This window comes from Pseudomonas sp. 43NM1 (genome assembly GCF_002836905.1).
Taxonomy (GTDB): domain Bacteria; phylum Pseudomonadota; class Gammaproteobacteria; order Pseudomonadales; family Pseudomonadaceae; genus Aquipseudomonas; species Aquipseudomonas prosekii.
The window spans coordinates 1-115,343 of sequence record NZ_MKGS01000002.1 but is presented as its reverse complement, the minus strand read 5'-3'; the positions used below and the strand labels follow the sequence as shown (position 1 = coordinate 115,343).

The 115,343-nt window shown below is 57.8% G+C and carries 102 protein-coding genes and 3 pseudogenes (1 of these 105 running past the window's edge); 50 read left to right on the top strand and 55 right to left on the bottom strand.

Annotation, left to right across the window (positions count from 1 at the left end; all coding sequences use genetic code 11):
* The 3 genes from BI292_RS01585 to BI292_RS01575 form a co-directional block, all read right to left on the bottom strand.
* Window positions 1–340, bottom strand: partial view of a 3'-5' exonuclease gene (locus BI292_RS01585; RefSeq protein ID WP_101206753.1) — the 5' end (the start) only. Its footprint begins 383 nt before the window's first position; only the first 340 of its 723 coding nucleotides appear in the window; its start codon is at window positions 338–340; its stop codon lies off the left edge, out of view.
* Complete coding sequence (locus BI292_RS01580) at window positions 340–2,214, bottom strand: DUF294 nucleotidyltransferase-like domain-containing protein (RefSeq protein ID WP_101206752.1); 1,875 nt, start codon at window positions 2,212–2,214, stop codon at window positions 340–342. The genes BI292_RS01585 and BI292_RS01580 overlap by 1 nt, the downstream gene beginning before the upstream one ends.
* Window positions 2,215–2,375: 161 nt before the next feature.
* On the bottom strand, window positions 2,376–3,830 hold the full coding sequence (locus BI292_RS01575) for a TrkH family potassium uptake protein (RefSeq protein ID WP_101206751.1): 1,455 nt from the start codon (window positions 3,828–3,830) through the stop codon (window positions 2,376–2,378).
* A 297-nt stretch (window positions 3,831–4,127) separates the two neighbouring features.
* On the opposite strand from BI292_RS01575, the gene BI292_RS01570 reads away from it, so the two are divergent.
* Entirely contained in the window at window positions 4,128–5,405 is a 1,278-nt protein-coding gene (locus BI292_RS01570) for a DUF2254 domain-containing protein (protein WP_101206750.1), read from the top strand.
* Between the two features lies 1 nt (window position 5,406).
* Here the strand turns inward: BI292_RS01570 and BI292_RS01565 are convergent, their stop codons facing one another.
* On the bottom strand, window positions 5,407–6,726 hold the full coding sequence (locus BI292_RS01565; protein WP_101206749.1) for a chloride channel protein: 1,320 nt from the start codon (window positions 6,724–6,726) through the stop codon (window positions 5,407–5,409).
* Window positions 6,727–6,966: 240 nt separating this feature from the next.
* On the opposite strand from BI292_RS01565, the gene BI292_RS01560 reads away from it, so the two are divergent.
* The 3 genes from BI292_RS01560 (at window position 6,967) to BI292_RS01550 (ending at window position 10,412) form a co-directional block, all read left to right on the top strand.
* Window positions 6,967–7,920: a TAXI family TRAP transporter solute-binding subunit gene (locus BI292_RS01560; RefSeq protein WP_101206748.1), complete on the top strand. Its 954-nt coding sequence runs from the start codon at window positions 6,967–6,969 to the stop codon at window positions 7,918–7,920.
* 81 nt (window positions 7,921–8,001) lie between these two features.
* Window positions 8,002–10,029, top strand: a complete 2,028-nt coding sequence (locus BI292_RS01555; RefSeq protein ID WP_101206747.1) for a TRAP transporter permease — start codon at window positions 8,002–8,004, stop codon at window positions 10,027–10,029.
* Complete coding sequence (locus BI292_RS01550) at window positions 10,026–10,412, top strand: DUF1850 domain-containing protein (RefSeq protein WP_101206746.1); 387 nt, start codon at window positions 10,026–10,028, stop codon at window positions 10,410–10,412. Before BI292_RS01555 ends, BI292_RS01550 begins: the two co-directional genes overlap by 4 nt.
* Window positions 10,413–10,421: 9 nt before the next feature.
* Here BI292_RS01550 and arcC read toward each other — a convergent pair whose 3' ends face one another.
* The 21 genes from arcC to BI292_RS01445 form a co-directional block, all read right to left on the bottom strand.
* The gene (gene arcC / locus BI292_RS01545) at window positions 10,422–11,357 is read right to left on the bottom strand and encodes a carbamate kinase (RefSeq protein ID WP_101206745.1); all 936 of its coding nucleotides are present in this window, start codon (window positions 11,355–11,357) and stop codon (window positions 10,422–10,424) included.
* Between the two features lie 19 nt (window positions 11,358–11,376).
* A complete protein-coding gene (gene argF, locus BI292_RS01540) occupies window positions 11,377–12,375 on the bottom strand; it encodes an ornithine carbamoyltransferase (RefSeq protein WP_101206744.1) in 999 nt (332 codons plus the stop codon).
* 25 nt (window positions 12,376–12,400) lie between these two features.
* A complete protein-coding gene (locus tag BI292_RS01535; protein WP_101206743.1) occupies window positions 12,401–13,618 on the bottom strand; it encodes an arginine deiminase in 1,218 nt (405 codons plus the stop codon).
* A gap of 90 nt (window positions 13,619–13,708) precedes the next feature.
* Entirely contained in the window at window positions 13,709–13,966 is a 258-nt protein-coding gene (locus tag BI292_RS01530) for a hypothetical protein (RefSeq protein ID WP_101206742.1), read from the bottom strand.
* Between the two features lie 126 nt (window positions 13,967–14,092).
* Window positions 14,093–15,001 (bottom strand): F0F1 ATP synthase subunit gamma, encoded by a 909-nt coding sequence (locus tag BI292_RS01525; protein WP_101206741.1) that lies wholly within the window; start codon window positions 14,999–15,001, stop codon window positions 14,093–14,095.
* On the bottom strand, window positions 15,001–16,566 hold the full coding sequence (locus BI292_RS01520; protein ID WP_305887376.1) for an alternate F1F0 ATPase, F1 subunit alpha: 1,566 nt from the start codon (window positions 16,564–16,566) through the stop codon (window positions 15,001–15,003). The genes BI292_RS01525 and BI292_RS01520 overlap by 1 nt, the downstream gene beginning before the upstream one ends.
* Window positions 16,563–17,336 carry a F0F1 ATP synthase subunit delta gene (locus tag BI292_RS01515; protein WP_101206740.1) on the bottom strand — a complete coding sequence of 258 codons (774 nt, stop codon included), beginning with the start codon at window positions 17,334–17,336 and terminating at the stop codon, window positions 16,563–16,565. Before BI292_RS01515 ends, BI292_RS01520 begins: the two co-directional genes overlap by 4 nt.
* 3 nt (window positions 17,337–17,339) lie before the next feature.
* Window positions 17,340–17,630 carry a F0F1 ATP synthase subunit C gene (locus BI292_RS01510; protein WP_101206739.1) on the bottom strand — a complete coding sequence of 97 codons (291 nt, stop codon included), beginning with the start codon at window positions 17,628–17,630 and terminating at the stop codon, window positions 17,340–17,342.
* A gap of 41 nt (window positions 17,631–17,671) precedes the next feature.
* The gene (locus BI292_RS01505; RefSeq protein WP_101206738.1) at window positions 17,672–18,373 is read right to left on the bottom strand and encodes a F0F1 ATP synthase subunit A; all 702 of its coding nucleotides are present in this window, start codon (window positions 18,371–18,373) and stop codon (window positions 17,672–17,674) included.
* On the bottom strand, window positions 18,364–18,690 hold the full coding sequence (locus tag BI292_RS01500; RefSeq protein ID WP_101206737.1) for an ATP synthase subunit I: 327 nt from the start codon (window positions 18,688–18,690) through the stop codon (window positions 18,364–18,366). The genes BI292_RS01505 and BI292_RS01500 overlap by 10 nt, the downstream gene beginning before the upstream one ends.
* Window positions 18,683–19,024 carry an AtpZ/AtpI family protein gene (locus BI292_RS01495; protein WP_101206736.1) on the bottom strand — a complete coding sequence of 114 codons (342 nt, stop codon included), beginning with the start codon at window positions 19,022–19,024 and terminating at the stop codon, window positions 18,683–18,685. The genes BI292_RS01500 and BI292_RS01495 overlap by 8 nt, the downstream gene beginning before the upstream one ends.
* Complete coding sequence (locus BI292_RS01490) at window positions 19,021–19,425, bottom strand: F0F1 ATP synthase subunit epsilon (protein WP_101206735.1); 405 nt, start codon at window positions 19,423–19,425, stop codon at window positions 19,021–19,023. Before BI292_RS01490 ends, BI292_RS01495 begins: the two co-directional genes overlap by 4 nt.
* Window positions 19,406–20,884 (bottom strand): F0F1 ATP synthase subunit beta, encoded by a 1,479-nt coding sequence (gene atpD / locus BI292_RS01485; RefSeq protein WP_101206734.1) that lies wholly within the window; start codon window positions 20,882–20,884, stop codon window positions 19,406–19,408. Before atpD ends, BI292_RS01490 begins: the two co-directional genes overlap by 20 nt.
* A gap of 137 nt (window positions 20,885–21,021) precedes the next feature.
* Window positions 21,022–21,786: a Crp/Fnr family transcriptional regulator gene (locus tag BI292_RS01480; RefSeq protein ID WP_101206733.1), complete on the bottom strand. Its 765-nt coding sequence runs from the start codon at window positions 21,784–21,786 to the stop codon at window positions 21,022–21,024.
* Window position 21,787: 1 nt separating this feature from the next.
* Window positions 21,788–22,183, bottom strand: a complete 396-nt coding sequence (locus BI292_RS01475) for a hypothetical protein (protein ID WP_101206732.1) — start codon at window positions 22,181–22,183, stop codon at window positions 21,788–21,790.
* 24 nt (window positions 22,184–22,207) lie between these two features.
* Window positions 22,208–23,695, bottom strand: a complete 1,488-nt coding sequence (locus tag BI292_RS01470; protein WP_256592600.1) for an NAD(P)H-hydrate dehydratase — start codon at window positions 23,693–23,695, stop codon at window positions 22,208–22,210.
* Window positions 23,696–23,709: 14 nt separating this feature from the next.
* Window positions 23,710–24,744, bottom strand: coding sequence for an alcohol dehydrogenase AdhP (gene adhP, locus BI292_RS01465; protein WP_101206731.1), 1,035 nt, complete (start codon window positions 24,742–24,744; stop codon window positions 23,710–23,712).
* Window positions 24,745–24,819: 75 nt separating this feature from the next.
* A complete protein-coding gene (locus BI292_RS28735) occupies window positions 24,820–25,104 on the bottom strand; it encodes an aldehyde dehydrogenase family protein (RefSeq protein ID WP_157831200.1) in 285 nt (94 codons plus the stop codon).
* Window positions 25,073–25,726, bottom strand: a complete 654-nt coding sequence (locus BI292_RS01455) for a BON domain-containing protein (protein ID WP_101206730.1) — start codon at window positions 25,724–25,726, stop codon at window positions 25,073–25,075. The genes BI292_RS28735 and BI292_RS01455 overlap by 32 nt, the downstream gene beginning before the upstream one ends.
* A 249-nt stretch (window positions 25,727–25,975) precedes the next feature.
* Entirely contained in the window at window positions 25,976–26,419 is a 444-nt protein-coding gene (locus BI292_RS01450) for a hypothetical protein (RefSeq protein ID WP_256592599.1), read from the bottom strand.
* The gene (locus BI292_RS01445) at window positions 26,409–26,663 is read right to left on the bottom strand and encodes an Lpp/OprI family alanine-zipper lipoprotein (protein WP_101206728.1); all 255 of its coding nucleotides are present in this window, start codon (window positions 26,661–26,663) and stop codon (window positions 26,409–26,411) included. The genes BI292_RS01450 and BI292_RS01445 overlap by 11 nt, the downstream gene beginning before the upstream one ends.
* 508 nt (window positions 26,664–27,171) lie before the next feature.
* Between BI292_RS01445 and BI292_RS01440 the strand changes: the two genes are divergently transcribed.
* Window positions 27,172–29,397, top strand: a complete 2,226-nt coding sequence (locus tag BI292_RS01440) for a response regulator (RefSeq protein ID WP_256592598.1) — start codon at window positions 27,172–27,174, stop codon at window positions 29,395–29,397.
* A gap of 222 nt (window positions 29,398–29,619) precedes the next feature.
* Window positions 29,620–30,405, top strand: coding sequence for a PRC-barrel domain-containing protein (locus tag BI292_RS01435; RefSeq protein WP_101206726.1), 786 nt, complete (start codon window positions 29,620–29,622; stop codon window positions 30,403–30,405).
* A 106-nt stretch (window positions 30,406–30,511) separates the two neighbouring features.
* On the opposite strand, the gene BI292_RS01430 is transcribed toward BI292_RS01435, so the two are convergent.
* The 5 genes from BI292_RS01430 to speC all read right to left on the bottom strand — a co-directional run bounded on the left by BI292_RS01430 (window position 30,512) and on the right by speC (window position 39,547).
* On the bottom strand, window positions 30,512–32,593 hold the full coding sequence (locus BI292_RS01430; protein ID WP_218563470.1) for a copper-translocating P-type ATPase: 2,082 nt from the start codon (window positions 32,591–32,593) through the stop codon (window positions 30,512–30,514).
* Between the two features lie 183 nt (window positions 32,594–32,776).
* Complete coding sequence (locus tag BI292_RS01425) at window positions 32,777–33,217, bottom strand: cytochrome c (RefSeq protein ID WP_101206724.1); 441 nt, start codon at window positions 33,215–33,217, stop codon at window positions 32,777–32,779.
* Between the two features lie 120 nt (window positions 33,218–33,337).
* Window positions 33,338–34,861 carry a basic amino acid/polyamine antiporter gene (locus BI292_RS01420; RefSeq protein ID WP_101206723.1) on the bottom strand — a complete coding sequence of 508 codons (1,524 nt, stop codon included), beginning with the start codon at window positions 34,859–34,861 and terminating at the stop codon, window positions 33,338–33,340.
* 4 nt (window positions 34,862–34,865) lie between these two features.
* The gene (locus BI292_RS01415) at window positions 34,866–37,178 is read right to left on the bottom strand and encodes an Orn/Lys/Arg decarboxylase N-terminal domain-containing protein (RefSeq protein ID WP_101206722.1); all 2,313 of its coding nucleotides are present in this window, start codon (window positions 37,176–37,178) and stop codon (window positions 34,866–34,868) included.
* Complete coding sequence (speC, locus tag BI292_RS01410; RefSeq protein ID WP_101206721.1) at window positions 37,175–39,547, bottom strand: ornithine decarboxylase; 2,373 nt, start codon at window positions 39,545–39,547, stop codon at window positions 37,175–37,177. The genes BI292_RS01415 and speC overlap by 4 nt, the downstream gene beginning before the upstream one ends.
* Before the next feature lie 483 nt (window positions 39,548–40,030).
* Between speC and BI292_RS01405 the strand changes: the two genes are divergently transcribed.
* From BI292_RS01405 to BI292_RS01390, 4 genes are all read left to right on the top strand, one after another.
* The gene (locus tag BI292_RS01405) at window positions 40,031–40,711 is read left to right on the top strand and encodes a response regulator transcription factor (RefSeq protein ID WP_101206720.1); all 681 of its coding nucleotides are present in this window, start codon (window positions 40,031–40,033) and stop codon (window positions 40,709–40,711) included.
* On the top strand, window positions 40,689–42,074 hold the full coding sequence (locus BI292_RS01400; RefSeq protein WP_101206719.1) for a HAMP domain-containing sensor histidine kinase: 1,386 nt from the start codon (window positions 40,689–40,691) through the stop codon (window positions 42,072–42,074). Before BI292_RS01405 ends, BI292_RS01400 begins: the two co-directional genes overlap by 23 nt.
* A 117-nt stretch (window positions 42,075–42,191) precedes the next feature.
* Complete coding sequence (locus BI292_RS01395) at window positions 42,192–43,400, top strand: D-alanyl-D-alanine carboxypeptidase family protein (protein ID WP_157831199.1); 1,209 nt, start codon at window positions 42,192–42,194, stop codon at window positions 43,398–43,400.
* 66 nt (window positions 43,401–43,466) lie between these two features.
* Window positions 43,467–43,763 carry a DUF6388 family protein gene (locus BI292_RS01390; RefSeq protein ID WP_101206718.1) on the top strand — a complete coding sequence of 99 codons (297 nt, stop codon included), beginning with the start codon at window positions 43,467–43,469 and terminating at the stop codon, window positions 43,761–43,763.
* A 43-nt stretch (window positions 43,764–43,806) separates the two neighbouring features.
* On the opposite strand, the gene BI292_RS01385 is transcribed toward BI292_RS01390, so the two are convergent.
* The 5 genes from BI292_RS01385 to BI292_RS01365 all read right to left on the bottom strand — a co-directional run bounded on the left by BI292_RS01385 (window position 43,807) and on the right by BI292_RS01365 (window position 49,355).
* The gene (locus BI292_RS01385; RefSeq protein ID WP_101206717.1) at window positions 43,807–44,526 is read right to left on the bottom strand and encodes an ROK family protein; all 720 of its coding nucleotides are present in this window, start codon (window positions 44,524–44,526) and stop codon (window positions 43,807–43,809) included.
* Window positions 44,523–46,352 (bottom strand): glycoside hydrolase family 15 protein, encoded by a 1,830-nt coding sequence (locus tag BI292_RS01380; protein ID WP_101206716.1) that lies wholly within the window; start codon window positions 46,350–46,352, stop codon window positions 44,523–44,525. The genes BI292_RS01385 and BI292_RS01380 overlap by 4 nt, the downstream gene beginning before the upstream one ends.
* A gap of 3 nt (window positions 46,353–46,355) precedes the next feature.
* Window positions 46,356–47,762, bottom strand: coding sequence for a glucose-6-phosphate dehydrogenase (gene zwf, locus BI292_RS01375; protein ID WP_101206715.1), 1,407 nt, complete (start codon window positions 47,760–47,762; stop codon window positions 46,356–46,358).
* Window positions 47,759–48,799, bottom strand: coding sequence for a phosphogluconate dehydrogenase (NAD(+)-dependent, decarboxylating) (gnd, locus tag BI292_RS01370; protein WP_101206714.1), 1,041 nt, complete (start codon window positions 48,797–48,799; stop codon window positions 47,759–47,761). Before gnd ends, zwf begins: the two co-directional genes overlap by 4 nt.
* A gap of 229 nt (window positions 48,800–49,028) precedes the next feature.
* The gene (locus BI292_RS01365; RefSeq protein WP_256592596.1) at window positions 49,029–49,355 is read right to left on the bottom strand and encodes a cation:proton antiporter; all 327 of its coding nucleotides are present in this window, start codon (window positions 49,353–49,355) and stop codon (window positions 49,029–49,031) included.
* A 76-nt stretch (window positions 49,356–49,431) separates the two neighbouring features.
* On the opposite strand from BI292_RS01365, the gene BI292_RS01360 reads away from it, so the two are divergent.
* Window positions 49,432–50,679: a sodium:proton antiporter gene (locus BI292_RS01360; protein ID WP_101206713.1), complete on the top strand. Its 1,248-nt coding sequence runs from the start codon at window positions 49,432–49,434 to the stop codon at window positions 50,677–50,679.
* Between the two features lie 158 nt (window positions 50,680–50,837).
* On the opposite strand, the gene BI292_RS01355 is transcribed toward BI292_RS01360, so the two are convergent.
* The gene (locus BI292_RS01355; protein WP_101206712.1) at window positions 50,838–52,175 is read right to left on the bottom strand and encodes a DUF2254 domain-containing protein; all 1,338 of its coding nucleotides are present in this window, start codon (window positions 52,173–52,175) and stop codon (window positions 50,838–50,840) included.
* A gap of 58 nt (window positions 52,176–52,233) precedes the next feature.
* Window positions 52,234–52,752 (bottom strand): hypothetical protein, encoded by a 519-nt coding sequence (locus tag BI292_RS01350; protein ID WP_101206711.1) that lies wholly within the window; start codon window positions 52,750–52,752, stop codon window positions 52,234–52,236.
* A gap of 372 nt (window positions 52,753–53,124) precedes the next feature.
* On the opposite strand from BI292_RS01350, the gene BI292_RS01345 reads away from it, so the two are divergent.
* The 3 genes and pseudogenes from BI292_RS01345 (at window position 53,125) to BI292_RS01335 (ending at window position 54,867) form a co-directional block, all read left to right on the top strand.
* A complete protein-coding gene (locus tag BI292_RS01345; RefSeq protein ID WP_101206710.1) occupies window positions 53,125–53,442 on the top strand; it encodes a hypothetical protein in 318 nt (105 codons plus the stop codon).
* 41 nt (window positions 53,443–53,483) lie between these two features.
* Window positions 53,484–54,556: pseudogene (locus tag BI292_RS01340) on the top strand (IS256 family transposase); the annotation flags it as partial.
* Between the two features lie 122 nt (window positions 54,557–54,678).
* A complete protein-coding gene (locus BI292_RS01335) occupies window positions 54,679–54,867 on the top strand; it encodes an AbrB/MazE/SpoVT family DNA-binding domain-containing protein (protein WP_101206809.1) in 189 nt (62 codons plus the stop codon).
* Between the two features lie 300 nt (window positions 54,868–55,167).
* On the opposite strand, the pseudogene BI292_RS01330 reads toward BI292_RS01335, so the two are convergent.
* Window positions 55,168–56,050, bottom strand: a pseudogene (locus BI292_RS01330) (DNA-binding protein).
* Between the two features lie 1,097 nt (window positions 56,051–57,147).
* Here BI292_RS01330 and BI292_RS01325 point away from each other — a divergent pair.
* On the top strand, window positions 57,148–57,582 hold the full coding sequence (locus BI292_RS01325; protein ID WP_157831198.1) for a DNA-binding protein: 435 nt from the start codon (window positions 57,148–57,150) through the stop codon (window positions 57,580–57,582).
* Window positions 57,583–57,601: 19 nt separating this feature from the next.
* On the opposite strand, the gene BI292_RS01320 is transcribed toward BI292_RS01325, so the two are convergent.
* Window positions 57,602–58,429: a hypothetical protein gene (locus tag BI292_RS01320; protein WP_157831197.1), complete on the bottom strand. Its 828-nt coding sequence runs from the start codon at window positions 58,427–58,429 to the stop codon at window positions 57,602–57,604.
* Window positions 58,430–58,678: 249 nt separating this feature from the next.
* On the opposite strand from BI292_RS01320, the gene BI292_RS01315 reads away from it, so the two are divergent.
* Genes BI292_RS01315 through BI292_RS01295 form a run of 5 tightly spaced genes read left to right on the top strand, consistent with a single transcriptional unit; the run spans window position 58,679 to window position 63,228 of the window.
* Window positions 58,679–59,668, top strand: a complete 990-nt coding sequence (locus BI292_RS01315) for a hypothetical protein (protein WP_157831196.1) — start codon at window positions 58,679–58,681, stop codon at window positions 59,666–59,668.
* The gene (locus BI292_RS01310; RefSeq protein ID WP_157831195.1) at window positions 59,620–60,522 is read left to right on the top strand and encodes a Mu transposase C-terminal domain-containing protein; all 903 of its coding nucleotides are present in this window, start codon (window positions 59,620–59,622) and stop codon (window positions 60,520–60,522) included. The genes BI292_RS01315 and BI292_RS01310 overlap by 49 nt, the downstream gene beginning before the upstream one ends.
* A 1-nt stretch (window position 60,523) precedes the next feature.
* On the top strand, window positions 60,524–61,417 hold the full coding sequence (locus tag BI292_RS01305; RefSeq protein ID WP_101206705.1) for a TniB family NTP-binding protein: 894 nt from the start codon (window positions 60,524–60,526) through the stop codon (window positions 61,415–61,417).
* 1 nt (window position 61,418) lies between these two features.
* Window positions 61,419–62,264, top strand: a complete 846-nt coding sequence (locus BI292_RS28730) for a hypothetical protein (protein ID WP_157831194.1) — start codon at window positions 61,419–61,421, stop codon at window positions 62,262–62,264.
* Complete coding sequence (locus tag BI292_RS01295) at window positions 62,230–63,228, top strand: hypothetical protein (RefSeq protein ID WP_101206703.1); 999 nt, start codon at window positions 62,230–62,232, stop codon at window positions 63,226–63,228. Before BI292_RS28730 ends, BI292_RS01295 begins: the two co-directional genes overlap by 35 nt.
* A 1,645-nt stretch (window positions 63,229–64,873) precedes the next feature.
* Here the strand turns inward: BI292_RS01295 and catC are convergent.
* The 3 genes from catC to BI292_RS01280 all read right to left on the bottom strand — a co-directional run bounded on the left by catC (window position 64,874) and on the right by BI292_RS01280 (window position 67,757).
* Window positions 64,874–65,164, bottom strand: coding sequence for a muconolactone Delta-isomerase (gene catC, locus BI292_RS01290; protein ID WP_092281235.1), 291 nt, complete (start codon window positions 65,162–65,164; stop codon window positions 64,874–64,876).
* Window positions 65,165–65,189: 25 nt separating this feature from the next.
* A complete protein-coding gene (locus BI292_RS01285; RefSeq protein ID WP_101206701.1) occupies window positions 65,190–66,311 on the bottom strand; it encodes a muconate cycloisomerase family protein in 1,122 nt (373 codons plus the stop codon).
* A gap of 351 nt (window positions 66,312–66,662) precedes the next feature.
* Window positions 66,663–67,757, bottom strand: coding sequence for a GNAT family N-acetyltransferase/peptidase C39 family protein (locus BI292_RS01280; RefSeq protein ID WP_101206699.1), 1,095 nt, complete (start codon window positions 67,755–67,757; stop codon window positions 66,663–66,665).
* 94 nt (window positions 67,758–67,851) lie between these two features.
* On the opposite strand from BI292_RS01280, the gene BI292_RS01275 reads away from it, so the two are divergent.
* The 3 genes from BI292_RS01275 to BI292_RS01265 all read left to right on the top strand — a co-directional run bounded on the left by BI292_RS01275 (window position 67,852) and on the right by BI292_RS01265 (window position 71,659).
* Window positions 67,852–69,432, top strand: a complete 1,581-nt coding sequence (locus BI292_RS01275; RefSeq protein ID WP_101206697.1) for a RimK family protein — start codon at window positions 67,852–67,854, stop codon at window positions 69,430–69,432.
* A gap of 3 nt (window positions 69,433–69,435) precedes the next feature.
* The gene (locus BI292_RS01270; protein WP_101206695.1) at window positions 69,436–70,347 is read left to right on the top strand and encodes a magnesium transporter CorA family protein; all 912 of its coding nucleotides are present in this window, start codon (window positions 69,436–69,438) and stop codon (window positions 70,345–70,347) included.
* A 160-nt stretch (window positions 70,348–70,507) separates the two neighbouring features.
* Entirely contained in the window at window positions 70,508–71,659 is a 1,152-nt protein-coding gene (locus tag BI292_RS01265; protein WP_101206693.1) for an epoxide hydrolase family protein, read from the top strand.
* 5 nt (window positions 71,660–71,664) lie between these two features.
* Here the strand turns inward: BI292_RS01265 and BI292_RS01260 are convergent, their stop codons facing one another.
* Window positions 71,665–72,576, bottom strand: coding sequence for a helix-turn-helix domain-containing protein (locus BI292_RS01260; RefSeq protein ID WP_092281247.1), 912 nt, complete (start codon window positions 72,574–72,576; stop codon window positions 71,665–71,667).
* 161 nt (window positions 72,577–72,737) lie between these two features.
* On the opposite strand from BI292_RS01260, the gene BI292_RS01255 reads away from it, so the two are divergent.
* From BI292_RS01255 to BI292_RS01225, 7 genes are all read left to right on the top strand, one after another.
* Entirely contained in the window at window positions 72,738–74,096 is a 1,359-nt protein-coding gene (locus BI292_RS01255; protein WP_101206808.1) for a glutamine synthetase family protein, read from the top strand.
* Between the two features lie 141 nt (window positions 74,097–74,237).
* Complete coding sequence (locus BI292_RS01250) at window positions 74,238–75,326, top strand: polyamine ABC transporter substrate-binding protein (RefSeq protein WP_101206692.1); 1,089 nt, start codon at window positions 74,238–74,240, stop codon at window positions 75,324–75,326.
* Complete coding sequence (locus tag BI292_RS01245; protein WP_101206690.1) at window positions 75,323–76,624, top strand: FAD-binding oxidoreductase; 1,302 nt, start codon at window positions 75,323–75,325, stop codon at window positions 76,622–76,624. Before BI292_RS01250 ends, BI292_RS01245 begins: the two co-directional genes overlap by 4 nt.
* 289 nt (window positions 76,625–76,913) lie before the next feature.
* Window positions 76,914–77,510: a paraquat-inducible protein A gene (locus tag BI292_RS01240; RefSeq protein ID WP_101206688.1), complete on the top strand. Its 597-nt coding sequence runs from the start codon at window positions 76,914–76,916 to the stop codon at window positions 77,508–77,510.
* Complete coding sequence (locus BI292_RS01235) at window positions 77,507–78,154, top strand: paraquat-inducible protein A (RefSeq protein WP_092281255.1); 648 nt, start codon at window positions 77,507–77,509, stop codon at window positions 78,152–78,154. Before BI292_RS01240 ends, BI292_RS01235 begins: the two co-directional genes overlap by 4 nt.
* Window positions 78,135–79,790, top strand: coding sequence for an intermembrane transport protein PqiB (locus BI292_RS01230; protein ID WP_101206687.1), 1,656 nt, complete (start codon window positions 78,135–78,137; stop codon window positions 79,788–79,790). Before BI292_RS01235 ends, BI292_RS01230 begins: the two co-directional genes overlap by 20 nt.
* A gap of 17 nt (window positions 79,791–79,807) precedes the next feature.
* A complete protein-coding gene (locus BI292_RS01225; RefSeq protein WP_101206685.1) occupies window positions 79,808–80,356 on the top strand; it encodes a membrane integrity-associated transporter subunit PqiC in 549 nt (182 codons plus the stop codon).
* A gap of 18 nt (window positions 80,357–80,374) precedes the next feature.
* Here BI292_RS01225 and xerC read toward each other — a convergent pair whose 3' ends face one another.
* Entirely contained in the window at window positions 80,375–81,220 is an 846-nt protein-coding gene (gene xerC / locus BI292_RS01220; protein ID WP_231987188.1) for a tyrosine recombinase XerC, read from the bottom strand.
* A gap of 380 nt (window positions 81,221–81,600) precedes the next feature.
* The gene (locus BI292_RS01215; protein ID WP_101206684.1) at window positions 81,601–82,566 is read right to left on the bottom strand and encodes a LysR family transcriptional regulator; all 966 of its coding nucleotides are present in this window, start codon (window positions 82,564–82,566) and stop codon (window positions 81,601–81,603) included.
* A 295-nt stretch (window positions 82,567–82,861) separates the two neighbouring features.
* Between BI292_RS01215 and argH the strand changes: the two genes are divergently transcribed.
* From argH to BI292_RS01160, 10 genes are all read left to right on the top strand, one after another.
* Entirely contained in the window at window positions 82,862–84,289 is a 1,428-nt protein-coding gene (gene argH / locus BI292_RS01210; RefSeq protein ID WP_101206682.1) for an argininosuccinate lyase, read from the top strand.
* Window positions 84,290–84,671: 382 nt separating this feature from the next.
* Window positions 84,672–85,550 (top strand): amino acid ABC transporter permease, encoded by an 879-nt coding sequence (locus BI292_RS01205; protein WP_101206680.1) that lies wholly within the window; start codon window positions 84,672–84,674, stop codon window positions 85,548–85,550.
* A 10-nt stretch (window positions 85,551–85,560) separates the two neighbouring features.
* Window positions 85,561–86,325 (top strand): amino acid ABC transporter ATP-binding protein, encoded by a 765-nt coding sequence (locus BI292_RS01200; protein WP_092281267.1) that lies wholly within the window; start codon window positions 85,561–85,563, stop codon window positions 86,323–86,325.
* A 52-nt stretch (window positions 86,326–86,377) separates the two neighbouring features.
* Window positions 86,378–87,202, top strand: a complete 825-nt coding sequence (locus BI292_RS01195; RefSeq protein ID WP_101206678.1) for an ABC transporter substrate-binding protein — start codon at window positions 86,378–86,380, stop codon at window positions 87,200–87,202.
* 286 nt (window positions 87,203–87,488) lie between these two features.
* Complete coding sequence (locus BI292_RS01185; protein ID WP_101206677.1) at window positions 87,489–88,337, top strand: polysaccharide deacetylase; 849 nt, start codon at window positions 87,489–87,491, stop codon at window positions 88,335–88,337.
* Window positions 88,330–89,229 (top strand): polysaccharide deacetylase, encoded by a 900-nt coding sequence (locus BI292_RS01180; protein ID WP_101206675.1) that lies wholly within the window; start codon window positions 88,330–88,332, stop codon window positions 89,227–89,229. Before BI292_RS01185 ends, BI292_RS01180 begins: the two co-directional genes overlap by 8 nt.
* A 173-nt stretch (window positions 89,230–89,402) precedes the next feature.
* Window positions 89,403–90,578 carry an MFS transporter gene (locus BI292_RS01175; protein WP_092281275.1) on the top strand — a complete coding sequence of 392 codons (1,176 nt, stop codon included), beginning with the start codon at window positions 89,403–89,405 and terminating at the stop codon, window positions 90,576–90,578.
* A gap of 162 nt (window positions 90,579–90,740) precedes the next feature.
* Window positions 90,741–91,436 carry an HPP family protein gene (locus tag BI292_RS01170; protein ID WP_101206673.1) on the top strand — a complete coding sequence of 232 codons (696 nt, stop codon included), beginning with the start codon at window positions 90,741–90,743 and terminating at the stop codon, window positions 91,434–91,436.
* A 305-nt stretch (window positions 91,437–91,741) separates the two neighbouring features.
* The gene (locus BI292_RS01165) at window positions 91,742–92,848 is read left to right on the top strand and encodes an enoyl-CoA hydratase/isomerase family protein (RefSeq protein WP_101206671.1); all 1,107 of its coding nucleotides are present in this window, start codon (window positions 91,742–91,744) and stop codon (window positions 92,846–92,848) included.
* Between the two features lie 3 nt (window positions 92,849–92,851).
* Window positions 92,852–94,003, top strand: coding sequence for an acyl-CoA dehydrogenase family protein (locus BI292_RS01160; RefSeq protein ID WP_092281281.1), 1,152 nt, complete (start codon window positions 92,852–92,854; stop codon window positions 94,001–94,003).
* A 175-nt stretch (window positions 94,004–94,178) separates the two neighbouring features.
* Here BI292_RS01160 and BI292_RS01155 read toward each other — a convergent pair whose 3' ends face one another.
* The 6 genes from BI292_RS01155 to BI292_RS01130 all read right to left on the bottom strand — a co-directional run bounded on the left by BI292_RS01155 (window position 94,179) and on the right by BI292_RS01130 (window position 101,163).
* Window positions 94,179–94,952: an enoyl-CoA hydratase gene (locus tag BI292_RS01155; protein ID WP_101206670.1), complete on the bottom strand. Its 774-nt coding sequence runs from the start codon at window positions 94,950–94,952 to the stop codon at window positions 94,179–94,181.
* Window positions 94,953–94,965: 13 nt separating this feature from the next.
* Entirely contained in the window at window positions 94,966–96,093 is a 1,128-nt protein-coding gene (locus BI292_RS01150) for an acyl-CoA dehydrogenase (protein WP_092281284.1), read from the bottom strand.
* Between the two features lie 119 nt (window positions 96,094–96,212).
* Entirely contained in the window at window positions 96,213–97,406 is a 1,194-nt protein-coding gene (locus BI292_RS01145) for an acetyl-CoA C-acyltransferase (RefSeq protein WP_101206668.1), read from the bottom strand.
* Window positions 97,407–97,419: 13 nt separating this feature from the next.
* Entirely contained in the window at window positions 97,420–98,187 is a 768-nt protein-coding gene (locus BI292_RS01140; protein WP_101206666.1) for an SDR family NAD(P)-dependent oxidoreductase, read from the bottom strand.
* A 16-nt stretch (window positions 98,188–98,203) separates the two neighbouring features.
* Window positions 98,204–99,868 carry an AMP-binding protein gene (locus BI292_RS01135; protein ID WP_101206664.1) on the bottom strand — a complete coding sequence of 555 codons (1,665 nt, stop codon included), beginning with the start codon at window positions 99,866–99,868 and terminating at the stop codon, window positions 98,204–98,206.
* Between the two features lie 278 nt (window positions 99,869–100,146).
* Window positions 100,147–101,163: an AraC family transcriptional regulator gene (locus BI292_RS01130; RefSeq protein WP_101206662.1), complete on the bottom strand. Its 1,017-nt coding sequence runs from the start codon at window positions 101,161–101,163 to the stop codon at window positions 100,147–100,149.
* A 249-nt stretch (window positions 101,164–101,412) separates the two neighbouring features.
* Between BI292_RS01130 and efeU the strand changes: the two genes are divergently transcribed.
* From efeU to efeO (BI292_RS01110), 4 genes are read left to right on the top strand one after another with little or no spacing between them, the layout of a single operon-like run.
* Window positions 101,413–102,252 (top strand): iron uptake transporter permease EfeU, encoded by an 840-nt coding sequence (gene efeU / locus BI292_RS01125; protein WP_101206660.1) that lies wholly within the window; start codon window positions 101,413–101,415, stop codon window positions 102,250–102,252.
* Window positions 102,253–102,260: 8 nt separating this feature from the next.
* On the top strand, window positions 102,261–103,460 hold the full coding sequence (efeO, locus tag BI292_RS01120; RefSeq protein ID WP_101206659.1) for an iron uptake system protein EfeO: 1,200 nt from the start codon (window positions 102,261–102,263) through the stop codon (window positions 103,458–103,460).
* Window positions 103,461–103,479: 19 nt separating this feature from the next.
* Window positions 103,480–104,778 (top strand): iron uptake transporter deferrochelatase/peroxidase subunit, encoded by a 1,299-nt coding sequence (gene efeB, locus BI292_RS01115; RefSeq protein WP_101206657.1) that lies wholly within the window; start codon window positions 103,480–103,482, stop codon window positions 104,776–104,778.
* Between the two features lie 47 nt (window positions 104,779–104,825).
* Window positions 104,826–105,650 (top strand): iron uptake system protein EfeO, encoded by an 825-nt coding sequence (gene efeO, locus BI292_RS01110; RefSeq protein WP_101206655.1) that lies wholly within the window; start codon window positions 104,826–104,828, stop codon window positions 105,648–105,650.
* Window positions 105,651–105,895: 245 nt separating this feature from the next.
* Here the strand turns inward: efeO (BI292_RS01110) and pssA are convergent, their stop codons facing one another.
* Window positions 105,896–107,239, bottom strand: coding sequence for a CDP-diacylglycerol--serine O-phosphatidyltransferase (gene pssA, locus BI292_RS01105; protein ID WP_101206653.1), 1,344 nt, complete (start codon window positions 107,237–107,239; stop codon window positions 105,896–105,898).
* 193 nt (window positions 107,240–107,432) lie between these two features.
* On the opposite strand from pssA, the gene BI292_RS01100 reads away from it, so the two are divergent.
* Both BI292_RS01100 and BI292_RS01095 read left to right on the top strand, forming a co-directional pair.
* Window positions 107,433–107,993 carry a TetR/AcrR family transcriptional regulator gene (locus BI292_RS01100; protein WP_092281304.1) on the top strand — a complete coding sequence of 187 codons (561 nt, stop codon included), beginning with the start codon at window positions 107,433–107,435 and terminating at the stop codon, window positions 107,991–107,993.
* Window positions 107,994–108,050: 57 nt separating this feature from the next.
* A complete protein-coding gene (locus tag BI292_RS01095) occupies window positions 108,051–108,530 on the top strand; it encodes a nuclear transport factor 2 family protein (protein ID WP_092281306.1) in 480 nt (159 codons plus the stop codon).
* A 116-nt stretch (window positions 108,531–108,646) separates the two neighbouring features.
* Here the strand turns inward: BI292_RS01095 and sfnG are convergent.
* Window positions 108,647–109,730: pseudogene (gene sfnG / locus BI292_RS01090) on the bottom strand (dimethylsulfone monooxygenase SfnG).
* 387 nt (window positions 109,731–110,117) lie between these two features.
* Here sfnG and BI292_RS01085 point away from each other — a divergent pair.
* The gene (locus tag BI292_RS01085; RefSeq protein ID WP_101206651.1) at window positions 110,118–110,897 is read left to right on the top strand and encodes a TSUP family transporter; all 780 of its coding nucleotides are present in this window, start codon (window positions 110,118–110,120) and stop codon (window positions 110,895–110,897) included.
* On the opposite strand, the gene nudC is transcribed toward BI292_RS01085, so the two are convergent.
* Window positions 110,865–111,695: an NAD(+) diphosphatase gene (nudC, locus tag BI292_RS01080; protein WP_101206649.1), complete on the bottom strand. Its 831-nt coding sequence runs from the start codon at window positions 111,693–111,695 to the stop codon at window positions 110,865–110,867. The two genes, BI292_RS01085 and nudC, sit on opposite strands and share 33 nt — an antisense overlap.
* Before the next feature lie 6 nt (window positions 111,696–111,701).
* On the bottom strand, window positions 111,702–112,514 hold the full coding sequence (locus BI292_RS01075; RefSeq protein ID WP_101206648.1) for a crotonase/enoyl-CoA hydratase family protein: 813 nt from the start codon (window positions 112,512–112,514) through the stop codon (window positions 111,702–111,704).
* A gap of 189 nt (window positions 112,515–112,703) precedes the next feature.
* Here BI292_RS01075 and BI292_RS01070 point away from each other — a divergent pair, with 189 nt between their 5' ends.
* From BI292_RS01070 to BI292_RS01060, 3 genes are read left to right on the top strand one after another with little or no spacing between them, the layout of a single operon-like run.
* Window positions 112,704–113,234, top strand: a complete 531-nt coding sequence (locus BI292_RS01070) for a tetratricopeptide repeat protein (RefSeq protein ID WP_101206646.1) — start codon at window positions 112,704–112,706, stop codon at window positions 113,232–113,234.
* 54 nt (window positions 113,235–113,288) lie between these two features.
* On the top strand, window positions 113,289–113,786 hold the full coding sequence (locus BI292_RS01065) for an RNA polymerase sigma factor (RefSeq protein WP_178076510.1): 498 nt from the start codon (window positions 113,289–113,291) through the stop codon (window positions 113,784–113,786).
* The gene (locus BI292_RS01060; RefSeq protein WP_101206644.1) at window positions 113,783–114,559 is read left to right on the top strand and encodes an anti-sigma factor; all 777 of its coding nucleotides are present in this window, start codon (window positions 113,783–113,785) and stop codon (window positions 114,557–114,559) included. Before BI292_RS01065 ends, BI292_RS01060 begins: the two co-directional genes overlap by 4 nt.
* The last annotated feature ends 784 nt before the right edge of the window (window positions 114,560–115,343 follow it).

The following is a 115,343-nucleotide window of genomic DNA, read 5'->3' as shown; positions in this document are numbered from 1 at the left end:
CCAGAATGTCGGAGTGGGTGATGTGGTGGAACGTCACCGACTGGTCGTTAAGCTCTGATGGCGGTTGTATGACCCAATACAGAGCCTGACCACAATATATCCGCTGCAGCGTGAACGGGATCAGTCCAATGCTGACAATGCTGTGGGATTCGGCATCGAGACCGGTCGTTTCAATGTCCATCGCCAGCAGTTGCACATGCTCTATTAAGGTGTGTGCCGGCACAGCCCCGGCCTGATAGAATTTTTTCAGGTGGGGATGACTCACCTCCTCCGCCAATACCTGAAACCTTGCAGCCCAGTCTATTTTTTCGAACTGTCGATTGACTTTCACCGCGCTCATTACGATTGCCGCCCCTTGAGTGGGTAACGGAATCGCAAGAAATTCTGCGCGTTACTCAAGACCTGAAACGCATCTTTGAGGTTATGCCGTTCGCTGGTGGAGAACCGCTCTGGCTCGATGTAGTTGTTCGGTATGGTGCCTTGCTCCAACGCGTCGGCCTGATGCCGGATCCGTACCATGGACAGGAACTCCAGGGCGTAACGCAGTTGCATCAGCGCGTCCGGTGGCATGAGCTGGGTGTTGCTGATTGCATCGAGGCGATCAAAGGAGTTTTGCGCCGTGCTTGCGCAAGCAAGTGCGTGGATGCGAATAAGGTCGGTCAGCGGCGCAGTGCCTCGGCCCTTGAGGTTGATGATGCCCTTATGCCGGCCGTCTGTTTCCACCACGAACGTGCGGAAGAAACCCAGCGGCGGCGTCCGATTAAGCGCAATCCGGGCCATGGCGTGGAGAAATCCTGGATGGATACTGGACTTGCGAGCGCACAAGTCCTTGAGTTCCTGCACCAACTCCAGTTGACCATAGACCCCGTCCAGATCGAAAAAAATACAGCTGTTAAGCAAGGTCGCCGGATTGGGCTTTTCGATCCATTGCTCAAAGTAAGCGCGCCAAACCCGCACCGGTTGCCGCCATTGATCATTGGTGGCCATGATTCCACCCTTGCAATAGCTATAACCGCAGACAGCCAGGCCATCGCTGACAAATGTGGCGAGGCGCTTGAAGTACTCGTCATGTTGAACGGGGTCGAATCGATCATCGAGTACCAGGGCATTGTCCTGGTCGGTCACCAGCAACTGCTCGTCTCGGGCCATCGACCCCAGCACCATGAAGCAATACGGCACGGGCGGCGGCCCCAGTTGTTTCTCCGCCAACTCGATCAGGCGCTGGATGAAGGCGCGGCCAACACCTGCGATCGCGCTCCCGATCATGTGCGCTGTAGCGCCGTCGCGCACCATGCGGATGTAAGTTGCACGCAGATCACGCAACAGTGATCGCAGGCCCTCGACTGAGGTTTGATTGGAAATCCGGTTGACCAGGTACAAGCTGCTCTGGGACTCATACCGAATGATGTCCGGCAGGTTGATCAGACCTAACGTCTTGCCTTTATAGGCGACCGGCAGGTGATGGATATTGCGTCGCAACATGACCAGCATGGCCTCGAATACCGAGTCATCGGCCTGGATTGCAACGGGGTCCTCCGACATTATCTCGCTGATGGATGTAGCGCTGTCACTTCGCCCTTCAGCGACCACTCGGGTCCGCAGATCCCGGTCGGTGACAATGCCGACCATTTCCGCTTGCCGCCCCTCAGGCCCCATGACCACAACGCAAGATACGCTTTGCTCTGTCATCACTTTCGCCGCTTCATGGACTGAAGTGTCGCTGGTCACCCACACCAGTTCACGCGATATCAAGGCGCGGCATTTCAGTTGGATCAGCTCACTCGCGCGGCCCTGCGCCTCGACGGCGGTCTGTAGCCTTGAGTGGCCTTCAGCCTCGACGAAGTCAGCGAACGCATCATGCTGCGCGCACAACTCTGCGAACATATCGGCGGGAATAAAGTAGATCAGGCTGTCTTCCAGAGCTCTGGCAGGAAAACGAACTTTGTTGCTGCGTAATAAACCCGCCTGCCCGAAGATATCGCCCTCGACGAGGCGGTTATAGAGATCGCCGTTGCGCCGATAAATCTCCACGGCACCGCTGCGCACATAGTGCAAATCCTGAATGACGGCACCGGCCACAAGGATATCGCTGCCGGCCTTGAAATAACTGACGTCGATACGCTGGGCTATTGCGTCCAGCGACTCCTGAGGCAACTGATCAAAGGGAGGAAAACGATGAAGGTGGTCGCGAATCTCCTGTAACTCGATTTGCATGGAACCTCGGAGATGATCAAAAAAAGATGACTGTGCCTTGCACAGGCCTGGGGGAGCTGGCGCGCTGAAGACAGCGCTTACCAGATCATATCCAGTCACGTTGTTCAACCTTTGGCAGTGATCAAGTAACTCCCCACCTCCGTGTTCCCTGACGGCTGAGGTCAATATCTCCAGAACACAGGCGTTATGAGCACCAGCACCGTCAGAATTTCCAACCTTCCAAGGAGCATTCCAACGGTCAATATCCATTTTGCGGAATCAGGTAATGATGAAAAATTACCTGCCGGCCCAATGATCGTGCCAAGCCCTGGCCCTACGTTACACACCGCCGTAGCGGCGCCGCTCAATGCTGTTGTCCAGTCAAGTCCAATCAGAGCCAGGCCCAGGGCAATAGCGGCAATCGTGATCGTGAAGAAAAACGAAAAGGTCAAAAGTGAGCGCACGATCTCCTCATCAATCGGATGGCCGTTGTACTTTTTCTGAATCACTGCCCGTGGATGAATCAGTTGTTTCAAGCTACTGACCAGTAACGCGGCAGCCACCTGAAACCGAAAAATCTTGAGACCACCGGCCGTGGAGCCTGAACATCCACCGACGAAGGTCAGATAGAAAAAGAGCAGGACGGCGAAGCTGCCCCATAAGGTGTAATCGCCTACCGCAACACCGGTGGTCGTGACGACCGAGGTCACATTGACTGCCACGATACGAAACGCATCCCACCATCCGTAATCACTGTGAAAGCACAGCCAGGTCCCCACCGCCAGCCACGTAACGATCAAGAACCCGATAAATCCGCGCACCTGATGATCTTTCAATAGCGCACGTCGATGACCGCGCAATGTCGCGACATACAAGGTAAAGGGCAGACTGCCCAGAATCATGATCACCACCGCTACCCAATGAATAGCTGGCTGTGTCCAATGCCCAAGTGACGCGTCCGAGGTTGAGAATCCCCCGGTAGAGATCAACGACATGGCGTGGTTGACTGCTTCAAACGGCGTCATTCCGGCCATCCAGAGCGCCAGTGCTCCGGCGCCCGTTAGCCCCAGATAGAGGAAAAGGATGTACTTGGCTGCCACATGGGAGCGCGGGGTCACTTTCTCCGACCAGTCTGAAGACTCTGTCTGAAAAAGACGCATGCCGCCCACTCGCAATAGAGGAAGGATCGCCACAGCCATACCGATAAAGCCGATACCTCCCAACCAGTGCAACATCGAACGCCAGATCAACAATCCAGGAGAGGCTGTGTCCAAACCACTCAGTACCGTTGAACCGGTAGTTGTGATACCAGACATGGTTTCAAAAAAAGCGTCGGTGTAACTGATGTGGCTGATAAAGACCATCGGCAACGCAGCGAAGGTACACACCACCACCCAACTGCCGGTGGTCAGCAAGTACATATCTCGCGGACGAAGTTGCGCAGTATCGGGGCGCCCACGAGCGACCAATAACAGACCACAGATGAAGGTAATCAAACTGGACCAGAGAAAGGCTGACAGATCGTCGCGGCGCTCATAGACCACCAACGTGATCATGGGAATAGCCATACTGACGGCCAACGTAATAAGAAAAATACCTAAGATGAAGCCAATGAGCCGTATTGCTGCGATCGACATAGAAGTAACCTGACAAATGTGTGCCACGCGATATCGGAAGCTACGCCTCCTGGGTCCGCAATTTCCAAGTGCGATCAGCAGGATCGCAATGCGTCGGCCTGATTCTCGCCTATTAAGGGGTACGTCCACCTCAAAACTTTATTCTCCCAAGGGTTTATTTGAAGATTGCGGCTAGGGTGACTGCTGAATGAACCATCCTTACTCATGAGAACCCAACCAAGGAGAGTCACCTCCCGTCTTTGCTGACCGGAACCTGAAACCACTGACTGATCACCCCACTATCAAAAGGTATGAAAAATGATCGCTCGCTGGCGCTGGCTGTTACAACAACTGACCAAACGGCTATGGTTCAGAGCCACGCTGTTTTCGCTGCTAGGCGTGGCAACAGCGTTGCTCGCCGTTGTCTTCAAAGACTACATTCCCGAATCATTGCCCGCCCGTATCGGCGCCGACGCTGTCGACAAGATCCTGGGCATCATCGCCTCAAGCATGCTCGCAGTGACCACTTTTTCGTTAAGCACGATGGTAACCGCCTACGGTGCAGCCAGCAGTGGTGTGACGCCCCGAGCCACCACACTGGTGATGGAAGACACCACCACGCAAAATGCCCTCGCCACCTTTATCGGCTCATTTCTGTTTAGCCTGGTGGGAATCATTGCGCTGAGTACCGGGGCCTACGGAACACAAGGAAGGGTTCTGCTATTTGCGGTGACCATCGCCGTGGTGATTCTGATTGTTTACACGCTTCTGCGCTGGATCGATCACCTGTCCAAACTCGGACGGGTGGGTGAAACCATTGATCGTGTCGAACAGGCGATAATCGACGCCATTAACAACAGGGTCCAATGGCCTCATTTGGGCGGTGCCGCTTACCCTGCCGAGTGGATGATTCCAGTCTCTGCTCAAACAATCACCAGTCACCAAACCGGGTACGTCCAACATATCGACGTGCACGCGTTAGGCGCCGTTGCAAAAGCAGACGAGATACAGGTTTTTCTGGACATCCTTCCGGGAACTTTTGTGCATCTGGGCATGCCGCTCGCCCGAACCGTGAGCTTGAACGCGGAGCGCGTAGACGAGTTGCACGCCAGCACCGAAAAAATCCTCGCCGCGTTGACCATTGACGTACGCCGAACGTTTGAACACGATCCCCGATTCGGGTTGTCGGTGCTGTCGGAAATCGCCTCTCGCGCCTTGTCGCCGGCAGTCAACGACCCAGGGACTGCCATTGACGTCATTGGCCGGGGGGTCAGAAGCCTCTCCTGCTGGGGTAAACCACAAGACCCCGCAGCGAAAATCGATGAAGACTGCGAGCAGGTTTACCTCCGCGGCCTGACTGTAGATGATCTGTTCGATGACTTTTTTGCGCCGATTGCCAGAGATGGCGCGAGCTTGCTCGAAGTAGACCTGCGCATGATGAAGGCGCTTGTCAGCCTGGCGCAGATAAACCCCGAGATGTACAAGGATACTTGTGCCAGGCACGCAGGCCTTCTACTCAAACGCTCAGACCTGTCGCTGACATTGGAGGAAGACAAACAAACACTCAGGGCCGCGGCTCGACAACTGATCCGCTAGTTCAATCTGGTTTTCGCGGGGCTGCGCCACTGTCCGGGGCGTGCAAAAAACCACGGGCCAATTGCTGATACAACTCAGGCCCCATCCTGGCACTGACCGCTTTGGCTATCAGCGCTACAGCCAACAGACTGATCACCATACCGTGGCTGTCGATCATCTCCATCACGATAATTGCTGACGTGATCGGCGACTGCGTTACAGCAGACAGAAAACCGACCATACACAGAGCAATCATCGGCTGTGCAGCCAGTCCGAAGAGTTCCGCGACGTTGGCTCCAATGGCCGCTCCTACCGCCAGGGAGGGGGCGAAAATGCCGCCGGGAATACCGGAAAAGTAAGTCACCACCGTCGCGAGAAAACGCGTAATGGGCGCATGCCATGGCAGGCCGATATCGGACGTGATGATTTGGGATGTGATCCCGTAACCACTGCCGAACGACATCCCGCCACTGAGCCAACCGAGTATCGCCACGATCATTCCACATATACCGGCGAACCAGACGGGATGCACGCGGCGCCATTCCCAGACGACAAATCGATGATGGCGCTGCGGCCACAGCAGCATCCGGCTGAACAACCCGCCCAGAAGACCGCAGCCAATACCGATCGCCAGCACCGGGACAACGATATCGAGTTGGATGTCTTGAACGTCGAAGTGACCGAAATAGTTGTAGTTGCCCTGCAAGGCAATCGCGACCATTCCCGACAAGATAATCGTGCTGAGCAAGACCCCGCTGGTTCGGGTTTCCAGCTTGCGCCCCAACTCCTCTACCGCAAAGGCCACACCTGCCAAAAGCGTGTTGAAGGCTGCAGCAATGCCCGCTGCGCCGCCAGCGAGGATCAAGTCTTCGCTGCGGATGATTCGTGCGTTGGGCAAGTAGCGGTGAAAAAAATGCATGATCGAGGCGGCGACCTGAACCGAAGGGCCTTCGCGTCCGGCCGAAAAACCACCGGTGAGTGCCAGGGTACCCAGGCCGATCTTGGCGAAGGCGATACGTAACGACACCAGCTTATCGACCGGCTTACCTTGGTGCGCCAGACGGGTAGCGGCGATAACCTGCGGGATCCCACTGCCCTGTGAGCCAACAAAAAAACGTGTGGTCAGCCACACCACCAGCATGCCCACCAGCGGTGTGTATACAAAGGGCAGCCAAGGCCGTTCGGCGGTCTGTTGGGCAAATTGCGTCAGTGCCAGGTCGGCCAGTCGGGCGAACATCACCACCAGCAGCCCCGCGAGAGTAGCGGCTACCCAAAGCGTGACTCGTGTACGCCAACGGATCGAGGCAAAACGACGGCGAATCAATAAAAGCAGTTTGATCACCCGAGTGGATTCCAATTGATGTTCAGCACTGTGGTAAGGGCAAGACTAACCGGATAAGTGATGAGGTCCAACCGGCTCTGGCCAAATGATTACAAAACAATTCACCCGCAGCCCGCCGTGCACGTCAACTTGCCAAAGTATTCCAGTGCAGAGATTGGCCAGCAACTCGCCACCTTTGCGTCGCTATCAACTACAGTGGAGTCACTCTGCATACAGCCATAACAAGACGGAGAGTTTTCCATGCGAGTAAAAAGCCGCTTTACCCTGCTGGCCGCCGCAGCAACTTTGGCAGTCACAACCGCAACTCAGGCCGCACCGGTGTTCATCAACATTCTGACCGGGGGTACCAGCGGGGTTTATTACCCGATTGGCGTCGGTCTATCGCAGATTTACAGCGATGGCATCCCGGGCGTGAAGACCTCGGTTCAAGCCACCAAAGCGTCGGTGGAAAATTTGAACCTGCTTCAGGCCGGTCGAGGTGAACTGGCGCTGGCGCTGGGTGACTCCGTGGCCGATGCGAAGAATGGCGTTGCAGATGCAGGCTTCAACGCGCCGCTGACCAAGCTGCGCGCGATTGCCGGTGCTTACCCCAACTACATCCAAATCGTGGCCAGCAAGGAGTCGGGGATCAAGACCCTGGCCGACCTCAAAGGCAAGACCATCTCTGTCGGAGCACCGAAATCGGGTACCGAGTTGAATGCGCGGGCGATCTTCAAAGCGGCGGGTTTGATTTACGAAGACATGGGTAAAGTGCAGTACCTGCCTTTCGCTGAATCGGTCGAATTGATCAAGAACCGGCAACTGGACGCCACGCTGCAGTCCTCCGGGCTGGGCATGGCGGCCATTCGCGACCTGTCCTCGGTCATGCCACTGAACTATGTCTCCGTTCCGACTGATGTGGTCGAAAAAATCGGCAACCCGGCCTATCAGAGCGCAATGATTCCGGCCAATACCTATGATGGGCAACCTGATGCGGTGCCCACGGTCGCGATCACCAACATCCTCGTCACGCGTGCTGATGTGCCAGATGAAGTGGCTTATCAGATGACCAAATTGCTGTTCGAAAACCTGACACGTTTGGGCAACTCTCATTCGGCGGCCAAGGACATCAAGCTGGAAAACGCGGCCAAGAACCTGCCAATTGCACTGCATCCAGGCGCCGAGCGTTACTACAAGGAAAAAGGCGCGCTGTAACGGCGTTTGGCGCAGCGGTCAGGGTTTTCGCTGCGCCAATGGTTCGCCCCTTTTTCAATGCAGTCATGAGGCAGGCAGCTAATGAGTGAAGATCATCAGGGCATCTCCGCGAATCCGCGAGACTGGCCAAAAACATTGTTTTACGTCGCATTACTGTTCTCGATTTTTCAGATCGTCACCGCTGCGTTTGCACCGTTCTCAAGCCAGGTTCTGCGCGCCGTACACGTCGGTTTCCTCCTTTGGGTGGTATTTTTAAGTTACCCCGCTTACGGCAATGACCGTCCCTGGCAGCCGCTGGCCTGGCTGCTCAGCCTCGCAGCCATTGCCACGGCGATGTATCAGTGGGTGTTCGAGGCAGACCTGATCCAGCGCTCGGGGGATCTGACGTCCACCGATACGGTAATAGGTATCCTGCTGGTTGCCCTGGTGTTCGAAGCTGCCCGTCGGGTAATGGGCATTGCGCTGCCAATCATCTGCGGCCTGTTCCTGGCGTATGGCCTGTTTGGCGAGTATCTACCGGGCGAGCTGGCACATCGCGGTTATGGCTTCGATCAAATCATCAATCAATTATCTTTTGGCACCGAAGGACTGTATGGGACGCCGACTTATGTGTCGGCCACTTACATCTTTCTGTTTATCCTGTTCGGCGCGTTCCTCGAACAGGCCGGGATGATCAAGCTGTTCACCGACTTCGCCATGGGTCTGTTCGGTCACAAGTTGGGCGGGCCGGCCAAAGTCGCGGTCGCCTCGTCGGCGCTGATGGGGACTATCACCGGCTCGGGGATTGCTAACGTCGTGACCACGGGGCAATTCACCATTCCGCTGATGAAACGCTTTGGCTACCGGGCCGCGTTTGCCGGCGGGGTGGAAGCGACCTCCAGCATGGGCAGTCAGTTGATGCCGCCAGTGATGGGCGCGGTCGCTTTCATCATGGCCGAAACCATCAACGTGCCGTTCGTGGAGATTGCCAAGGCGGCATTGATTCCTGCCATCCTTTATTTCGGCTCTGTGTTCTGGATGGTTCATCTGGAAGCCAAGCGCTCCAACCTCATGGGGTTGCCCAAGGATCAATGCCCAAGCGCGCTGGGTGCGGTCAAGGAAAACTGGTACCTGCTGATTCCCCTGCTGGTTTTGGTCTACCTGCTGTTTTCCGGGCGCACGCCCCTATTCTCGGGCATGGTTGGACTGGCGCTGACGGCCATCGTAATTCTTGGCTCGGCGATCATCCTCAGGGTGCAAAGCTTCGGCCTGCGCTGCGCTTTTTGGGTAGCACTAGGCATCCTGTGCGCCGGTTTTTTCCAGCTAGGGATCGCCGTGATATTTGCGGTCATCGCAGTGCTGGTAGTGGTCTGCGGATCCATCAAGGGCGGTCGAGAAACACTGACTATCTGCCTCCACGCGTTGGTCGAAGGCGCACGCCACGCGGTACCGGTAGGGATTGCCTGCGCACTGGTGGGCATCATCATCGGCGTAGTGTCACTGACCGGCGTGGCCTCGACCTTTGCGGTTTACATATTGGCCATTGGCCGAGACAACCTGTTGCTGTCGCTAATACTGACGATGATCACCTGCCTGGTGCTGGGCATGGGTATTCCGACCATCCCCAACTACATCATCACCAGTTCGATCGCAGCCCCTGCCCTCTTGGAGTTGGGGGTGCCTCTGATCGTGTCGCATATGTTCGTGTTCTATTTCGGCATCCTCGCCGACCTGACGCCTCCGGTCGCCCTCGCCTGCTTTGCTGCAGCACCGATCGCCAAAGAAACAGGATTCAAAATCAGCCTGTGGGCGGTGCGAATTGCACTGGCGGGGTTCGTCATCCCGTTTATGGCGGTCTACAACCCGGCCCTCATGCTGCAAGGTGACAACGTGTGGATGACCGCCTACATGCTGATCAAAACAACGTTGGCGGTCGGGCTCTGGGGGATGGCCTCCACCGGCTATTTGCAGCGCAAGATGCCTGTTTGGGAGCGCTTATTGTGCGTGGGCGCAGGCGCCTTGCTGGTGGTGGCGTTGCCACTGACTGATGAGCTGGGCTTCGTCCTTGGAGTATTGCTGATACTCCAACACGTCTGGCGGTCCCGTCAGGCAGGAATCACCAACGCATGATCGGATTATGTCTGGGTCTCACCGGCGCCGTGTGGGCTCAGCTGTCGATTTCGCACTTCACGCTGGCGTGGAATCACACCATTGAAATGATTCGCTGGGAGGAGGACTACCGCGTCACCGAACAAGGCCTGGTACTGGAAGAAGCTCGTGTACGTGGCAACGGCGCGGGAATGGAGATTCCGGAAGATGCTCGACTAGAAAATGGCAGTTGGCACTATCGACGTCACTTACCGCCTCTGCAGCCACTTAACTTGGGGCGAACCCCCGAGGCTGGCGATTACCAGTTGTGCTTCAATGGCCAGTGTTCCTCGTTGAGCCAGTGGGTCGGAGCGCCCACATATAATCAGCCCTCCGTGCAGATGTGGGCATGCGATGCAGGTTGAATTTGATCGTCATACCGCACCATTGGCTTTCGCAAGGTAAACCCGGGTACCCGCGTTGCCAGCGAGCATTTCCTCGATCTGGTCGAGTGAACCGATCACGGCACGTTTGCCGGTAGCGAGGACAAAGTCTCGTGCGGCCTCGACCTTCGGTCCCATCGATCCTTCAGCGAAGTGGTATTTGGCGAGATCCTGCGGCGTCACTTCGCCGAGCGCGCGCTCCGTGGGTAAGCCCCAGTCGATGTAGACCGCCGGCACGTCAGTAGCGATGATCAGCAAGTCGGCTTGAAGCTCGCGCGCGAGCAAGCTGGTGCACAGATCCTTGTCGATCACAGCAGACACGCCGTGCAGCCTTTTATCACCACTCGCGCCCGTGCGTGCCACCGGAATGCCTCCGCCGCCGGCGGCGATGACGAGCGCGCCATGTTCCAGCAGCCAGCGGATCGCCTGAAGTCCAAGTACACGCAACGGCGCGGGCGATGCGACGACGCGCCGGAACGCTGCACCGTCCGCCGCCATGACCCAATTCTTTTCCGACGCAATACGCTCGGAGTCTGCCTTTGTGTACATCGGTCCAATTGGCTTACTGGGATGACTGAAAGCAGGGTCCTGCGGGTCGACCTCTACCCGCGTGATGAGCGTCGTGACCGTACGCGAAGCGGGCAGCACGTTGGCGAGTTCCTGCTCCAGCAGGTAACCGAGCATGCCGTCAGTCTGCGCGCCCAACACATCCAGTGGGTAGGCTGCCACCTTCTCGTAGGCGGCAGCCTGAAGCGCCAACAAACCCACCTGAGGTCCATTGCCATGCGTCAGCACCAGATCGTGCTGCTCGGCCACTTGCGCCAGTTGCAGAGCGGCGGCGCGGATGTTCTCTAGCTGATTTTCCGCTGTTGGAGGTTGGTCGCGTCGTAACAGCGCATTTCCACCCAATGCAACCACAACCTTCATGAGCGTACTCCGAAAAGGGTCATCCGAGCGTAGCCACCAGGACAGCCTTGATGGTGTGCATACGGTTCTCGGCCTGGGTGAAGACAATTGAGGCATCAGACTCGAACACCTCGTCGGTGACCTCGATCTCGGTCAGACCGTACTTCTCGTGCACCTGGCGACCGACTTCTGTATCCATCCCATGGAATGCAGGCAGGCAGTGCATGAACTTTGTGCGCGGCTTGCCGGTGGCCTGCATCAGTGCGGTCGTTACCTGATAGGGCAGCAGTTGATCAATACGCTGCTGCCACACCGCGTCGTCCTCGCCCATAGACACCCAAACATCGGTGTAAAGAAAGTCGGCGCCAACCACCGCTTTCAACGGGTCTGTCTCCAAGGTGATGCGTGCCCCGGTACTGCGAGCCAGTTCGCGCATTTGCGCGACCAGTTCGGGGGGCGGTTGTAAAGTGGCGGGGGCACAAATACGGACATCCATGCCCATCTTTGTGCCACCCACCAAAAGTGAACAGCCCATGTTGAAACTGGCATCACCCAGATAGCAAAAGCTCAACTCGTGCAGTGGTTTCTCTCCAAACTCCTGCATCGTCATCAAGTCGGCGAGTATTTGGGTGGGGTGTCTTTCATCGGTCAGACCATTCCAGACCGGCACGTTGGCGTAGCGTGCAAGTTCCTCGACCACGCTTTGGTGGAAGCCACGGTACTCGATGCCGTCGTAATAGCGCCCGAGCACCCGGGCAGTGTCCTTTAGCGATTCCTTGTGCCCCAGTTGCGAGCTGCCTGCATCCAGATAAGTGACGTGTCCTCCCTGATCGTGCACCGCTACCTCAAAGGCGCAGCGGGTGCGCGTCGACGGCTTCTCGAAGATCAACACGATGTTCTTGCCCTTCAGGGATGGCCGTTCGTTGCCCACGGCTTTCGAACGTTTAAGCTCCGCTGCCAGGTCGAGCAGAAAGCGGATTGCATCCGGCTCGTAGTCCTCGAGTGCTAGCAAGCTACGATTTCGCAGGTTGAAACTCATGGTGACTCCCGCATTTGGTTGAATGTCAGAGCGCATCGCGCTCGATCGGGCACGACATGCAATGGCTGCCACCGCGTCCGCGGCCCAGTTCAGAACCGGAGACGGTGATCACCTCGGCACCGGCTTTACGTAACAGGGTATTGGTGTGCGTGTTGCGCGCGTAGCCCATCACCACACCAGGCGCTAACGCCAGCAAGTTATTACCGTCATCCCATTGCTCGCGTTCGGCCTGCCAGACGTCACCACCGGTGGCGACTGATCGCAATTTGGGCAGTCCCAGCGCAGCGGCCAAGACACCTAGGAAAGCACCGCTCTCGGTGCGCACGTCCAGGCTGCCCTCACGCTGGCCCGGTCGCAGACTGTGCACGCGGATCGCATCGACCATGTCCGGGAAACACGTCACCAGGTCCACGTCGCAAAAGGTAATGACGGTGTCCAGGTGCATCGCACCGCGCGATTTCGGAATCTGTGCGGCCAACACGAGGGTCGCCGCTCCTTGAGCAAACAGGGCTCGGGCGAGTTGGCTCACAGCCTGTGGCGACGTGCGCTCGCCCATACCGATCAGCACCACGCCCTGCCCCAGCGGCATCACGTCCCCGCCTTCCAGGCAGGCACTGCCGTGATCCTGGTCTGGTTCACCCCACCATGTTGTCACCCGACCGGCGAACAGCGGATGGAAACGATAGACCGCGGCAGTCAGCAGCGTCTCTTGTCGGCGCGCAGGCCAGTGCATCGGGCACAGCACCACCCCCTTCCCGACCCAGCAACTGCTGTCGCGGCTGAACAGCGTGTTGGGTAGCGGCGGCAGCAGGAAATCAGACGCGGCAGCAAAGCGTGCCAGCAGGCCTTCGGGTTCGAACGGCAGCTCGGAGCGCGCCAGTCCGCCAATCAAGTGCTCGGCCAGACGTAGCGGCGGTAGCGCCTCCAGCCATGGCCGCAGTTGCTGCGCAAGCTCAACATCGACGGTGCCAGGGCTGAGTTTGCGGTCAAGCAGCCAAGCACGGGCGATTGGGTCAGCCATGGTGGAGGCAAGTAATTCATGCAACTCCAGCACCTCCACCTCGCGCTCCACCATCGCATTGGTGAAGGCGTCGTGTTCATTGCGCGCCTGCGACACCCATAACACGTCGTCAAACAGCAAGTCGCGGCAGTTCGCGGGCGTCAAGCGCTGTTGCGCCAGCCCAGGTCGGCAAACCAGCACGCGACGCAGTCGGCCAACTTCAGAATTCACACCTTCGGTCATGACGTCGGTTTCCTATGCAAATACACGGGGGATGAACGAGAAGCGCTTTACACAGGCCAATCCGTCCCGAGGCAAGTCATCAAACTCAAACTAAACAGGCTCGTCTGCCGAGGCTTTCAAATGAAACAGCCCCTTGACCTTGGCTTGCAGCGTTCTCGCGATGGCCTGCGCTTCTTCAAGCGTGGTGCCCGCCGCGAGATGCATGGTTATCCTGCCATGTGCACTTGGACTGCCAGGCACTTTGACCGGCTCGCAGACGATGGAGACCGGTGCTTCGTCCAACGCATGTTCGGTGGGCGCGAGCTCCCTGACGATGTATTGGTAAACAGCTGATAACGGCTGGGTCATAGGAAGTACCTCAACAGGTTATTGCCTGCCACCGCTTCAATAGCGTGAGTTGGCAGACCATCTGTCCTCATTCTGTTAGCCGTACGTTGGCCTGTCTGTTCGACAGCACACACAGTGCGTTTAGCGTTAAGGGGTGGCATCGGCATTCGGCGACAAGGCGTCAAAACCAGAGATCACGTCAAAGAGCTCCTCGTCGATGCCGGCTTGGCGTAAACGATGGTAGGTGGCGTTGAGGTCCAGCAGAAGTTCGCCGATGTTTCGATCTGCGCGCTGCATCGCAGCTAGACGACTGGCGTTTTCACTCGCCAATGACTCGGCGCTGGCACGAAACAGTGAAACAAACAGGTGCTCGCGGATGAAGGCACGCAGCGTCTGCGCGTTTGCGCTTAGGACTTCGGGCCGTTGAACGGTGGGCCAGGGCTGCTGTGCCAGTCCGTGCTGCCAATGTTCGTCCAGAGGTAACAGTCGCTGGCTGACCGGGTGATAACCGCTGCCAGCCGGCCGGTTATAGAAAAGAATCAGCGTTGCACTCTGCCGCCCACCCACGGCTCCGCTTTCCGGGATCTGGACCGTTTGCAGAATTTGTCCGACCAGTTGCGTGATTTGCTCTACCGATCCAGGCACGGCAAACAAGCCTTCGGGCGTCATGCCGGCATCGAGAAGTCGTTCATGCACACGTTCGCCAACCGCCCAAACCTTCACCGGGGAAGACGCGAGCTGCGCCATCGCGTAGTCGACGACTTCCTCGTTGAACCGTCCCACCAGCCCCTGATCGGAGCCGAATACAACGGCGTGTACCTCAATGTCATCGGCGTGCGACGAGGAGAACGGAGCGTACGCTGCCGTTGGATCGACCGAGCGAAGACACACGCCCAGACCGAGTTCAACCGTGTGCGCGTAGTCGGCGAGTGCGGCCACTGATCGTTCGTATTGTCCAATCGCCGAGGCCGCCGATGCTTTCATGACCCGAACCACTGACTTAAGGTCACCTGCGCTACTGATTTGGCGGCGCAGTGCGGTGATGGAGGCGGCCATCAGGTTTCCTTGGTGTCTGTCACGGGCGGCGCCAGAAACGCTGCAAGTGCCTGACGCGCAGCTTCGCTGACCTGCTCGCGATCAGTGTCAGTCAGCGGACCGACATCTGCCAGTCGCTTGCCGACGTCATCCGGGAGCCCATTGGCAGCCTCTTCCACGGCGTGCTGTGCAGCAGCCATTCGATCAAGCGGTACCGCGTCGAAGAGTGCCGCATTCAATGCCAGCAAGATGGCGATCTGAGCGGGCACCGTCACCGGCGAGAACTCGGGTTGGCCGAGGCAGGCGCGGATACGCTTTCCGTGGATGATGGACTGCCGCGTATCCTCGTCCAGCCGAGCGCCGAAGCGCGCAAAGGTCTCCAGCTCCTCGAATTGTGCATAGGCTAGTTTGAGGTCGCCCGCCACTGCCCGATAAGCCGCGCGCTGCGCCTTGCCACCCACGCGCGACACCGACTGGCCGACATCGATGGCCGGCAGTACACCGAGTTCGAACAGTGACGGCGACAGCACAATCTGCCCGTCGGTAATGGAGATCAGATTGGTTGGGATATAGGCCGATATGTTCTGTGCTTCGGTCTCGATGATGGGCAACGCAGTCATCGAGCCACCGCCGCGCTCCTTACTCAGATGAGTGGCGCGCTCCAGCATGCGCGAATGGATGTAGAAAATATCGCCCGGAAAGGCCTCGCGCCCTGGCGGTCGCCGCAGTAGCAGGGACAGTTCACGATAGGCACGCGCGTGGTGAGTCAGGTCGTCATAGACAATCAGCACGTCGCGCCCCGCTTCCATGAAGTACTCGGCGATGCTGGTGGCGGCGTACGGTGCGATGTAGGACAGTCCGGGCGCCTCGTTGCCTTCGGCTACCACCACCACGGTATAGGCCATCGCCCCCTTCTCGCGCAGGTTGGCCACCGCCTTGGCCACTGCCGACGCTCGTTGGCCGATGGCGCAGTAAACGCACAACACGTTCTTGTCACGTTGATTGAAGATGGTATCGATGGCGATCGCTGTCTTGCCGGTCTGGCGGTCGCCCAGGATCAGTTCGCGCTGGCCCCGGCCGATGGGGATCAGCGCGTCGATGACTTTCAGACCGCTTTGCAGCGGCTCGGTCACGGGCGCGCGGTCCATGATGGGCGCCGCCGGCCGTTCGATGGGCAGGCGCTCTTGGGTCGCCACCTTTGCACCGCCGTCCAGTGGCCGGCCGAGTGGGTCAATCACCCGGCCCAACAGCGCATCGCCCACGGCCACGTCCATCACCCGGCCAGTACGCCGCACCTCCTGACCGGCGCGCAGGTGAGCGTAGTCGCCCAGCAGCACCACATCGACACCCTCCTCGTCCAGATTGAACGCGATGCCCGACAAGCCACCGGAAAACAGCAGTAATTCCTCGAACCCCAGATGCGGCAACCCATGGACACGGGCAATGCCAGTGGCGACGCTAACGACCGTACCCACTTCGTGCAATGCCAGTTGCGGCTTGAAGGTCTGGAGTCGTTGGCTGATGCTGGCGAACGCATCTTCCAGTGTGCTTTGCAGCGTAGCGTCTAACGACTCGGTCATCGTCATGTGCGCTCCGTTGAGTGCAGTTGCTCGTTCATATCTGATGACAGGGCATCAAGGTAATCAGAAATGCTCCAGGCCAGTTTCAGCCCTTGGACGCTGAACTCAATACCGCTGACCAGCTCCGGTGCGGTCTCGAACTTGAGCGCAATTGCCTGCCCGAACAACTCATCCAGGGCAGCTTGGATCAAGGTACGTTGCGCTGTCGGCAACTCGAATGCGCTGCGCAATCGAGCCGGCTCGCCATCAGACGTGCCCTTCAGCGCGGCGGTCAACTCGTCCAGCGCGGTGTCGTTGAGAGCCCGCAGGCGTTGGATGAAGACTTCGCAAGCCCGCTGCTCAAGGCTGACAGATGCCAAGTCACCGAGCACCCGACGTGAAATGTCGTAGACCTGCTGTTGAGTGTGGCGGAAGAAATCTGCATGCAGATGTTGTCTTTCGGTCACCAGTGCCTTTGCTCTCACCGCGCTTGCAGCATCAGCCGTTTTGCGAGCCTCGGCCAGCAGCCGCACTCGCTGATCGTTTGCTTCATCGGTGGCCTTACTCAGCAAAGCGGCCCGCTGTTCGTCGAAGGACTGGTTTTTCTTCTCGAACTCGTCTTGCTGCTGATGGGCTTTAGCCTTGGTTTCGGCGGCGTCTTTGAGTTCGACTGCAATTTTCTCTTCCCGCGCCGCAATGGCGTTCAGTACGGGCTGATACAGAAAACGCTTCATCAACCACACCAGTATGATGAAATTCAGCACTTGGGCGGCGACGGTGAACCAGTCGATGAGCACGGTCTATTTACCTGCCGCCTGGGCGGCCGCTGTGACAGCGGCATTCCAGAACGGGTTGGCGAAGATCAGGATCATCGACACCACAAAGCAGTAGATGGCCGTCGATTCGATCATCGCCAGGCCGACAAATAGTGTACGGGTGATGGTTGCCGACGCATCGGGCTGCTGGGCCAGCGAACTGAGCGCCGTGGCTACAGCCCTTCCCTCGGCGAGCGCGGGGGCCATCGTACCGAAGCCGGTGGTCAGGCCGGCCATGACAATGGAGGCGATGGCGATCCAGGTGAGAGAGTCCATAAAGTGCCTATATATGAGTTGGGAGGAAGAGTAATAGCCGCTCAGTCCGTTGCCGCTGGCGAAGGCTTTTTGACCGTTTTGCTGCTACGCGTGGCCGCCGCGATGTACACCGCCGCCAGAATGGTAAAGATGTAGGCCTGTACCATGCCGGTGAGCAAGCCCAGCACTGTCATAACGATGGGGAAGACGAACGGCGTGATCGATAACAGGATGGCGATGATCATCGCGCCGCTCATCATGTTGCCAAACAGACGCACAGCCAGCGCCAGCGTCCGCGACGCCTCACTGATGAGGTTGAAGGGCAACATGATCGGCGTCGGCTGCATGTACGACTTCAGGTATCCCGCCAACCCCTGACCGGAGATGCCGAACAGCGGCACTGCCACCAGCACGCACAGGGCCAGCGCTACGGTGGTCGACAGCGACGCGGTGGGAGGCTCGTAACCGGGGATCACCGTGGCCAACGCCGCCGCAGCGATGAACAGGAACAACGTGCCGAGAAAACTCAGGTAGCGTTGAGGCTGCTGCAGGCCGACGTCTTTGATCTGCCCGACGATCGCAGTCACTACGATCTCCAGCAGGTTCTGCCAGCGTGAGCGTTGGTGACCGGTGGCGAGGCGGCGCGTGATCATCGCTGCGCCCAACACCAGCACGGTCATCAGTGCCCAGGTGAAGACAATGGTGGCATTGAGCTTGAAGAAGCCATATTGCCAAAAGATCCAGGCATCAGGTGTCAGGCGCATGGTGGCGGTCCGGATGTTGGCGGCGCCAGTGCGGCCGCGGTCGGTTGTGTGGCACGCAAGACGATCATGCGAGCCAGCAGAAAACCCAGCATGCACAGAGCCAGCCGCAGCGGTTGACCGGCACCGACCAGGTAAAAGCCAAACAACACAGTGGCGGTTCGCAGTATCAGGCTGGCTAGAAACCAGCGTGCCGGTGTCGGCGACGAGGCGCCGCGGCGCACCGTCCACCACAGTCCGGCGAAAAAAATGAACCCCAGCGCGGCGCCTGCCAACAACGCGGCCACCCATACGAGCGCCCAACTACCATGGTCAATCATCGCCCTGTTCCTTATCATCGCGTTCGTCGTGCATGGCCTGGTCTTCCTTTGCCACCCAGTGCCAGGCGTTAAGGCAACCGATGGTGAGTCCCGCCACCAGCAGCGCCAGCGTCCAAGAGTGACCGCCGGGATGATGCTGATCGAGCCAAAGTCCGAGGGCCGCGCCGAGCAATGTCGGGACCACCACCGACCAGCCGATCAAGCCCATCATGCCCAAGCCGAACCACACCACTGGCGTGCCCCTTTGGCGCGCCTTGAGTTTGCGGGCCGCTTTGGCGCCGACCTGTTCAGCCAGCGTCTGGCTGGCAGGCGTGCGCTTGGGATCCGGTTTCATGACAAGTGATCGCGCAAAGAAACGAACCGGCGCATAAACCCGGTTTCCAGCCGAGCCATGGTCTGGCGCATGGCTTGTTCATGCGCGTCCAGCGTCAGGAATTCCTGCTCGACTGCCTCACGCAGCCGAGCCAGATCAGCGCCGCGCGACGCCCGCCGCGCCGAAATCACCACATCCGGCCCGGTCTTGACTAGCACGCCCTCGTCCAGCGCCAGGAACACTTCGCCTTGCGATTCGACCTCGAAACTGAGGATGCCCGGTACAAGTGCCGCCACGCAGTCCAGACGCCGGGGCAGCAAGCCGAATGACCCTTGTGCCGTCTCGACAACGATGCACGACACGTTCGTTTCGACGGCAAACACTTCGAAGGGCAGCAACACCTTAAGTGTCATCAACAACATGACTTGGCTCCTTGGCAGCCTGGCTGGCTTGCTGCTCGGCCTCGGTTTTGGCTTTAACCTTGGTCTTGGCTTCATCGACCGCACCGATCATGTACAGCGCGCTCTCAGGAAAATCCTTGAACTCATCCGCCAGAATGCGCTCGCAGCCATCCAGTGAATCTTGCAGGCTGACGAGTTTGCCGCTCATGTTGGTGAACTGCTCGGTGGTGAAGAATGGCTGCGTGAGGAAGCGTTCCAGGCGCCGCGCACGGGCCACCACTTTGCGGTCGTCGGGCGACAACTGCTCCAGCCCGAGCATGGCGATGATGTCCTTGAGCTCGGCGTATTGGGCCAACGTGCGGCGGATGGCCTGCGCCAGTTGGTAGTGGCGCTCGCCGACGATGCCCGGCGTGAGCACTTTGGAGCTGGACTGAAGCGGGTCTATGGCTGGAAACAGTCCTTCGCTTGCGCGCTTGCGCGACAACACGATGGACGCCGAAAGGTGCGAGAAGGTGTGCACCGCCGCCGGGTCGGTGAAGTCGTCGGCCGGCACGTACACCGCCTGAATCGAGGTGATCGCGCCGCTGTCAGTGTTGGCGATACGCTCTTCCAGCGCCGCGAGTTCGGTGCCCATCGTCGGCTGGTAACCCAAGCGAGACGGCATCTGCCCCATCAAGCCCGAAACCTCCGAGCCGGCCTGGATGAAGCGAAAAATATTGTCGATGAGCAGCAGTACATCGCGGTGTTCGTCATCGCGGAAGTACTCTGCCATCGTCAGCGCGGCATGCCCCACCCGGAAGCGCGCCCCGGGCGGCTCGTTCATCTGCGCAAAAATCATCACCATGTTGGGCAGCACGCCGGCGGCCTCCATCTCTCGGTAAAGCTCCTCGCCTTCTCGAGAACGCTCCCCGACACCGCAAAAGATGCTTACACCTTCCTGGTGGCCGATCATGTTATGGATCATTTCGGTCAACAGCACCGTCTTGCCGACGCCGGCTCCGCCAAAAAGACCGGCCTTGCCGCCGCGCTCCAGTGGGGTGAGCACATCAATAGCCTTGATACCGGTCTCGAACACTTCTGATTTGGTTGAGCGGCGCACCAACGACGGTGGCGTCTGGTGCACAGAGCGCCACTGCACACCGTCCAGCGCGGGTTGGCGATCGATGGTATTGCCAAAGACGTCGAACATGCGCGACAGGATCTGATTTCCAACCGGGGCCTTCAACGGCCCTCCGGTGTCGTGCACGAGCATTCCTCGCGCAAGGCCCTGCGTGGGAGTGAGCGCGATACCTCGTACGTGACGCTCGTCGCGTTGGGCCAACACCTCGATGGCCACACGGCCCGCATCTCCGGCCCGCAGAAGGGTGTGGATAGGCGGCAGCGCGACATCGAAACGAATGTCCACGACACTGCCGCGCACCGCAGCAACCACGCCGAAGTTCACCGAGTCCTTATCGGTCGTTACCTGGCATTCCTTCATCTCCTGGCCTCCCTTTGGGTTGTCGTGCCGAGCCTGCATCGATGCAACGCGGAGTCAGCCATGCATGCCTACTTTCATCATGCTGGCAACGGCACCCGGTCTCTGTGCGGTATCGAACACAAGGAACCGCCATAGAATCAATGAGCATGCGCTATGACGGCCCGGCATACGGGTATGTTCAAGGTTTTTGGGCGAGCGTAGGGGAGAAGTCGGTCGGTCTCATGTTTAACGACGGCGTAACACTCACAACTCAACTCTTCAAGCCGGGGTCGGTCGAGCACGGTGATCAGCCCACGGCAGTACTCGATCACGCCAAGCTTTTGCAACTTACGAGCGGCCTCGGTGATGCCTTCACGACGCACACCGAGCATGTTGGCAATGAGTTCTTGAGTCATGGCCAACTGGTTACCTGGCAGACGGTCCAGCGACAATAACAGCCAACGGCACAGTTGCTGGTCGATTGAGTGGTGGCGGTTGCAGACCGCCGTCTGGGCCATCTGCGTGATCAAGGCCTGGGTATAACGCAGCATCAGATGCAGCATTTCACCGTGGCGATTGAATTCGTCCTTGAGCAATTGCCCTCTCAGCCGAAAGGCGTGTCCGGCACTCTGGACGACGGCTCTACTCGAAGTGCTTTCGCCGCCCATGAACAAGGCCACGCCGATCAACCCCTCATTGCCCACCACCGAAATATCCGCCGCCGCTCCGTTTTCCATCACGTAAAGCAATGAAACGATCGAGTCAGTCGGAAAATAGACGTAACGCAGAACATCTCCGGGCTCATACATGACTTTGCCAAGGGGGAATGACACCCGCTCGAGTTGAGGGAACAAGCGATGCCGAACCTCGACCGGCAATGCGGCGAGTAGATGATTTTGCTGAGGGCTCGGTGTATAGGACATATCAGTAACCTTTGTCTGGAGCGAGAGAGCACGGTCTGCCTGATTGAATCGCCATGGCGGGTTCAGCCTGTCCATGCCAATCCCGCACATGCGGCAGAACTTCGCCGTGCTCACTGATGTAACGCTTATGCCTCTGGATCATCGTCCGATAGCGCTCTTGCGCCCGACCAACTTCATTACTCAGTTGAGGGACGCGTTCGACGGCGTCCAGAGCCAATTGAAAGTGGTCCGGACTGTTGAGCACTACCCTGTCGAATGGCGTTGTGGCCGTGCCCTCGTCACAGAAACCATTGGAAGGGTTGTCTTGCAGGTAAATCTGCCCGACTGACAGGTAATTGGCCGCCCGCCAATAAGCATTCATGCCCTGCAATTGTTGAGAAGTAAGTCCGTGGCGCATTGTGATCTCCTTAACGGTTAGCGTTTAGCTGTACAGCCGACGGAATACCGCTGGCAGCAGATCGGGCAGGTCTTCTGCCAGCAATCCGGGGCCGAATTCGGCGGCCGCGGCACTGTGTAGCCAAACACCCGCAGCAGCGCTGGCGAAAGCCGTCATCCCCTGTGCAAGCAAGCCCAGAATGATTCCACTCAAGACGTCGCCCGAGCCTGCGGTAGCCAAGGTTGAAGGTGCATTAGCATTAATGATTGCTCTGCCATCAGGGGCTGCGATGACGGTGTCGCTTCCCTTGAGGACGACCACCGCCCCGCTCCGTCTGGCAGCGGCCCGGGTGCGGGTCAGCTTGTCGCCAAAAGGATCAAATACGCGGCGGAACTCCCCTTCATGGGGCGTCAGCACGCAGGGCCCGTGAATCGCTCGATCCAAGGCCCCGGGATCATCCTGGAAAGCCGTGATCGCATCGGCGTCGATGACGGTTGGGCGTCCAGTAGCGAGCATGGCCAGCACGTGGCCGAACGTATCCTTATCAACGCCGGCGCCCGGGCCAATCAACCAGGCGGAGAAGCGACTGCCATTGAGCAAGTGACCAAAATCTTCCGGCGTCACCCATGGCCGCACCATGATGCTGTCCAGCGCTGTGGCGTAGATGGGCAGCGCTATTTCAGGCACCGCAATGGTCGTGAGACCCGCCCCGGCTCTTGCTGCGCCTCTGCCAGCCATTCGGGCCGCACCGGTCATCGGATACCCGCCAAATATCAGTGCGTGACCACGGCGGTGTTTATCGGTGTCAGCCTTCGCGCGCGGCAGGTTGGCCAGCCATAACTCGGGATCATTCTCGAACGCCTGGGGTGCGATGGCGTCGGCTACCGCTTTGGGAGTGCCGATATCCGCAACGATGACTTCACCACACAGGTCCCGCCCGGGTAACAGTAGATGACCTGGTTTTTTGCGAAAAAACGTCACGGTCAGTACGGCCCGCACCGCCCCCAGCGCTTCGCCGGTATCGCCCATGACCCCGCTGGGCGTGTCAATTGCGACAATGGGCACGGAGCCAAGGCTGACGGCAGCCAGCGTTTCCAGCGCCTGGCCTTCCAGCGGACGACTGAGACCGGCGCCAAACAACGCATCGACGATCAATTCCGCACCTTCGAGCACCGAGGGACTCAACGCTTCGACGTCCCCCTTCCAGCGCAATGAATGTTGCCTCGCCTCATCTTTAAGGCTGAATCGGCTGCCCAACATTGCAACCCTCACCGGCCAGCCCGCTTCGGCCAGCCAGTGTGCGGTGACGAACCCGTCACCTCCGTTGTTGCCTGGCCCACACAACACCACTACGGGACGGGGTGTCCAGTGATGCTGGATTTCGTGGGCCACTGCCGCACCGGCATTGGCCATCAATTCAAAAAGCGAGATACCGGCAGCGACCGATAGTCGATCCGCATCCGCCATCTGCCGAACGGTCAGCAGAGCGGTTTGGCGGCCTATCAGCACAGGCTCGGAACTGAACATGTTCATGCGTTGCCACTCTTTCAAACCGCACTGAAATCGATGACCACTCGCGATGGCACATCACCGTGTTCGAGTCGCTCGAAAATCTGGTTGATCGCCGATAGCGGCTGCAATTCAATGTCGGCCTTGACCTTGCCCTGAGCAGCAAAGGCCAACGCTTCGGCCATGTCCTGACGATTGCCTACAAAGGAGCCTCGTACGGTGATGCAATTGGCGACCACGTCGAACAACGGCACAGGAAACTCACCCGGCGGTAAGCCCACCAGCACGCAAGTCCCGTGTTTGCGCGTCATACCGACGCCCTGTTTGAAGGCACTGAGCGAAGGTGCCGTGATCAGCACGCCATGGGCGCCACCACCGGTAGCCTCCTTCACCGCTTCGACCGGATCGCCATTTTTTGCATTAACCACGGCATTGGCACCAAGCCTGGTGGCATGGGCCAGTTTGCGGTCATCAATATCCACGGCGCAGACGCGCAGCCCCATGGCTTTGGCATACTGAACAGCCAAGTGACCCAGTCCGCCCACGCCAGAGATAGCGATCCATTGCCCCGGCCGGGCACCGGTCTCTTTGATGCCTTTGTAGGTCGTGACGCCGGCACAAATGATCGGCGCCGCTTCCCTTGGATCAAGGCCCGGTGGAATGTGAGCGACGTAGTTCGGGTCTGCCAGGATGTATTCGGCAAAGCCGCCGTTCTTCGTGTAGCCACCAAACTGTGCTTGAGCACATACGGTCTCCCAAGCGGTCAGACAGTACTCACAGTGCCCGCAGGCCGAGTAAAGCCATGGCACTCCCACTCGCTCGCCCACCTTTACGGTCGTGACCCCCTCACCGATTGCGGTCACGACACCGATACCTTCGTGCCCCGGAATAAAAGGGACAGCTGGCTTGAGCGGCCAGTCGCCTCTAGCGGCGTGAAGATCGGTGTGGCAAACACCACAGGCTTCGGTCTTGACCAGGATCTGCCCTGCCCCGGCGACAGGGACGTCACACTCTCTGATCACCAGCGGTTGCCCAAATTGCTCGACAACGGCTGCTCGCATTTTCAGACTCATGGAATATTCCTCTTCAGTTGCCCCGTAGGCTCCCAAGACAATTGAGAGAGTTGAAGGCGAAAACGTCCTTTGCGGTCAGATCGGCGGGGCGATAAATGCGTAACGCACCAGTTTTTTATTCACGAAGGTCTGAATACCTGCCTCACCCAACTCACGCCCGTATCCGGAGTGCTTGATACCGCCAATTGGCAGCTCGGTATCCGACCAATTGATGCTGTTGATGAACTCCATTCCCGAATCGATACCACTGGCTAATCTATGATCGAGTACTCCTGATTGTGCGCATGAAGTGCAAGGCACACGACCTCTGCCGGGCACTGCGTTAAAGTCAGAAGGAGACGATGATATTGTTTTGCACATTTTTGACACCCGCTGTACTCCAGGCTGAATGCGCTGCTAACTCGCGCTCAGCCCAGTTGTCGACAGTTCCGGATAGGGTCACATCGGCGCCTTGGACATCGACCGTTATCTTTTGCGAGTCAATAATGGCCCGACGTTTAAGCGCCTCAGCTATTTCAGCCTTCACCCCTCTCGCCGATGCCGTGGACTTAATCAAAATGTTGTTACTGACCCCCTTGACGCCCATCAGGTTGCGGATTGCGCCTACAGCTTCGCGGCGCTGGTATTCCCATTCAACATCACCGGCCAAAGTCACCCAGCCGTCTTCAACCTTAATCTTGATCGACTCCTTGATCAGGTTACTTGTCCATTCCAAGACATTTTCGGCTGAGCGCGCGATATCGGCATCGTTACGCTGGCTCGGGCCTGGCAGCTTTACGTCCATTTCTACTGCTAGCGCGCGAACACCAGACACTTTCTGGGCGGCTTGTTCAGCGGCCCATTTTTCAACGTAGCTGTTGACATGCCCAGTAAGGGTCACGATGCCGTCCTTGATCTCGACCCCGATCTGTTCGGCATTGACCGAGGGCTCCCAGCGCAGCTCCTCAAGGATGTCTTTTTTTAGTTCCTTATCCGTTTTCATGATTTCAATACCAAGTGAAGTGCTCGCCTGTGCAATGTATGCAACAGGACCATGAGTCAATCATTGCCTGGTGCCTCAACGCTAGTTGCGGCTGCGTACTGGCACTATCAATCAAGTTAGTCGTCTGATTCGCCTGTGAGTAGCCTCGGAAACTACCTATGCTCTCGGTTGAAGCCATCGAAAAACTGGCCAACAGGCATGCACAAACTTACTCGTCGTCATGCCAAAGCGCGTGCGTGGCAGTACTACTCAGGAGTGGGAACAAATCATCGCCAGAAATTCATTTTCGACACTGACGCCAAAAGGCGCCTTGTCATCGGAAACGATCAGTTCGCCGCTGTAATAGGCGAAGTAAACCGAGTTTTTCGTTCCTTGCTGGCGAGCGAAACCACACACGGCCAGATCACGACCATCGGTATTCACCGCGGTCGCGTATAGCGGGTCGAACACCCAGCCGTGGCCTTCGAAGCCGGCCAATGCTTTGGTCCTGGCAGCGACGCCATCCCTGGCGGGGACCGGCACCTTGATCCGGGACTGATTGAGGTTTTCGATCGAGTCCGGCGTAATCACTGTTTTTTGAGTCGGCGTATGCCCACAGCCAGCAAGGCACGCACACAGCACACCAAGCAAAAAGATTATTTTCATCGCTGTGCCATTCCATTGAGTTGAAATGCGCCTTTGATTAATTGGCACGACCGGCTTTTTTGAGCATCAGCTGCGCCCGTTCATTGGCTTCGTCCGCCGATTTTTTTGCCTCTAGGGCTGCCCGCAACGCCTGATCCGCCTTTATCGCTGACTCGTCCGCATGCACTCTGGCCGCTGTCGCCATGTCTTCGGCGCTGCTCAGCCTCGCATCCATCTCCTGTTGGTGATGGCTGCAACCGGCGGTCATCCCCAAAGCCACGATTAAAGACGTGTTTAGAATGAGTTTTTTCATGGTGTCACTCCTTCATGCCTGAATAGGTAAGCACGCTCTGCCGATGCAGAATAATCAGCCTATTCGGTTTTGAGATAAGGCAGAAGGCTCGGAAACTACTCAGTGGCCTTTGCGAATGAGGCGCCCAGCGATGACCGCTGGTCTGAGAACTGCCGCGAAACCCATCGCGATAAGCGCGCTCGCCAAGCAACAAAGGCGGGATATTTTTAGAGGTTCGCCGCGTATGCAATTTACAAAGTCGTCAATCCACACGGCTTCGCCAAGGTGGACGTTGCGTCGCCCCTGAAGGAGAGTAGGATTTAAAGACGTATTCCTTCGGAATGCATTGCTGCGGAACATCACAATGCCCGTTCGCCTTCCACTCGACGCTGGAACGGCCAAGCCCAAGGTGATAGCGCCATCCCCTTCAGCCGACGCTTCAACGCTGAACTCAGAGAAACAATCGGACTCTCGCGACGCGACTGAATCCCTTGACCAAATGCGCTCGCTGAACAATGAGCTTATAGAGATGAACGAACAACTTCGTTCCTCACTCGAACAGCAACGAGCAGCCGCCGTGGTGTCTCTGAACGTGCTGTACAGCATCAACATTGCAGCGATTCTGTTAGACGAAGATTTGAATATTCGCCTGTTCACCCCGGCGAGTCAGTCCTTGTTCAACATTCTTGCCCAGGACATTGGACGACCGTTGGCTGACTTGCGCCCACTGGCCAGTGATTCCAACCTTTTGGAAGATGCCAGAACCGTCATGCGTGATAAGACTCCACTGGAGCGGGAAGTCGAATCACGCAGTGGAGTGAGTTTTACCCGTCGAATTTCACCCTACAGCCAACAGGATAGTTTTGGTGATGGGGTAGTTATCACCTTCACCGACATCTGCGACAAAAAACAGATCACACAAGCGCTTGAAAAAGCGATGCAGAAAGCGGAACTGGCGACAGCCACTCGCTCACGTTTTCTCGCTTGCGCCAGTCATGATCTGCGCCAGCCTCTGCAAACTCTCAAGTTGTTGCAAGGGCTGCTGCTGGACATTCTGAACGACGAGCAACCCCGCAAGCTGACGGTCAGGATCGGCGAAACCGTGGGCGCGATGTCCGGAATGTTAAATGCCCTTCTGGATATCAACCACATCGAAACCGGCACGGTTCAGGCAACTCCCGTGAGTTTCCGAGTGAGTCACCTGCTGGATCGACTCGCTGACGAATTCAGCTACAAGGCAGGTGCTAAAGGCCTGAAACTGAAGGTAGTCCCCTGTCATCTCTCAGTGGAAAGTGATCCGCGCCTGCTGGAGCAAATATTGCGCAACTTGCTTTCCAACGCGCTGAAGTACACCCACGAAGGTCGGATACTGTTGGGCTGCCGTCGCCACGGCGGGTGGCTCAGTATTGAAGTCTGGGATACCGGCATAGGCATGGAGTCGTCGGTGCTCGATTCACTGATCGAGGAGCAAGACCCTACCGACAATCCAGGCCAGGAAAGTGGCGCCGCTTTACTTATCGTTAAGCGTTTGTGTGCTGTGTTGGGGCATCGATTGCGTGCGCAATCGAGTTTCGCAAAAGGATCGACGTTTTCCATTGATGTCGCGTTATCCCGTGAATGCGCAACCCTGCCAATTGCCATTCAGGATGGCAAACCACAAGAACCAGGCTCCGTGACTAAAAATGGAATGATACTGATAGTCGAGGATGACGCCGAATTGCTCGAATTGCTGGGCAACCTGCTCAAGTCGGAAGGTTATCAGGTGGCAATGGCCATCGACGGTGCAACCGCCTTGGATAGCGTCACGCACGGTGGTGTGCAGCCGGACTTGATACTGGCGGACTTCAATTTGCCTGGTTCGAGCAATGGCTTACAAATGATCACTCAGTTGCGAAAAAAACTGCATCGCCGCATTCCAGCGATCGTTCTGACCGGTGATATTTCAAGACAGACTTCCCGTGACGTAGCGTTTGAACACTGTACTCAGCTCAACAAACCGGCAAAGCTCAAAGAGATCATTTTCGTTATTGCTTCGCTGCTCGCCCAGCAATGTTTAACCACTGTTAATGATGAGCTACTCGAAGACAGCGAGTCCTGCAATCCTGTGCCATCAACCATATTCGTGGTCGACGCCGACGATCTTTTTCGAGACACGATCCGCGGCGTACTTGAATCAAGCGACTACCACGTACAGGACTATGCGTCATGCGAGGCCTTCCTTGCGGATTACTCGCCTGGTCTCCATACATGTTTGCTGGTTGATGCTCACTTACCAGGAATGGCGAGTCTTGAACTCTTGCATCGTTTGAGGCGCAACGGTGACGACTTGCCTGCGGTCATGATCAGCGGTAGCAGTGACGTTTCAATCGCCGTGGATGCCATGAAAGCTGGCGCGTCGGATTTTATCGAAAAGCCATTTGGTCGTATCGAGGTACTTCAAAGCATTGCGAGAGCGTTGGAACACTCACACGATGCAAATAAAAAATTGGCCTGGACTCAGGAAGCGGCTCATTACATAGACAGCCTAACCTTACGGCAGCGGCAAATCATGGACATGGTGTTAGCAGGCCATCCGAGCAAAAACATCGCGGTCGAACTCGGGATCAGTCAACGCACTGTTGAAAATCACCGTGCCTCGATCATGACCCGAACTCATTCCAAATCCATTCCTGCATTGGCGCGCATTGCACTGGCAGCCAACGTTCAGGCTTCTGCACCGCCCCCCTCTGACGTAAACGCGCCAAGGAAAAGCTAAGTCTCCCGTGAATCAATCTTCAGCAAAATGCCTTCCATTTTCGGTCTTTCGATTCTTACAGCTGAACCATCATGACTTTGCAGTTTCGGTTCGGCAGCGTGCGTCACCGAACAGACGCTAAGTGGTGTAACGCGCACAGTGTCCTTGGCCAAGTCGAATACTCGACCTGCAGCGTTTCCATGTGCCGAGGACATTGATCGGTGCTCCACAAAGGACAGTCCTATGTTACGAAGCATGCATGACTTGGAGGATTACACCATTGCCGCCACCGATGGTGACATCGGCGAAGTCAAAGACTTCTATTTCGATAATGACGCGTGGGTGATCCGTTACTTCGTCGTCGAGACCGGTGACTGGCTCGCCAGCCGCAAGGTACTGATTACTCCTTTAGCCATTCAACGTCCCGAGTGGGCGCTGCGGCGTTTGCACGTCGCGATTACCAAGGAACAAGTCAAATGCAGTCCCGATATCGATACCGATAAACCGATCTCTCGACAGCACGAAATGAAATACCTCGGCTACTACAGTTATCCATATTACTGGGCCGGGATATACCCAGGAGGCTTTGGACTTCCGGGTAGCCAAGTCCAAGAGGAAAACGCTCGCGAACAAAGTGCAAAAGCTGAACGTGCGCGCCATGCCGATGACGACCCGAATTTACGCAGTTGCAAAGCCGTTATCGGCTATCACATCAAAGCCACTGATGGCGAAGTGGGACACGTGGAGAGTCTGCTGATCGATGAAGAGACCTGGGCGATTCAATACCTTGTGATCAACACCAGCAACTGGTGGCTCGGACACAAGGTTTTGATTGCTCCCGAGTGGATCGATGGGATCCGTTGGCTGGACAAATCCGTCACTGTCGACCTCGACTGTGCGTCGATCAAGGCATCGCCTCCTTATGATTCGTCACACCAGTTGAACCGAGAACGAGAGTCGAATCTGTACAACCACTATGGGCGTACTGGCTATTGGGTGATTGAAACCGTCATAGAGCGAGAGAAATAAGTGCAAGACAAATCGGAGGTTGTTGAAACCCAGCCAAGGTTGCTCGTCCGATCAGCGTATTGAACGGGCGAGCGACGCCCCTTGTTGTGCAATCCAAGGTAGAACCTCATCGACGTAACCGCAACGCATTGGTTACCACCGACAATGAGCTTAGACTCATGGCAAACGCGGCGACCATCGGTGATAACAACCAACCGGTGATCGGGAACAACAGACCGGCGGCCAAAGGTATCCCGAGCGCATTGTAGACAAGCGCGAACCCCAGGTTCTGCTTCATGTTGGTGACCGTCTGCTCCGAAATCATACGTGCCTGGGCGATGCCGCGCAGGTCGCCTTTGACCAGGGTAATCTGGGCGCTGTTCATGGCCACGTCCGTGCCTGTTCCCATTGCTACGCCTACGTCGGCCTTGGCCAATGCCGGGGCATCGTTGATGCCGTCTCCGGCCATTGCGACGACGCACCCTTCGCGTTGCAGCTTTTCCACCAGCGCGAGTTTGTCAGCCGGCGTGACTCCTCCGTGCACTTCATCAATTCCCAATCGCGCGGCAACCGCCTTGGCGGTGGTCAGGCTATCACCCGTGGCCATGATGACGCGAATGCCGGCGACTTTGAGCCCCTCCAGTGCCGCGGCGGAACTGGCCTTCACAGGGTCTGAAACTGCCAACAGGCCCGCGGCCTCGCCGTCCACCGCCAGCAGCATGACACTGGCACCTTCGGCTCTGAGTGCCTCGGCCTGCTCTCTTAAACTGTCCACCGAGATCTTCAGTTGCGTCATCAGCGCAGCGTTACCCAAGGCCAGGGTCTTGCCCCCAACCCGGCCGCGCACGCCGATGCCGGTGCTCGACTCGAAGTCTTCTGCTTTGTCCAAGGCGATACCCTGCTCGCGCGCAGCATTTACGATGGCCGTCGCGAGTGGATGCTCGCTGCCTTGATCGAGGCTGGCGGCCAGTTTTAGCACTTCCTCCTCCGTAGTGCCCTCGGCGGCGACAACACGGTCAAATCGCGGTCTGCCCTCTGTCAGGGTTCCGGTTTTGTCGACGATCAACGTATTGACCTTGCAGAAGTTCTCGATAGCCGCGGCGTCTCTGAACAGCACGCCCTGCGTCGCAGCCCTGCCACTGGCGACCATGATCGACATCGGCGTAGCCAAACCCAGGGCGCAGGGGCATGCAACGATCAGAACCGCCACGGCATTGATCAGCCCGTAGACCCAGCTCGATTCCCCGGCCGAAGTGGGCCCGAACAGCCCCCATATAAAAAGGGTCAGTATCGAGATGCCGATGACCGTGATAACGAAATAGCGGGCCACGGTGTCAGCCATGCTCTGCATCGGAGCCCGCGAACGCTGTGCTTGCGAGACCATCTGCACAATGCTGGCAAGCACGGAGTCCGCGCCGATCTTCTCAGCGCGCATCACCAGTGCGCCGCTTGTGTTGAGGGTGGCGCCAATCAGTTTGTCGCCGACACCTTTGCTCACCGGCATAGGTTCGCCGGTGAGCATTGATTCATCGACTGCGCTGGCGCCTTCGACCACTTCGCCGTCCACCGGCACTTTCTCGCCAGGGCGAACACGCAACTGGTCGCCCTGGCGTACGCTGGCCAGCGCCACATCCGCTTCGCTACCGTCGGCAGCAATACGGCGCGCGGTCTTGGGTGCCAGGCCGAGTAAGGACTTGATGGCCGCGCCGGTTTTCGATCGAGCTTTGAGCTCAAGCACCTGGCCCAACAACGTGAGCGAAATGATCATGGCTGCAGCGTCGAAGTACACCGAGACACGCCCCATCGCCACGAACGATGCCGGAAATACCCCAGGCACTGCAGTCGCGACTACGCTGTAGACGAACGCCGCCGACGTGCCGAGGCCAATCAATGTCCACATGTTCGGGCTGGCGTGCAGAACCGATTGCACTGCCCTTCTGAAGAACGGCAGGCCTGCCCATAGCACCACTGGCAAAGTCAGCGCCAGCTCTATCCAGCTCTGCAAGGCCATATCGAACCACTGCAGGTGGGGGCCGATCATCGCGAGTACTGCAACCATTATGCTCAGCGGCAAGGTCCAGTAGAAACGGCGGCTGAAGTCTTCTAACTCCGGATTTTCGGACTCCTCAACGGCAGGGGTGGTTGGCTCCAGCGTCATTCCGCATTTGGGGCAGGCGCCAGGACCGTTCTGTCGTACTTCCGGGTGCATCGGGCAGGTGTAGATCGTTGTGCCAGGGGCTACCGGTTTGGTTTGACGGTCTAATAGGGGCGCGTGCGTGTCTTGCGTGTTCATGTCCATCATATTTTCCCTTCCTGCGAGAAACCCGAGGGCTGCGATGTGTGGAGGGCCTGCTTGCGCAGCCGGTAACACAACGCAGATCGGCTTGCCCTGCTATTTCTGTGCTTGCAAATAATGCTGAATGGCGTCGACTTCTTCTTTGGTGGGCGCAGTTCCATGGTCGGATCTGAAGCTCGACGAGCCCCAATGAGGCATGACTTTGTTCAGTGGCTGGCCTTCATCATCGATCCCTTGAAGCACCGCGCGTTCGAATAGTTCAGGCTCCCAGGCGCTGGCATCACCGACAAGCTTCGGTGCTTTGAGCCCCATCATTTGCGAGCCGCCTTTGCCGGACGTGCCGTTCATCATGCCCTTCCCAGCCATTGTCCCGCTCGCGCCTGGCGTCATGTTGCCCATGCCAACGGTCCCACCCATTCCACGCTCGCCGTCGCATTGGGCGCAGTTATTTTGGTAGAGGGCGGCGCCATCGAGTGGAGCCGCCAAGCAAAATGTCGAGGTAAAAAGCGCTACAAACGCAAGATATGAACTTTTCATTGAAAGCTCCCGCTTGTGAGTTAGCCACCCTCTCTGAAGGCTGATCTGTTCGGCCCATGCCTCTTGCAAGGGCGACGTGTCAGTTGCCGTTTTTCGAATGGGTGTACGGTGCGACCTTACTCAAGGCGAATAGACTTGCGTCAGATGCCCGCTGAACAGCATCCACATCGCCAACACGCCAAGGACCACAAGCACCGCGGCAACAATCATCTCGACCTTTTTGAACACCGGCTCAGTCGGCGCGTGCTCTTTGCGAGCCCAGATGAAAACGAGGTTGCCAATGGCGAAGAACACTGCACCGGCAATCATGTATTCGAGGCCCGCCGCGTACACCAGCCAGAATCCGTAGACCGTGCCCAGCACGCTACTGACCAGCGCTGTGGTTCTGCCAATTTTTGCGGTTGGCGGGTAACTGCCATTGACCATGATTTTCCACAAGAAGCCGGTGGCACCAATGTAAGCCGGCAAAATCATCACGCCAGTGATGGAAAGCATCACGTTCCAGGCGTTGTTCGAGAAGAACATCAGAATCATCACGGCTTGCATAACGACGGTGGAAACCCACAGCGAAACAGAGGCCGAACCCTTTTTGTTGGTCACGGCGAACGCTTGGGGAAATGTCCCGTCCTTCGCCGCGGCCCAGGGCAGTTCTGCGACGAGCATCGTCCAAACCAGCCAGCAGGCAAGAACCGAAATCAAGACCCCACCATTAACGAAATACTCGCCCCATTTGCCGACAATCGAGCCGAGAATCGCCGCCATGGACGGTGGCGCGATAACCGACAACTGAGCCTGGGTCATGATCCCAAAGGGCAGCACGGAAATAAGGACGTACAGTAGCAACGTAACGAAGAACCCCATCAACGTTGCTCGGCTCACGGTCTTGGCATCCGACTCGTCGGACATCACCACTGCGCCTTCTATGCCGATGAAGACCCACAGCGTCACGAGCATGGTGCTCTTGACCTGCTCCAGCAGGTTACCCAGCGGCTTACCACCCGACACGTTATCGCTTACATTGCCCCAGAAGTCGGTCGTGAACAGGCCTGCTTTCATCGATATCACGACAACGCCGAGGAAGACTGCGATCGGGACGAACTTGGCAATCGTGCCGATCACGTTAAGGGCCGACGCACTTTTGACGCCGCGTAATACGAGCCAGTTCAGTATCCAGAAGACGCTGGATCCGATCAAAATCGCCAACCACGTATTCCCGCCCTCAAAATAAGGAGGAAAGAAGTAGTTGAGTGTGTCCATCAGCAGTACCGCGAAGCCAACATTGCCGAAGGCGGACGAGAGCCAGTAACCCCAAGCGACCTGAAATCCGGCGAACTTGCCGAAGCCCTTACGCGAGTACATGTAGATGCCGGCGGTAATCTCAGGCTTGATGTCGGCAAGCACCTGGAAAGTTCGGGCCAGAAAGAAAATCCCGAGCCCGGAAACCAGCCAGGCGATAAGTACCGCGCCCAACCCGGCATGTTGTGCCATGTTCTGTGGCAGGTTGAAGGCCCCTCCCCCCACCATTGCGCCGATCACCAACAGGGTCATGGAGAGCATACCCAGCTTGTTCTTGGCGGGTACGTTCGTCGAAGCGGTTGAGGCGCCAGAATCCGGAATAACGCCCGCTGCTGTGGCTGCTTTCATGGGATCAATCCTCAGTAATACACAAAATCTGATAGCGGCCGCCGACGACTTCAACGCCATGCGTGTCGTGGGAAAAGCCCGGCATTTCAGCATCAAATGCCTCGAGGGCTTTCAGGTAGCCGAGCATTGGGCCTGTTGCTATACCCATATTTTCTCCGGGCATCAGCAACGGTATTCCTGGGGGATACGGCACCACGCCGGTTGCAACGGTGCGACCCGCAATCTGGTCCAGTGGCAGCGACTCCACACGGTTGTTAACGAGGAGTTCGTACGCGCTGACCGGTGACAGGACGGGCACCGGCAATACCCCAAATGCCGCTGACATCAACTCGGTTGTCTTGTGCTTTTTCACCGCAGCAAACATCGCCTCAGCGAGGTCGCCGAGACCCAGCAGGCCGTACTGCTGAGGATGAGCGGCGACCAACGCCGGGATTGATAGCTCCAGTGGTGTGTTGGCGAGGACGTCTCGATGAAAACCCAGGAGCGCGTTAATCAGGGTTCCCCACTTGCCACGCGTCACCCCCATCGAAAAAAGGAAAAGACTGGTGAAGTCGGTGGTCTTTTCCACCACGATCCCTTGCGCGTCCAGGTACGCAGCGAGGAGTGATGCCGGAATGCCCGTTGCACTCAGCTTGCCGTCCCGGCCCATGCCAGGAGTGACCACCGATACTTTGATCGGATCGAGCATGCAGTAACCGTCCTCGAGATCGTCGAAACCGTGCCACGCTTCGCCCGGATGCAGCACCCAGGCCGCTGGATCGCATGCTAGACGTTTAGGGTCCGCCAAATGAAATGGCGTTCTCTTGTGCCCCGTGCCTTCATTGACGGTCTCCGGTTGCCAGGCATTGAAAAACCAATCGCCCTTCGCTGTGAATTCAGCGTTCAATCGCGCCAGCGTCTGACGAAAGGCAATCGCCTCAGCAATAGTTTCATCCGTGAGAGCCTTGCCGCCGGGACCGTCCATCATCGCCGCCGCTACGTCGTTTGAGGCAATGATGGCGTACTGCGGGGATGTCGAGGCATGCATCATGAATGCTTCGTTAAAGCGTCCATGCGCAATTGGCCGGCGGCCGTCACGCACATGGATATAAGAGGCTTGGGAGAGCCCGGCAAGCAACTTGTGAGTCGACTGGGTCGAAAAAATCGTTGGCCCATCGGGACGGGGTGTCTTGGGGTCGCCACGCATCGCGTAACGCCCTGAATACAGTGGATTGAAACGTGCGTAGCCATACCAGGCTTCGTCAAAATGCAGCCGATCGACTGACTTGCCAAGCAACGTCTCGACCCGCTCGACGTCGTAGCACAAACCGTCGTAGGTTGAGTTCGTGATGATTGCGTGAACGGCTGAGGGGGATATCAGTTCGGTAACCAGAGGGTTGGCCGCAATGCTCTTGGCGACCGACGTGGCCGTAAGTCGTGATGCCGGGATGGGACCGATCAACCCCAGATAATTACGCACCGGCATCAGGTAGGTCGGTATCGCCCCAGACAACGTCATCGCGTGCTCGACAGACTTGTGGCAATTGCGATCACACAGTGCGATCTGGTCACGCGTCACGCTCGACATCAGAATCACGCGATTGGACGTCGAGGAGCCGTTGGTGACGAAGTAAGTTCGATCGGCGCCAAACACCCGCGCAGCGTTATGCTCTGCCTCCCCGATGGCGCCCGAGTGATCAAGCAAGGAGCCAACCTCTGCAACCGAAATCGACAAATCCGAGCGAAACAACTCCTCGCCAAAAAATTCCACAAAGGCGCGACCTGTCGGGTGCTTCATAAATGCGGTGCCACCCGCATGCCCGGGAGTGTGCCATGAGTATTCGTACTGGCCGGCGAAGCTGGCGAGCGCTTTGAACATCGGCGGCAGCAGCGTTGCGCGGTAGCGATCGATCGCTGCGACAATTCTGCCGCCAAGGAAACTCTTCGTATCCTCGAACAGCCAAACATAATCGTTGACCTGCGAGAGCACATCGGCAGACATTTCGCTCACCGAGCCGTTGGCGGCCAGTAGAAAGATCGGCAGGCGCTCTGAACGTGCACGCACCGCAGCAATAACGTGCCGGGCACTTTTGTGATCTTTTGAACCAGCAAGGTCCCAATCGACCAGTACTGCCTGTAATAGCGAATGCATACTGAGTTGGGCTATCGCGTCGCTTTCCGAAGTGGCGTCAATGACATCGATATCGCGATCTTTCAACGCGTCGATCAGCGCCGCTGTCGCGTGACGACCGGCACTCTCGGCGCCAGTACCGTTATGCACTACAAGCACCCGACGTCGATAGAGAATCCCGGGCACGTTCGGTGAGAAGCCGCTCATGTTGACTCCTGCACGACATAGGTGTGGAAAACAACGCGGCCGTCGACATCATCGGCATAAACGCCCTGTACCTCGAACTCGAAGCCAGGGAACCGATTGAACGCCTCTTCGAACACGAGAAAGTAGTCGAGCATCGGCTGCGCCCGATCGTCATACCGTTCGCCGGGTACAACAATGCCGATCCCAGGTGGATAAATGAGTGCCAGCGTTGCCGAAATACGCCCCTTGCACTCGGACAGCGGCAGGTAGTCGACGCGGTTGCCGACGAACGCCTCGGTGGCGTCGGCGACCGACATAGCCTGCTCTGGAAAGTGCTCGCCGCGAAAGCACAGCCTTTGCAGGGACGCGATGTCGTGCTTGCGGTAGAAACCATGCATCTCGTCGCACAGGCGCCGCAGCGTGTAACCGGCGTAACGCTGCGGATAGCGCGCAAGCGTTGTCGGCAGCACCGCTTCGAGCACCGCGTCTGTGTCGTACAGGTGCTTAAACGCCACCAGCCTAGAAATCAATGACGCGCACTTGCCGGCCTCAACGGCGGGAGTCAGCAGGAAGAGAATGCTATTGAGGTCGCATTTTTCCGGCACGATATTGTTCTCGCGCAGGTAGGCGGCCAACAGCGTCGCCGGGATGCCGGTATCGCTGTACGCCCCGGTCTTACGGTCGAAGCCAGGCGTGATCAGCGTCAGCTTGTTCGGATCAGTCATCGCCCAGTCCGGCGCCGCGTGCCGGAAACCATGCCAGCGAGCATCCGGGACCAGAGCCCAGCACGCGGGCTCGCGCGCAAGCACGTCGGTGGGGATATCCTCCCAGCGCACGCCATCAAGTAGCGGGCTGAACCTGGAATCTGTGATCGTCACCACATCGGGCACGAACGGATCGAAGAACCAATCACTGGCATCGCCCTTGGCAGTCTCCGCAAATTGGTGTTTTAACGTGCGTAGCTTTTTACGCGTTTCAATACCGATGCGGATCGCGTCGTCCCAAAGCACCAAGCCGTTGCGCCCCTTATGCATCTGAGCATCGACATCAAGGCTGGCAAACAGTGGATAGAACGGCGAGGTCGAGCAGTGCAGCATGAACATCTCGTTGAACCGTCGATGTCCGGTGCGTCGCGCTTGCCCCTTGATATGCTCGTCGCGCACATGAATTTGCGAGGCCTGCGAGAAGCCGGCCAGTTGCTTGTGAGTTGACTGGGTAGCGACAATGCCGGGACTATCGGCGTCGAGGTTCTCCAGCCCCATCGCAAAATGCCCGGCAAATAACGGGTGAAACTTCATGAAACCCGCCCACGCTTCGTCGAAGTGGACGTACTCACACAGGTGGCCGATTCGTTCGATCAGGCTACCAGTGTTATAGATCGTGCCGTCATAACTGCATTGCTCGACGATGGCCAGGCGGAACGGCCGCTCACGTTTCCATGCCTCTGGGTCGGTGACCAGTGGATGGTTGCGGATTTGCTCACGCAACTTCGTTTCGTCCAGTGCGTCGTAATCGATTGGGCCGATGAGGCCCTGTGGGTTGCGGTCCGTTTCGAGGTAAATCGGGATCGCACCGGCCAGTTGCAGCGCCCCTTGATGATTCGATTTATGGTTGTTGCGATCGAATAACACAAGGTCGCCACGCTTTAGCAGCGCCGCGGTCACGACCTTGTTCGACGTCGAGGTTCCGTTGAGGATGAAGTAAGTGCGATCGGCGCCAAAGACCTTTGCCGCCGCCATCTGCGCGGCAAGCGCCGGACCGACGTGTGTCAGCAGATCGCCCATTTCGGGCACCGAGTTGTCGATGTCGTTACGAAACACTGCTTCGCCCAGATGCTCGATAAAGAGACGTCCAGCCGGGCTTCGCCGGTAGAAAGCACCGCCCTGGTGACCCGGACAGGTCCACATCTGGTTGCCTTCGTAGTCGTAGTCCATCAGGGCACCGAAGAACGGTGGCTTTAACCCGGTGGCATAGCGCTCCAGCGCGAAAATCGTTTCCTTTGCCGAAAAGGCTGGCGTTTCATGGTCGAGATAGACGTATCCGGTGACCTCGCCCAACGGAACGAGTGATAGCGACTCCAGACCTTTCAATTCGCTCATCAGGTAGATGGGCGTATCAAGCCCGCGCTCATGTCTGATGGTGTTGATGAGCGCCTGAATCGCAGACTCTTCCGGGCCGTCGATAGACAGCAGAAAGCAACCGATCCCCATATCCGTCTCTGCCGCGACCTTGGCACCGGTCGGCGTGGGCACGACATCGGTTCGATAGTCATATTCGCCAATTGCGTCAATCAGGCGCTGGACGAGCCGCGCTTCGTTGCTTTCAGGTGCGTGAACGAACACGGGGCTGTATAGCAGGAAATGAAATAGCCTGTGGTAGGGAACCGACATGTCGATACCTCTAATCAAGTGGTAGTACTGCGACTCATGCCGTAGTCCTCGTACCTCACCTTTGACTATTCCCCACGTTCAAAATCAGGTCTGTACGCCACCCCACATACCTTGCTGTTAATTTTCATCAGCGGGCTGGCCTGCACGATTTCCAACTAATACTTACGTGCCTTATCACACAGACAACTCAACCGCCGGCTCAGTTAATTCTCGCTAGTAGTCTGTGCGGCCCATGTCGCGTAGGTACACACCAAGCCGAACGTCAGTAAAAAGAAAGCCAGATAAGGGGTCACATCTTTCATCCTTTCAGTGCGATTGATCCGTTGTTGTGGCGAATATATCCGTGCTTTAACTGGCGACGGGGTTAAGGTGGGTTAAGAAATATTTAATGTTCGGCGGGATCGTTGGTCACTAGGGTACGCCTGCATTGGCTGTCGACATTGCGTCGCAATTGCCCGAAAACAGGTACTAATGGAGGAAGTTATGAGTTGCGCACTGGTCATAGAGGACGACAAGGTGACGGCGGAAGTCATCATTGCTGAACTCCAACGCCATGGGTTCAGTTCAAGATGGGCCGCTACCGGTCGAGACGGCCTGGCCCTGGCGATTGCAGGAGGTTACGACGCCATTACCCTGGATCGGATGCTTCCCGACTTTGATGGACTGACGATTGTCAGTACGTTGCGTAGTCTGGGGATTAATACGCCCGTCTTGATGATCAGTGCGCTTTCGGATGTAGATGAGCGCGTCCAAGGGCTTCGCGCGGGCGGCGATGACTATCTGACGAAACCCTTTTCTGCTATCGAGATGGTTGCGCGTCTTGACGCATTGCTTCGGCGTACCAGTACCGATGCAAGCCATCCGCAACTCACTTACGGAAACCTGCGACTGGACCTGGTCGAGCACAAACTGTCTCGAAATGACGAACATATCCTGCTGCTGCCAACCGAATTCAAACTGCTCAATTACCTGATGCGCAGTGCTGGCCAACTGGTCACCCGCACCATGCTTTTTGAAGAAGTCTGGGGTTATCGATTCGACCCGGGGACTAACATCATTGATGTCCACATCGGTCGGCTGCGCAAAAAGCTGGAAGGCGCCGAAGGCACTCCCGCCATCCATACAATACGCGGTGCCGGTTATGTCCTTGCTGTCAAAGACTGAGAAATGGCGCTCGTCCGGTAGTCGACTGATCGGTTTCTACGCGCTGTTTTTTGTAGCGTGGGGTGCACTTTTTACCGGCGTGTTGTACTGGGAAATCTCCCACTATCTGGGAACCGTTGCAGAGCGAACATTACTGCAGCGTGCCCATTACTATCAAAAGATCGATGACGAAAAACTGGTGAAGGAACTGGCTGCCAGTGAAGCCTATTCAACGCCCGGTATCGATGCTTACGGATTGTTCACTTCCGATGGACAACACGTTGCCGGAGACCTGCTCAAACTTCGCTCCAGTCTGCCCGATGATGGCAAGGTTCATTATCTTGAGCGCGGACTGAGTATCGCACTACCCAACAAAGAAACCAGAAGCAGTTATGCGCTGTTAGCACGCCGCCCCGACGGGCATATTCTTATTCTGGCGCGTGATGGCGGCTCGATTTCTGCCGTGGGCGGGATTATTGAGCAGGCCTTGATGTGGGGGTTTTTGTTAACACTGATTCCCGGGTTAATTGGCTGGCGTTTGTTGCGACGCCGACCGTTGCGTCGTGTCAAACGCTTGCAGCTTTGTACGGAAAGTATAGTTTCAGGCAACTTGGCAGAGCGTTTACCCTTGTCAGCCCGCCGTGATGAACTGGATATGCTGGCAAGCGCCGTGAATACAATGCTCGACCATATCGAGCAACTGATGCATGAGGTCAAGAGTGTCTGCGATGGCGTTGCCCATGATTTGCGAACGCCACTGACACGGTTGCGTGCAAGGCTTTATCAACTCCAACAATTGCCTCTGGACAGTGATCACCAGCAAACATTGAATCAGGCCCTTGAGGAAAGCGAATCAATCATGGTGCGCTTTCAAGGACTGCTTCGAGTCGCCGAGCTCGACGATATCCGTCGCCGCTCGGCCTTTGCTCCTTTTCCGATCATGGCGCTGTTGCAGCAGGCGCATGAATTTTATGAACCGCTGGCGTTAGACCGATCTCAGACACTGTCCCTGGACATTACCAGTGAATTACCCAAGTTGTATGGCGACTCATCATTGCTGTTCGAAGCATTGGTCAACTTGCTGGATAACGCCATCAAGTTTGCGCCGGTGGGCGGATATATCAAATTGCGCGGTAGCATCAAGAATTCAATGGTCATCATTGAAGTCGCCGACGATGGGGCCGGAATACCTGAGGCGGACCGTACACATGTCATTCGCAGGCTTTACCGAGGCGAAGCAAGCAGTATGCAGCCCGGCCATGGCCTCGGCTTATCGTTGGTCGCTGCCATTGTGAAATTGCACGGTTACTCGCTGGATATCCAGCCGGCCGCCATCGGTCGTGGCACCCGTATTTTGATTCACTGCCCGATGGTTTCCGACTGATCTACGTACTCATTGATGACTGAACATTAAATTTAACTTAATCCAGCTTAATTTGAGCCCCCCCAGCTCTGGGGGCTAGCGTGGCAGCACTTTCTGCTGACCCAAGGCCTTTTGCTTGTGAAATACCTGTTGTTCCGGTTCCTGTTAACCGTTCTCTGTGAAATAACGCCTCTTGCCTGGGCTAACCCTGCTCTGGCTGACAATAACACCCGAGGGGCCATGATCCCTGCTGCGCCGAAGCTCGGCGCCAAAGCCTGGATACTGATCGACGCTGCAACGGGTACCGTTATTACCAGCCACAACAGTGATAGGCGTCTACCGCCAGCCAGCCTGACGAAAATGATGACGGCATTTGTCTCCAGCCGTGAAATCAAGGCCAGGCGTATGAACGCTGATGCCATGGTCACGGTCAGCGAAAATGCCTGGCGTACCGGCGGCTCACGCATGTTTCTTGATCCCGGCAGTTCGGTTTCGGTTCACGACTTGCTTAGTGGGGTGATCATCGACTCGGGGAATGACGCAAGCGTTGCGCTCGCCGAACATGTGGCCGGAACGGAAGGCGTCTTCGTCGGGATGATGAACTCGACCGCGACTACTCTGGGGATGGCCAACACGCACTTCATGAATTCCACAGGGTTGCCGGAGCCAGAGCATTATTCATCTGCCCGGGACATGGCAACATTGGCTCGTGCGATCATCAGTGAAGGTAGCGATTACTACGGGCTATACGCCAAAAAACACTTCACCTGGAATGGAATACGCCAAGCCAACCGCAACCTACTGTTATGGCGCGACGCAAGCTTCGACGGATTGAAAACCGGCCATACCGAGGCGGCTGGCTATTGCCTGGTGGCTTCGTCCCACCGAAGCGGGCGACGTTTGATCAGTGTGATTTTCGGCGCTAGCAGTACCCAAAAGCGCACAGCAGAAACAGAAAGACTCATGGGTTACGGCTTTCGCTTCTACGATACTCAAACCTACAAAAAAGCCGGGGAAATACTCACGTGGTCTGCGCTCTGGAAAGGTAAAAATCGATCGATCGCTCTGGGATTACTGGACGACATGACCCTCACCTTGCCCAAGAATAAAAATCGGGATTTAGAGACACGCATAGAGATTGATGGACCGCTCGAAGCACCTATCGCTATGGGCACCGTCCTTGGAAAACTGGAACTGTACGATGCTGGACAAAAACTGGGTAGCCGGCCCTTGATAGCACTTGAGGACGGTGAGCCAGGCAATTGGTGGACACGCTGGTGGGATACGGCGCATTTGTTTTTTACTCAAATGATTCTCGGTTGGTTCGAGGAGACTAAAACTGCCTGACGATGGTCAATCGTCTTACCACGCCAAGGCAAAAATCCCGGACGTCTCACAAGACTGGAAGAACTGATGAACTCAGATGATTTACGACGAGAATTAGCGCTCTCCAAATTTTTCAACGGCGACTCATCGCTCAATGACGCTGTCCAGGGACTGAGTCAAGACGAAAAAAAAATGTGTATTGAGTCAGCCTTTGAACAAGAGGCTATACGTTTGGGAATAGAGGTGTGGGAGTTGACGCTTACATTGATATCTGAATCTCCCGAAGAACTGAAGTGCCTGACCCTGGAGTTCCATCGTGAAGTCGCAGAAATGGTAGAAATGGACTGGAATGATTATTGCGATCTAAATGGGATAAACGATTAATCGCGCCACTCCCTGCCGCGTTGATGCAATGCCGAACTCGCGGTCATGAAAGATCCTTGTAGGTGTTGGGTGACTTGGCCGGCGGCGACGTGTCCCACAGGCGAAACCCGCCCAGAAAGGCCGCCGCGTTATTGCCCAATCGGCTTCGCGGTGGAAGCGTCTTGAGCCGGTCGGCCTGTCCGCCGCCGATGACGATTTCGTCGGGCATCAGTGCTGCGCGAAAGCCTTCGACGACGGCATGCACCTTGCGCCGCCATTTCTTCTTGCCCAGGCGCTTGTAGCCGCGCTTGCCGAGCATGTCTTCATAATCATGCCGCTTACTGCGCCGCAAGTGACCAAGCTCCATCGCCACGATATGCCCGTCCACAATCAGCGAGGACCCCAGACCGGTGCCCAGACCCAAGAACAGCATTTTGCCGCCCCGATAGCTGCCGAGTGCCTGCATTGCCGCATCGTTGACGATACGTACCGGCAGGCCAAACGCGGCCTCGAAATCGAAGCCGACCCACCCCGGCGCCAGGTGGTGCGGCTCCAGCGCCGGGGCGCCCTGAGTGACGACACCGGGGTAGCCGATCGACAGCGCATCGAAACGCCAGTCGGCGGTAATCTTGAGTATGCCGGCGACCATCTGCTGCGGTGTGAGTTTTGGCCCGGATTTGAACTTGCGCCGAGTTGTCTCGCCACTGAGCAGGCATTTGATGTGTGAACCGCCGACATCGACGACCAGGATCTTCGGTTGAACTGACTTTCGCGGAGTTCTCATGGCACTTCCTTAGCGGTAACCGGACGCTCGCCTTTGCGGCTCGATTCATCGATTTGATCCTGCGCCAGCGAAAGCAGGTGTGCGGTGTTTACAAGCGCCATGTGGCTAAGTGCCTGCGGAAAATTGCCTTGCATGTGCCCACTCCGGGGATCGAATTCCTCGGCCAGCAAGCCAACGTCGTTGCGCAACGCAAGTAGGCGTTCGAACAGCGCTTCAGCCTCGACGCGACGACCGATGACGGCGAGGCAATCGGCTAGCCAAAAACTGCAGGGCAAAAAGACACCTTCGCCAGGTGGAAGTCCATCGACGCTCGTCGCGGTATCGACTCGGTAGCGCAAAACCAGGCCATCGACGACCAGTTCCCGTTCGATCGCGGCGATCGTGCTCTTCACACGGGGATCGTCCGGCGGCAGAAAGCCCACCAGTGGAATCAGCAGCAGGCTGGCATCGAGCGCCGTGCTGCCGTAGTACTGAACGAAGCAATTGCGCTTCACATCGAACCCCGCTTCGCACACCTGCCCGTGGATCTGGTCACGGGTACGACGCCAGGCCTCAACCGGACCTTCCAGGCCGTAGCGTTCGACGGCCTTGACCCCGCGGTCGAAGGCGACCCAAGCCATCACCTTAGAGTGGGTGAAGTGGCGCCTCGGCCCACGGACCTCCCAGATGCCTTCATCAGGCTTTTGCCAATGACTGTCTAGGAAGTCCAGCAAGGCTCGCTGGATGTCCCAGGCATGCGGGAGCTGCACCTGCCCTGCCGCGCGCGCCAGGTGCAGGGTGTCCATCACCTCACCATAAACGTCGAGCTGGAACTGTTCAGCCGCTGCGTTGCCGATGCGAACCGGCGCAGCCTGCAGATAGCCGGGCAGCCAAGAGAGTTCTCTCTCTTCCAGCCGGCGCTCGCCGGTCACACTGTACAGAATCTGCATGTCGGCCGGGCTGCCTGCCACGGCGCGCAGAAGCCAGCCGCACCAAGCCTCCGCCTCGCCGGTGTAGCCGGCGAGCAGCAAGGCGTTCAACGTGAAGGTCGCGTCGCGCAGCCAGCAATAGCGGTAGTCCCAGTTGCGCACACCCCCGGGGTGCTCCGGCAGTGAGGTGGTTGGCGCCGCCACGATGCCGCCCGTGGGCTGGAAGATGAGCGCTTTGAGCGTTAGCAAGGAACGCAGCACCGCTTCCTGCCAACGGCTCTCGAAACGACAGTGCCGTGACCAGTACTGCCAGTGGTGCTCGGTCTGCACAAGCGTGCTTTCAGCGTCGATGACCTGTTGAACGGGCTCGTGTGACGGCCGGTAGTTGAGCACGAAAGGTACACGTTCACCGGCGCCAACCTCGAAATCGGCCCGCGTAGTCATTTGCACACCGCGCGTGTGCACCGGTGTATGCAACTCGATCGTGTCTGGCCCGGCAGTCGCGAACAGCGTACCGTCGCTCCGACTCACCCAGGGAACAATGGAGCCATAGTCGAAACGAATGATGAGTTCCATGTTCATGGCGACGCGTCCCCGCAGGCCCACGACGATGCGTAACACGTCCCACCGCTCGTCTGACAGCGGCATGCAGTCGATCACGCGCACGGCACCCGAAGCTGTCTCAAAGTCTGTTTCCAGGATCAGCGTGCCTTCGCGGTAGCGACGACTCACTTTCGTGGCTTCATCGCGTGTCGAGATCAACCAGCGACCGTTCTCTGGGCCACCTAAAAGGGCGGCGAAGCAGGCGCCCGAGTCGAAACGAGGCAAGCATAGCCAATCAATCGAACCATCGCGGCCCACCAGCGCAGCGGTGTGGCAGTCACCGATCATCGCGTAATCTTCAATGCGCAAGGGCACGATTCAGCTCGCCTTTTCGGGGTTGTGCCAGCCGCCATCAGCGGACATGAAAAGGTCCGCAGCTGGCGGGCCCCAGGAGCCCGCGACGTAGAGGTGGACCGGGGGGGGATCGACCAGCGCAGGGGCGACAACCGCCCAGGAGGATTCGATGGTGTCTTCATGGGCAAACAGCGCGCCGTCGCCGCTTATCGCGTCGCTCAACAGACGTTCATATGGGGACTGCTCGCCGGACTCCTCTTGAAGTAGCAAGAACTCTCGCTGCACGCCGACAAACTCCTTGCCGGTCCGTTTGACGCGAGCGGCGAGCGCGATTGTCGAATGTGGTGACAAATGGAAGCGTAAATAGTTGGCACCCTCGCCCATCGAGGCGTCGCAAAAAAGGTTCTGCGGCGGCGGCTTGAAGCGCACCACCACTTCACAGGCGGAGATCGGCAGGCACTTGCCTGAGCGGAGGTACCAGGGAACCCCGCCCCAGCGCCAGGAATCGATATAAAGGCGCAGGGCGCAGAAAGTTTCGACATCAGAGTCGCTTGCGACCTGCGGCTCGTCGCGGTAGCCCTGGTACTGCCCACGGAGGATGTCGTCGGCGCCCAGTGGCCGCATCGCAGAGAAAACATCGGTTTTATGACGGTGCACGGCCTCGAAATTGCGGCTTGCTGGCGGTTCCATCGCCAACAGCGCGACAATCTGGAACAGATGGTTTTGCATCACATCACGCAGGCACCCCGCGCTTTCATAGAATGCGCCGCGGCCGTCGACACCAAAATGCTCGGCCAGTGTTATCTGCACACTCGCGATGTGGTTGCGATTCCAGATTGGTTCAAATAAGGAGTTGGCGAAACGCAAGTAAAGGATGTTCATGATCGCTTCCTTGCCCAGGAAGTGATCAATGCGAAAGATCGCGTTTTCGGGGAACGCATCCCGTGCAATCTGGTTGAGGTCACGCGCCGAAGCAAGATCGCGGCCGAACGGTTTTTCGACGATGACTCGCCCGCCATCGGCCAATCCGGCGGCCTCGAGGCCGCGGATGACCGTGGGAAAAAGTGCGGGAGGGATTGCGAGGTAGAACGCTGGGTGCCGCGCGCCTAGCAGGGCGAGGCGCAGCGCATCGAAGGTGGTCGCGTCTTCGTAGTCGCCGCAGACATATTGCAGCGCCGACAAGAGGCTGGTCAGCACAGTCGGATCGACTTCGCCGCAAATGTGCTCGATGCTTTCGCGGGCTCGCGTACGCAGTTGCTCGACACTCCATTTTGACGAGGCAACGCCGATTACCGGCATCTTGAGTGCACCGCGTTGGCACATCGCGTAAAGCGCAGGGAAGATCTTTTTATGCGCCAGGTCGCCGGTGGGACCGAAAACGACCAATACATCGGCGGACGGCATGTGCGAATCGGTGAGGTCGGAGTTCATTTCAGGTCTCCGCCGGCGGGATCCTGAAGGGACTTCTCGACATGGCCGCCGAACTCATGACGCATGGCTGACTGCACGCGGTTGGCGAAATCGGCATCGCCGCGCGAGCCGAAGCGGGCATACAAAGCCGCGCTCAAAACCGGTGCAGGCACGGCTTCGTCGATGGCCGCTTGCACCGTCCAGCGTCCTTCACCGGAATCCGATATACGGCCTTCATAACCGCCTAGCGTGGGGTCAGCCGCTAGAGCCGCGGCGGTGAGATCCAGTAGCCATGAACCGATCACACTGCCGCGCCGCCAGACTTCCGCAATCTCCGGCAGGTCCATCTCGTATTGATAGTGAGTGGGGCAACGCAACGGCGTCGTCTCCGCATCGACGGTGTGCTCGCGCGAGCCGACATTCGCGTGGCGCAGGATATTCAGCCCTTCGGCATAGGCGGCCATTACGCCGTACTCGATCCCGTTGTGCACCATCTTGACGAAGTGACCTGCACCATGCGGCCCACAGTGCAGCCAACCCTGATCAGCGCTGCTATGGCACGCGTCGCGGCCAGGTGTCGCCGCCGCGGTGCCGGCCCCAGGAGCCAGCGTGGCGAAAACCGGTGCGAGATGCTGCACCGGCTCCTTGCCGCCACCGATCATCAAGCAATAACCGCGATCAAGGCCTGCCACTCCTCCGCTGGTACCGACGTCCACATGGGCAATATTCAACGCCGCCAGAGCCTCAGCACGGCGCAGGTCGTCGTGGTAGTGCGAGTTGCCGCCATCAATGATGATGTCGCCCGGTTGCAGCAGAGGCGTCAGTTGTTCGAGCAGTGTATCGACGGCCGCAGCCGGCACCATAAGCCAGACCGCACGCGGCGGCGTCAATAATTCGACAAACTGTTGCAACGACGTGGAGCCCGTGCTGCCGAGCGCTACGAGGCGTGCGATGCCTTCCGGGGCTTGGTCGTGGACCACGCAGTCATGGCCGCCGCGAAGCAGGCGGGTCACCATGCTGGCGCCCATACGACCGAGTCCTATCATGCCGATTTGCATCTTCATGCTCCTCTGCGTTGCAGCTGCGCGATCACCGCGTATTCGCGGCGATGAGTGGCCATGGGGACGGCAGAGAAGCGACACGCCACATCATCCAGCGTCCATTCCGTACCGCGAGGTCTGTGGTATATGGATGAACCTCAATGCGGTTGAGTTGGCGACGCACGCAATAGTTCAAATCGAACGGAAACCAATCCCGAGAGCCTCCATGGGGATTACGGGTTGACCTTCATCCTTTGCCGCATGGATTCACTCGCTTGACCAATATACCTATGGACATACCTTGGACCAGTATGGAAAACACCACGACAAGATAAGTTAGGGAAACCACCAAATCGCGAGCTTCGCCGCGCGGCAACGACAACGCCAGTGCCACCGATATGCCGCCGCGAAGGCCACCCCAGGTCAGCACACTCCAGGACTTTTGGGTAACCGAGCGCGCCGCCCGATGACCACAATCGGAACCCCACCCGTCAGCAAACGCGTCAACAACGTCACCAATATGACCAGTCAGGCTAAAAACGACGTGGCAGGACGCGGTTTGCCTACGCTTCATAGGCAGAGGATCTATCTGTCCGCTGGCAATTTCTTTCGGACGAAATAATTGCCCTTTGAAATGGAGTCATCAGGCCTTGCTGGACACTATTGCGGCTTTCTTCTGCATCACAGCTGTGCTTGCCTTCCTCAACCGTCGTTATGTGGGGCTACCCTCCGCCATCGGCGTAATGGCTATTGCCTTGAGCTTGTCATTGATAAACATGGCATCCGACGCGCTGGGTTTCCACGCCTTGCACACATTGGAGCAATCGCTGGTCGAGTCCATCGATTTTTCCGAGTTGTTAATGCAAGGCATGTTGTCGCTGCTGCTATTTGCTGGTGCACTGCATATCGACTTGTCTGAGCTGCGTGCCTACAAATGGCAGATTGCATCTTTAGCAGTGATCGGGACCACACTATCGACCCTGCTCATAGGCTTCGGGCTCTGGGGATTGTTATCCCTGACCAGCTTGGAGTTGCCGCTTTCCTACTGTTTGGTGTTCGGTGCATTGATTTCCCCCACCGATCCAATTGCTGTAATGGGCATTCTCAAGTCAGCGGGCGCACCAAATAGTGTTGAATTGGTGATCTCGGGAGAGTCTCTGTTCAATGACGGCGTCAGCGTCGTCCTGTTTTCGCTAATTCTGGCGATCATCGCAAGCGGGGACATACCGTCAATCAGCAACGCATCGCAACTCTTATTGACAGAGGCGGGGGGAGGCATCCTTTTAGGCGCCGCCTTCGGTTACATCACTTATCGCATGCTCAAGAGCATCGACAGCTATCAGGAAGAAGTCCTCATTACCTTGGCTGCTGTGCTCGGCGGTTATGCCTTGGCGACGCACCTGCATGTATCCGGACCGCTGGCGATGGTGGTAATGGGACTGATAATAGGTAATCAAGGGCGATCCCACGCGATGTCCGAACAGACCGAAAAAAATCTCGACATGTTCTGGGAGTTGATCGACGAAATCCTGAACGCCGTGTTGTTTGTGCTCATCGGCTTGGAGGTGGTTCTGATTCAGTTTTCCAGTCCACTGCTCGCTACGGGCATGATGGTCATAGCGTTGACTCTACTGTCTCGATTGCTGACAGTCGGGGCTCCGATTGCAGTATTAGGTCAACGCTTCAGGCTTCCCAAAGGCGCCTGGAGTGTAATGACCTGGGGAGGGCTGCGCGGCGGAATATCAGTGGCACTAGCATTGTCGCTGCCGCGAGGCGAAGCTCGCGATGTTGTGGTGGCCCTGACGTACCAGGTTGTGGCTTTTTCGATTCTGGTCCAGGGAATATCGGTTGGAAAATTGGTAGAGAAGGTGATTCCCTGCGATGTCGCAGAACGCTGATCGAATGTTCAGCTCAATAAAACATGATGGTTCCCCACTCTACCAAATTGGTTGGCATCGCTCGCGACATGTTATTTGAACCGATGGTCTGACATCGCAGGAATGAAATATAAACTCGAAACACATCTGATCTATCTAAGACAAGACACATCGTTCGGTCAGCACCGAACCTCACGCAACCTTAGTGTTGTCGCTGTATAACGCATCTCCACGGCGCTCACGTCCTCCGGATCCGGCACTGCTTCTCGCGCCCCTTTGACGATCATGTTGACGTGACGCTGGAGACAGTCCGCGTCTTGCGAACAATGCACATGGTCAGCAATCTGGGCGATGGCATCGAGCATGCGGATAGCCACCGCCGGGTTCGACCGCCCGCTCTGCCTGATCTGGTTGAACGCAGTGTCCACGATGCCTGTAAACGTGGATCCTGGCGCGATCACCCGCAGTCGCCCTTCGCTGTCGAATCGTAGGCGGGACGGGATGTCCCGTCGGGCTAATCGACAGAGGGCCGATCCTAGTCGATCCACGCAGGCGACAGCTGTGAATGGGTCATTGATGCCCGGAGACAGCGCTCTCAAAGCAATCTCGACCAACTGCTGGAAGGAGAACTCCACATCCTGTGCAGCAGTTCGCTGGTTACCCAGTACGAAGGCGGCTTGCAGTTTGGCCGCCAAGGTTTCAGTAACACGCTCAGCAGGCCAGACAATTAGCATCGCCCTGCTTTTAATGAGGTAATGCCCAGGCCGGCGCTCAAGCCGAATTAATAGATCTTCCTTGATGGCCAACGCCATCAGGACGTCAGCATCGATCAGTTGGAGATAGCCGTCATCAAGGGCGCTCACCACAGCAGCGTCGCCAGCGAACACTGCTGGCAGGTTCGCTTCGATTACGGGTATTGAGGCGCCAGAACCGGGACTTCCAAAGTCGCCGGGAAACAAGCTGTCGATTCCGCCGTCGAGTTCTCGACCTACCCGCGCCACGACCTGATCTGCCTGGATCGAGACCGATATGTGGTGGATAAAATAGATGAGCACTCCAACACTAATAATCGCCAGCAGCACACCAATACTGACGGAGAGATGAGGTACGAATGCCACCTCGTCTGCACGACGGATGGTTCGCAGGACGAGCAGACCGTACACAAACGTCGCAACAAAGGTGCCAAGCACCACTTGGTTAGCGGTGTCGCGCATAAAATTGCGCATCAACCGTGGGCCTAGCTGGGACGAAGCGAGCGACAGCGCCACCAATGTCATCGAGAACACAGTGCCGGCAATGGCTATCATCGACCCCGCAACAGTGCTCACCAATAGGCTCGCACCCTCGGCGCCACCTGAATAGCTCCAGCCAACCAGCTGCAACCAATCGTCAGTAACGGTTTTGTCGAGCGCGACGCAGGAGAACGCCAAAGCTACGGACAAGCATGCCATGGTTGCTGGTACAAACCAGAAACTCGACCGAAGACGATACCAGTACTTCAGCAGCAACGTTTTCAAGGTGTCTCTCCAATTCGCCAACCTCGAGTGAATGTTGCTGCGCCCAACAAAATTCTTCCTACTTCATCGAGCGAAGAGCCTGTTTTATATCCATGAGCTTGGCATTGTTCGGCTTTCCCTCGACGCGGGTCAAAATGCTCCCTTGAGCGTTCAGAACGAATACGAATGCTTTGGGGCTACTGTTCGGGATGTTCATAGCGCTCTCGAGGTTCGATTCAGTCAATAGCCAAGTCTGCTCCTGATAACGCATCGGAATTTTGTTTTTAGCCAAGATGATCGCGTCTTCCTTGCTCATAAAAAAAGGAAGGTCGATCACGATCACCCCAATTATGCGTACCCTGCTCTGGTCAACAGCTGTAGGCAGCGCCTCAACCCAAAGGCGGGTGTCCATCGCTGCATCTGTGCTTGGCGTAACGATCAGTATCGTCGGTTGACCGATCAACTGAGTTGAATTAATTTTTCCGCCCGTCAGCACAGTCGCCGTAAAGTTTGGAATTGAGCTGGTGGAGAGCTGGGACCAAGCGTAAACCGGGGCCAGTAGCACAAACGCGAGTAAAAAATTGAAGGATGTTTTCATTCTGAGTAATCCCAGAGATGGCTTACGGAGTTCGATGTGTGCCTGTTGATGTTAGACGTGCTTGTGCGTTAAGGGTTTTTCCAGTGGCTGTACCGGTTTGCATCGGAAGATGCATTTCATATCCAAGTGATCAATTCGATGCAAACGCCTCCGTAGCTATAGGGTAGTAATCAAGTGAAAAGCCCTTACTGATCAACAGAAGCTAGACCTCCGGCTATCCTGACCGCAATCTACGTCACGCGCCCGTGATCTACAGCCATCAGGAGGGCCTTAAGATGGGCACGAAACGTCTCGTCCCTATAGACTGGTCAACCATCATATAGCCGGTGGTCGATCCACAGGTTGCCTCTTTCCCAGATAGGAAGCGCGGTAATGCCCTTTACCATCACCAATCCGTATCGTTTGCGGATAGAGTGCTTACGTAATGTGTCACCTGGTTGCGCTGATTTGGCGGGACGTATCACCGTGGCATTGCGAACAGAAATTTTGAACATCCCAACCGCCACTCTGATGCAGAGCCTATTCGATCACTTGGACGCGATTGCCGCGCAGCACAGCGGCAGTGTCACACGCCTTGGAATATGGATGTGTTCACTGGTCCATGCCCGAGTATTGCTGATCCACGAGGTAGAAATATTCCTATCTGATGCGACCGCTATTGGCGGTGCGTCCAGCTCTGAGTCGATATAAAAATAGCGTCCGCGTGTTTACGCCGGGCTCAAGGCTGGGGGATGGGGCACGACAAAAGCGCAGCGATCACTAACGCCGCTGCCAATGCGCGCAACGGTCACAGCGGTAAAACCCTGAAGGGCGACTTCGGTGAGCTGCCGCTGGACATCTCTCGCGACCGATAAGCGTCTTTCGAGCCGCAGTTGGTTGTCAAGCATCACACCCGCTGGACGGGCTTCGATGACAAAGTCATTTCGCTATACGCTCGCGGTTTGAGTGTCAGAGAAATTAACGCGCATTTGCAGGAAATATACGGCACCGACGTCTCTCCCAGCCTGATCTCGGCGATTACTGACGCGGTGAGTGACGAGGTCAAGCTCTGGCAGGCCCGCCCTTTGGACGCGCTGTACTCGATCCTCTACCTGGACTGCATTCACATCAAAGTCCGCGATGCCGGCGCCGTGCGCAACAAGGCGGTTTACCTGGCGATCGGCGTCAACATGGCCGGTCACAAAGACGTGCTGGGCTTGTGGGTCGCTCAAAATGAAGGCGCCAAATTCTGGCTGCAAGTGGTGACCGAACTCAAGAGTCGGGGCGTGCAGGACACCTTCATCGCCTGCGTGGACGGCCTAAAACTCTTCCCTGAGGCGATTGAAACGGTTTACCCGAAAGCCGTCGTTCAGCTGTGCATCGTTCACATGGTGCGCAACAGCTTGAACTTTGTGTCGTGGAGAACGTAGCGGGAAGTGGCGGCTGATCTAAAGCTGATTTATACCTCGACCCCGCTGACATGGCTGAACAACGGCTCTGCGAATTTGAAGCCAAATAGAACGCCGAGTACCAATCGATCAGCCTGTCGTGGCTTGGAAACTGGGCTCGGGTGATCCCGTTTTTTGACTATCCAGCCGAGATCCGCAAGGTGATCTACACCACCAATGCCATCGAATCGATCAACATGAGCCTGCGCAAAGTGATTAAAAACCGTGCGTCATTTCCGACCGATGAGGCGGTAATGAAGCTGTTTTATCTGGAGATGAACAACATCAGCAAGAAGTAGACAAAGCCGATCCGGGACTGGAAAGCGTCGTTGAATCGCTTCAGTATCCAGTTTAAAGATCGGCTATTAACGGTTTAATGGAAATCCCGTTTACACAAAATCTGGGACACCCTCTCGGCCGGCGCAATCACGCTTCAGCTGGCCAAGGCATTGCGAGCATAATGAATCGTTCATACCAAACCCAAATTGTGGATAACGTCATGATCGAAGTTCAGCGCTGGAACGTGAAATGCCAAGACCCTAAAGATGGAACCGGCGACGTCATCGTTGACTTGCCTTCTGACCTACTCGTGAGCATGGGACTGATCATCGGTGACGAATTAACCATTGAGGTGGTCGACGGAGCAATTGTTTTGACCGCTAAGGCGAAAGATCAAACTACCCCCTGAATCACTACAATATCGATTTAAAAATTCGGTGAACAAGCAAAAACTGCGCCTATCAACGGTGAAGAAAGCTCGGTTGGGTTCGAGGAAAACCTATTGCGCCAGGCTTATTTGGGATATCCGCCGTTTTCTGTCTGTTGCCACCATCCAGCCGTGGATCGAATAATGCCCGACACCCGCAAGCGCTCGGTAATCTTTCGTCAATGGACCATCAAGTATCTGCGCCGCAAAGCGCCAACCAGTACTTACCTTCATGTGCGGCTCAATTACATTATTATACTGGCGCAATAACATCATCACCTATCAGGAATCACTCATCGGCACCTTATGTTTTGTTGCCCTCACTTTACGCTTGACGACAGGCGCCTGGCGCACCTGCACCAGCTGCTGATCCAATGTGTCGGCACGAGCTTGCTGCGCCACTGCCCGTTGCAGGCTTTGACTGGGTTCGACTTGGATCTATTCCAGCCGTCGTTGCAACTGCTCAAAGTGCCGAACTGTCTCTTTGAATTAGGTCGAAATCGCCTTAACCTCCTCCCTTGCGCGGTCGACATCTCGGTGCGCACGATCTTCGACTCCGCGAATGTAGCTCTCCTGGTCGACGCGCTCCTGCTCGGCCTTGAGCCACAGCGACTGTAGATACTACTGCAATATCTGGTTATTCATCTGAGCTTCGCGGCGCTCGTGCGCCAGATTTACACGCTGTTGTTGCAGGACCTCGATCTGCGTCTGGCGTTGGGACAACAGCAGCTCCAGATCTGCCATACGCAACTCCGCTACCTGATGCCCGGCCAAGGCCTGCCCCGCCTGCTGGCGAATCAACGCCGCATCTTGACGCTCCTGATCCTCTACCGCCGCAAGCCGTTCGCGTCGGTGTCCAGCACCTGGTTGCTTAACGATTGCCTGCTCGGCAACATCTGCGCCAAAAGAACTGCCTGCTGCCACACCCCAACAAAGGCCTGTGAGACGTCTCCCGGTAGTGCCGGCAGGCGGGTCTCGCCACTCAGGCGTTCGGAAAGGCGCGCCCACTATTGATCGAGCAAACCCCCAACCCGCGCCGGGCTGCCACGCCCCAACTCCAAGCGCACCCGTTCGACTGTCGGCCGTTCGCCGTTCGCCGTTCTCCGCGGGCCAATACCGGATCCGCCGCAGCAAATACCTCGATTTCCGGCACCCCTACTGCCATAGCCTAGCTCCGCGTATATTAGGTCTGATAATTGAATGTTATCCGGACTTATTGAAGCGTTGAATGAGATGAAATTGACAGAGCCGGTACAGATGCCCTCCTCCCAGCTGCCGAGGCATATTTTTATATACCAACCGCGGGTTGATCAGCTCTAAAGGTCTGACATCGCCGAGCCAGAAGCGTCTCAATGCAATCAGAGAGCCAATACCAAAACAGCAATTTTCCATTGGCGACATAAGCCCTTGACTCCCGAACCGACGCTGCGGTCTGGATATATTTGAGGGTTACGAATGAAAACATGGAGGAATTATCCGGAAATGACGCAACGCTCTTCTAAGGAAACAGAGTATTTCTCTACAAACCGATGCAATCATTGATTAACGATAGCCAGCGGACTAAGTCCCGCACGCTATACATCGCCGCTGAACGAGAGTAACGAACCGCCCCCCAAGCTAATCGCAGTGTAGTGGATGCCTACTAGCGCAGATGACTGACCTTGAAAAGCGCCTGCGCCCACATGGCACGCTGAGCAGACCGGCTCCACATCTTAAAGTGACACTGCGTAAGCTCAACATTGAGCAGCGAGGCAACCAGCCCGTAAAAAACGACGCCATAGTCTCTATTGGTTGAGAACTGCGGGACTCACTAAATCTGACTCTGCCGTTTACTTACTTCCTTGAACCGCTCGACCCGCACAGATAAGAAAACAACCAATACTGGAATTAACTTGAACGTCATCCTAATCCGTTACCCCAGGCAGAATTTATCCCTTAATTCAATATTGTATCCATCCACCACCCCAAACCAGATGCGGGGACTATCAAAACTTCGCCATTAGAATCACGAAGTTCAACTCAGCAGTCTTAAAATTGAAACAAAGTACAAAAAAGCACGGCACAGACAACCAAGGAATTATAATATTTCGACCGAGCAACCACTGTCAGTCGTATAAAACGCTGCGACTTTTAAAGCGCATTACCACCTACACACACGATAGTAAAACTTTAGCTTTAGGTGATCTCGTCGGATTAAAGACGCCACCTGCACCTTCATGTTAAGATGTAAAATTTACTACCACCCCTTCAGGGTTTACTGTTATGAGAAGAAAAATATCTCAAGCGGACGTTGAAATCGCGCTGGCACGATTGGAGTCAATGGCCAAACCTCCGACGCTTGACGCCGTGCGTAGCGCTTTGGGAAATCAAGGGTCAAGGTCTACCATTGTCAAGCTGTTAAAAAACATCAGAGAAATGCCAAACACGACTCCCGCTCTTGAGAAAAGCATCATGCCTATGCCCTCCTACCTGTTGCGGACCGACTTTTATGAAAAGGTCGACGGTGCCGAAAGCATGGAGGGTGCAATCAACTACCTCATCACTGAAAAAAGTGACCCTACTGGCATCATGAGTGACTTGTGCGTGGTCATTCAACGCTTGCGACTTGAAGTAACACAGTGCCAATCCGAAGTTGTCCACATTCGGAACCTGCACAAAAACATGCTGAATGCCATGCAGTCCGCGATTAAAGAATGACGTCCCGTTGACGTTGGTGTTAATTGAGTGTTCGATACATTTTGGCTTTAACCTTTTTGTACACACGGAGCACTAAAACATTGCAGGCTGAAGGTGCTGCATCTTTCCGTCCATCAATGTAAGTAACTAGGCGCTCCCGATCTAGCCACCCCAAAGCCAAGACTGCCTCTCGCCAGGCACACCACCCTTCGAAGCTTGCAGAGGCTTCATGAGCAAAAAAATCTTTTTTTACTAAGGTCCAAAATTTTCTTTCATACGTAACCTCCGGCTCCGTCAGCCGCCTTGTAACCTCACTGCTATGGGCCAGCTTAACGTTGATGATGAGCCATAGATCAATGGCAAATGATTGCCAAGGCTCCTCGGTGCTGATTTCGATGTACGCAACACACAACCGGCGCGCAATCTCCGCGCAATAAGTGGGTCGACTGCTACAACCTAGCATCGCTAAGAGACAGGCCAGTTGGTCGAGTGCTGATAAACTATAGATGCCGTTGAACCATTTCCTACCGTATTGCGTCCCGTCCCACCCGAAGGATTTGAGGATGCAGAGGCTTTGGCTGTGGGTACAAGACAACCCCGCCGCCTGCCAAACAGGGTGTTCGTAAAAAGCCCGTACGGAAGGTACCGCATGAAAGATTTTGTTGAGGCGCGATTGGTGGGGCTGATGCCCGTTAAGGAAACGACGCCATGCCTTTTCGTCAGCCGATCCCTTCGGCAAGTGCTGATCTTGCTCGAACCATCTAGCTAAGGCAAACCCTGTTCGAGCGACCCCCAAACAGTCGGCCAGATGCGCCGCTGTAACCATTGAGCGAAAGTATTCCGTCAGTGGTTTTGCATGTCGCCCCATCCATCTCACTCTTAAGTGCTTAGTACGATTCTAATCAAAATTTCCTTAATTTTTACAATGCGGAATGTTTTCAGCCCTATGAAAATCATTCATCACGTTGATAAATATGGCTTTATTTTTATGAGCTAAATTTTTTTATGCCCGTTTTATACCCGCCAAATGGTCGGTAAGCTGGAATTAGTAAGGAAACGTACCGTACTTAATGCGGTCCGTTCGTACTCTTGCGTTTCAAATGGAAGGGGCTTGGTAGTGAAACAATCCATAGCGGCAGGAACAGTTGTGATCGCGCTGGGTAAGCTGGCGGTTATCACGGAAGTAAAAAATACTGAGCAGGTCAGCGTCAGAATTAACGACACAGGTGAAACGAAAATTGTGGCGGTCGCAGATGTGGAGATCATTCCTGAAGAGCAGGAAACCATCACTCAGCTCACAACCTACGATCCCGCAGACCCCAAGGAAGCCATGAAGCTGATCGCAGCTGCGGAGCAGGCAGTGATTCTCAAAGAATATTTCAACGGGGACATGACGCAAAACGAGGCGGCTCAAAAACTCTCGCTGAAGAAATCCGCCTTTTACAAACTAGCATCACGCTTCAATCACGCCTTGGGCGCACTGAGCATCATAAAAAACTCCCCTGGCGCCAAAACAGGAAGCCACCGAATTCCCGAGGCAGTGGTTGCTGTTGTTAAGGAGTGTTTTGACCGCCATTACCAAGGAGCGGCAGCCTCCTATTCCCATGTTTGGAAACAGACTCAAGCCGCATGTGCAGAAAAGGGGCTCCCGCCTCCAGGTCTCTCAACTGTACAGCGATTGATTAAGAAGATGGATCCCAAAATTGTGTTCAGGCAAAAGTACGGTCTGGACGCGACAAACCAGCGATTTCAAACCAGACCAGGGTACGTCCACACGGACTACCCGCTCCAGCACGCGCAAATGGACCATACCCGAGTTGATCTCATTCTTCGCGCCGAGCATGACCGCAGTCTCACCATCGGCAGGCCGTGGGTAACGTTGCTCATCGATGTCCATACCCGAATCATTCTCGGTTTCTACTTGAGCATGTTCGCTCCCTCGCTGGTTTCAGTGCAACAGACTGTCTGCATGGCGGCACTGCCAAAAAAAAAGAGTCCCCCAACTCTCCCACCCATGGGATTAGCTATCCCTATTACGGGATGCCTGAAAAACTGGGCATGGACAATGCCGCAGAATTTCATTCTCCGGTTTTGGAGGCAGGATTAAGAAAACACGGCTGCGACCCACATTGGCGCAAAATCGGCAAGAAACACATGGGAGGGACCATTGAGAGCCTTATTGGCACGCTGATGACCACTTCCGTTCATTTCCTGCCTGGCACTACCTATTCCAATGTTAAACAGCGTGGAGAATATGACAGCGAAAAACACTCGGTCCTGACGTTCAAGGAATTTTGCGCCTGGTTTGCCGGGCAAGTTCTGATCTACCACGGAACGGTTCACTCCGAACTCAGGAAGTCGCCTAAAGATGCTTGGGAGGAGTTCTACTCCCACAAAACAATGGCGCTCCCTCCGATGATTATCAATAAAAGAAACCTATACATTGATTTCCTGCCCGAACGGCACAAGCCCGTACGGAACAGCGGAATCACGATTAATGCAGGGGTTTATTATGCCCCAGAATTGGCGATCAAGCAGGGCAAAGGCAAAATAACTGTAAAGTATGACCCCAATGACATGACGCACATCTGGGCAAAAATACATGATGACTATATTCGTGTGCCCCTTATTCGATCCACACACAACTTCATTAACTATGAGTACTACCGGGTAGATCGCGCATTCAACCAAGGGCGACCTGCTGGAACCATCACAGATCCCGAAGCGCTTCAGCAACTGATAAAAAACAACGAATTGGTAAAAAAATCGAAGAAAAAAACCCAACAAAAAAAACGCGAGACGACTCTGACCGAGGCTCAACGTCAGCACAAGGATCGTTTTTCTAGTGGTGTACCTAAGCAAATACTGATCAATGACGAATACCATCAGGTCCTGGCTCGTCAGCCAAATGACGCGGTAAATTTTTCCAAACCACCCGCTTTGTTCGACGATAAGGATTAGCATGAGCGATCAAATCAAACCGTACGCCCACCTACGTAAATCTTTACAGCATCTCACCCTGCTTCCAGACGAACAACGGGTCATGATCTGCCTGCAAGACGTGTTCATTGACTATCCAACGTCCCAATCAATTATCGAAACGATTGGCTACATGCTCAAGGTTGAGAACAAGATCCAAGCACCGTGTATGTTGGTTTGGGGCAGTGGTGGATATGGCAAAACAAGCATCATCCAACGTATAAAAGCCGTTAACGCAGAGAAAAAAGAGAAACTGATATTCATGAGTTTTCGTCAAAACCCTAATAACTATAACTTCCGGGAATTGCTGTTTGAGTCATTCGGCATGCCAATTACACGCAAATTCAGCGGGTATGATGCCTCGAAAGAATTCGCACTCACTGTACAAAGGCTAAACATAAGAGGCATCGTCATCGACGAAATCCATGACGCACTGACACTCACCCCGTTCCAGCAAAAAATAAACTTATCATTGCTCAAAAACCTTTCGGGTGACCCTTACAATCTCAGCGTATTTGCATTTGGAATCGACAAAGCAAGTGAAGCGCTTCGTCTAGATCCACAACTGGAACGGCGATACATGCAACTGCCCCTTCCGACTTGGTCTTTGGACGAGAATTTCAGAGCGTTTCTGGCAGGTTATGAGCGCGTTTTGCCGTTGAAGCTGGAATCAATGCTGTGGTCCGAAGAGCTCGCAACCCGCTTGTATGCCCTCTCGGCAGGCATTATGGATAACGTGGCAAAAATCATTCAAGTGTGTGCGGCCGAAGCCATCATCTCAGGCACCGAAAAAATCACCCCGGAACTCGTTGATCGCGCGCCATTGCTCGCCCTCAAATTTGGCGTGTCTATTTTGATCAAGTCGCCTTCGCATTGACATGAAACGACAAGACGCCCTGATCCGACGGGTCGCTGAAGTGCAGGAGCTTTTAACCCTGAGCACACCTCAAGCGACAGACACAATTAAGAAGGCAGCGTACCTCCTGCAAAACCATGAACCTCCACCACCCATATTGCATATCACTGGCCGTTCAGGCTCAGGGGTATCGACAGTAGCGCAAGGCATCTACCTTTCACTACGAACGGATGACGGTGGTGTATTCATCATGCCACAAACAGGGATTGACCCTGGATTACCACCAATCGCAAGGCTATTACGTCACTTTGGATTCGAATGTACTTATGAGGTACTCGAAGTTTCTGCAATGAATCAACTGCCCGCGCCCGTCATGAATCTTGCGCAGATGTTGGGCTTTTCTGTCGTGGTAGTCGAAGATTATCTGACGGGCGTTGCGAGTCCTGAGCAGAAGCGAAGGCATATAGACCAATGGAAAAAATTAACGGCCTTTCCGTTAAACTTAAAATTGGTGTTAGCCGCACCGTTAGACCAGGTCAAGCACTCTTGGGGTAACCAGGAAAGTACGCTGGAGCACCTACACATAAATGAATGGGAGCACGGCAACCTTCTATCAAATTATCTAGACGATTTATCATGCCTGTGCCGAGAGACGTTAAGGTTAGATGCTCCCTTTTCAAACCACATGAAAGAGATTCATAAACTCAGCAAAGGCAACACAGCCCACATGCTAATACACATTCGGCAGTGTGCCATTCACAGCATACTTTCCAATGTAAGCCATATCCCATATGAACTTTTCCGATTGTCGCTTAAGGAGTTGACTGAATCGAATGCCCGACTATACAGCCAGCTTACCAGCGTGTGACGAGTCGTTCTCCTCTTGGCTTCAACGACTACCTGCAGCAACGCTCTCGCAAGTAGACATACTGCAAACCGTTTCCGAACGCCAATTGGCGGGTTTCGATAGTCTAGATACGGTCGATCCCGACTTCGACCTGCCATACCACTTTGAATCAAGGATGCGTGAATCATTTCATTTGAAGAGATTTAGCTTTGAACAATTTCGTGCCCAGGCTTCATGGATATTGCCTCACAGCTTTGCAGACTACACTTGCCTGTCGTGTATTGCCGACTCACTCAGAAAATATGAAAGAATTGTATTTCAGAAGAACTGGAGATATGTCCTAGCACCTATATGCCCCATTCATTGCGAGATCTTGACTGGCTTTAGAGATCGTCAGAGAGGGAACCTGCAATATCTGTTACCGTTTACAACTCCTTTGCGTATGAATTTGCCACGACACGCAGCTGCTGAAGTCGTCAAAATCGCACTCAAGATACAGATCCAGATGCTCCGAATGGAAAAGCAATTGAGCGCAGGGTCTTCATCGTTCATCAGTCCGCTCGTGAAAACCTACAATGCACGGAAGCTTTTGATAGAGTTCTTTTTGCAAGCTGCTCCTGCAGGTGCTGGCCTGGCAACTCAATTCATCACTACGCCACGTCCAAAGGAACCCTCATTGAGGGCCCACGGGCTTAAGTTATTGATGAAAATCGGCGCACTGCAAAGCAATTGTGCGGAACGTGCATGCGCACTCGTGTTGATGGGAGTTGTCACGGGCTGGGTCACGGCACAACAAATTAAAATACTTAATGAAGAGGTACGCTCAGAACGTATCACGTGGGGCTGGAGGCCTATAGATATTGGTCGCTCTTGTCGTCAAATTTACGGCCATCACATGTTTAGCAACATGACTCAAATAAAACCCGCGCTCGAAATTTTAAACAACCGCCATATCGCCTTATTCAAAAAAGGGCTCGGAATATGAAAAAATACCTCAACCTATCAAAAATATACCACTGCTACTTTAATCTTGGAATTCCCGTAACACCTTCAAAAGGGGCTCAGCTCGGGCCGCTTCATGTTATCTGCTCCATGAACAGTGAAACAAATAAAATAATAGGGTACATTTTTACAAATAGCCACCCCACTCTAAAGGACCGATTCATCCTACTTTGTAAGATTCACTCAAACTCAAACAACATTAAGGCGCGGAGTATTTCGCCCAACGGTGGGGTTCCTTGGTTTCCGAATTCCACGAGAATTTTCAGTGAGACGCAGTGTTCTATTCAGTTGCATTTATGGAGCGAAATACGGGAAGGCGACCATACGTTACTAAATTTCTTGATGGACATCCCACTGAACTACATGAGAATGCTCATACACAGACAATATCTCCCGACTTACGCAGTGGAACGCTATGTCAGTGAGAAAGTTAGCGAATACAACTCAACGGCTTCCTAAATCGATCACTAAATAATTGCGCCATCCTCACCTTCACCCGCCCAATCAATGTCTCATCTATTACTACATCCGTTTATTCCCCATCCTCGTGAAGAGAAATCAGCGCCCCCACGTCCTACGGGAAAAAGTTCATCAATCGGCGGAAAAACTGTCAATCATTGGCTATTTTTCCGTCAATTATTGACCAATACGTGGAAACATTTACAAATCAACTAGTTATAAATTCCGTTTATTAGTGAATACTGACAAGCTCACCACATCAACCCCCATATGACAAAGATCAGCAACACTCAAATGACATCCTCCTGAAGGCTTCGCACCTCATTTCCGCGTCAGCCTTTCAATCAGCCGGACATGCATTACAAATGCTCCAACAGCTTCCTGGGATTCTCCATTTCCATATCGCAAAATCCAATCCGGCCCAAACCGCTTCACTGATCAACCCAAAGCCTGCAGATCCAGCCATCAGCTGTGAAGCATTCCGTGCGCCGCCCTGTATGTGAAGCTGCAAACATTCACCAGCCCCAACGACGTCGTCGGCGACAATGTTCCGCAGCGAGCTGTTCGGCTAGATGAGTTCCTACTGGATGGCATCATGTTGGCAATAATGGATGATGTCCGATGGCTTCAATCACAATGCCCAATTGGAGCACCAAGAGTCACCAGGTAATAAATGGCCGTAATCAAATAGCGCTGGCTGCCGCCAATTCTTGGCATTACGTGCCTATAAGGCTGAAAGTTCGCCGGAAATAAACGCCGTTCACGTATTCATCCCACTGAAGTGCCTTAATCAGTTTTCAAACTCTTAATTCATCTAATGCAGCTGGCATATATGCCACTTCGCAGCTTGGCAGCACCAACAATAGATATAACTAAACTAAACGGTCATTTAGTTGAGTTACTAACTTACTTTGAATTCGTCGATAACCGCGTTGCCATCGACGCGACCGTAGCCACTGATCTTGATGTCGGGTGGCAACTTGCGTGGCGTCACCACCCTTCCCTCCTGCTGCGTCAGTCCTGAAGCACGAACGGCCGCAAGCTTCGATGCTCTCGCGTTATGACCTCCCGGTTGCAGTTGAAAGTCAAAAGACATTTCAGAGCCATACCCGGACGGTACGATACTGCGAACACGATATAGGCCTGTTTAAAGTCGAAAAATTTGACGCCTAACGATCGTCTTCATGGATCGATGAAGGATGGCGGCAGAGCCCGGTCACTTCGATATCCATGTACGGGAACAGCGGCAATTGCATGAGCGTGTCATGCAAAGCCTCAACGCTTTCGACGTCAAAAACGCTGAAGTTGGCGTAGTGACCAGCGATACGCCAGAGGTGCCGCCATTTGCCTTCACTCTGTAAACGCTGCGCCAGTTCCTTTTCATCGGCTTTCAAACGCGCGGCTTTCTGTGGGTCCATGTCGACGGGAAGCTTCACCGTCATTTTTACGTGGAAGAGCATCTTTCTTATCTCCTGATAACAAGGTTTAGCGGCGACGGAAGCGTGCCAGGCGATCCTCGTCGAGGGTCAGCCCCAGGCCTGGTGTAGCCGGAACATGCAAGTGGAAGTCGCGGTAGACCGGTGCTTCGGTGACGATTTCTTCGGTCAGCAGCAGCGGCCCGAACAGTTCGGTTTGCCACTGCAAATGCTCAAGCGTGATGAAGGCATGGGCCGATGCCAGCGTGCCGACGGTGCCCTCCAGCATCGTGCCGCCATACAGCGCAATCCCGGCCGCCTGAGCGATATGGGCGGTGCGCAGGACAGCGCGAGGGCCACCGTTCTTGGCGATCTTGAGGGCGAAAATACTCGCCGCGCCATCGGCGGCGAGGCTGAAAGCATCCTCGACACATTCAATGGATTCGTCGGCCATGATTGGCGCCGGGCTGCGCTGGTTGAGGCGAATCTGCCCGCCGCGATTGACCCGGGAAATGGGTTGCTCGATCAAGTCGATCCCGTTCTCTCCGAGAATTTGGCATCCTTTGATCGCCTGGGACTCGCTCCAGTACTGGTTGACGTCGACCCGCACGCTCGCGCGGTCGCCGAGGGCTTTCTTGATCGCGACCACATGAGCAAGATCGCGCTCCAGCACGTTGGCGCCGATCTTCAGTTTGAAGATGCGGTGACGGCGCAGCTCGAGCATGTGCTCGGCTTCCTGGATGTCTTTGGCGGTGTCACCACTGGCCAGCGTCCAGGCCACTTCAAGTGCGTCGCGCACGCGCCCACCCAAAAGTTCGCTGACAGGCAAACCCAGGCGCTTGCCTTGAGCATCCAGCAGCGCCGTTTCCACGGCTGAGCGGGCAAACGTGTTGCCTTTGATAGCCTTGTCCAGACGCTGCATGGCGGCATTGATGTTTTCGGCATTCTGGCCAATCAACAACGGAGCAAAGTAGCTGTCGAGGTTGGTCTTGATGCTCTCCGGACTTTCATTGCCGTAAGCCAGCCCACCGATAGTCGTCGCTTCGCCAATGCCCTCGATACCATCACTGCAAAGCAGGCGAAGAATGACCAGGGTTTGCCCCTGCATGGTATGCATGGCCAACTTGTGCGGGCGAATAGTGGGCAAGTCGACGATGATCGTCTCTAGGCGCTCGATCCGGGCTGCTGTCATTTCAGGTTCCATAGTGCGGAGGTTCAGGCGTGGGTCGTGATGTCAGCGCATCAATACCCCTAGAATCTTGTTTGCTGTAACTCAGAATCCACGGAACGCATCTACTGCGTCCAATATCGATTTTGTCTCTTTCCATACTCAACAGGTATCGTGGCGCTAAGATAGATCCGCCGTTTTCAGGCGTTGGCTGAAACACTCAATTTCAGCCAGACAGCCAGGCGCCTGAATACCGCCCCGCCGCCGCTTGGCCGGCAGACTCAGTAGATCAAGGAGTTTCCGGGTACAGCGCTGCTGGAGCGCGCTCGCTTGGTGCGGCTGCCTGAACTTGGTCGAGCATTGCGCCGCGCCCCTTCAACCGCCCCGCAGCATGACCGCTGCCCTGACACGGCGAGAGCCGAAAGTGCTCATACGCGTGAACTCTTCGTGACTCACTGGCAGGTGTTGGCAATCGATGCTCTTGTGCTGTCGGCTGTGATCCACATCCGGATCGTGCAGGTACACGAACTCCTCGTCGCAACCGGTGATCAGTACCCAATGCGGCGCTTTGAGACGGGTGAATCGGTAACTGCTGATCAGTATCACGGGTTTGAATCCAGCCTCAAGCGCTGCGCAGATGTCGAAATTGGACGTTCGCTCGGTGATGACGCCCGCTTGCTCCAAATCCTCTGAGAAGTGCTCTTCCACCAGTTTCATGATGGCTTTTTTCTCCGGACGGCGGACACCGTCGAGAAACAGCGAGCCCAATTGGCTAACCAGCAGGCGTACTTCAAAACCGCGCCGACAGGCCGCCAGTGCCAGGCCTTGAGGGCTGCAGCCACCGTGTCCAGCGGTCATGAAAACCGTAGTCGCCTCGCGCCAAAGCTGAATTTCTTCCTTGCGGCTCATCGGTCGGCTGGTGTCGATGGCCGCCATCGCCATCAGCAAACAGGCAGCCCCGCAGGTGAATTCGGTGGTTTGTTGATAATAGGGAACCTGGCGGGTCGGCGGCGGAGCGTCACGCAGGATTCGCTTCTCGTAGCGCAGCGCCTCGGCATGGTCTTCGTAGTAGTCCTCCACCACCGCGAAGCGCTGGTACCCGTTGGCCTCATACAGGCTGATGGCCGCCGGATTATCGACTCTTACCTCCAGCCGCAACCATGCGCAATTGCGCGAGAGCGCACGCGTTTGTGCCTCTTCCAGCAGCCTCTGACCCAGACGATGGCCTCGCCACGCATGGCTGACAGCGATGGAATAGAGGCGCGCGAGCGAGGTGCCGCGATGAAACAGCAGCAAGGCATATCCGGCTAATTGCCCTTGGTGCTCGGCGACGATCAAGCAGCTATTGGCACGGCTGATCATCCAGTGAAAATTGCGCTGGCTCAGCCGGTCGAGCGTGAAACATTGCTGCTCCAACACCACCAATTGATCGACATCGTCCAGCACTGCAACGCGAAAGTTAAAAAGCATGGTGACACCGTAATGTTTGAGTAACGAACCGGGACAGACTCAGACGTCCGTGATTTATTGAAGCGGCGTGTTCTTCAATAGGGATCGATTACTCATGTCAGCGGTGCAACCCAACGTGAACGAAGTATTGGACAAATCGGAACGTTCCACAATATCCCTCGTAGAGGAACCTCCCAGCACGGGGCGCTTGAGCAGCCAGCTGCTGATCCTCGTCGAACGCAAGGAAGACTGGGCCAGCTACCTGCCCAGCGAAAGCTTGATGCTGGCCCAGGATTACCTTGAGCACAGCGACGATTTCGCCGGTCGCACACAGGTCATCAACCTGTGCCGCAACTACAAATATCTCGGCCAAGGCTACTACTGCTCTTTGCTGGCCGAGGCCCGCGGGCACAAGGTGTTGCCGTCCGTGCGCATCATCAGCGAGCTGTCGCGCAAGGCGCTTTATGGGGTCGGTCTGGATGATCTGGAGCGCACCCTTGAGCGTGCGTTGGCCAACCATCCTTACGGCAATACCGAAGCTTTTACCCTGTCATTGTATTTCGGCAAAGCCACCATCGATTCACTGCAAGAGATTGGCCGGCAGCTCTTCGAGGCGTTCCCCTGCCCTATCCTGCTGGTCGAATTTCGCCGTGGCGAGACGTGGCAAATCGCTGGAATCAAACCAGGCGCACTGCACAAACTTCGCGATGATCAACAGCATGTTTTCGCCAACGCTCTGGACGCCTTCAACCGCCGCACGTGGCGTCAACCGGCGTCCAAACGCATGGCTCGATATGACTTGGCGATATTGCAAGATCCCGACGAGGCGCTGCCACCGTCGAACGCATTGGCGCTGGAGCGATTTGTTGAAACCGGCAAGCAGCTTGGCATCGACGTCGAGCTGATCGAGAAAAAAGACTACGCGCGTCTGGCTGAATTCGACGCTTTGTTCATTCGCGAAACCACCCGCGTAGACGACCATACCTACCGTTTTGCCAAAAGAGCCGAGAGCGAAGGTCTGGTGGTCATCGATGATCCATCTTCCATCCTGCGTTGCACCAACAAGGTGTACCTGACAGACCTGCTCAAGCGCCGCGGTCTGGGCATGCCAGCCACGGAAATCCTCTACAAGGACCGACCTCAGGAACTGGAGCAGGCAGGCCGTCGTCTGGGCTTTCCTCTAGTCCTGAAAATCCCCGACGGCTGCTTCTCGCGTGGCGTGGTAAAAGTCGCCGATGCGCAGGCGCTGGCTTCGGCAGCGCAGCAATTGTTCGAGCATTCGGTGCTGCTGCTCGCTCAAGAATATTGCTACACAGAGTACGATTGGCGCGTCGGCGTGCTTAACGGCGAAGCCCTATTTGCCTGCCAATACTTCATGTCCAAAGGGCATTGGCAAATTTACAACCACAAAGCCGTGCCCGGCGAAATCAACGGCTTGTGCCAGGCCGTCCCGGTAGAACAAGCGCCACCCGAGGTCGTGCAACTGGCGGTGGATACGGCGCGATTGATTGGCAATGGCCTTTACGGCGTCGACCTCAAGCAGGCCGGAGGCCGCGTGTTGGTGATTGAAGTCAATGACAACCCCAACCTCGACGCGGGAACTGAAGACGGAGTATTGGGCGATGAACTGTATCGGCGTGTGCTTCAGGCATTCATCCAGAGGCTGGAGCTCAAACATCGCGGCCAGGCGTGGTAGCCGATGATCGAAGGGTACTGCATTCAGCAAGGCATCCTGTGCCAGGCACCGGGCGATCAGGCCAGCGTCTGGCTGTGCATTGCACCTGATGCCAGCGAGCAATCGTTCCTGCGGGAACGATTGGGTGTCGGCGATCAGGCATTGGAGTCGTCCCTGGACCCGGACGAAGTCGCGCGAATCGAAATCAAGCCAGATCATCTGTTCCTGATCTGGAAGCGCCCGGAAAGTTTCGATGGCCGGGCGTTCAACGTATCGTCCTTCGGGGTGGTGCTGAGCGAGCAGCGACTGGTGGTGATTTGCGCGAGCAACTCACTCCTCGAAGGTCTGGAAAGCGGCTCAGCGCTGAGCGGGCCATTGGACGTTTTGATGGCGCTATTGGCTGAAAGCGTCCACCACTATCTGGGCCACTTGCGTGTTGTCAAACAGGTGGCGCGCGAAGTGCAGCAGCAGTTCAACCGCGCCATGGATAACCAGCAACTGGTGCAGATGTACAACTTGAGCGAAAGCCTCGTGTACTACGTGAACGCCATTCAGAGTAACGGCGCAGTGCTCGCCCTGCTGCGCAGCCATGGCCAGCGCCACGGTTTCTCCCCGAGCCAGGTGGACTCGCTCAACGACCTGATCATCGAGAACGAGCAAAGCTACCAACAGGCGAAAATCCACGCCAAGGTCTTCGCCAACCTCATCGAAGCGCGTGGCAATTTGGCCAACAATGGTATGAACCTGGCGCTGCGCAATCTGACCCTGATCAATGTGGTGTTCCTGCCACTCAACTTGATCGCCAGCATTGGCGGCATGTCCGAGTTCAGCATGATGACCAGCGCGTTTCCGTGGTGGGTTTCGTTCCCGTTGCTGCTGGTTTGCATGGCGCTGCTCGGCGGCGGCATGGCCGCCGCCTTAAGGCGGATGGCCTGAATCGGGATCTGAAATAACTGCATGAGTGAGTTCTTTGGCAGGACTTCACCAATTCGCTGGATGGCGTGGAAACCGACAAGTGCGCCGCAACAGCAATTTGGCGTAACTTACGACCAGCGACATTCCGGCCCAGGAACTACCACCAAGGAACATCCACCCCATGCAGCCTCAACCCTTTAAGATCGCCATCGCCGAAGACGCCATCACCGACTTGCACAATCGGCTGAATCGCACCCGCTGGCTGACCGGGATCGAAGGCCAAGGCTGGAGCGAAGGCACTGACTTGGAGTTTCTCCAATCGCTGATCACTTACTGGGCCGACACCTTCGACTGGCGCACGCAAGAATCGCAACTCAACCAACTCCCGCACTACCTCGCCCAAGTCCATGAGCAAACCGTACATTTCATCCACCAACCGGGCAGCGGCCCCGCGCCAATGCCGCTGATTCTCACCCACGGCTGGCCGGGTTCTTTTGTCGAGATGCAGCGCCTTATCCCGCTGCTCGCCGACCCGGCCAGCCATGGCGGCAATGCGGCAGATGCCTTTCACGTAGTGGTGCCGTCGCTGCCGGGGTACGCCTTCTCCCCTGCTCCGCTGCACAAAGGCGTCGGGCCGTATGAGGTCGCCGGGCTACGGGCGGCGCTGATGCAGGGTTTGGGTTATGCGCGATTTGGCGCGCAGGGCGGCGACCTGGGGGCCGGCGTCTCGGCGTGGCTGGGCCGGCGTTTTCCCGATCGGGTCAGCGGCATTCATCTGAACTATGTGCCCGGCTCCTATCGTCCGCCGCTTGGTCCTGATCAACCGCCGATCACTGCAGACGAACAAGCCTTTCTCGACCGCTCGGCGACGTTCGCTGATGCCGAAGGTGCTTACGCCAGGCTCCACGGGACCAAACCGCAATCGCTGGCCATCGGTCTCAACGATTCGCCGGCCGGACTGGCGGCGTGGCTGGTCGAGAAATTCCAGGCGTGGACCGACTGTTCCGGCGACCTGCAACACGCCATCAATCTCGACGCGTTGCTGACCAACATCAGCGTTTATTGGTTTACCGGCAGCATCGGCTCGTCGCTGCGCCCGTATGTCGAAGGTCGCAACCGGCCGCTGACGTTTGCCGCCGGGGAACGCGTGCAGCCACCGACCGGAGTCGCGCTGTTTCCTGCCGAACTGCCAATGCCGCCGCGCAGTTGGGTCGAGCGCTGCTTCGATGTGCAACGCTGGACGACGATGCCCAAGGGCGGCCATTTCGCTGCGATGGAACAACCGCAGCTACTTGCCGAAGACATCCGCGCGTTCTTTCGCCCGTTACGCTGACGGATTCAGTTAACCCGGCTGGCACGTCTCAGCGTTTCGCTCGGCAATTCCTTGAACAGCGCGTGGTAGCTGCTGGAAAATCGCCCCAAATGCCAAAACGACCAGTTCATCGCCACCTCGGCGACGGTCGTTTCCAGGGGGCTGCGGCTGAGCAATTCGCGATGCGCGCTATTCAGTCGGCGCAGGCGCAGCCAATGCGTCGGGGTCATGCCGGTAAACGCCTTGAACGCATGTTGCAACTGCCGCAACGGCACGCCGGCAACCTGCGAAAGCTCCAGCAGGTTAAGGGTTTCTTCCGGCGCATCGGCGGCCCATTCGCCGACGCGTTTCATGATCGAGCGCTCTTCGCTGCGCCGCTGTAATCCGCCGCGATCCAGACGCACGCACGCATTGTCGAGAATGTACAAACAGTCTTCCAGCAATTGCAGGGTCAGCGCTTCGCGGCTCGGCGGATCGAGTGTCTGGTTCAGCCGTGTCAGCGTTGCGCTGAGCCAGCGACTGAACAAGGCGTTTTGCTGACAATTGAGCGGCGACATGAACAAGCCTTCCAGCCGCGCGACACTCAAGCCATGGCGCTGCACAAACGCCGGACCAAACACCACGGCGATCTCTTGATAGTTCTCCGGGGTGATCCAGATGTTGCGACTTTCACCATTCAACACGTACAGCGAGTTGTCGCTGCGATCAAAACAGAACGCCAGTGAACCCTGTGGCGCGCTGAAATTCTGCTCGACCCGGGTGTTCATGTGTTCTTCGTAAATCTCTACGCCCTGCAAGTCCAGGTAACGCACCAACCCGGCGAAATGCCCAGGTGACATCTGCTGGTAATGCTGGACCCAACCGGGTGTGGCGCGGATTTGTTCAGCGACATCGGCGGTGTTGAACGCTTGGACCTGGAGCGGGTTGCACACTGTCATGGGAGACCTTACGCACTCGTTTGGTGCGTTTTGGTGCTGCTTAAAGTGGATAGATGGAACGTCAAGGCTCGCCCAAGATAGTCGTCAACGCGCTTCAGGGGAAGGGTCTGTCAGACGAAACCGCCCTCCCCGGCGTTACCCAAACCAACGACGAGGTCTTTATGAATGTCCCTTTCGATCAGCTGTTCACGTGGCTGAAAGATCACAAGATTACTGAAGTCGAGTGTGTGGTCAGCGACTTGACCGGCATCGCTCGCGGCAAGATTGCACCGACTAACAAGTTCTTGAATGAGCGAGGCATGCGCCTGCCGGAAAGTGTGCTTTTGCAAACAGTAACCGGGGATTTTGTCGACGACGACATCTACTACGACCTGCTCGACCCGGCCGACATCGACATGGTGTGCCGGCCAGTGGAGGACGCGGTTTATGTGATTCCATGGGCCATCGAGCCGACCGCTATCGTCATCCACGACACGTTCGACAAGTTCGGCAACCCGATCGAACTGTCGCCGCGCAACGTGCTGAAGAAAGTCCTGCAGCTTTATACCGACAAGGGCTGGAAGCCGATTGTTGCGCCGGAAATGGAGTTTTACCTGACGCAACGCTGCGAAGACCCGGACTTGCCGCTGAAGGCGCCGCTGGGGCGTTCCGGTCGTGCAGAAAGCGGTCGGCAATCGTTTTCCATCGACGCCGCCAACGAATTCGATCCGCTGTTCGAAGACGTCTACGACTGGTGCGAACTCCAGGGCCTGGACCTCGACACGCTGATCCACGAAGACGGCCCGGCGCAGATGGAAATCAACTTCCGCCACGGCGATGCGCTCGACCTCGCGGACCAGATCACCGTGTTCAAGCGCACCCTGCGCGAGGCGGCGCTCAAGCACAACGTCACCGCGACGTTCATGGCCAAGCCGATTGGCGATGAGCCGGGCAGCGCCATGCACTTGCACCAGAGCGTGGTCGATATCGCCACCGGCCAGCCGATCTTTGCTGACGCCGACGGCAATATGAGCCAGCTGTTCCTGCATCACATCGGCGGTTTGCAGAAGTACATTCCGAAAGTGCTGCCGATGTTCGCGCCGAACGTCAACTCGTTCCGCCGCTTCCTGCCGGACACGTCGGCACCGGTCAACGTTGAATGGGGCGAAGAAAACCGCACCGTCGGTTTGCGCGTGCCGACCTCGACGCCGGATTCGATGCGCGTCGAAAACCGCCTGCCCGGCGCCGACGCCAATCCGTATCTGGCAATTGCTGCGAGCCTGTTGTGCGGCTATCTGGGCATGGTCGAAAAAGTCGAGCCGAGCGCTGCGGTACAGGGCCGCGCTTACGAGCGGCGCAACCTGCGTTTGCCGATCACCATCGAAGACGCGCTGACGCAAATGGAAGAATGCGAAACCGTCGGGCGTTATCTGGGCAGCAAATTCGTGCGCGGTTACGTCGCAGTGAAACGCGCCGAACACGAAAACTTCAAACGCGTGATCAGCTCATGGGAGCGTGAATTCCTGTTGCTGAGCGTCTAGTCAATAAGAGCCCCATCGCGAGCAAGCTCGCTCCCACAGGGCAACGCATTTCAAATGTGGGAGCGAGCTTGCTCGCGATGACAGCCTTCAGAACACCAAAGAAACGCCTGAAAAAGTCCAATAACTCAAAGAGGTGTCGTCATGCGTCTATTGAAATCCATGGTCCCGGCTGCATTGGCCGTTTTGTTCAGCGCCGGCGCGCAAGCCGCGCCGAGCGTCAGTGTCTACAACTGGACCGATTACATCGGCGAGACCACCCTCGCCGACTTCCAGGCGAAAACCGGGATCAAAGTGATATATGACGTGTTCGATTCCAACGAAACCCTGGAAGGCAAATTGCTTGCCGGGCGCACCGGTTACGACGTGGTGGTGCCGTCCAACCACTTTCTCGCCCGCCAGGTAAAGGCCGGCGCGTTCCTCAAACTGGATCGTTCGCAACTGCCGAACTTCAAGAACCTCGACCCGAAACTGCTGGCGCTGCTGGAGAAAAACGATCCCGGGAACGCGCATTCGGTGCCTTATCTGTGGGGCACCAACGGCATCGGTTACAACGTCGACAAGGTCAAGCAAGTGCTCGGCATTGATCACATCGATTCCTGGGCCGTGCTGTTTGAACCGGAGAATCTGAAAAAACTAAGCGCTTGCGGGGTGTCGATGATGGACTCGGCGGACGAAGTGTTCCCGGCGATCCTCAACTACATGGGCATGGACCCGCGCAGCGAAAACCCTGAAGACTACAAAAAAGCCGAGGCCAAGCTGCTGAGCATTCGGCCGTACATCACCTATTTCCATTCCTCGAAATACGTGTCCGACCTGGCCAACGGCGACATCTGCGTTGCGTTCGGTTACTCCGGCGACGTGTTCCAGGCTGCCAATCGAGCCAAGGAAGCGAAAAACGGCGTGAACATCGCCTATGCCATTCCGAAAGAAGGCAGTAACTTGTGGTTCGATTTGCTGGCGATTCCGGCCGATGCGAGCAACACCAAAGAGGCGCACGCCTTCATCAATTACCTGCTCGACCCGCAAGTGATCGCCAAAGTCAGCGCGGCGGTGGGTTACGCCAACCCGAACCCGGCGGCCAAGCAATACATGGATGAATCGCTGGTGAACAACCCTGAGATTTATCCGCCGCAGGCAGTGCTCGACAAGCTTTACATTTCTACCACCCCGCCCCAGGCGATCATGCGTTTGATGACCCGTTCCTGGAGCAAAGTGAAGTCCAATAAATGAATCAGTTCAGCGACCAACACGCCCATTCCTATTACGCCGCCACGGCGAAAGCCATGGCGCCCTACCCCTCGCTGGCCTCAGACCTTGAGGCCGACGTGTGCGTGATTGGCGGCGGATTTACCGGGGTCAACACCGCGATCGAACTGGCGCAGCGTGGGCTCTCGGTGATTTTGCTCGAGGCGCGGCGGATTGGCTGGGGCGCCAGTGGGCGCAATGGCGGGCAGTTGATTCGCGGGATCGGCCATGACGTCAGCGGTTTTGCCCGTTATGTCGGTGAGGAAGGCGTGCGTTACATGGAGCGCGCCGGGGTTGAATCGGTGGCGCTGGTGGGCAATCGCATCGAGCAACATGGGATCGATTGCGACCTGCGCTGGGGCTTCTGCGAACTGGCCAACACGCCGGCGCAGTTTGCTGCGTTCAAAGTCGAGCAGGAGGCACTGCTCGCGCAGGGTTATGCGCATGAAACGCGGCTGGTGGCGCCCGAGCAGATTCGTCAGCAAGTGGTCGATTCCGCAGTGTATGCCGGTGGTCTGATCGACATGGGCTCGGGGCATTTGCACCCGCTCAATCTGGCGCTCGGCGAGGCACAACTGGCGCAATCGCTGGGCGTGCGGATTTTTGAGCAGAGTGCAGTGCTGGAGATTATCCATGGCAGCACGGTGCAGGTTCGTTGTGCCGGCGGCACGGTGCGCGCGGGCAGTCTGGTGCTCGGCTGTAACGCGCATCTGGAAGAACTCGAACCGAAACTCAGCGGCAAAGTGCTGCCGGCCGGCAGTTACATCATCGCCACCGAACCGTTGCCGCTGGATCTTGCCGCACAGTTGATCCCGCAGAACCTGGCGTTGTGCGATCAGAAAGTCGGGCTGGATTACTATCGGCTTTCGGCGGACCGCCGGTTGCTGTTCGGCGGCGCGTGTCATTACTCGGGGCGCGATCCGTCGGACATCGGCGCTTACATGCGCCCGGCGATGCTCAAGGTATTCCCGCAACTGGCGGATGTGCGCATCGACTATCAGTGGGGCGGCAAGATCGGTATTTCCGCCAACCGCTTTCCGCAGATCGGCCGCTTGAGCCAGCACCCGAACGTGTTTTACGCCCAGGGTTATTCCGGCCATGGCCTCAACGTCACCCACTGGTGCGCCAAGTTGCTGGGCGAAGCGATTCACGCCGGTCACAGCCAGGGTTTCGACGTGTTCAGCGCGGTGCCGCACATGACCTTCCCCGGCGGCCGCGCCTTGCGTTCGCCGCTGTTGGCCCTCGGCATGTTCTGGTATCGCCTGCGCGAAATGCTCGGCTAGCCGCTGACCTCGCAAGGAAACGCCCGCCGCCCCCAACCCCCCGTAGGAGCGAGGCTTGCCCGCGAAAGCGTCGGGTCAGCCGACATTTATATCGACTGACCCACCGCCTTCGCGAGCAAGCTCAGCTCCTACAAAAGCGCAGGTGGTTTCAGCCTCACCGTCGCGTTAAACGAATATCTCGTCGTCGGTCCTCCCATCCCTTTGATCAGCCTTTCGATTTGCTCTATCGCGAGGCACTTCTATATTGAGGAGGTGCTCTGACTTTCCTGCTTCCTTGCGAATGCGACCCATGGCCAAGAATGACCAGTTGATCATCTGCGAGCACTGCGACTGCGTGTTTGAAAAAGTCATGCTCGCCAAACATCAGAAAACCCTATGCACCCGCTGCGGCGGCGTGCTCCAGCGTTATAACGGCCTGACATTGCAGCAACGCCTGGCGCTGACCCTCACCGCGCTGATGCTGTGGATTTTCGCCAATTTCTACCCGGTCATGAGCATCAGCCTCCAGGGCCTGAAAAACAGCGCGACGCTGTGGGATTCGGTGGTGGCGCTGAGCCTCGGGCCGATCACCTTTATTGCGCTGGTCGCGGCGATCTCAATGATCATCGCGCCAATCATCCAGCTGATCCTGTTGATCTGGGTCCTGAGTTTCGCCCTCAACCGCCAGCGCTCGCCGGGTTTCAGTTTCTGCATGCGCTGGCTGGAAACCCTGCGCCCGTGGAGCATGCTCGAAGTCTGCCTGCTCGGCGCGATGGTTGCGGTGATCAAACTCGCCGGGCTACTCGACGTGCTGCCCGGCATCGGCCTGTTCGCCCTGGCGATCCTCAGCCTGATGATGATCCGCATCGCCGGACGCGATATCCGTGATTTGTGGGACGACCTATGAGCACGCCGCCGCTCGCCAGCCAACTCGATCTGTGTCTGTGCCACAGCTGCGGCATGGCGTGTGACACCACAGGCGAGCCGCACGAATGCGAACGCTGCGGCGCGCCGTTGCATCGGCGCAAGGTCAACTCACTGGCGCGGACCTGGGCCTTCATGTTCACCGCGCTGGCGTTTTACGTGCCGGCCAATCTGCTGCCGGTGATGAACACCAAAATGGTCGGTGCCGGCGCCGACAGCACGATCATGAGCGGCGTGCTGGAGTTCTGGCAGGCCGGCGCGTGGGACATTGCCCTGATCATTTTCATCGCCAGCATCGCCGTGCCTGGGATCAAGTTCGTTGCCCTGACGCTGCTGCTGATCACCGTGCAACGCGACAGCGGTTGGGCGCGCAAGGAGCGTGCGAAGCTTTACCGTTTCGTCGAAGTCATCGGTTATTGGTCGATGCTCGACGTGATCGTCGTTGCACTGGTGGCGTCGCTGGTGAAATTCCAGGCCCTGGCCGATATCGAGCCACGGCCAGGCATTCTTTTTTTCGGTCTGGTGGTGGTCTTCACCATGTTCTCGGCGATGAGTTTCGATCCACGCCTGATTTGGGATAAATCGCCCCACAACGAGGAGGTCACGGATGAAGTCGCAAGCCACTGACGGGCCGCAAGCCCCGGGTCAGGCCAGTATCAAGACTCGTCGTTTCAGCGTTTCGCTGGTCTGGATCGTGCCGATCGTCGCCGTGCTGGTGGGCATCTCGTTGGTGGTCCACACCCTCATGCAGGAAGGCCCGACCATCGTCATCACGTTCAAGACCGGCAACGGTTTGACCGCCAACAAAACCGAAGTCAAATACCGCAACGTGGTGATCGGCCACGTCTCCGAAGTCGAGCTGAGCGACGATCAGAAAAGCGTCGATGCCACCATCAAACTGTCGAAACAGGCCGAAACCTTCACCCGCGAAGACTCGCAATTCTGGGTCGTGCGCCCGCGCATCGGCGCGGGCGGCGTATCCGGCATCGACACCTTGTTGTCCGGTGATTACATCGGCGCCGATATCGGTCACGCCAACGGTCGCGCAAAGAATTTCAAAGGTCTGGAAAACCCGCCGCCGATCACTTATGGCGAACCCGGCAAGCGCTTCACCCTACACTCCCAGGACCTCGGTTCGCTGGACATCGGCTCGCCGGTTTACTACCGCAAAATCCAGGTCGGCCAAGTGGTGGCTTATGCGCTGGATGGTGACGGTAAAGGCGTGAATATCGAGCTGTTCATCCACGCGCCGAACGACGCTTATGTCACCGAGAACACGCGATTCTGGAACGCCAGCGGCATCGACCTGAACATCGGCGCCAATGGCTTCGCGGTGAAGACTGAATCGTTGTCATCGCTGTTGGTCGGCGGCGTCGCATTCCGTGCGCCGGAGTACAGCCCCAACGATCAGCCGGCGACCGAGGAGAAAACCTTCGAGCTGTTCGACGACCAGGTCACCGCCCTCGCCCCGCCCAACGGCAAGCCGCAGTACCTGAGCCTGCGTTTCGATCAGGCGTTGCGCGGGCTCAAGGTCAATGCGCCGGTGGAATTCCTCGGCATGGAAATTGGCCGGGTGGTGTCGATCAATCTCGATTTCGACGAGCACAAACGCAGTTTCCCGGTCAACGTCGGCATCGTCATTTACCCGCAACGGCTGGGTCAGGCGCACACCAAAATGGTCAAGGCGCTGATGCATGATCCCAACGACGAAGCGGCCGGCGTGCGGCTGATGGGCACGTTTATCGAGAACGGTCTGCGCGCGCAGGCTCGCAGTGGCAACCTGCTGACCGGTCAGCTGTATATCTCGCTGGATTTCTACCCGAAAGCGGAGAAAGTCGCCTTCGACCCGAGCGTGCGACCGGTGAGCATTCCGACCATTCCGGGCAGCCTGGAAGAGTTGCAAGGCAAGCTGCAGGCGATGGTCGACAAGATCAACAAATTGCCGGTCGAACGCATCGCCAGCAACCTCGACAGCAACCTCGTCGAGTTGCGCAAAGGCCTGACGCAGTTCAACGCGAAAACCTTGCCCGGCGTGCAATCGACGCTGGCGGATGTGAGCAAAACCCTGAATTCGGCCAGTTCGACGTTGGCCGAAGATTCGCCGCAGCGCGAGCAGATCACCCAGACCCTGGACGAACTGAAACGGATGTCGCGCTCACTGCGTGAACTCTCGGATTACCTTGGCCGCCATCCGGAATCGCTGCTGCGCGGGCGTCCCGACAATGCTGCCCCGAACGACTTGCAAGGTCCGCCGCGCAACTGACCACAGGAGCAACACCCATGGCTTTTTCGCCGAAGATTACCTTGCTCGCCGCGTTGTTGCTGTTGACGGCGTGTCGCAGCGACCCGATTCAGTTTCATACGCTGACCCCGGCGCAACCGGCGCGCGGCAATGGCGACGAGATCCGCATCGAAGGCATCAGCGTGCCGCCGCAGGTTGATCGGGCGCAGATTGTGATTCGCCAGGGCAACAGTGGTCTGGCGATTCTTGAAACCGATTGGTGGGGTGCGAGCCTCGCGGATGAGTTGCGCAGTGCGCTGGTTGATCAGCTGTCCAACGCCAATCCGCAGCACAAAGTGTCGTTGCGCGTGGACGTGCAGCGCTTTGATTCGATTCCTGGGCAGTATGGTTTGATCGACGTCAAATGGCGTTTGCGTCCGCTGGGCGCCGGCGATAGCGCATTGGTGACGTGCCGCAGCACCTTGCAAACGCCCTCGGGGCCGTCGATCGAAGATCTGGTGACGGCGCAGCAAAACAACGTCAAGCGTTTGGCCGCGGTGATTAGCCAGGCGGCCGCCAGCCAGCGCGGGTGCCCGGCGCAGAGTTGATCAGGGGGAATTGGGGTCCTACAAATCGAAGCGGTCCACGGCGCGGCGGCGTTCGTTGTCGTCGCGGACGTCGTAGTTGGCGGTGGTCTGGATGTTGCTGTGATGCGCGAGTTTCTGCGCGATCGACAGGTCGTGTTCTTCAATCACCCGAGTGATAAACGAACGGCGGAAATCGTGCGGCATGATCTTCACGCCAACCTGCGCGCCACGCTGGCGGGCGATGTAGTAAATCGCATGTTTGGTAATACGCTCGCGGGTAATGTGGCTGCCACGACGGATACGGTTGAACAGAAACCCATCGTCCTCAACCCCCTCGCCCAACTGCGACCGGCGTAACTCCAGCCACGCTTCCAACTTGGTAAACGCCCACGCCGGCGCGTATTTGATCAACTGTTTATTGCCCTTGGCCGTCACACGCAAACTGCGCTCGTGGAAATCGACCTGATTCAAATCCAGATTCACCGATTCCGACTTGCGCATTCCCGAGCCGTACAACACCGCGATAATCGCCGCATCGCGCAAGCCTTGTGGCCGCGGATCCGCCGCGCAGACTTCCATCAATTCCTGAATCAACGTGCGTTTGAGATTTCGTCCCTGCGACAAACGAGTACCCGTGATGCCCTGCACCGAACGCATTTTCAGCAAGTGTTCCTGACTGATCAGGCTCATGCGCCACGCTTCGTTCATCACCCCACGTACCGCGTTCACATACAGCGACGAAGTATTCGGCGCATACCCGTCAGTGCGCAGCGCAGCCACTAACGCGATGACATCCTCCGGCTGCAGTTGATGCCAGGGGATCTCCTCGATGTTCATGTCTTCGAAGCCCAAACGGTCCGCCGCGTCCTGCAATACATAACGCATGGTCAGTTGGCTGGAAGGCGCCAGGCGCGCCAGATACACGGTCAACGGGTTGGCTTTGGCGCCCTTGAGTTCATCATCCGGTAAGTCAATCAAACGAAAAAAACCTTGGAAAAAAGCGGTTCAACACAATAACTAAAGAGTTCGCTCGCGACCGATAGCCGCGCTACAAGCTGACCAGCGAAACGAAAAATGTCAACCCGAACCCGCTCTTAAAATACCCGGCAACTTATTGATGCAAATCGTTTTTCGGACATACCGCCAACACACTCTCCTGTAGGAGCCGAGCTTGCTCGCGAAGAGGCCGTATCAGCCAACATTAATATTGAATGTAATGACGCCTTCGCGAGCAAGCTCTGCTCCAACAGGGGAATGTGCAGGCCTTAAATCGGGGCTTTCAGGTCGACGCCCAGTGCTTGCGCAAACGCTTTGACCAGCGGGCTGCGCACGGTGTTGTGCCGCAGGATCAGATTGAATGGCGTAACGATGTTGATCAACTCCGGCCGCAGCGCTCGAAACTGTCCTTGGGCCACCAGCGTCGCCGCGTAATGTTGCGGCAGAAAACCGATAAAACGCCCGGTCTTGACCAGCAACGCCACGGCTTCGACCTGGGTGGCCGACGCAGAAAAACTGTCGTACCGAGCAAAGTTGAGCTTGTCCCGATGAATCGCATATCGGTGGTTGACGCACTCGTGGTCCTTGAGCATCTGGCTGCTGATCTCGGCGTCCGGCACCTCGAACAACGGATGCCCGAGCGCGCAGTAAATCTCGGAGCGTTCCTCATATAACGCGTAGTAATCGAACTCTTCACGTTTCTGATAAACCGGAACAATACCAGCCACTAGACGCCCCTCAACAACACCCCGCTCTACTTCATCCAACTGCGATGCCTGAAGTTGAAACCTTACTTTCGGCGACTGATCATTCAGGCGTTTAAGCGCAGCAACTAACGGAGAGCTTGGATCAGTAATCGTATTGTCAATAACGCCCACCCCCAGATCACCGATTAGTTCGTTCTGCGCTGAACTAAGGCGATCCCGGAAGTTATCGACCGAGGCAAACAGATCAATCGATGCCTGATACACCAACCGGCCTTCTTCGGTCAGGTGAAAACCCTCTCGCCCTCGGGTGCACAGACGCATGCCGATGCGAATCTCCAAGTCGGAAATCTGTTTGCTGATGGCTGCCAGGCCCACATTCAATTCGTTCTGCGCGGCGCTGAAGCCGCCGGCCTCGACCACTGCCTTGAACACTTTGAGCAGTTTGAAATCCAGCCCACTGAGCGCCAACGGCGCCCGCTGAGTCGGCTTTGGCGGCGGGTTTCCGGAATTGGAAAGTGGGGTTTCCATAATGCTTATTTACCTCTGGCGCCCTATTCAACACTCTGTGTCCAACAACAAAAACATAGCTGGCCAATAATAATGAACACAGAAAACAAGGCTTGGCAACCGCTGATCAATTCCGTACCTGAGTGCCAACTCACTGATTTAGCACCATTAAAAATTGACACTTCGATCAGTTCTCGCTCCTTCGCAACTGCCCCTTTGAATACTGCTTTGGCCTGACTCCGCCCGATTGATTCGTGGTGGTTATTCGAGCTTCTGGCACATCGATCAGTTCGCTTTACCGACGAGGAAAACAACAATGTCGCAAAACACCGACCGTCTCTGGGGAGCGCGCTTCAAAAGCGGCCCATCCGCAGCCTTGGCGGCCCTGTCCCGTTGCCCTGGGCGCTACTTTCGCCTGACCCCGTACGACCTCGCCGGTTCCAAAGCGCATGCCCGTGAATTGCAACGCGCCGGGCTGTTGAGCGAGCAGGAAACCCTGACCATGCTCGACGCGCTGGAGCGCATCGGCACTGATTTTCGCGCCGGCCGCATCGCCCCGACGCTGGACGACGAAGACGTCCACACCTTCATCGAACGCCTGCTCACCGAACGCCTCGGCGCCCTCGGTGGCAAGCTGCGCGCCGGGCGTTCGCGCAACGACCAGACCGCCAACGACCTACGCCTTTTTCTGCGTGATCACGTGCGCACTCTGGCCGTAGAAGTGCTGGCATTGCAGCAAGCGTTAGTCGAGCAGGCCGAGCAACATATCGAAAGCATTTGCCCCGGTTTCACCCACTTGCAGCAAGCCCAGCCAATTGTTTTCGCCCACCACTTGCTGGCTCACGCGCAATCGATGCTGCGCGACGTGCAGCGTCTGGTCGATTGGGATAATCGCACTTCACTGTCGCCACTCGGCGCGGCGGCGATGGCCGGCTCGGCGATTGCGCGCCTGCCGCAGCAATCGGCGAAAGAAATGGGTTACAGCGGCGTCTGCGAAAACTCCATCGATGCCGTCGCCAGCCGTGACCACGTCGCCGAATTCCTGTTTATCGCGTGCATGCTCGGGATCAACATTTCGCGCCTCGCCGAGGAATTTTGCCTATGGTCGTCGCGGCAATTTCGCTGGGTAGCGCTGGACGATGCCTACGCGACGGGCAGCTCGATCATGCCGCAGAAGAAGAACCCGGACATCGCCGAATTGGCGCGCGGCAAGGCTGGGCGGCTGATTGGCAACCTTACCGGTCTGCTCTCGACGCTCAAATCCCTGCCGCTGTCGTACAACCGCGACTTGAGTGAAGACAAAAACGGCGTGCTCGACAGTGTCGACACGCTGCTGCTGGTGCTGCCGGCCATGGCCGGGATGGTTGCGACCATGAAGGTCAACGTTGAAGAGCTGCGGCGTCAGGCGCCACTGGGTTTCACCCTTGCCACTGAAGTCGCGGACTGGCTGGCGATGCGCGGTGTGCCGTTCAAGGAAGCGCATGAAATCACCGGCGCGCTGGTACAGGCCTGTGAGAAACATGACATTGAATTGTGGGAAGCGTCGCCGGCGTTGCTGGCGGAGATTGATCCGCGCTTGACCGCCGAGGTACGCGACAGCCTGACCCTGGAAGCGGCCATCGCCGCGCGCAGTGGCTGGGGCGGCACCGCGCCGCAGCAGGTGCGCGAGCAGATCGCCCGCCTGAAAACCGCCCTCGCCGCGCAACACGCGTGGACCGAAAATTACAACGGCTTCCGCCTCTGAACACGACACAAAACCTGCAGGAGCAAGGCTTGCCCGCGAAGAGGTTGTATCAGTCGGCATCAATGCTGAATGACCCACCGCTTTCGCGAGCAAGCTCAGCTCCTACAAGGGCCGAGCCAGACACAGAACCTGTAGGAGCAAGGCTTGCCCGCGAAGAGGTCGTATCAGTCGGCATCAATGGTGAATGACCCACCGCTTTCGCGAGCAAGCTCAGCTCCCACAAGGGCCGAGCCAGACACAAACCCTGTAGGAGCAAGGCTTGCCCGCGAAGAGGTCGTATCAGTCGGCATCAATGCTGAATGACCCACCGCTTTCGCGAGCAAGCTCAGCTCCTACAAGGATTTGTGGTTGGCCTGAATCACCCAGTTTACGGAGAACCCATATGAGCCAGACTCAGGCAGAACGTCTCCAGTCGGAGCGCAAACTGGCGGAAAACCAGTTCGATATCACCCAGTACCACCACGTGCCACGGCGTTATTACGGGCGGATCTTCTTCGCCACAGTCATCGTCATCGCCATCCTCGGTTTGGTGCGCGCCTTCGCCGAAGGCAAGATCGAATGGTCGTACATCGGCCAATTCGTCACCTCACAAGCGATTTTGTGGGGTTTGTTCAACACCATCGTCATGGCCGTGCTGGCAATGACGCTGGGGATTGTCTTCGGGGTGATCACCGCGATCATGCGCATGTCGGCCAACCCGATCCTGCGTTACGTCGCGCTCACTTACACCTGGCTGTTTCGCGGTACGCCGCTGATCCTGCAACTGCTGTTGTGGTTCAACCTGGCGCTGATTTTCCCCACCATCGGCATCCCCGGCCTGTTCGAAATGGACACCGTGAGCCTGATGACCCCGTTTGTCGCCGCCCTCCTCGGCCTGAGCATCAACCAGGGCGCCTACACCGCCGAAGTGGTGCGAGCCGGGCTGTTGTCGGTGGACACCGGCCAGTACGAAGCGGCCAAGTCGATCGGCATGCCGCGCCTGCAAGCGTTGCGCCGGATCATCCTGCCGCAAGCCATGCGCATCATCATTCCGCCGGTCGGCAACGAGTTTATCGGCATGGTCAAAATGACCTCGCTGGCCAGCGTCATCCAGTACTCGGAGCTGCTCTACAACGCGCAGAACATCTACTACGCCAACGCCCGGGTCATGGAGCTGCTGATCGTCGCCGGTATCTGGTACCTGGTTGCGGTCACCGTGCTGTCCTTTGGTCAAAGCCGTCTGGAGCGTCGTTTCGCTCGCGGCGCCGGCAAGCGTTCTTGAGGAGTCGATCATGAGAAACATCGTCAAGGCCGTCAGCCTGAACAAGTATTACGACCAGTTTCACGCGCTCAAGGACATCAACATCGAAGTCGAGCAAGGCGAAGTGCTGTGCATCATCGGCCCGTCTGGCTCGGGCAAAAGCACCTTGCTGCGCTGCGTCAATCAACTGGAGAAAATCGACAAGGGCGGCCTCTGGGTCGATGGCGAGCTGGTCGGTTATCGCGTCGTCGGCAACAAGCTGCATGAGCTCAATGAATCGCAGATCGCCCGCCAGCGCCTGTCGACCGGCATGGTGTTCCAGCGCTTCAATCTGTTTCCGCACATGACCGTGCTGCAAAACATCATCGAAGGCCCGTGCCAGGTGCTCAAGCGTTCGCCCAAAGAAGCGCACGAAGAAGCCGTGGAATTGCTCGCCCGCGTCGGCCTCGCCGACAAACGCAACAGCTACCCGATTGAATTGTCCGGCGGTCAGCAGCAACGCGTGGCGATTGCCCGCGCGTTGGCCATGCGCCCCAAGCTAATGCTGTTCGATGAACCCACTTCGGCACTCGACCCGGAACTGGTCGGTGAGGTGCTGTCGGTGATGCGCGATTTGGCGCAAACCGGCATGACCATGATCGTCGTCACCCATGAACTGGGCTTCGCTCGCGAAGTGTCCAACCGCATGGTGTTTATGGACGGCGGGCAGATCGTGGAGGCTGGAAGCCCCGAAGAAATACTAATAAGTCCGCAAAACCCGCGCACCCAAAGCTTCATTTCTGCCGTTCGAACCTAAGCGCCAGCCTCGCTACCAAGAGCTGCGTCAAAACACTCAAAAGAGAACGACCATGAAGAATTTCGTAATCCCTGCAGTACTCGCCGGCCTGATGGCTTCCAGCGTCTCCTACGCCGCCGAGTTGCCGGCGAACATCAAGGAAAAAGGCGAGATCGTTGTGGCGATCATGCCGAACTACCCGCCGATGGATTTCAAGGATCCGGCCACCAACACCTTGACCGGCCTCGACTATGACCTGGGCAACGCGCTGGCCGAGCGGCTGGGCGTGAAGATCAAATGGCAGGAAACCGGCTTCGAGCAAATGATCAACGCGCTGACCACCGACCGCGTCGATATGGTGCTCTCGGGCATGACCGACACCGCCGAGCGCCAGGCCAGCGTGACGTTTGTTGACTATTTCACCAGCGGCCCGCAGTTCTACACCTTGCAGAAGAACAAGGATTTCAACGAAATCACTGATCTGTGCGGCAAGAAAGTCGGCACCAGCCGCCGCACCACGTTCCCGGCGGAAATCGCCGCGTACAGCCAGGCCAATTGCGAAGCGGCGGGCAAACCGGCGATCGTGGTGGTCGGCACCGAAGGTTCGGCGGACGCCCGCGCGCAATTGCGTCAGAGCCGGATTGACGCGGCGATGCAGGGCAGCGAGACGCTGTCGTACCTGAAGACGCAGGAAAAGGACATGTACAAAACCGTCGGCCTGCCGATTTCCGTGCAGTTCACCGGTCTGGGCGTGAGCAAGAAAAAACCCGAGTTGAGCGAAGCAGTGAAAGTCGCGCTGCAAAGCATGATCGACGACGGCAGCTACCAGACCATCCTGAAAAAGTGGGACCTGGAACTGGGCGCGATCAAAACCGTGACCATCAACGCCGGTAAGTAGTCCTGGAAGGGTTGCACCCCATGTAGGAGCAAAGCTTGCTCGCGATAGCGGTGGGTCAGGCAACAGAGATGTTGAATGTGCCGACCTCATCGCGAGCAAGCTCGCTCCCACAGGGGTTGGCGGTGAGGCACAGGTTGTGATCCGCCCAAAATCCAATGTAGGAGTGAGCCTGCTCGCGATAGCGGTGGGTCAGGCAACAAAGATATTGAATGTGCCGGCCTCTTCGCGGGCAAGCCTCGCTCCTACGGGGGGCGGTGTTTAAACGAAAATTGCTGGGGTGCCACTGATGTCCTCCTCGATACAACCCACCTGGCCGGCGCCGCACAGGGCCTGCCTGGCGCTGGCCTTTGACCTCGATGGCCCGACCGGCGATGCGATGCTCAATGGTTCGATCTGGCACAAACCCGAATATTTCGGTTTCGGCGGTTACGGCCCTTACCGCGCGCTGCCGCGGATTCTCGATCTACTCGACGCCTTCAACATCCCGACGACCTTCTTCGTCCCCGCGTGGGTCGTGGAAAACTGGCCGAAACAGTGCCAGGCCATCGTCGAACGCGGGCATGAAGTCGCCTATCACGGCTACAAACACGAATCCTTCTACGCCCTCACGCTCGAGCAGCAAAAGGACGTCATGAAGAAGTCCCGCGACGTCTTCTGGAAACACCTGAACATCCGCGCCGAAGGCTTTCGCACGCCGTCCGGCGACTGGCGCGCGGAAACTCCGGCAATGCTCGTGGAGGCCGGCGTGACCTACTCCAGCAGCATGCGCGGCGATGACCGGCCGTACCTGGTCAACGTCCCCGGGTTCGACACACCACTGGTGGAAATCCCCGGCCGCTGGGAAATGGACGACTACGCCTCCCTCGCCTACACCCGCGCGCCGGACTTCCCGTCGGGCCTGGACCGCACCGCCAGTTACGCACTGACCCTCGACAACTGGTGCCGCGAATTCGACGGCGCGATGGACGAAGGGCTGTGCCTGACCACCCTGTTCCACCCCAAGATCACCGGCAAACCGGGGCGCATCCTGTTGCTGGAAAAACTCTTCGAACACATGCGCCAGCGCGATGACGTGTGGTTCGCCACGTGCCGCGATGTCGCCCAGTGGTGGCTGAAGGAGCATCACCATGACTGATCGCATTGTCTGGCCCGAAAGCGTCTGGCCCGAAGGTTATCGCTGCGCCGTGGTGCTGACCGTCGATTACAACGACATCCACGGCATCCTCACCCAGGCCCCGGAAGTCGCCGGGCGCGAGAAAACCCTGTCGGTATGGCGCTACGGCAGCCAGCGCGGGGTCGAGCGTTTGCTCGGGTTATTCGCCGAACTGGGCGTGTCGAGCAGTTGGTGTATTCCCGGAATCGTCGCCGAAGAAAATCCCGAACACCTCCAAGCCATTCAGGCCGGCGGACACGAAATCGCCTGCGCCGGCTATCGCCATCAGAACTACGACAACCTGTCGTTGGCCGAGCAAAGCGCCGACATCGCCAAGGGTTGCGCCGCCCTCGCCGCGCTGACCGGTCAGCGCCCCGTCGGTTTCCGCATTCCGGCGGGCAACGGCGCGCCGGGCTTTATCGAGGCGTTGAGGGATCAAGGGATTCGCTGGTCGTCCTCGTGGCGCGGCGATGACCTGCCCTTCGCCCACCCGACCGCACCAGAGGTGATCGAACTGCCGCTGCATTACGAGTTGGAAGACGAACCGTACTTCGCCTTCAACCTCAGCCCGGCGGTGCCGCCGGCGCAATCGCGGATCGCGTCGTACAGCCACACCCTGGGCAACCTGCAAATGGACTTCGCCGGGTTTCACCGTTTTGGCCTGTGCTACGTGCTGCGGTTGCACCCGGAAATCATCGCCACACCCGGCAGAATCGGCGTGTTACGCGAGTTGCTTGCGGGCATTCAGCAGCACAACGACGTATGGATCGCCAGCGCTGGCGAAGTCGCGCAATGGTGGGCGGATTCGGCGCTGAAGGTCACCGAGGATCATCCGGCGGCGGTGTATGAACGCCATTATCGGGATTACCAGTAGATGAGCGAGGTGGTCCCGATAATGGCTGACATCAGTGCGATCGTTCCCATGCTCCGCGTGGGAATGCAGCCCGGGACGCTCCGCGTTCCAAAAGCGGACGCAGAGCCTCCATCGACGCACTCCCACGCCGAGCATGCGAACGATCTTCATTAAATAAGGACATTTGCCCCACCGTGGCCACTTACTCGCTCGTTATCCGCCGCTTGATGATCTGCTCGCTGACCATCGTCGTCAGCCGCGCCATCACCAGTCCGTTGCTCACGCTGTTCCTCAGCAACAAACTCGGGCTCAACCAACAGGACGTCGGTCTGCTGCTGGGCATCGCCGTGTTCATCGCCACGCTGCTCGCGCTGTACGGCGGGTACATCATCGATCGCCTGGAAAAGCGCCGTTTGCTGATCCTCGCCATGCTCTCCAGCGCCATCGGTTTCGTCTTGCTGACGTTCGCCGACAATCTCTATCTGACCACCGCGACCCTGGTGATCACCGAAACTGCCTCAGCGTTATTCCTGATCGGCTCGAAGGCGATCCTCAGCGAAAATCTGCCCATGGGCCAACGCGCCAAGGCGTTTTCCTTGCGTTACACCTTGACCAACATCGGCTACGCCACGGGCCCGATGCTTGGTGTGGTGATCGCCGGGGTCTATCCGATTGCGCCGTTCCTGATCGCTGGCGGCATCGCGTTTTTCAGCATTTTCCTGATGAGCGGCATTCCCAAAGATCCGGCGCAGAAGCCCGCGATCGGCCAGCCGCAAAGTTTTCTGAAAACCCTGACCACCCTGAAAAACGACCGCACGCTGATTATGTTCACCCTCGGCTGCCTCTTCAGCACGGTGGTCCACGGCCGTTTCACCTTGTACCTGTCGCAATACCTGCTGGTGACCCAGGATTCCAAGCGCGCCCTGCAAACCATGGCCGCCCTGCTCGCCTGCAATGCGCTCAGCGTGATTTTGCTGCAGTACCAGATCGGGCGTTTCCTCAAACGCGAGCAATTGCGCTACTGGATTGCCGGTGGCACCAGCCTGTTTGTGCTCGGGCTGATCGGCTTCAGCATCGCCGACAGTCTGGTGAGCTGGTGCGTGGCGATGTTCATCTTCACTCTCGGCGAGATGATCATTTACCCGGCGGAATTCCTCTTCGTCGATACCCTGGCCCCGGAAGAATTGCGCGGCAGTTATTACGGTGCGCAAAACCTCGCAGCGCTGGGTGGCGCGTTGAGCCCGGTGATTTGCGGCTTTCTGTTGATGCACACACCGGCGCCAACCATGTTCTACGCGCTGTGTGGATTGACCGCGATTGGCGGGTCGCTGTGCTTCCTCGCCGGACGACGGGTGGCTTCACTGCAATAGAACTGCACTGAAGCTGCATTAATATGAATTTGTCAGCAGCTTGCAGGCGCGGCAAACTGTGCGCGTTCCTCCCCCAATAGCAGGGACACCTTCAAGGGCTTTCTGGGTTTCCCAGTTAAGCCTTTTTTTTGCCTCACTTTTTGTCACGGAACATTCTTCATCATGCTTGCTCGCTGGTTACCTGCCGCCATTAATACCCGTCCCTCCGAATGGAGCCGCGCTGCCATTGGCATGTCACTCGGCACGTTGTTCAGCGTCTGGCTGTGCAGCCAGGTGTTTGGTATTCAGGTTGCGCAGCATTTGGTCGGCCCGTTGGGTGCGTCGGCGGTGTTGCTGTTTGCGGTGTCTTCCGGAGCCCTCGCCCAGCCGTGGTCGATTCTCGGCGGCTATTTCAGCGCCGGCGTAGTCTCGCTGCTGGTCGCGCATGTGCTCGGGCGCACGTTGGGCAGCGCGTGTCTGGCAGCGGGAATGGCGGTGGTCTTGATGTGCTGGTTGCGTTGCCTGCACCCGCCGGCCGGAGCGTTGGCGCTGCTGTTGGTGCTGGCCGACCCGGCGACTATCGCGCTGGACTGGAAAGCCCTCGCGCCGGTGATGCTGAGTGCGGCGGCGATGCTGCTGAGTGCGTTGGCGTACAACAACCTGACGCGGATTCGTTATCCAAAACGCCCGGCGGAACCCGCGCCAGTGCTGCCTTCGGCCGACAGTCAGGCGATCACCGCCGAGGATTTGAAGCTGGCCTTGGCGGACATGGAAGCCTTTATCGACGTCACCCCCGAAGACCTCGAACAACTGATCCACGCCAGCGAACTGCACGCCAAACGCCGCAGCATCAGCGCAGTGCTCAGCAGCAGAACCTGACACCCCGCAGTTCTCCACTAACCCCCCGACTCCTGTGGGAGCCGAGCTTGCTCGCGATAGCGTCCTTTCAGACACCATCGATGTGCCTGAAAGATCGAAATCGCGAGCAAGCTCAGCTCCCACAGGGTTTTCCGTTGCGGTCCCAAAAGTGTTCAGGGGCGATCTTCGGATTTTGCGCTAAGGTAAAAATGCAGAAAGAACCTGCACGTATCCCGGTTGTACATCGCAAAATTGCACTGTTACGATCCGGCATCGCTCGCGCGCGAGCGCGGATATAAAAGAACAATAAAAGCAGGGAGTTATCGATGACTGCTCAGGTTTCATCTAAGGAGATCAACGCCATGGATGCCACGCAAAATGCCGTTCTGGCCGAGGTTCGCAACCATATCGGTCACCTGACCCTGAATCGCCCCGCCGGCCTCAATGCGATCACCCTCGACATGGTCCGGCGCCTGCAACGCCAGCTCGACGCCTGGGCGGAAGATCCGCAGGTCAACGCCGTGGTGTTACGCGGTGCCGGCGAGAAGGCCTTCTGTGCCGGCGGCGACATTCGTTCGCTGTACGACAGCTACAAAAACGGCGACACGCTGCACGAAGATTTCTTCGTCGAGGAATACGCCCTCGACCTCACACTCCACCACTACCGCAAACCAGTCCTCGCGCTGATGGACGGTTTTGTCCTCGGCGGCGGCATGGGCCTGGTGCAAGGCGCCGACCTGCGTGTGGTCACCGAGCGCAGCCGTCTGGCGATGCCGGAAGTGGCCATCGGCTATTTTCCCGACGTCGGCGGCAGCTACTTTCTGTCGCGCATTCCAGGCGAGCTGGGGATTTACCTCGGCGTCAGCGGCGTGCAGATTCGCGCGGCGGACGCGCTGTATTGCGGCTTGGCCGACTGGTACCTGGAAAGCGCCAGACTGGGTCAGCTCGATGAGCTACTCGATCATCTGGAATGGCACGAAACGCCACTCAAGGACCTGCAAGGCGCGCTGGCGAAAATCGCCGCGCAGCAATTGCCCGACGCGCCGCTGAGTGCGCTGCGCCCGGCCATCGACCACTTCTTCGGCCTGCCGGATGTTGCGAGCATGGTCGAGCAAATGCGCGAAGTGACGGTCGCCGACAGCCACGAATGGGCCAAGTCCACCGCCGATCTGCTGGAAAGCCGTTCGCCGCTGGCCATGGGCGTGACCCTGGAAATGCTCCGGCGCGGACGCAAGTTGAGCCTGGAACAATGCTTCGCCCTCGAGCTGCACCTGGACCGTCAATGGTTCGACCGTGGCGACCTGATCGAAGGCGTGCGCGCCTTGCTGATCGACAAAGACAAACAACCGCGCTGGAACCCGCCGACCTTGCAGGCGCTGCACGCCGAGCACGTCGAGAGTTTCTTCAGTGGTTTTGCGCAGAGCGGGAACTGAGTCATGCACGATATCGAATTAAGCGAAGAGCAAGTGATGATCCGCGACATGGCCCGGGACTTTGCCCGTGGCGAAATCGCCCCCCACGCGCAAGCCTGGGAAAAGGCTGGCTGGATCGACGACGGTCTGGTGGCGAAGATGGGTGAGCTGGGCTTGCTGGGCATGGTGGTGCCGGAAGAATGGGGCGGCACTTATGTCGACTACGTTGCCTATGCCTTGGCCGTGGAAGAGATTTCTGCCGGTGATGGCGCCACGGGCGCGCTGATGAGCATTCACAACTCGGTGGGTTGCGGCCCGGTGCTCAATTACGGCACTGAAGAACAGAAAAAAACCTGGTTGCCGGACCTCGCCAGTGGTCAGGCGATTGGCTGTTTTTGCCTGACTGAACCGCAAGCCGGCTCCGAAGCGCACAACCTGCGCACCCGCGCCGAACTGCGCGACGGCCAGTGGGTGATCAACGGCGCCAAACAATTTGTCAGCAACGGCAAACGCGCAAAACTGGCGATTGTGTTCGCGGTGACTGACCCGGACCTGGGCAAACGCGGAATCTCGGCGTTTCTGGTGCCGACCGATACCCCGGGGTTTATCGTCGACCGCACCGAGCACAAAATGGGCATCCGCGCCTCCGACACCTGCGCGGTGACGCTGAGCAACTGCACGATTGCCGAAGCCAATCTGCTGGGTGAGCGCGGCAAAGGCCTGGCCATCGCCCTGTCCAACCTTGAAGGCGGGCGCATCGGCATCGCCGCGCAAGCACTGGGCATTGCGCGTGCGGCGTTTGAAGCGGCGCTGGCCTATTCGCGTGATCGAGTGCAGTTCGGCAAGACCATCAATGAACACCAAAGCATCGCCAACATGCTCGCCGACATGCACACCCGGCTGAACGCGGCGCGGTTGCTGGTCCTCCACGCCGCGCGGCTGCGCAGCGCCGGTAAACCGTGTTTGTCGGAAGCTTCGCAGGCGAAGTTGTTTGCCTCGGAAATCGCCGAAAAAGTCTGCTCTTCGGCGATCCAGATTCATGGCGGTTATGGCTACCTGGAGGATTACCCGGTAGAGCGTTATTACCGGGATGCGCGGATCACGCAGATTTACGAAGGGTCGAGCGAGATCCAGCGAATGGTGATTGCCCGCGAATTGAAAAACTATCTGGTCTGAATGATCGTTGCCATGCTCTGCGTGGGCACAATCAACAATATCTCGTGTGATGGCCTGAAAGCATCGCGAGCAAGCTCGCTCCCACAGAGATCTCCAGTGTTCACAGATGTTGTGTTCACCAGAGATCGAATGTGGGAGCGAGCTTGCTCGCGATGACGTCCGTTCAGAAGCTACCTCACTTGCCTTGGAACTCAGCCTCACGCTTGGCGATAAACGCCGCCATCCCTTCCTTCTGATCCTGCGTCGCGAACGCCGCGTGGAACACTCGGCGCTCGAAACGCACGCCCTCCGACAGGCTCACTTCAAACGCGCGGTTGACGCTTTCCTTGACCATCATCGCGATCGGCAACGACTTCTTCGCGATCAACGTCGCGACTTTCAGCGCCTCATCGAGCAATTCATCCGCCGGCACGATCCGCGCGACAATCCCGCAACGCTCCGCTTCCACTGCATCGATCAACCGCCCGCTCAAGCACATTTCCATGGCTTTGGCCTTGCCCACCGCGCGGGTCAGGCGCTGGGTGCCGCCCATGCCCGGGAGCACGCCGAGGTTGATTTCCGGCTGGCCGAACCGGGCGTTGTCGCCGGCGAGGATAAAGTCGCACATCAGCGCCAGTTCACAGCCACCGCCAAGGGCAAAACCGTTGACCGCAGCGATGATGGGCTTGCGGCGGTTGGCCACGCGATCACTGTCGCTGAACAGGTCGTCGAGGTAGATCTGCGGATACGTCAGCTCGGCCATTTCCTTGATGTCGGCGCCAGCGGCGAAGGCTTTCTTCGAACCCGTGAGCACGATGCAGCCGATGTTCGAATCGGCTTCGAGGGCATCGAGAGCGTGGTTCAGTTCGCTGACCAGTTGCGCGTTCAAGGCATTCAGCGCTTGTGGCCGGTTGAGCGTGATCAGACCGACGCGGCCCTGGGTTTCCAGGAGAATCGTTTCGTAAGACATACAGAATTCCTTATTAAAGATTGCGCGAAATAACCATGCGCTGAATATCGCTGGTGCCTTCGTAGATCTGGCACACGCGCACGTCGCGGTAGATTCGTTCCAGCGGGAAGTCGTTGAGGTAACCGTATCCGCCAAGGGTTTGCAACGCGCTGGAGCAGACTTTTTCGGCCATTTCCGAGGCGAAGAGCTTGGCCATCGAGGCTTCGACCAGCGCCGGTTTGCCGCTGTCGCGCAGTGCTGCCGCGTAATGCACCATTTGCCGGGCGACGGCGATTTGCGTCGCCATGTCAGCCAAACGGAAAGCCACCGCCTGGTGCTCGATGATCGGCTTGCCGAAACTTTCGCGCTCACGGGCGTAATCGCGCGCGGCTTCGAACGCGGCGCGGGCCATGCCCACCGATTGCGCGGCGATGCCGACGCGCCCGCCCTCAAGGTTGGCCAGGGCGATGCGGTAACCTTCGCCCTCCTCGCCCAAGCGGTTGGCGACCGGCACTTTGACGTCTTCAAACAGAATCTGGCAGGTGTCCGAGGCGTGCTGGCCGAGTTTGTCTTCGACCCGCGCGACTTTGTAGCCCGGTGAATCGGTCGGCACGATCAGCGCGGTGATCCCGCGTTTGCCCGCGCCCGGATCGGTGACGGCGAACACGATGACCACCCCGGCGTTCTGCCCGGACGTGATGAACTGTTTGCAGCCGTTCAACACGTAATGATCGCCTTCAAGTCGCGCGCGGGTTTTCAGGCCGCTGGCATCGGAACCGGCTTGCGGTTCGGTCAAAGCAAACGCGCCGAGCATTGCGCCGCTGGCGAGTGGTGTGAGCAAGCGTTGTTTCTGTTCGTCGGTGCCGTACTTGAGAATCGGCACGCAACCCACCGAGTTGTGCACGCTCATGATCGTCGAGCAGGCGCCGTCGCCCGCGGCGATTTCTTCCAGGGCCATGGCGTAAGCCAGATAACCGGTGTCGCAACCGCCCCACTGTTCCGGCACCAGCATGCCGAAGAAGCCCAGCTCGGCCATTTCGCCGATGGCCTCTTTCGGAAAGCGATGCTCGCGGTCCCATTCAGCGGCAAACGGCTTCAGCCGCTCCTGGGCAAACTGCCGGGCGGCTTCGCTGATTTGTGATTGTTCGTCATTGGGAATCATGGTGAATCCTTAAAAAATGAGCTGAATGCACCCTGCTCTTGCAGGAGCATGGCTTTGCCCGCGATGGCGTCCGTGAGAGGGTCATCGCGGGCAAGCCTTGCTCCTACGAGGTGGCAGCGTTAGTACAGGCATTCCACGGCCATGGCCGTTGCTTCGCCGCCGCCGATGCAGATCGCTGCAACGCCACGTTTCAGGCCTTTCTGGCGCAGCGCCGACAGCAATGTCACCAGAATCCGCGCGCCCGACGCACCAATCGGATGCCCCAGCGCGCAGGCGCCGCCGTGCACGTTGACCTTCTCATGGGGGATTTCAAGTTTGCTCATGGTCACCAGACTGACCACCGCAAACGCTTCGTTCACCTCAAACAACTCGACCTCATCCAGCGACCAGCCGGTTTTTGTCATCAACTTCTTGATCGCACCGACCGGCGCCACCGGGAACAGCCCCGGCGTATCGGCAAACGCCGCGTGGCCATGAATCACCGCCAGAGGCTTGAGCCCGCGCTGTTGTGCCTCGGAACGACGCATCAGCACCAGCGCCGCGGCGCCGTCGGAGATTGAGCTGGAGTTGGCCGCTGTCACCGTGCCGCCGTCGCGGAACGCCGGTTTCAGCGCGGCGATCTTGTCGAGTTTGGCTTTCGGCGGTTGTTCGTCGTTGCTGATCAGCACCTGTTCCTTGCCGACCATCACGCTCAGCGGGACGATTTCGTCCTTGAAGCTGCCGTCCTTGATCGCCTGCTGCGCGCGGGTGGTCGAGGCAATCGCAAAAGCGTCCTGTGCTTCGCGGCTGAAACCGTTGGTCTCGGCGCAATCCTCGGCAAAAGTGCCCATCAGCCGGCCCTTGTCGTAGGCGTCTTCGAGGCCGTCGAGGAACATGTGATCGAGCACCCGGCCGTGGCCCATGCGATAACCGCTGCGGGCGCGATCAAGCAGGTATGGCGAGTTCGACATGCTTTCCATGCCGCCAGCGACAACCACTTCGGCGCTGCCGGCGACCAGCATGTCGTGGGCCAGAATCGTCGCTTCCATGCCCGAACCGCACATCTTGTTCAGCGTGGTGCAGCGGGTCGATTTATCCAGCCCGGCGCCGAGTGCCGCTTGCCGCGCGGGCGCCTGGCCGAGGCCGGCGGACAGCACGCAGCCGAACAACACTTCTTCAACCGCATCGGCGCCGATACCGGCACGCTCGACCGCCGCTTTGATCGCTGCGGCGCCGAGTTGCGGTGCGGTGAGGCTTTTCAGTTCGCCCTGGAAACCGCCCATCGGAGTGCGGACGGCGCTGACGATAACAATCGGATCGTTGGCAAGAGTCATGACAAATTTCTCCTTACTTGGCGGCCATGCGCAAGGCGCCGTCGAGACGGATCACCTCGCCATTGAGCATGCTGTTTTCGATGATATGCCGCACCAGCGCCGCGTATTCGGCGGGCTTGCCCAGACGCGGCGGGAACGGCACACCGGCGGCCAGTGAAGCGCGGACTTCCTCGGTCATGCCGGCCATCATCGGCGTTTCGAAAATGCCCGGCGCGATGGTCATCACGCGGATGCCGAAACGTGCCAGTTCACGAGCGGCGGGCAAGGTCAGGCTGACAATCGCGCCTTTCGACGCGGCGTACGCAGCCTGGCCGATCTGCCCGTCGTAGGCGGCCACCGATGCGGTGTTGATAATCACGCCGCGCTCACCGTCCGCGTTCGCTTCGGTTTCGGCAATGGCCGCTGCGGCCAGGCGCAGCATGTTGAAGCTGCCGATCAGGTTGACGTTGATCACCTGGCTGAAACTCGCCAGCGCATGCGGGCCGGTCTTGCCGAGGATTTTCTCGCCGCGCACGATGCCGGCGCAATTCACCAGACCGTGCAGGCCACCGAATGCTTGCACCGTCGCGGCGACCGCAGCTTCAGCGGCGGCTTCATTACTGATGTCCGCGACCACGCTTTGCGCGCCACGACCAAGCCGTTGTGCCTGCGCTGCAACGGCTTCAGCGTTCATGTCCACCAACATCACTTTGGCGCCCGCCGCGACGAGCATTTCAGCGGTGGCGGCACCGAGGCCGGATGCGCCGCCGGTGACGAGAAAAACCTTGTTTTCGATCTGCATCTTATTTTCCTTCGATTCAAGCAGAAGCTTTGTGAGCCGCGGCCTCTTGAGCCTTGGCGATTTCCTGGTTGCGCAAGATAAAGCGCTGCAATTTGCCGCTTGGGGTTTTCGGCAAGTCGCTGACAAATTCGATTTCACGCGGGTACGAGTGCGCGGCCAGACGTTTGCGCACGTGTTGTTTGAGTTCTTCGGCAAGTTCCGGCGTGGCGCGGTACTGCGCGCCGATCACGACGAAGGCTTTGACCAGTTCGGTACGCTCGGCGTCGGGTTTGCCGACCACCGCCGCTTCAATCACCGCCGGGTGTTCGATCAATGCGCTTTCGACGTCGAACGGGCCGACGCGATAGCCGGACGTGGTGATCACGTCATCGCTGCGACCGACGAAACTGATGCTGCCGTCCGGGTTCCACTCGACGCTGTCGCCGCTCAGGTAATAGTTGCCGACGAACGCCTTGGTCGGCGCGCCTTCGTAGCCGCCGAACCAGCACATCGGCGACTGCGTGCGGTCGATGGCGAGGATGCCGGGCTGGCCGACGCCAAGTTCCTGATGGTCGTCGTCGAGCACGACGATGCGGTGCCCCGGCGAGGCGAAACCGGCGGCGCCGAGGTGGATCGGGTGTTCGAGGCCATGGTGGTTGCACAAGACCATGCCCAGTTCGGTCTGGCCGTAATGGTCGTGAATGACCACGCCGAGGTTGTCGGCGAACCAGCGAATCACTTCCGGATTCAACGGCTCGCCGGCGCTGCTGACGATGCGCAGTTTGCCGTTGATCGAGCGGGCGAATTCGTCGCCGCCAGCGATCAGCAAACGGTAAGCGGTCGGCGAACCGGTGAGGTTGGTGATGCCATATTTGTTGATCACCCGGCAGGTGCTTTCGAGGGTGAACGGGCCATCGTAGAACGTGATCGGATGCCCCAGCGCCAGCGGCCCGGTGACGCCGAAATAGATGCCGTAGGCCCAGCCCGGATCGGCAACGTTCCAGAATGCATCTTCGGGGCGCAAATCCACGGCATCGCGGGTGTAGTTCTGGAACGCGACGATGGCTTTGAGCGGCACCGACAGCGCTTTTGCCGGGCCGGTGGTGCCCGACGTGAACATCAGCAGGAACGGGTCTTCGCCGCTGAGCATGACGGGGTCGCACGCCGCGGGATAATTCGCCAGTTCAGCCCAGAAGCTGTAATCGCCACGGACGATGCCTTGTCCCTTGGGACCGCCAACGGTGGCGATGGTCGGGCAATCGGCAACGTCGGCGAGTTTCGGCCGATTGACTGCGTCGGTGACCACCACTTTGGCGCCGGAGGTGTTCAAGCGATGTTCGATGGCTTTCGGGCCGAAAGCGGTGAACAGCGGCTGATACACCGCGCCGATGCGCCAGGTGGCGAACACGGTGATCAATAATTCGATATTGCGCGGCAGCAGCCCGGCGACTTTGTCACCCTTGCGCACACCTTGGGCGAGGAGGAAATTGGCGAAACGCGCGGCTTTGTCCTGCAAGTCGCTGAAAGTGTACGTCGCGCTGGCGCCGTCACGACCCTCCCAGAACAACGCGATACGCCCCGGCAGCGCGTGGCGGTCGCAACACTCGACGCAGGCGTTGAGCTCGCTCAGATCGCCCGCGAGCGCAGCGCCAACGGTGTGCTGGTAATCGAACTGTGAAACGGCAGACAAGTAATCGCGCATCGCCAGAATCCCTCTGTATTTTTATTAGGTTGGGGGAACCTTAATCAACAGAGGAATACTCGCGCTGCGCGGGGTGTGGGGCAATGGTCAAAGCTATCAAGTTGCGTGACTGGTTTGGCCAAGGTTCGGAGGGTGCGGCGGTTGTGATGGCCTCATCGCGAGCAAGCTCGCTCCCACAGGGTTCTGTGGTTGTATTCAAATCATGGGTTTCGCAGCAGTCCAATGTGGGAGCGAGCTTGCTCGCGATGAGGCCTGCTGGCTCACCACAAAAACCCGGATCAACTCGCGTCGTTGAGAATCAAACTCCGGTAATGCCCCGGATTAGTCCCCGACCATTTGCGAAACGCTTTGTAAAACGAGCTCGCATCGGCAAATCCCAGGCGTGCGGCGATTTCGGCGAAGCTGATCGACGGCTCGGCCAGCCAGACTATCGCCAACTCCTTACGCACGCTGTCCTTCAAGCCTTGCCAGGTCTGCCCTTCTTCGGCCAAACGCCGGCGCAGCGTCGAGGCCGACATGCACAATTGCTGCGCCAACGCCTCGGTTTCCGGCCATTGTTCGGCGGGCAAGTGCCGCAGATCGTGCTTGATGCGGCTGGCGAGGCTTTCCGGGTCGCGATACTTGACCAGAATATTCGCCGGCGCCTGGGCGAGGAAACGCTTGAGTTCTTCAGCGCTGCGCTTGATCGGCACATCCAGGCAATCGGCGGCAAAGATCATCCGCGTGCGTGGCCGGTCGAAGCGCAGGTTCTCGGAAAACATCACCTGATAGTCATCGCAAAAGTCCGGCGCCGGGCAGCGCAGTTCGATGGCCAGAATCGGAATCCGCCGCCCCGCCAGCCAACACGCGACGCCGTGGACAATCATCCAATAGGTGAAATACGTGAAGGCGCGGCGCGGGTCCTGGTCGTCTTCGAGCAAGACGATTTCCGCCAGGCTTTGCTGGCGCACCAGTTGCGCGGGCAGGTGTTCGAGCATCAACGAGAGGAAACTCAGGCCGGTGGTCAGGCCTGCAGCCAAACTCGGCTGGAGCATGGCGCTGCGGCACAGAAACTCGAGGCTGCCGGATTTCAGTTTGCGCGGGTCCATGCCAAAGAACTCATCGTCGCCGCGCCGCGCCAGCAAGCGCCACAAACGCGCATAGGCGGTGGCCGGCACCCGGCCCTGCGCGCTGGCCATCAACGCCGGATCGATGCCGACCTTGAGCAACACTTCCTCAGTCGCCGCCCCCGGCGCGCAACTTTGCAACAGCGCTTCACGCACCAGTTGAATAGCGATGGTGTCTTTTTCCGACATTGCGCGGGGTGAGCCTTGTTGTGCGAATGGTCGGCATATTAGCTCAATCCACTGCTCGCGATTGCGCAGTGTCAGTCAGCGTTGTTTTCGCCTGTCATGCCGTCATCGCGAGCAGGCTCACTCCTACAGGGTCAAGGTGATCCATTGGCTCGTTCAGCTTAGGTTCAGCCAAAGTCAATGAATCTCATGTGAGAATGAGTGTCATTATGTTACAACTTAGCTACCTAACTATCTCCTTAACGGTGCTGAATGCTTGTCCCCTTTCTGATCATGTTGCGCGAAGGTATTGAAGCGGCGTTGATCGTCGGCATTATCGCCAGTTACCTCAAGCAAACCGGGCGTGGCGAGTGGATGCCAGCGGTGTGGATCGGCGTATTCCTTGCCGCTGCGCTGGCGTTGCTGGTTGGTGGTGGCCTGGAGTTGATGAGCGCCGAGTTCCCGCAAAAACAACAGGAGCTGTTCGAAGGCATCGTCGGTCTGGTGGCCGTGGGCATTCTCAGCTCGATGGTGTTCTGGATGCGCAAAGTCGCGCGGTCGATCAAGCATTCGCTGCACGTGTCCCTCGATCACGCCTTGGCCGGTTCCAGACACCAGGTCACGGCACTGATCGCCATGGTGTTTTTCGCCGTGGCTCGCGAAGGCCTGGAAACGGTGTTTTTCCTGCTCGCGGTATTCCAGCAGAGCGAAGGCGCGGCGGCACCGATGGGCGCCCTGCTCGGGCTGATCCTGGCGATCATCGTCGGTTTCCTCATCTACAGCGGCAGCATGCGCCTGAACCTCAGCGCGTTTTTCCGCTGGACCGGCCTGTTCATCCTCGTGGTCGCCGCCGGCATTCTCGCCAACTCGGTGCAGGCGCTGCATGAAGCCGGGGTGTGGAATCACCTGCAAACCGTGCTGTTCGACTTCAGCGCGACGCTGCCGATGGACGGCCCGGTCGGCGCGGTACTCGCCGGCATGTTCGGCTATCAAGATGCGCCGACCGTCAGCACCCTCGGCGCGTACCTGATTTACTTGGTGGTGGCGCTGGTGATGTTCTTCCTCCCGGCTGCCGCGCCCGCCAAACCATCACCTTCCGTTTCCAGTCAGTAAGGGCTTTCATGTCAACGCCTACTCCTCCCGTGGCTTCGCCTCCCCGCGCACTGCGCTGGGCGGTGGCCGGTTCGGTGATCGTGATGATCGCCGCCGGTGGCCTGTTCTACTACGCCTCGAAAATGGCCGCGGCCAAGCGCCAGATCAACCATGACGAAGTGGTGGTGAACATTCATCCCCACAACTGCGAGCCGAACGCGCTGACGGTCCCGGCCGGGCGCGCGAGTTTTCGCATCGTCAATCGCTCGGATCGCGCCGTCGAATGGGAAATTCTCGATGGCGTGCTGGTGGTCGAAGAACGCGAGAATATTGCGCCTGGCCTGAGCCAGGTGATCAACGCCAATCTTGTCCCCGGCGATTACGCGATCACTTGCGGTTTGCTCAGCAACCCGCGCGGCACCCTGCACGTGACGCCGACCGCCGCGTCCGATGCCGCAGCCAAGGCACGTCCGTCGATGGTCGCGTTTATCGGCCCGTTGTCGGAATTTCGCGTGTACTTGAGCAGCCAAAGCAGCGCGCTGATCAAAGCCGTGACCGCGCTGGAACAGGCGATTGCCGCGGGCGATCTGAGCCAGGCGCAAGCGCTTTACCTGCCGGCCCGCGCGGCGTATCAACGGATCGCCCCGGCCGCGCAGCGCCTGGCGGAACTGGATAACGCGATCAACGCGCGCGCCGATTATTTCGAGAAACGCGAGCAGGATCCGGGGTTTGTCGGTTTCCATCGCCTCGAATACGCGCTGTTCCAGCAACGCAGCCTCGACGGCCTGACGCCGGTGGCGCAGCGACTGACCAGCGACGTCACCACGCTCAAACAGCAACTGCTCGCGCAATCGCTGCCGCCGGAGCAACTGGTGAGCATCGTCGTGCGCAATCTCAAGACCATTGCCGAAGTGCGCGCGGCCAGCGGCGAAGAAGAACGCTACAGCCACAGCGACCTCAATGGCTTTGCCGCCAACCTCGAAGCGGCGCACAAAGTCGTCGATTTGTTGCGGCCCTTGCTGAGCAAATCCGCCACTGACTTGCTGCCGAAAATCGACAGCGCGCTCGCAGCGTTCGACGGCGAGCTCAGCGGCCTCAAGACCAACAATGGCTACGCCGGTTACGCCACGGTCAGCGCCGAGCAGCGCCAACACATCGCCGACAAGGCCAAGGCTCTGGCCGACGTACTCGACGGCATCGATCCAGCCCTGGGCCTGTCCGGCCTGTAAGCAGAAGACGAATTATTTGATGAAAGACACAGAGCAGTTTTCCGCGCAACGTCGCCGCGTATTGATGGGCATGGGCGCCGCCGGGGTGGCCTTGGCCGGTTCCGCTTTGAGCTGCCCGGCAATGGCCGCCAGCCCGGCGCAAGTCACCGAGGCGCCGAAAAGCGACAAGACCGAAGACCGCCACGCGTTCCACGGCAAACACCAGACCGGCATCGTCACGCCGCGCCCGGCGTCGGGCATGCTGGTGTCGTTCGATGTGTTGGCCAGCGACCGCGAAGACCTTGAGCGGTTGTTCCGCACGCTCAACGAACGCATCGCGTTTTTGATGACTGGCGGCACGGTGGAACAGGTCGATCCAAAGTTGCCGCCAGTGGACTCGGGCATCCTCGGCCCGGTGGTGACGCCGGACAATCTGACCATCACCGTATCGGTCGGCGAGTCGCTGTTCGACGAGCGTTTCGGCCTGGCCAGCGCCAAACCGAAACGCCTGAGCCGCATGGTCGGTTTCCCCAACGATGCGCTGGACGCCGATTGCTGCCACGGCGACTTGAGCCTGCAGTTCTGCTCGAACACCACCGACACCAACATCCACGCCTTGCGCGACATCGTCAAAAACCTCCCGGACCTGCTGCTGGTGCGCTGGAAGCAGGAAGGCAGCGTGCCGCCACAAGCACCGAGCAAACCTGGAGCGCCGGCGCAAAGTGCGCGCAACTTCCTCGGTTTTCGCGATGGCTCGGCCAACCCCGATTCCAACGACGCGAAAGCCATGGACGCGCTGGTCTGGGTGCAGCCCGGCAGCGACGAACCGGCGTGGGCGGCGAACGGCAGCTATCAAGCGGTGCGGATCATCCGCAATTTCGTCGAGCGCTGGGATCGCACGCCGTTGCAGGAACAGGAAAGCATTCTCGGCCGCATCAAGAGCACCGGCGCACCGATGGGCGGCGCGCATGAAACCCAAGTCCCGGACTACGCCAAGGACCCCGAAGGCAAGCTGACCAAGCTCGACGCGCACATTCGCCTGGCCAACCCGCGCACCGCCGCGACCCAGGCCAATTTGATCCTGCGCCGGCCGTTCAACTATTCCAACGGTGTGAACAAGAACGGCCAGCTCGACATGGGCCTGCTGTTCATCTGCTATCAGGCGGATCTGGAAAAAGGCTTCATCACCGTGCAAACCCGGCTCAACGGCGAGCCGCTGGAGGAATACCTGAAGCCGGTGGGCGGTGGGTATTTCTTCACATTGCCGGGCGTCAGGGGCGATCAGGACTTCATCGGTCGTTCGCTGCTCGCCGCTGCACAACCTGCGACCAATACCTGACAACGCCTCGACTACGCCCCCACAATCCCCCAACACGGAACCGTCCCATGAAAAAGTCGCCCCTCGCGTTAATGCTGACCCTTGGCTTGCTCAACACTCCGTTTTCAGCTTTCGCGGCACCGGCGCCGCTGGATCTGGTGGGGCCGGTTTCGGACTACAAGATCTACGTCATCGAGAAACTCGACGAGTTGGGCAGCCACACCCAACAGTTCACCGACGCGGTGAAAAGCGGCGACCTCGCTACCGCGCAAAAGCTCTACGCGCCGACCCGGGTGTTTTATGAATCGATCGAGCCAATCGCCGAGCTGTTCAGTGACCTCGACGCGTCTATAGACTCGCGCGTCGACGACCACGAAAAAGGCGTGACCGCCGAGGATTTCACCGGTTTCCATCGCATCGAATATTCGTTGTTCTCGGAAAAAAGCACCAAAGGCCTCGACGCCCTGGCTGACGGCTTGAACAAAGACGTGAAGGACTTGCAGGCGCGCGTCGCCGGCCTGACCTTCCCGCCGGAGAAAGTCGTTGGCGGCGCCGCTGCGCTGCTCGAAGAAGTCGCCGCCACCAAGATCTCCGGCGAAGAAGACCGCTACAGCCACACCGACCTCTACGACTTCCAGGGCAACATCGACGGCGCGAAGAAAATCGTCGACCTGTTCCACCCGCAGATCGAGCAGCAGGACGCGGCGTTCATCGCCAAAGTCGACAAGAACTTTGCGACGGTGAACAAGATTCTGGCGAAATACAAAACCGCAGATGGCGGGTTTGAAACCTACGACAAGGTCAAGGAAAACGACCGCAAAGCGCTGGTTGGCCCGGTGAATACCCTGGCTGAGGATTTGTCGACGTTGCGTGGGAAGTTGGGGCTGAATTAGTTTTTGCGGCGCCTGGTCGGGCCCCTTCGCGGGCAAGCCTCGCTCCTACAGCGATCGCGTCCCCCTGTAGGAGCGAGGCTTGCCCGCGAAGGCGTCCTGTCAGTCAACTCGTATGTCGACTGTCAGATGGCTATCGCGAGCAGGCTCACTCCTACAGGGACGGTGGTTGGCAGGTCAAATGTGGGAGCGAGCTTGCTCGCGATGCCTTTCCCACATTCAGCACATCAACCCGACTGTGCCACCCCTCACAAAATCCGATACAACAACCGCTCGATCCTCACCCGACTCACCCGCTTGAGAAACTTCGCCACGCCCGCCGGGTAGTCCGGCAAGGTTTCCAGTTCCAGATAGCGTTCGACCCGGCGCGTGTGCTCGAAAATCTCTGCCAGCTCTTTGCTGCGCGCTTCACGCAGTTCCTGTTTCGGATCGTCGATCAGCAGCGCGTTTTCCAGGTCGAGGCGGAAGGCGCGTGGGTTGAGGTTGTTGCCGGTAAGCAAGGTGTAGCGATCATCGATCCACATACCCTTGAGGTGGTAGGTGTTGTCGCCATCGCGCCACAAATGCAGGTTCAACTGGCCGCTGTCGATGTAGCGCTGATGGCGTTTGGCGAAGCGCCGCAGGCTGATTTCGTAAAGGTATGGCAGCGCGGCGATGACTTTGAACGGCTCGCTCGGCGGAATGTAGAAATCGTTGGCCGTCTTGTCGCCGACGATTATGTCGATCTTCACCCCACGGGCCAGCGCGCGGTTGATCTCGCGGGTGACTTGCAGCGGCAGGTTGAAATACGGCGTGCAAATGGTCAGCTGAAACTTGGCACTGGCGATCAGTTCGCAGATCACCCGGCTCAGCGGGTTGTTCTTGCCGACACCGAGTAGCGGGCTGACGGACAAACCGTCCTTCGCCGTGGTGCCCGAGGTGATGTCGTAACTCGCATGCTTGAGGCGGCTGCGCAAGTCGCCGATGTCGTTGCGCAGGCTGCGCGTGGTCGGCGGGTTCGGCAGATCAAGACGATGCACCGCTTTGGAAGCGACGAGACCGTGCTGGACCAGGTGCTGCATGGAATCGGCGAGATCGCTGTTCTGCAGCAGGTGATAACGGTCGTAGCGGTATTTGTCGAATTTGTGCAGATAGACGTTGTTCAGGCTCGCGCCGCTGTAAATGACGCAATCGTCGATGACAAAACCCTTCAAATGCAAGACGCCGAACAGCTCGCGGGTCTGCACCGGCACGCCGTACACCGGCACTTCGCTGGCGTGGGTGCGGGTCATTTCCTGATACCACGCCGAGTTGCCCGGCTGCTTGCCGGCGCCGATCAAACCGCGCTGGGCGCGCAGCCAGTCAACCACCACCACCACGTCCAGTTGCGGACGCGCGAGTTTGGCGGCGTGCAAGGCATCGAGGACTTCCTGGCCGGCTTCGTCCTGTTGCAGGTACAGCGCGACGATGTAGATGCGCCGGGTCGCCTGGGCGATTTTTTCCAGCAGGCAACGACGGTATTCGGCGGCGCCGGAGAGAATCGTGACGGCATCGGCGGTCAGCGGAAAACTGCGCAGTTTAGGCAGCAGAGAGCGTTTGAAAAGCGACGGCATAGGGCTCGCAAAAGGTCGATTCCGAAGAACCCGAGAGCTTACACCATGGATTCGTTCGGGTCTGCCCACTGCGCGGAGCGTGGGAACGATCAAGCGGTTTTATTCCTGTAGGAGCGAGGCTTGCCCGCGAAGGAAATTTCACTGACAAAAAACCCGCTTGACCAAGAAGAACGATCGTTCTACTGTTCGCCACATGAACCAATCGACCAGCACTACCCGCGACATCATTCTGGATGTCACCGAGAAGTTGATCTACAAAAGTGGCATCGCCGCCACGGGCATGGATCTTCTGGTGAAAACCGCCGGCGTCTCCAGAAAAAGCATCTACCGCTACTTCGCCAACAAGGAGGAGCTGACCGTTGCCGCCCTGCAACGCCGCGACGTGCGCTGGATGCACTGGTTTCGCAGCGAAGTCGACAAGGCATCAAGCCCGGCCGATCGCTTGCTTAACCTGTTCACCGTGTTGCGCAGCTGGTTTGACTCCGAAGGCTTTCGCGGTTGCGCGTTCACCAACACCAGCGGCGAGACCGGTGACCCGCAAGATCCGGTGCGCCAAGTGGCCAGGGAACACAAACAGAAACTGCTCGACTACGTGTGCGAACTCTGTACCGAACATGGCGCTACCGACCCGGAGACGCTGGCCAGACAGCTGCTGATCCTGATCGATGGGGCCATTACCGTTGCGCTTGTGATGGGTGATCACAGTGCCGCCGATAATGCGCGATGCATGGCGCGAAAGTTATTGGACCTGTAACGACTTAATCAAGCTCGACCGCGTTGATTTAACTTTTACTTGATCAGGAGACATTCAATGTCAACTAACGCTGAAGCCCGTCCGCCATTGCCACCGTTTACCCGCGAATCCGCCATCGAGAAAGTGCGCCTCGCCGAAGATGGCTGGAATACCCGTGATCCCGAGCGCGTGTCCCTCGCCTACACCCTCGACACAAAATGGCGTAACCGCGCCGAATTCGCGCACAACCGCGAAGAAGCCAAGGGTTTCCTCACGCGCAAGTGGGCCAAGGAACTGGACTACCGACTGATCAAGGAACTCTGGGCCTTCACCGACAACCGCATCGCCGTGCGTTATGCCTATGAATGGCACGACGACTCAGGCAACTGGTTTCGCTCGTACGGCAACGAAAACTGGGAATTTGCCGAGAATGGCTTGATGGCCAACCGGTTTGCCTGCATCAACGATTTGCCGATCAAGGAAAGCGAACGCAAATTCCACTGGCCTCTGGGGCGCCGCCCGGATGATCACCCAGGCCTGTCCGACCTCGGTTTGTAAACGCTGTCCCCTGTAGGAGCGAGGCTTGCCCGCGAAGGCGTCGTGTCAGTCAATATCAATGTTGAATGTGACGACGCCTTCGCGGGCAAGCTTCGCTCCTACAAGGGCTCAGGTGGTCAGGCGAGCGCGGCGGTCTGCTGGTTGAGCGCCTTGGCCTCCAGCTCCCGCACCAGCGGCAACACGCGTCTGCCGAAGTACTCGACTTCTTCCTGAAAATGCAGAAACCCGGCGAGCACCAAATCCACGCCCACCGCTTTCAGCGCAACGATCCGTTCGGCGATCTGCTGTGGCGTGCCGATCAGGTTGGTTTTGAAGCCGTCGTTGTATTGCACCAGATCCTCGAACGTCGACTTCGCCCAATTGCCCTCGCCCTCCGGCGACGCCCGGCCCGCCTGTTTCGCGGCATCGCCAAAAGCGTTCACGGCTTGCGGATCGGCCTGATCGATGATTTGCGTCAGCACCGCGCGCGCTTCTTCTTCGGTGTCACGGGCGATGACAAACGCGTTGACCCCGACCTTCACCGAGTGATTGTTCGCCGTTGCTTTGCTGCGAATGTCATCGACCTGAGCCCTGATGCCTTCCGGCGTGTTGCCGTTGGTGAAATACCAATCGGAAACGCGCGCTGCCATGTCGCGAGCTGCCGCCCTGGAAAATCTCCGGTTGACCCAGCGGTTTCGGCTTGAGGCTGTAATTGTCGAAGCGGTAGAAATCGCCGCGAAAGGTGAAATTGTCCTGGCTCCAGATGCCTTTGAGCGAGCGGATGAATTCTTCGGAACGCCGGTAGCGCTCGTCGTGCTCCAGCCAGTGTTCGCCAATTGCCTGGAACTCGCCTTTGAACCAGCCGCTGACGATGTTCACCGCGACGCGGCCATTGGTCAGTTGATCGATGGTCGCCAGTTGCTTGGCCGCCAGTGCCGGTTGCCACGGGCCGGGCAAGATCGCCGCGATCACTTTGAGCTGGGTGGTCGCGGCGAGCAACGCGTGGCTGAAGGCAACGGATTCGTGCTGAAACTCAGCGCCGTAGCCAGCGGTGAAGCGGATCTGCGTCAGCGCGTATTCGAACCCGGCCGCCTCGGCCAGTTGTGCCAGTTTGCGGTTGTAGTCGATGCCCCAATGGGTGCGCTGCTCGATCTTGCTGACCACCAGCCCACCGCTGACGTTTGGCACCCAGTAGGCAAATTTGACGGCTTGCTGACTCATTGGCATGTCCTCGGGATTTTGCGGGAGTCTTTGCAGCAGAGCAGCAACCGTGCCAGCGGCAGAAATCTGAGGTGTATGAGCACCGTGGCGAGGGGGCTTGCCCCCGTTGGGCTGCGTAGCGGCCGCAGAATCTGGTGAGCGCTGCGCACTCAAACGGGGGCAAGCCCCCTCGCCACGAAGATGTCTTTCGCCTTAGAAATAGGGAGTGGCAGGGACAATTTGCTGCTGCACTGTTGGCTCAGCAACACTGCACACCTGGGCAAAACCCACATTGCGATGGTTCCCATGCTCAGCCTGGGAACGATCAGCTGTAACAAGCCTGCTTTCTAGGTAAGATACCGCCCTTCCCCGCAGCCCTTTCTGCGCCCCGCCGAATAAGCCGATTCCATGCCTTTCGAACTCAGCGTTGACCTCACCACCCTGGCCATTCTGGCGTTTGTCGCTTTCATCGCCGGTTTCATCGACGCCATTGCCGGCGGTGGCGGTTTGTTGACCACGCCTGCCTTGCTCACCGCCGGGCTGCCGCCGCACCTGGTGTTGGGCACCAACAAACTCAGTTCGACCTTCGGCTCGGCCACCGCCAGTTTCACCTTCTACCGGCGCAAACTGTTTCACCCAAGGCAATGGCTGCATGCAATCGTCGGCACCTTGGTCGGCGCGTTGACTGGCGCGGTGGTCGCGCATTACCTGCCCGCCGAATGGCTGAACAAGATGCTGCCGGTGATTGTTTTCGCCTGCGGCCTCTACCTGCTGTTTGGCGGCACGCCGCAAGCGCCGCTGGACAGCGACGCGCCGATCAAGAAAAAGTGGCAATCGACTCAAGGCTTCGGCCTCGGTTTCTACGACGGCGTGGCGGGCCCCGGCACTGGCGCGTTCTGGACCGTCAGCACCATGCTCATGTACCCCATCGACCTGGTGAAGGCCAGCGGCGTGGCGCGCAGCATGAACTTCGTCAGCAACATTGCGGCGCTGTCGGTGTTTGTGTTTTCCGGGCAAGTGGACTGGATCATCGGCCTGAGCATGGGCCTGTCGGTGATGGTCGGTGCGTTCTTCGGCGCGCGCACCGCGATCAGCGGCGGCGCGAAATTCATTCGTCCGGTGTTCATCACCGTGGTGCTTGGGCTGACCGTGCGGTTAGCCTGGCAGCACTGGTTCAGCGTAGCCTAAACGCCGCGCCAGATAGACGTCGATCAGGTAACGCGCAATCGAACGCGAGGCTGGCAGTGGCGGCATCGCGTGAATGTTGAACCACTGCGCGTCTTCGATCTCGTCTTCCTGACAGACAATCTCGCCACCGGCATATTCGGCGTGAAACCCGAGCATCATCGAATGCGGGAACGGCCAGCACTGGCTGCCCATGTACTGGATGTTCTTGACCTCGATCTGCACCTCTTCACGAACCTCGCGAATCAGGCAATCCTCAGCCGATTCGCCCGGTTCGGCGAACCCCGCCAACGTGCTGTAGACGCCGCTGACAAAACGCGGCGAACGCGCGAGCAATACTTCATCGCCACGGGTGATCAGCACAATCATGCTCGGCGAGATACGTGGGTAATAACGAATATTGCACGGCTCGCAATACATCGCCCGCTCGCGCGGAACCTGATGCGTGGCTTGCCCGCAGTTCCCGCAAAACCGATGCTCGCGGTACCACGTGCCGATCTGCGCGGCGTAACCGAGCACTTTATAGACGGTGTGATCGCCCTCAAGCATGAACGCCCGCAGACCTTTCCACTGGCAGCCCGGCACTTCGCTGACGCTGCGCAATTCCAGCAGGTAAACCGGCTCCCCATCCAGGTGACCGATGCCGTGCTCGGCGAGGATCGACAGGTCCTGGCGCTTGAGCCATTCGCGCGGGAACAACGCGCCGTTGTCGTCGAACAGAAAGCCTTCGGGGCTGCGCGCCACGGCCCAGCCGCCCGGTTGATCGGTGTCCAGTACTGCAGTGGTCCAGCGTGAAGTCATGGTTAATCAGTCCAGAAATTCGGGTTTCTGTTTGCTCATGTGGGCGGCCATGGCCACGCGCAAATCGGTGGATTGCAGCATGGCGGCGTTCCAGGTGGCAACGTATTCGAGGCCGTCGTCGATGCGATGGTCGCGCATGTAGCTGATCATTTCCTTGGTCCCGGTAATCGCGATCGGCGACTTGCCGGCGATCTCGCGGGCAATCCCCATCACGCCATCCAGCAGGCTGTCGCGGTCGCTGTAGACGCGATTGATCAGACCCATGCCGCGCGCTTCTTCTGCACCAAACTGGCGACCAGTGTAAGCCAGTTCACGCAGCATGCCGTCCCCGACGATGCGCGGCAAGCGTTGCAGCGTGCCGACGTCGGCGGCCATGCCGATGTCGATTTCCTTGATCGAGAATTGCGCATCTTCGGCGGCGTAGCGCATGTCGCACGCGGCGATCAGGTCGATGGCGCCGCCCAGGCAATAACCCTGAATCGCCGCAATCACCGGTTTGCGGCAATTATCCACGGCGTTGAACGAGGCTTGCAGGGCGAGGATCTTGCGCCGCAACAGGCGCGCATTGCGGCCGACGTCCTTGCCCATTTCGTTAGCCACGCCGGCGAGCATCATCAGGTCGATGCCCGAGGAAAAGTGTTTGCCAGCGCCGCTCAGCACGACCACTCGCACCTCGTCGGTGTCATCGACCCATTGGAAAATCTCGATGATCTCGCTCCAGAAAGCGGCGTTCATCGAATTGATCTTTTCCGGGCGATTGATCTGCACATGGGCGATTTTGTCGGCGAGTTCGACGGTGAACGCGGTGTACTGAGACATGGCAGAAATCCTTTACCGGACAGAAAATGAGGCCGGAACTATAACAAGGCATCGCGGGTGGGAGTAAGGCAGCGGTTCGGCCAAATGCGGGACTGCTTCGGCTGCCCCAGCCGCTTCGCGCCCGGATGTTGCAGCACCAGGATTGAAACTAGACTGAATCTGAAACGTCTCAATCCGTGGAGTTTGATCATGACTATCCGTTTTGCATGGCTGAGTGCCCCGCTGCTGCTGGTTGCGGCGCTGTCCAGTTGCCTGGTTTTGGCCGACGGTGACGACGATGCGCCGGCCAAACCCGAGTGCCCGAAAGGCCAGGTGTACGACAGCACGTTGAAACAGTGCGTACTGCAAACCAGCAGCCTGGTGCCGGACGCCGATCGCACCGACTACGCCTATCGCCTGGCCAAGGACGGGCGTTATGAGGAAGCTTTGGCGCTACTCGATACGCTGAAAAACCCGAACACTGCCAAGGCGTTGAACTATCGCGGTTACGCCACGCGTAAACTTGGGCGCACCGACGAGGGCATCGGCTATTACCTGCAATCGGTCAAACTCGACCCGCAGTATGCGCAAGTGCGCGAGTACCTCGGCGAGGCTTATGTGATCAAAGGTCGCCTGGACCTGGCGCAGGAGCAGTTGCAGCAGATCAAAGCAATCTGCGGTAGCACGTGCGAGGAATATCAGGACCTCGCCGCAGCCATCAACGCTTCATCGAAAACCTGACACATCGAACGGACGGAGGTCGCCATCGCCAGCGATCAGGCAATACGAGCAGAGTTGGGCCAGTATCTGGCGCGGTTATGGCGCTACGGCTTGCTGCTGTCGCGGCAACGGCATGTCGCCGAAGACCTGGTGCAAGCCACGTGCGTGCGGGCGCTGGAACGCGCCGGGCAATTTGTCCCAGGCACGCGCATGGACCGCTGGCTGCTGAGCATTCTGCATTCGATCTGGCTCAATGAAGTACGCGCCCGCCGCGTGCGTCTCGGCCAGGAAGCGGCGGACGCCGACGTGGCGCTGTCGGTCGACGGCGAGCATGCGGCGCACACTCATGTGCTGGCCGCGCAGGTGATTCGCCGCGTCGCTGCCCTGCCGGAAACCCAGCGCGAAACGCTGTACCTGGCGTATGTCGAAGGTTTGTCCTGCCGCGAAGTCGCCGAGGTGTTGCAAGTGCCGATCGGCACGGTGATGAGCCGGCTCGCCACCGCACGCCTGAAACTCGCCGAGTACCCGCCGCTGCACAGCGTGCCGAGCAACATTAATGGAGAACGTCGATGACCGAGCCGCTTCGGCCGAAGCTGCCTTCGGATGAACAGTTGGTGGCCTACCTCGACGACCAACTCGACAGCGAACAGCGCAACAGCATTGATGCCGCGATCAGTGATGACCCGGCGCTGAGCCTGCGCGTGCAATGGCTGGCGCGCAGCAGCCTGCCGTTCAAGGCTGCTTATGATGAACTGCTGCCGCAAGCGCCGATGGAACGCCTGAACGCAATGCTCGACACCCTTCCCAGCCCGGCACCGCCGGCCCGCAGTCGACGCTGGTTTCTGACGGCGGCTGCGGGGTTGGTGGTCAGTGGCGTACTGACGGATCGGTTGTTTCTCGGTTGGCAGATGAGCCGGAAGAAAAGTAATTGGCGCGGCTTGGTCGCCAACTATATGTCGCTGTATGTGCCGCAAACCCTTGAGCATTTGCCCGGCGACGAGGCCACGCAACGCGCGCAATTGCGCGCTATCGACGCGCGTCTGGGATTGACCCTGGCGCCAGCGAAACTGGCACTGCCGCGGATTCAACTAAAGCGTGCGCAAATTCTTGAATACGACGGCGTCCCGATCGCGCAGATCACCTACCTCGACCCGGCGCACGGCCCGATGGCCCTGTGCGTCACCCGCTCCAACAACGGCAGCCAAGCATTCGCGCAGGAGCGCCGGCACAACATGAAGGTGGTGTATTGGGCCGACACCGAACACGCGTGGATGCTCATCGGGCACAACCCGATGGCAGAACTCCAAGACATGGCAAAAGCCCTGCGCAACCGCCTGAGCACCTGACCCACCACCCCTGTGTGCAGCAGCATCGTAACGGCATGAATCGGTCCCACCAATTTCGCACCCAACACAAACCCCTTGTGGCGAGGGGGCTCGCCCCCGTCGGGCTGCGCAGCGGCCCCAGCCTACTTCAGCCACAGAGCATCAGCAGGTTTGACGACTGCTGCGCAGCCGAACGGGGGCAAGCCCCCTCGCCGGGGTGTGAGGCTGGCAGGTGTTTTCGCACCGCATCGGAACGACATGCATCGGCCCCACCAATTCCGCGCCCAACACAAACCCCTTGTGGCGAGGGGGCTCGCCCCCGTTGGGCTGCGCAGCGGCCCCCAGCCTTCTTCAGCCAAACAGCATCAGCAGATTTGACGACTGCTGCGCAGCCGAGCGGGGGCAAGCCCCCTCGCCACGGGGTGTGAGGCTGGCGGGTGTTTTCGCACAGCATCGGAATGGCACGCATCGGTCCCACCAATTCCGCGCCCAACACAACCCCCTTGTGGCGAGGGGGCTCGCCCCCGTCGGGCTGCGCAGCGGCCCCCAGCCTTCTTCAGCCACACAGCATCAGCAGGTTTGACGACTGCTGCGCAGCCGAACGGGGGCAAGCCCCCTCGCCACGGGGTGTGTGGCTGGCAGGTGTTTTCACACCGTATCGGAACGACATGCATCGCCCCCACCAATTCCGCGCCCAACGCAAACCCCTTGTGGCGAGGGGGCTCGCCCCCGTCGGGCTGCGCAGCGGCCCCAGCCTTCTTCAGCCAAACAGCATCAGCAGGTTTGACGACTGCTGGGCAGCCGA

Excerpts from the sequence above, each read along its gene's own strand:
- BI292_RS01580 (WP_101206752.1), bottom strand. The coding sequence starts at position 2,214 with ATGCAAATCGAGTTACAGGAGATTCGCGACCACCTTCATCGTTTTCCT.
- BI292_RS01575 (WP_101206751.1), bottom strand. The coding sequence starts at position 3,830 with ATGTCGATCGCAGCAATACGGCTCATTGGCTTCATCTTAGGTATTTTT.
- BI292_RS01570 (WP_101206750.1), top strand. The coding sequence starts at position 4,128 with ATGATCGCTCGCTGGCGCTGGCTGTTACAACAACTGACCAAACGGCTA.
- BI292_RS01560 (WP_101206748.1), top strand. The coding sequence starts at position 6,967 with ATGCGAGTAAAAAGCCGCTTTACCCTGCTGGCCGCCGCAGCAACTTTG.
- BI292_RS01555 (WP_101206747.1), top strand. The coding sequence starts at position 8,002 with ATGAGTGAAGATCATCAGGGCATCTCCGCGAATCCGCGAGACTGGCCA.
- BI292_RS01550 (WP_101206746.1), top strand. The coding sequence starts at position 10,026 with ATGATCGGATTATGTCTGGGTCTCACCGGCGCCGTGTGGGCTCAGCTG.
- arcC (WP_101206745.1), bottom strand. The coding sequence starts at position 11,357 with ATGAAGGTTGTGGTTGCATTGGGTGGAAATGCGCTGTTACGACGCGAC.
- argF (WP_101206744.1), bottom strand. The coding sequence starts at position 12,375 with ATGAGTTTCAACCTGCGAAATCGTAGCTTGCTAGCACTCGAGGACTAC.
- BI292_RS01535 (WP_101206743.1), bottom strand. The coding sequence starts at position 13,618 with ATGACCGAAGGTGTGAATTCTGAAGTTGGCCGACTGCGTCGCGTGCTG.
- BI292_RS01530 (WP_101206742.1), bottom strand. The coding sequence starts at position 13,966 with ATGACCCAGCCGTTATCAGCTGTTTACCAATACATCGTCAGGGAGCTC.
- BI292_RS01525 (WP_101206741.1), bottom strand. The coding sequence starts at position 15,001 with ATGGCCGCCTCCATCACCGCACTGCGCCGCCAAATCAGTAGCGCAGGT.
- BI292_RS01520 (WP_305887376.1), bottom strand. The coding sequence starts at position 16,566 with ATGACGATGACCGAGTCGTTAGACGCTACGCTGCAAAGCACACTGGAA.
- BI292_RS01510 (WP_101206739.1), bottom strand. The coding sequence starts at position 17,630 with ATGGACTCTCTCACCTGGATCGCCATCGCCTCCATTGTCATGGCCGGC.
- BI292_RS01505 (WP_101206738.1), bottom strand. The coding sequence starts at position 18,373 with ATGCGCCTGACACCTGATGCCTGGATCTTTTGGCAATATGGCTTCTTC.
- BI292_RS01500 (WP_101206737.1), bottom strand. The coding sequence starts at position 18,690 with ATGATTGACCATGGTAGTTGGGCGCTCGTATGGGTGGCCGCGTTGTTG.
- BI292_RS01495 (WP_101206736.1), bottom strand. The coding sequence starts at position 19,024 with ATGAAACCGGATCCCAAGCGCACGCCTGCCAGCCAGACGCTGGCTGAA.
- BI292_RS01490 (WP_101206735.1), bottom strand. The coding sequence starts at position 19,425 with ATGTTGTTGATGACACTTAAGGTGTTGCTGCCCTTCGAAGTGTTTGCC.
- atpD (WP_101206734.1), bottom strand. The coding sequence starts at position 20,884 with ATGAAGGAATGCCAGGTAACGACCGATAAGGACTCGGTGAACTTCGGC.
- BI292_RS01480 (WP_101206733.1), bottom strand. The coding sequence starts at position 21,786 with ATGTCCTATACACCGAGCCCTCAGCAAAATCATCTACTCGCCGCATTG.
- BI292_RS01475 (WP_101206732.1), bottom strand. The coding sequence starts at position 22,183 with ATGCGCCACGGACTTACTTCTCAACAATTGCAGGGCATGAATGCTTAT.
- BI292_RS01470 (WP_256592600.1), bottom strand. The coding sequence starts at position 23,695 with ATGAACATGTTCAGTTCCGAGCCTGTGCTGATAGGCCGCCAAACCGCT.
- adhP (WP_101206731.1), bottom strand. The coding sequence starts at position 24,744 with ATGAGTCTGAAAATGCGAGCAGCCGTTGTCGAGCAATTTGGGCAACCG.
- BI292_RS28735 (WP_157831200.1), bottom strand. The coding sequence starts at position 25,104 with ATGTGCAAAACAATATCATCGTCTCCTTCTGACTTTAACGCAGTGCCC.
- BI292_RS01455 (WP_101206730.1), bottom strand. The coding sequence starts at position 25,726 with ATGAAAACGGATAAGGAACTAAAAAAAGACATCCTTGAGGAGCTGCGC.
- BI292_RS01445 (WP_101206728.1), bottom strand. The coding sequence starts at position 26,663 with ATGAAAAAACTCATTCTAAACACGTCTTTAATCGTGGCTTTGGGGATG.
- BI292_RS01440 (WP_256592598.1), top strand. The coding sequence starts at position 27,172 with ATGAACGAACAACTTCGTTCCTCACTCGAACAGCAACGAGCAGCCGCC.
- BI292_RS01435 (WP_101206726.1), top strand. The coding sequence starts at position 29,620 with ATGTTACGAAGCATGCATGACTTGGAGGATTACACCATTGCCGCCACC.
- BI292_RS01430 (WP_218563470.1), bottom strand. The coding sequence starts at position 32,593 with ATGCACCCGGAAGTACGACAGAACGGTCCTGGCGCCTGCCCCAAATGC.
- BI292_RS01425 (WP_101206724.1), bottom strand. The coding sequence starts at position 33,217 with ATGAAAAGTTCATATCTTGCGTTTGTAGCGCTTTTTACCTCGACATTT.
- BI292_RS01420 (WP_101206723.1), bottom strand. The coding sequence starts at position 34,861 with ATGAAAGCAGCCACAGCAGCGGGCGTTATTCCGGATTCTGGCGCCTCA.
- BI292_RS01415 (WP_101206722.1), bottom strand. The coding sequence starts at position 37,178 with ATGAGCGGCTTCTCACCGAACGTGCCCGGGATTCTCTATCGACGTCGG.
- speC (WP_101206721.1), bottom strand. The coding sequence starts at position 39,547 with ATGTCGGTTCCCTACCACAGGCTATTTCATTTCCTGCTATACAGCCCC.
- BI292_RS01405 (WP_101206720.1), top strand. The coding sequence starts at position 40,031 with ATGAGTTGCGCACTGGTCATAGAGGACGACAAGGTGACGGCGGAAGTC.
- BI292_RS01400 (WP_101206719.1), top strand. The coding sequence starts at position 40,689 with ATGTCCTTGCTGTCAAAGACTGAGAAATGGCGCTCGTCCGGTAGTCGA.
- BI292_RS01390 (WP_101206718.1), top strand. The coding sequence starts at position 43,467 with ATGAACTCAGATGATTTACGACGAGAATTAGCGCTCTCCAAATTTTTC.
- BI292_RS01385 (WP_101206717.1), bottom strand. The coding sequence starts at position 44,526 with ATGAGAACTCCGCGAAAGTCAGTTCAACCGAAGATCCTGGTCGTCGAT.
- zwf (WP_101206715.1), bottom strand. The coding sequence starts at position 47,762 with ATGAACTCCGACCTCACCGATTCGCACATGCCGTCCGCCGATGTATTG.
- gnd (WP_101206714.1), bottom strand. The coding sequence starts at position 48,799 with ATGCAAATCGGCATGATAGGACTCGGTCGTATGGGCGCCAGCATGGTG.
- BI292_RS01365 (WP_256592596.1), bottom strand. The coding sequence starts at position 49,355 with ATGAAGCGTAGGCAAACCGCGTCCTGCCACGTCGTTTTTAGCCTGACT.
- BI292_RS01350 (WP_101206711.1), bottom strand. The coding sequence starts at position 52,752 with ATGAAAACATCCTTCAATTTTTTACTCGCGTTTGTGCTACTGGCCCCG.
- BI292_RS01345 (WP_101206710.1), top strand. The coding sequence starts at position 53,125 with ATGCCCTTTACCATCACCAATCCGTATCGTTTGCGGATAGAGTGCTTA.
- BI292_RS01335 (WP_101206809.1), top strand. The coding sequence starts at position 54,679 with ATGATCGAAGTTCAGCGCTGGAACGTGAAATGCCAAGACCCTAAAGAT.
- BI292_RS01325 (WP_157831198.1), top strand. The coding sequence starts at position 57,148 with ATGAGAAGAAAAATATCTCAAGCGGACGTTGAAATCGCGCTGGCACGA.
- BI292_RS01320 (WP_157831197.1), bottom strand. The coding sequence starts at position 58,429 with ATGGGGCGACATGCAAAACCACTGACGGAATACTTTCGCTCAATGGTT.
- BI292_RS01310 (WP_157831195.1), top strand. The coding sequence starts at position 59,620 with ATGGACAATGCCGCAGAATTTCATTCTCCGGTTTTGGAGGCAGGATTA.
- BI292_RS01305 (WP_101206705.1), top strand. The coding sequence starts at position 60,524 with ATGAGCGATCAAATCAAACCGTACGCCCACCTACGTAAATCTTTACAG.
- BI292_RS28730 (WP_157831194.1), top strand. The coding sequence starts at position 61,419 with ATGAAACGACAAGACGCCCTGATCCGACGGGTCGCTGAAGTGCAGGAG.
- BI292_RS01295 (WP_101206703.1), top strand. The coding sequence starts at position 62,230 with ATGCCCGACTATACAGCCAGCTTACCAGCGTGTGACGAGTCGTTCTCC.
- catC (WP_092281235.1), bottom strand. The coding sequence starts at position 65,164 with ATGCTCTTCCACGTAAAAATGACGGTGAAGCTTCCCGTCGACATGGAC.
- BI292_RS01285 (WP_101206701.1), bottom strand. The coding sequence starts at position 66,311 with ATGACAGCAGCCCGGATCGAGCGCCTAGAGACGATCATCGTCGACTTG.
- BI292_RS01280 (WP_101206699.1), bottom strand. The coding sequence starts at position 67,757 with ATGCTTTTTAACTTTCGCGTTGCAGTGCTGGACGATGTCGATCAATTG.
- BI292_RS01275 (WP_101206697.1), top strand. The coding sequence starts at position 67,852 with ATGTCAGCGGTGCAACCCAACGTGAACGAAGTATTGGACAAATCGGAA.
- BI292_RS01270 (WP_101206695.1), top strand. The coding sequence starts at position 69,436 with ATGATCGAAGGGTACTGCATTCAGCAAGGCATCCTGTGCCAGGCACCG.
- BI292_RS01265 (WP_101206693.1), top strand. The coding sequence starts at position 70,508 with ATGCAGCCTCAACCCTTTAAGATCGCCATCGCCGAAGACGCCATCACC.
- BI292_RS01260 (WP_092281247.1), bottom strand. The coding sequence starts at position 72,576 with ATGACAGTGTGCAACCCGCTCCAGGTCCAAGCGTTCAACACCGCCGAT.
- BI292_RS01255 (WP_101206808.1), top strand. The coding sequence starts at position 72,738 with ATGAATGTCCCTTTCGATCAGCTGTTCACGTGGCTGAAAGATCACAAG.
- BI292_RS01250 (WP_101206692.1), top strand. The coding sequence starts at position 74,238 with ATGCGTCTATTGAAATCCATGGTCCCGGCTGCATTGGCCGTTTTGTTC.
- BI292_RS01245 (WP_101206690.1), top strand. The coding sequence starts at position 75,323 with ATGAATCAGTTCAGCGACCAACACGCCCATTCCTATTACGCCGCCACG.
- BI292_RS01240 (WP_101206688.1), top strand. The coding sequence starts at position 76,914 with ATGGCCAAGAATGACCAGTTGATCATCTGCGAGCACTGCGACTGCGTG.
- BI292_RS01235 (WP_092281255.1), top strand. The coding sequence starts at position 77,507 with ATGAGCACGCCGCCGCTCGCCAGCCAACTCGATCTGTGTCTGTGCCAC.
- BI292_RS01230 (WP_101206687.1), top strand. The coding sequence starts at position 78,135 with ATGAAGTCGCAAGCCACTGACGGGCCGCAAGCCCCGGGTCAGGCCAGT.
- BI292_RS01225 (WP_101206685.1), top strand. The coding sequence starts at position 79,808 with ATGGCTTTTTCGCCGAAGATTACCTTGCTCGCCGCGTTGTTGCTGTTG.
- xerC (WP_231987188.1), bottom strand. The coding sequence starts at position 81,220 with ATGCGTTATGTATTGCAGGACGCGGCGGACCGTTTGGGCTTCGAAGAC.
- BI292_RS01215 (WP_101206684.1), bottom strand. The coding sequence starts at position 82,566 with ATGGAAACCCCACTTTCCAATTCCGGAAACCCGCCGCCAAAGCCGACT.
- argH (WP_101206682.1), top strand. The coding sequence starts at position 82,862 with ATGTCGCAAAACACCGACCGTCTCTGGGGAGCGCGCTTCAAAAGCGGC.
- BI292_RS01205 (WP_101206680.1), top strand. The coding sequence starts at position 84,672 with ATGAGCCAGACTCAGGCAGAACGTCTCCAGTCGGAGCGCAAACTGGCG.
- BI292_RS01200 (WP_092281267.1), top strand. The coding sequence starts at position 85,561 with ATGAGAAACATCGTCAAGGCCGTCAGCCTGAACAAGTATTACGACCAG.
- BI292_RS01195 (WP_101206678.1), top strand. The coding sequence starts at position 86,378 with ATGAAGAATTTCGTAATCCCTGCAGTACTCGCCGGCCTGATGGCTTCC.
- BI292_RS01185 (WP_101206677.1), top strand. The coding sequence starts at position 87,489 with ATGTCCTCCTCGATACAACCCACCTGGCCGGCGCCGCACAGGGCCTGC.
- BI292_RS01180 (WP_101206675.1), top strand. The coding sequence starts at position 88,330 with ATGACTGATCGCATTGTCTGGCCCGAAAGCGTCTGGCCCGAAGGTTAT.
- BI292_RS01170 (WP_101206673.1), top strand. The coding sequence starts at position 90,741 with ATGCTTGCTCGCTGGTTACCTGCCGCCATTAATACCCGTCCCTCCGAA.
- BI292_RS01165 (WP_101206671.1), top strand. The coding sequence starts at position 91,742 with ATGACTGCTCAGGTTTCATCTAAGGAGATCAACGCCATGGATGCCACG.
- BI292_RS01160 (WP_092281281.1), top strand. The coding sequence starts at position 92,852 with ATGCACGATATCGAATTAAGCGAAGAGCAAGTGATGATCCGCGACATG.
- BI292_RS01155 (WP_101206670.1), bottom strand. The coding sequence starts at position 94,952 with ATGTCTTACGAAACGATTCTCCTGGAAACCCAGGGCCGCGTCGGTCTG.
- BI292_RS01150 (WP_092281284.1), bottom strand. The coding sequence starts at position 96,093 with ATGATTCCCAATGACGAACAATCACAAATCAGCGAAGCCGCCCGGCAG.
- BI292_RS01145 (WP_101206668.1), bottom strand. The coding sequence starts at position 97,406 with ATGACTCTTGCCAACGATCCGATTGTTATCGTCAGCGCCGTCCGCACT.
- BI292_RS01140 (WP_101206666.1), bottom strand. The coding sequence starts at position 98,187 with ATGCAGATCGAAAACAAGGTTTTTCTCGTCACCGGCGGCGCATCCGGC.
- BI292_RS01135 (WP_101206664.1), bottom strand. The coding sequence starts at position 99,868 with ATGCGCGATTACTTGTCTGCCGTTTCACAGTTCGATTACCAGCACACC.
- BI292_RS01130 (WP_101206662.1), bottom strand. The coding sequence starts at position 101,163 with ATGTCGGAAAAAGACACCATCGCTATTCAACTGGTGCGTGAAGCGCTG.
- efeU (WP_101206660.1), top strand. The coding sequence starts at position 101,413 with ATGCTTGTCCCCTTTCTGATCATGTTGCGCGAAGGTATTGAAGCGGCG.
- efeO (WP_101206659.1), top strand. The coding sequence starts at position 102,261 with ATGTCAACGCCTACTCCTCCCGTGGCTTCGCCTCCCCGCGCACTGCGC.
- efeB (WP_101206657.1), top strand. The coding sequence starts at position 103,480 with ATGAAAGACACAGAGCAGTTTTCCGCGCAACGTCGCCGCGTATTGATG.
- efeO (WP_101206655.1), top strand. The coding sequence starts at position 104,826 with ATGAAAAAGTCGCCCCTCGCGTTAATGCTGACCCTTGGCTTGCTCAAC.
- pssA (WP_101206653.1), bottom strand. The coding sequence starts at position 107,239 with ATGCCGTCGCTTTTCAAACGCTCTCTGCTGCCTAAACTGCGCAGTTTT.
- BI292_RS01100 (WP_092281304.1), top strand. The coding sequence starts at position 107,433 with ATGAACCAATCGACCAGCACTACCCGCGACATCATTCTGGATGTCACC.
- BI292_RS01095 (WP_092281306.1), top strand. The coding sequence starts at position 108,051 with ATGTCAACTAACGCTGAAGCCCGTCCGCCATTGCCACCGTTTACCCGC.
- BI292_RS01085 (WP_101206651.1), top strand. The coding sequence starts at position 110,118 with ATGCCTTTCGAACTCAGCGTTGACCTCACCACCCTGGCCATTCTGGCG.
- nudC (WP_101206649.1), bottom strand. The coding sequence starts at position 111,695 with ATGACTTCACGCTGGACCACTGCAGTACTGGACACCGATCAACCGGGC.
- BI292_RS01075 (WP_101206648.1), bottom strand. The coding sequence starts at position 112,514 with ATGTCTCAGTACACCGCGTTCACCGTCGAACTCGCCGACAAAATCGCC.
- BI292_RS01070 (WP_101206646.1), top strand. The coding sequence starts at position 112,704 with ATGACTATCCGTTTTGCATGGCTGAGTGCCCCGCTGCTGCTGGTTGCG.
- BI292_RS01060 (WP_101206644.1), top strand. The coding sequence starts at position 113,783 with ATGACCGAGCCGCTTCGGCCGAAGCTGCCTTCGGATGAACAGTTGGTG.